Annotated in this window: 113 protein-coding genes (1 of these 113 running past the window's edge); 57 read left to right on the forward strand and 56 right to left on the reverse strand. The window is 44.2% G+C overall.

Annotated elements, in window-relative coordinates; genetic code table 11:
* The 3 genes from ACQEXT_RS07190 to ACQEXT_RS07200 all read right to left on the reverse strand — a co-directional run.
* Nucleotides 1-413, reverse strand: a 413-nt coding sequence (locus ACQEXT_RS07190; protein ID WP_426951265.1) for a peptidoglycan-binding domain-containing protein, incomplete at its 3' end; no start/stop codon positions are given.
* A gap of 408 nt (nucleotides 414-821) precedes the next feature.
* Nucleotides 822-2525, reverse strand: coding sequence for an FAD-dependent oxidoreductase (locus ACQEXT_RS07195; RefSeq protein ID WP_426951266.1), 1704 nt, complete (start codon nucleotides 2523-2525; stop codon nucleotides 822-824).
* A gap of 13 nt (nucleotides 2526-2538) precedes the next feature.
* On the reverse strand, nucleotides 2539-2724 hold the full coding sequence (locus ACQEXT_RS07200; protein ID WP_138970963.1) for a YgaP family membrane protein: 186 nt from the start codon (nucleotides 2722-2724) through the stop codon (nucleotides 2539-2541).
* 165 nt (nucleotides 2725-2889) lie between these two features.
* On the opposite strand from ACQEXT_RS07200, the gene ACQEXT_RS07205 reads away from it, so the two are divergent.
* From ACQEXT_RS07205 to ACQEXT_RS07225, 5 genes are read left to right on the forward strand one after another with little or no spacing between them, the layout of a single operon-like run.
* Nucleotides 2890-3198, forward strand: a complete 309-nt coding sequence (locus ACQEXT_RS07205; protein WP_269374852.1) for an ArsR/SmtB family transcription factor — start codon at nucleotides 2890-2892, stop codon at nucleotides 3196-3198.
* Between the two features lie 16 nt (nucleotides 3199-3214).
* Nucleotides 3215-3637, forward strand: coding sequence for a YeeE/YedE family protein (locus ACQEXT_RS07210; protein WP_138970965.1), 423 nt, complete (start codon nucleotides 3215-3217; stop codon nucleotides 3635-3637).
* A 10-nt stretch (nucleotides 3638-3647) separates the two neighbouring features.
* Nucleotides 3648-4106, forward strand: a complete 459-nt coding sequence (locus ACQEXT_RS07215) for a DUF6691 family protein (protein ID WP_426951268.1) — start codon at nucleotides 3648-3650, stop codon at nucleotides 4104-4106.
* Nucleotides 4107-4123: 17 nt separating this feature from the next.
* Nucleotides 4124-7432 (forward strand): efflux RND transporter permease subunit, encoded by a 3309-nt coding sequence (locus tag ACQEXT_RS07220; protein WP_426951269.1) that lies wholly within the window; start codon nucleotides 4124-4126, stop codon nucleotides 7430-7432.
* A complete protein-coding gene (locus ACQEXT_RS07225; protein WP_331426720.1) occupies nucleotides 7429-8475 on the forward strand; it encodes an efflux RND transporter periplasmic adaptor subunit in 1047 nt (348 codons plus the stop codon). The genes ACQEXT_RS07220 and ACQEXT_RS07225 overlap by 4 nt, the downstream gene beginning before the upstream one ends.
* On the opposite strand, the gene ACQEXT_RS07230 is transcribed toward ACQEXT_RS07225, so the two are convergent.
* Entirely contained in the window at nucleotides 8476-9366 is an 891-nt protein-coding gene (locus ACQEXT_RS07230; RefSeq protein WP_426951270.1) for an endonuclease/exonuclease/phosphatase family protein, read from the reverse strand. It abuts the gene before it with no gap.
* A 293-nt stretch (nucleotides 9367-9659) separates the two neighbouring features.
* Here ACQEXT_RS07230 and nrdD point away from each other — a divergent pair, with 293 nt between their 5' ends.
* The 5 genes from nrdD (at nucleotide 9660) to ACQEXT_RS07255 (ending at nucleotide 14988) form a co-directional block, all read left to right on the forward strand.
* Nucleotides 9660-11780 (forward strand): anaerobic ribonucleoside-triphosphate reductase, encoded by a 2121-nt coding sequence (nrdD, locus tag ACQEXT_RS07235; protein WP_426951271.1) that lies wholly within the window; start codon nucleotides 9660-9662, stop codon nucleotides 11778-11780.
* A 77-nt stretch (nucleotides 11781-11857) separates the two neighbouring features.
* Nucleotides 11858-12328 carry an anaerobic ribonucleoside-triphosphate reductase-activating protein gene (nrdG, locus tag ACQEXT_RS07240; RefSeq protein ID WP_426951272.1) on the forward strand — a complete coding sequence of 157 codons (471 nt, stop codon included), beginning with the start codon at nucleotides 11858-11860 and terminating at the stop codon, nucleotides 12326-12328.
* A gap of 157 nt (nucleotides 12329-12485) precedes the next feature.
* Entirely contained in the window at nucleotides 12486-13667 is a 1182-nt protein-coding gene (locus ACQEXT_RS07245) for an amino acid aminotransferase (protein WP_269374844.1), read from the forward strand.
* Nucleotides 13668-13728: 61 nt separating this feature from the next.
* On the forward strand, nucleotides 13729-14379 hold the full coding sequence (locus ACQEXT_RS07250; protein WP_426951274.1) for an ATP-dependent zinc protease family protein: 651 nt from the start codon (nucleotides 13729-13731) through the stop codon (nucleotides 14377-14379).
* 222 nt (nucleotides 14380-14601) lie between these two features.
* Complete coding sequence (locus tag ACQEXT_RS07255; RefSeq protein WP_426951276.1) at nucleotides 14602-14988, forward strand: NUDIX hydrolase; 387 nt, start codon at nucleotides 14602-14604, stop codon at nucleotides 14986-14988.
* Between the two features lie 81 nt (nucleotides 14989-15069).
* Here the strand turns inward: ACQEXT_RS07255 and ACQEXT_RS07260 are convergent, their stop codons facing one another.
* Together ACQEXT_RS07260 and ACQEXT_RS07265 are read right to left on the reverse strand one after the other, a co-directional pair.
* The gene (locus ACQEXT_RS07260; protein ID WP_331416558.1) at nucleotides 15070-15543 is read right to left on the reverse strand and encodes an FKBP-type peptidyl-prolyl cis-trans isomerase; all 474 of its coding nucleotides are present in this window, start codon (nucleotides 15541-15543) and stop codon (nucleotides 15070-15072) included.
* Nucleotides 15544-15560: 17 nt separating this feature from the next.
* The gene (locus ACQEXT_RS07265; RefSeq protein WP_331416559.1) at nucleotides 15561-16181 is read right to left on the reverse strand and encodes a thiol:disulfide interchange protein DsbA/DsbL; all 621 of its coding nucleotides are present in this window, start codon (nucleotides 16179-16181) and stop codon (nucleotides 15561-15563) included.
* Between the two features lie 284 nt (nucleotides 16182-16465).
* Between ACQEXT_RS07265 and ACQEXT_RS07270 the strand changes: the two genes are divergently transcribed.
* A complete protein-coding gene (locus tag ACQEXT_RS07270) occupies nucleotides 16466-17083 on the forward strand; it encodes an OmpA family protein (protein ID WP_269374839.1) in 618 nt (205 codons plus the stop codon).
* Between the two features lie 238 nt (nucleotides 17084-17321).
* Nucleotides 17322-18473, forward strand: a complete 1152-nt coding sequence (locus tag ACQEXT_RS07275) for an HD-GYP domain-containing protein (protein WP_426951278.1) — start codon at nucleotides 17322-17324, stop codon at nucleotides 18471-18473.
* Between the two features lie 93 nt (nucleotides 18474-18566).
* On the opposite strand, the gene ACQEXT_RS07280 is transcribed toward ACQEXT_RS07275, so the two are convergent.
* The gene (locus ACQEXT_RS07280; protein WP_138970979.1) at nucleotides 18567-18812 is read right to left on the reverse strand and encodes a YgjV family protein; all 246 of its coding nucleotides are present in this window, start codon (nucleotides 18810-18812) and stop codon (nucleotides 18567-18569) included.
* 302 nt (nucleotides 18813-19114) lie between these two features.
* Nucleotides 19115-19432, reverse strand: a complete 318-nt coding sequence (locus ACQEXT_RS07285) for a DUF496 family protein (RefSeq protein WP_006878100.1) — start codon at nucleotides 19430-19432, stop codon at nucleotides 19115-19117.
* Between the two features lie 187 nt (nucleotides 19433-19619).
* On the opposite strand from ACQEXT_RS07285, the gene ACQEXT_RS07290 reads away from it, so the two are divergent.
* The 6 genes from ACQEXT_RS07290 (at nucleotide 19620) to luxQ (ending at nucleotide 25844) form a co-directional block, all read left to right on the forward strand.
* Nucleotides 19620-19814: a hypothetical protein gene (locus ACQEXT_RS07290; RefSeq protein WP_138970981.1), complete on the forward strand. Its 195-nt coding sequence runs from the start codon at nucleotides 19620-19622 to the stop codon at nucleotides 19812-19814.
* Between the two features lie 34 nt (nucleotides 19815-19848).
* Nucleotides 19849-20499, forward strand: a complete 651-nt coding sequence (locus ACQEXT_RS07295; protein ID WP_426951279.1) for a YceH family protein — start codon at nucleotides 19849-19851, stop codon at nucleotides 20497-20499.
* The gene (locus ACQEXT_RS07300) at nucleotides 20499-20813 is read left to right on the forward strand and encodes a GIY-YIG nuclease family protein (protein WP_138970983.1); all 315 of its coding nucleotides are present in this window, start codon (nucleotides 20499-20501) and stop codon (nucleotides 20811-20813) included. The genes ACQEXT_RS07295 and ACQEXT_RS07300 overlap by 1 nt, the downstream gene beginning before the upstream one ends.
* Before the next feature lie 75 nt (nucleotides 20814-20888).
* Entirely contained in the window at nucleotides 20889-22046 is a 1158-nt protein-coding gene (locus ACQEXT_RS07305; protein WP_426951281.1) for a conjugal transfer protein TraF, read from the forward strand.
* A 148-nt stretch (nucleotides 22047-22194) separates the two neighbouring features.
* Nucleotides 22195-23292: a substrate-binding domain-containing protein gene (locus ACQEXT_RS07310; protein ID WP_426951282.1), complete on the forward strand. Its 1098-nt coding sequence runs from the start codon at nucleotides 22195-22197 to the stop codon at nucleotides 23290-23292.
* Complete coding sequence (luxQ, locus tag ACQEXT_RS07315; protein ID WP_426951284.1) at nucleotides 23292-25844, forward strand: quorum-sensing autoinducer 2 sensor kinase/phosphatase LuxQ; 2553 nt, start codon at nucleotides 23292-23294, stop codon at nucleotides 25842-25844. The genes ACQEXT_RS07310 and luxQ overlap by 1 nt, the downstream gene beginning before the upstream one ends.
* A gap of 33 nt (nucleotides 25845-25877) precedes the next feature.
* Here luxQ and ACQEXT_RS07320 read toward each other — a convergent pair whose 3' ends face one another.
* From ACQEXT_RS07320 to yccS, 3 genes are all read right to left on the reverse strand, one after another.
* Nucleotides 25878-27137, reverse strand: a complete 1260-nt coding sequence (locus ACQEXT_RS07320; protein WP_426951285.1) for a hydroxymethylglutaryl-CoA reductase — start codon at nucleotides 27135-27137, stop codon at nucleotides 25878-25880.
* 94 nt (nucleotides 27138-27231) lie between these two features.
* Nucleotides 27232-27507, reverse strand: coding sequence for a hypothetical protein (locus ACQEXT_RS07325; protein ID WP_331416566.1), 276 nt, complete (start codon nucleotides 27505-27507; stop codon nucleotides 27232-27234).
* Nucleotides 27508-27712: 205 nt separating this feature from the next.
* Nucleotides 27713-29884: a YccS family putative transporter gene (gene yccS / locus ACQEXT_RS07330; RefSeq protein WP_426951287.1), complete on the reverse strand. Its 2172-nt coding sequence runs from the start codon at nucleotides 29882-29884 to the stop codon at nucleotides 27713-27715.
* 256 nt (nucleotides 29885-30140) lie between these two features.
* On the opposite strand from yccS, the gene helD reads away from it, so the two are divergent.
* From helD to ACQEXT_RS07350, 4 genes are all read left to right on the forward strand, one after another.
* The gene (helD, locus tag ACQEXT_RS07335) at nucleotides 30141-32207 is read left to right on the forward strand and encodes a DNA helicase IV (RefSeq protein WP_426951288.1); all 2067 of its coding nucleotides are present in this window, start codon (nucleotides 30141-30143) and stop codon (nucleotides 32205-32207) included.
* A gap of 11 nt (nucleotides 32208-32218) precedes the next feature.
* Entirely contained in the window at nucleotides 32219-32539 is a 321-nt protein-coding gene (gene cutA, locus ACQEXT_RS07340; RefSeq protein WP_426951290.1) for a divalent-cation tolerance protein CutA, read from the forward strand.
* A gap of 152 nt (nucleotides 32540-32691) precedes the next feature.
* Nucleotides 32692-33531: an isopenicillin N synthase family dioxygenase gene (locus tag ACQEXT_RS07345; RefSeq protein WP_426951291.1), complete on the forward strand. Its 840-nt coding sequence runs from the start codon at nucleotides 32692-32694 to the stop codon at nucleotides 33529-33531.
* A 130-nt stretch (nucleotides 33532-33661) separates the two neighbouring features.
* The gene (locus tag ACQEXT_RS07350) at nucleotides 33662-34279 is read left to right on the forward strand and encodes a DNA-J related domain-containing protein (RefSeq protein ID WP_426951292.1); all 618 of its coding nucleotides are present in this window, start codon (nucleotides 33662-33664) and stop codon (nucleotides 34277-34279) included.
* A 5-nt stretch (nucleotides 34280-34284) separates the two neighbouring features.
* Here ACQEXT_RS07350 and ACQEXT_RS07355 read toward each other — a convergent pair whose 3' ends face one another.
* The 5 genes from ACQEXT_RS07355 to tesA form a co-directional block, all read right to left on the reverse strand.
* Nucleotides 34285-34824 carry a GNAT family protein gene (locus ACQEXT_RS07355; protein ID WP_331426737.1) on the reverse strand — a complete coding sequence of 180 codons (540 nt, stop codon included), beginning with the start codon at nucleotides 34822-34824 and terminating at the stop codon, nucleotides 34285-34287.
* A 59-nt stretch (nucleotides 34825-34883) separates the two neighbouring features.
* Nucleotides 34884-36539, reverse strand: a complete 1656-nt coding sequence (locus ACQEXT_RS07360; RefSeq protein ID WP_426951293.1) for an ABC-ATPase domain-containing protein — start codon at nucleotides 36537-36539, stop codon at nucleotides 34884-34886.
* Nucleotides 36540-36606: 67 nt separating this feature from the next.
* The gene (locus ACQEXT_RS07365) at nucleotides 36607-38529 is read right to left on the reverse strand and encodes a sensor domain-containing phosphodiesterase (RefSeq protein WP_426951295.1); all 1923 of its coding nucleotides are present in this window, start codon (nucleotides 38527-38529) and stop codon (nucleotides 36607-36609) included.
* A 227-nt stretch (nucleotides 38530-38756) separates the two neighbouring features.
* The gene (gene fabV / locus ACQEXT_RS07370; RefSeq protein WP_138971204.1) at nucleotides 38757-39944 is read right to left on the reverse strand and encodes an enoyl-ACP reductase FabV; all 1188 of its coding nucleotides are present in this window, start codon (nucleotides 39942-39944) and stop codon (nucleotides 38757-38759) included.
* 76 nt (nucleotides 39945-40020) lie between these two features.
* A complete protein-coding gene (tesA, locus tag ACQEXT_RS07375) occupies nucleotides 40021-40620 on the reverse strand; it encodes a multifunctional acyl-CoA thioesterase I/protease I/lysophospholipase L1 (protein WP_269374818.1) in 600 nt (199 codons plus the stop codon).
* Between tesA and ACQEXT_RS07380 the strand changes: the two genes are divergently transcribed.
* The 3 genes from ACQEXT_RS07380 (at nucleotide 40619) to ACQEXT_RS07390 (ending at nucleotide 45460) form a co-directional block, all read left to right on the forward strand.
* Complete coding sequence (locus ACQEXT_RS07380) at nucleotides 40619-41290, forward strand: ABC transporter ATP-binding protein (RefSeq protein ID WP_138971206.1); 672 nt, start codon at nucleotides 40619-40621, stop codon at nucleotides 41288-41290. The genes tesA and ACQEXT_RS07380 overlap by 2 nt on opposite strands.
* Nucleotides 41291-41292: 2 nt before the next feature.
* Complete coding sequence (locus ACQEXT_RS07385) at nucleotides 41293-43734, forward strand: ABC transporter permease (protein WP_426951296.1); 2442 nt, start codon at nucleotides 41293-41295, stop codon at nucleotides 43732-43734.
* Nucleotides 43735-44020: 286 nt separating this feature from the next.
* Nucleotides 44021-45460 (forward strand): FAD-dependent oxidoreductase, encoded by a 1440-nt coding sequence (locus tag ACQEXT_RS07390; RefSeq protein WP_426951386.1) that lies wholly within the window; start codon nucleotides 44021-44023, stop codon nucleotides 45458-45460.
* Nucleotides 45461-45482: 22 nt separating this feature from the next.
* Here ACQEXT_RS07390 and ACQEXT_RS07395 read toward each other — a convergent pair whose 3' ends face one another.
* From ACQEXT_RS07395 to ACQEXT_RS07405, 3 genes are read right to left on the reverse strand one after another with little or no spacing between them, the layout of a single operon-like run.
* Complete coding sequence (locus ACQEXT_RS07395) at nucleotides 45483-46415, reverse strand: biotin-dependent carboxyltransferase family protein (RefSeq protein WP_426951297.1); 933 nt, start codon at nucleotides 46413-46415, stop codon at nucleotides 45483-45485.
* On the reverse strand, nucleotides 46412-47119 hold the full coding sequence (locus ACQEXT_RS07400; RefSeq protein WP_426951298.1) for a 5-oxoprolinase subunit B family protein: 708 nt from the start codon (nucleotides 47117-47119) through the stop codon (nucleotides 46412-46414). The genes ACQEXT_RS07395 and ACQEXT_RS07400 overlap by 4 nt, the downstream gene beginning before the upstream one ends.
* Nucleotides 47119-47871, reverse strand: a complete 753-nt coding sequence (locus tag ACQEXT_RS07405) for a 5-oxoprolinase subunit PxpA (protein ID WP_426951299.1) — start codon at nucleotides 47869-47871, stop codon at nucleotides 47119-47121. Before ACQEXT_RS07405 ends, ACQEXT_RS07400 begins: the two co-directional genes overlap by 1 nt.
* Before the next feature lie 172 nt (nucleotides 47872-48043).
* On the opposite strand from ACQEXT_RS07405, the gene ACQEXT_RS07410 reads away from it, so the two are divergent.
* The 4 genes from ACQEXT_RS07410 (at nucleotide 48044) to galE (ending at nucleotide 53632) form a co-directional block, all read left to right on the forward strand.
* Nucleotides 48044-50077: a TonB-dependent receptor plug domain-containing protein gene (locus ACQEXT_RS07410; protein ID WP_426951300.1), complete on the forward strand. Its 2034-nt coding sequence runs from the start codon at nucleotides 48044-48046 to the stop codon at nucleotides 50075-50077.
* Entirely contained in the window at nucleotides 50067-50564 is a 498-nt protein-coding gene (locus ACQEXT_RS07415) for a YfiR family protein (protein WP_426951302.1), read from the forward strand. Before ACQEXT_RS07410 ends, ACQEXT_RS07415 begins: the two co-directional genes overlap by 11 nt.
* On the forward strand, nucleotides 50564-52531 hold the full coding sequence (locus ACQEXT_RS07420; RefSeq protein WP_426951387.1) for a diguanylate cyclase: 1968 nt from the start codon (nucleotides 50564-50566) through the stop codon (nucleotides 52529-52531). Before ACQEXT_RS07415 ends, ACQEXT_RS07420 begins: the two co-directional genes overlap by 1 nt.
* A gap of 84 nt (nucleotides 52532-52615) precedes the next feature.
* Nucleotides 52616-53632, forward strand: coding sequence for a UDP-glucose 4-epimerase GalE (gene galE, locus ACQEXT_RS07425; protein ID WP_426951304.1), 1017 nt, complete (start codon nucleotides 52616-52618; stop codon nucleotides 53630-53632).
* A gap of 82 nt (nucleotides 53633-53714) precedes the next feature.
* On the opposite strand, the gene ACQEXT_RS07430 is transcribed toward galE, so the two are convergent.
* The 6 genes from ACQEXT_RS07430 to napF all read right to left on the reverse strand — a co-directional run bounded on the left by ACQEXT_RS07430 (nucleotide 53715) and on the right by napF (nucleotide 58291).
* Nucleotides 53715-53852 (reverse strand): TIGR02808 family protein, encoded by a 138-nt coding sequence (locus ACQEXT_RS07430; protein ID WP_138971215.1) that lies wholly within the window; start codon nucleotides 53850-53852, stop codon nucleotides 53715-53717.
* 12 nt (nucleotides 53853-53864) lie between these two features.
* On the reverse strand, nucleotides 53865-54443 hold the full coding sequence (locus tag ACQEXT_RS07435; protein ID WP_269374808.1) for a NapC/NirT family cytochrome c: 579 nt from the start codon (nucleotides 54441-54443) through the stop codon (nucleotides 53865-53867).
* 29 nt (nucleotides 54444-54472) lie between these two features.
* Entirely contained in the window at nucleotides 54473-54928 is a 456-nt protein-coding gene (locus ACQEXT_RS07440; RefSeq protein WP_426951305.1) for a nitrate reductase cytochrome c-type subunit, read from the reverse strand.
* A gap of 66 nt (nucleotides 54929-54994) precedes the next feature.
* Nucleotides 54995-57484 (reverse strand): periplasmic nitrate reductase subunit alpha, encoded by a 2490-nt coding sequence (napA, locus tag ACQEXT_RS07445; protein ID WP_426951306.1) that lies wholly within the window; start codon nucleotides 57482-57484, stop codon nucleotides 54995-54997.
* Nucleotides 57481-57795, reverse strand: a complete 315-nt coding sequence (locus ACQEXT_RS07450) for a chaperone NapD (protein ID WP_426951308.1) — start codon at nucleotides 57793-57795, stop codon at nucleotides 57481-57483. Before ACQEXT_RS07450 ends, napA begins: the two co-directional genes overlap by 4 nt.
* A 13-nt stretch (nucleotides 57796-57808) precedes the next feature.
* Nucleotides 57809-58291 (reverse strand): ferredoxin-type protein NapF, encoded by a 483-nt coding sequence (napF, locus tag ACQEXT_RS07455; RefSeq protein WP_426951309.1) that lies wholly within the window; start codon nucleotides 58289-58291, stop codon nucleotides 57809-57811.
* Nucleotides 58292-58535: 244 nt separating this feature from the next.
* Here napF and narQ point away from each other — a divergent pair, with 244 nt between their 5' ends.
* Together narQ and ACQEXT_RS07465 are read left to right on the forward strand one after the other, a co-directional pair.
* Nucleotides 58536-60269, forward strand: coding sequence for a nitrate/nitrite two-component system sensor histidine kinase NarQ (gene narQ, locus ACQEXT_RS07460; protein ID WP_426951311.1), 1734 nt, complete (start codon nucleotides 58536-58538; stop codon nucleotides 60267-60269).
* Nucleotides 60256-60888 carry a response regulator gene (locus tag ACQEXT_RS07465; RefSeq protein WP_138971224.1) on the forward strand — a complete coding sequence of 211 codons (633 nt, stop codon included), beginning with the start codon at nucleotides 60256-60258 and terminating at the stop codon, nucleotides 60886-60888. Before narQ ends, ACQEXT_RS07465 begins: the two co-directional genes overlap by 14 nt.
* A 58-nt stretch (nucleotides 60889-60946) precedes the next feature.
* On the opposite strand, the gene dcuC is transcribed toward ACQEXT_RS07465, so the two are convergent.
* The 4 genes from dcuC to ACQEXT_RS07485 all read right to left on the reverse strand — a co-directional run bounded on the left by dcuC (nucleotide 60947) and on the right by ACQEXT_RS07485 (nucleotide 65173).
* A complete protein-coding gene (dcuC, locus tag ACQEXT_RS07470) occupies nucleotides 60947-62314 on the reverse strand; it encodes an anaerobic C4-dicarboxylate transporter DcuC (RefSeq protein ID WP_426951313.1) in 1368 nt (455 codons plus the stop codon).
* Between the two features lie 283 nt (nucleotides 62315-62597).
* Nucleotides 62598-63413 carry an EAL domain-containing protein gene (locus ACQEXT_RS07475; protein ID WP_426951314.1) on the reverse strand — a complete coding sequence of 272 codons (816 nt, stop codon included), beginning with the start codon at nucleotides 63411-63413 and terminating at the stop codon, nucleotides 62598-62600.
* A gap of 259 nt (nucleotides 63414-63672) precedes the next feature.
* Nucleotides 63673-64464, reverse strand: coding sequence for a lipase family protein (locus ACQEXT_RS07480; RefSeq protein ID WP_426951315.1), 792 nt, complete (start codon nucleotides 64462-64464; stop codon nucleotides 63673-63675).
* 73 nt (nucleotides 64465-64537) lie between these two features.
* Complete coding sequence (locus ACQEXT_RS07485; RefSeq protein ID WP_138971237.1) at nucleotides 64538-65173, reverse strand: hypothetical protein; 636 nt, start codon at nucleotides 65171-65173, stop codon at nucleotides 64538-64540.
* 103 nt (nucleotides 65174-65276) lie between these two features.
* Here ACQEXT_RS07485 and ACQEXT_RS07490 point away from each other — a divergent pair, with 103 nt between their 5' ends.
* The 3 genes from ACQEXT_RS07490 (at nucleotide 65277) to ACQEXT_RS07500 (ending at nucleotide 66841) form a co-directional block, all read left to right on the forward strand.
* The gene (locus ACQEXT_RS07490; protein WP_426951316.1) at nucleotides 65277-65525 is read left to right on the forward strand and encodes a DUF2164 domain-containing protein; all 249 of its coding nucleotides are present in this window, start codon (nucleotides 65277-65279) and stop codon (nucleotides 65523-65525) included.
* 140 nt (nucleotides 65526-65665) lie between these two features.
* Nucleotides 65666-66202, forward strand: coding sequence for a cytochrome b (locus ACQEXT_RS07495; RefSeq protein ID WP_426951318.1), 537 nt, complete (start codon nucleotides 65666-65668; stop codon nucleotides 66200-66202).
* 69 nt (nucleotides 66203-66271) lie between these two features.
* Nucleotides 66272-66841 (forward strand): YceI family protein, encoded by a 570-nt coding sequence (locus tag ACQEXT_RS07500; protein ID WP_426951320.1) that lies wholly within the window; start codon nucleotides 66272-66274, stop codon nucleotides 66839-66841.
* 114 nt (nucleotides 66842-66955) lie between these two features.
* Here ACQEXT_RS07500 and focA read toward each other — a convergent pair whose 3' ends face one another.
* The gene (gene focA, locus ACQEXT_RS07505) at nucleotides 66956-68401 is read right to left on the reverse strand and encodes a formate transporter FocA (protein WP_426951321.1); all 1446 of its coding nucleotides are present in this window, start codon (nucleotides 68399-68401) and stop codon (nucleotides 66956-66958) included.
* Between the two features lie 253 nt (nucleotides 68402-68654).
* Between focA and ACQEXT_RS07510 the strand changes: the two genes are divergently transcribed.
* Both ACQEXT_RS07510 and ACQEXT_RS07515 read left to right on the forward strand, forming a co-directional pair.
* Nucleotides 68655-69560, forward strand: coding sequence for a LysR substrate-binding domain-containing protein (locus ACQEXT_RS07510; protein WP_138971231.1), 906 nt, complete (start codon nucleotides 68655-68657; stop codon nucleotides 69558-69560).
* 182 nt (nucleotides 69561-69742) lie between these two features.
* Nucleotides 69743-70228, forward strand: a complete 486-nt coding sequence (locus ACQEXT_RS07515) for a DUF1097 domain-containing protein (RefSeq protein ID WP_426951322.1) — start codon at nucleotides 69743-69745, stop codon at nucleotides 70226-70228.
* 106 nt (nucleotides 70229-70334) lie between these two features.
* Here ACQEXT_RS07515 and ACQEXT_RS07520 read toward each other — a convergent pair whose 3' ends face one another.
* Complete coding sequence (locus ACQEXT_RS07520; RefSeq protein ID WP_331416604.1) at nucleotides 70335-71966, reverse strand: ATP-dependent endonuclease; 1632 nt, start codon at nucleotides 71964-71966, stop codon at nucleotides 70335-70337.
* Between the two features lie 229 nt (nucleotides 71967-72195).
* Here ACQEXT_RS07520 and ACQEXT_RS07525 point away from each other — a divergent pair, with 229 nt between their 5' ends.
* The 3 genes from ACQEXT_RS07525 to ACQEXT_RS07535 all read left to right on the forward strand — a co-directional run bounded on the left by ACQEXT_RS07525 (nucleotide 72196) and on the right by ACQEXT_RS07535 (nucleotide 75854).
* A complete protein-coding gene (locus ACQEXT_RS07525; RefSeq protein WP_426951324.1) occupies nucleotides 72196-73947 on the forward strand; it encodes a bifunctional metallophosphatase/5'-nucleotidase in 1752 nt (583 codons plus the stop codon).
* A 469-nt stretch (nucleotides 73948-74416) separates the two neighbouring features.
* Nucleotides 74417-75376, forward strand: coding sequence for a TerC/Alx family metal homeostasis membrane protein (locus ACQEXT_RS07530; RefSeq protein ID WP_426951326.1), 960 nt, complete (start codon nucleotides 74417-74419; stop codon nucleotides 75374-75376).
* Nucleotides 75377-75662: 286 nt separating this feature from the next.
* A complete protein-coding gene (locus tag ACQEXT_RS07535) occupies nucleotides 75663-75854 on the forward strand; it encodes a hypothetical protein (RefSeq protein WP_269374786.1) in 192 nt (63 codons plus the stop codon).
* A gap of 106 nt (nucleotides 75855-75960) precedes the next feature.
* Here the strand turns inward: ACQEXT_RS07535 and ACQEXT_RS07540 are convergent, their stop codons facing one another.
* Complete coding sequence (locus tag ACQEXT_RS07540; RefSeq protein ID WP_138973568.1) at nucleotides 75961-76518, reverse strand: PhnA domain-containing protein; 558 nt, start codon at nucleotides 76516-76518, stop codon at nucleotides 75961-75963.
* Between the two features lie 264 nt (nucleotides 76519-76782).
* On the opposite strand from ACQEXT_RS07540, the gene ACQEXT_RS07545 reads away from it, so the two are divergent.
* Nucleotides 76783-77865 carry a site-2 protease family protein gene (locus ACQEXT_RS07545; RefSeq protein WP_426951327.1) on the forward strand — a complete coding sequence of 361 codons (1083 nt, stop codon included), beginning with the start codon at nucleotides 76783-76785 and terminating at the stop codon, nucleotides 77863-77865.
* Nucleotides 77866-77897: 32 nt separating this feature from the next.
* Here ACQEXT_RS07545 and ACQEXT_RS07550 read toward each other — a convergent pair whose 3' ends face one another.
* A complete protein-coding gene (locus tag ACQEXT_RS07550) occupies nucleotides 77898-78686 on the reverse strand; it encodes a M48 family metallopeptidase (RefSeq protein ID WP_426951329.1) in 789 nt (262 codons plus the stop codon).
* 92 nt (nucleotides 78687-78778) lie between these two features.
* On the opposite strand from ACQEXT_RS07550, the gene ACQEXT_RS07555 reads away from it, so the two are divergent.
* From ACQEXT_RS07555 to ACQEXT_RS07580, 6 genes are all read left to right on the forward strand, one after another.
* Entirely contained in the window at nucleotides 78779-79234 is a 456-nt protein-coding gene (locus tag ACQEXT_RS07555; RefSeq protein ID WP_426951330.1) for a hotdog fold thioesterase, read from the forward strand.
* On the forward strand, nucleotides 79231-79464 hold the full coding sequence (locus ACQEXT_RS07560; RefSeq protein WP_138971484.1) for a DUF3389 domain-containing protein: 234 nt from the start codon (nucleotides 79231-79233) through the stop codon (nucleotides 79462-79464). Before ACQEXT_RS07555 ends, ACQEXT_RS07560 begins: the two co-directional genes overlap by 4 nt.
* 76 nt (nucleotides 79465-79540) lie before the next feature.
* Nucleotides 79541-81253 (forward strand): SgrR family transcriptional regulator, encoded by a 1713-nt coding sequence (locus ACQEXT_RS07565; protein ID WP_426951332.1) that lies wholly within the window; start codon nucleotides 79541-79543, stop codon nucleotides 81251-81253.
* A gap of 5 nt (nucleotides 81254-81258) precedes the next feature.
* Entirely contained in the window at nucleotides 81259-81510 is a 252-nt protein-coding gene (locus tag ACQEXT_RS07570; RefSeq protein WP_138971486.1) for a hypothetical protein, read from the forward strand.
* 502 nt (nucleotides 81511-82012) lie between these two features.
* Nucleotides 82013-84046, forward strand: coding sequence for a TonB-dependent hemoglobin/transferrin/lactoferrin family receptor (locus ACQEXT_RS07575; RefSeq protein ID WP_426951334.1), 2034 nt, complete (start codon nucleotides 82013-82015; stop codon nucleotides 84044-84046).
* A gap of 130 nt (nucleotides 84047-84176) precedes the next feature.
* Nucleotides 84177-85073, forward strand: a complete 897-nt coding sequence (locus tag ACQEXT_RS07580) for a LysR family transcriptional regulator (RefSeq protein ID WP_426951336.1) — start codon at nucleotides 84177-84179, stop codon at nucleotides 85071-85073.
* 30 nt (nucleotides 85074-85103) lie between these two features.
* Here the strand turns inward: ACQEXT_RS07580 and ACQEXT_RS07585 are convergent, their stop codons facing one another.
* Nucleotides 85104-87788 (reverse strand): bifunctional acetate--CoA ligase family protein/GNAT family N-acetyltransferase, encoded by a 2685-nt coding sequence (locus ACQEXT_RS07585; RefSeq protein WP_426951338.1) that lies wholly within the window; start codon nucleotides 87786-87788, stop codon nucleotides 85104-85106.
* A 219-nt stretch (nucleotides 87789-88007) separates the two neighbouring features.
* Between ACQEXT_RS07585 and ACQEXT_RS07590 the strand changes: the two genes are divergently transcribed.
* Together ACQEXT_RS07590 and ACQEXT_RS07595 are read left to right on the forward strand one after the other, a co-directional pair.
* On the forward strand, nucleotides 88008-88559 hold the full coding sequence (locus tag ACQEXT_RS07590) for an SPOR domain-containing protein (RefSeq protein ID WP_138971490.1): 552 nt from the start codon (nucleotides 88008-88010) through the stop codon (nucleotides 88557-88559).
* A gap of 155 nt (nucleotides 88560-88714) precedes the next feature.
* The gene (locus ACQEXT_RS07595; RefSeq protein ID WP_331416612.1) at nucleotides 88715-89707 is read left to right on the forward strand and encodes a D-alanine--D-alanine ligase; all 993 of its coding nucleotides are present in this window, start codon (nucleotides 88715-88717) and stop codon (nucleotides 89705-89707) included.
* Here ACQEXT_RS07595 and ACQEXT_RS07600 read toward each other — a convergent pair.
* Entirely contained in the window at nucleotides 89704-90660 is a 957-nt protein-coding gene (locus ACQEXT_RS07600; protein WP_426951340.1) for a tyrosine-type recombinase/integrase, read from the reverse strand. The two genes, ACQEXT_RS07595 and ACQEXT_RS07600, sit on opposite strands and share 4 nt — an antisense overlap.
* Nucleotides 90661-90759: 99 nt before the next feature.
* Here ACQEXT_RS07600 and ACQEXT_RS07605 point away from each other — a divergent pair, with 99 nt between their 5' ends.
* The 3 genes from ACQEXT_RS07605 (at nucleotide 90760) to ACQEXT_RS07615 (ending at nucleotide 92401) form a co-directional block, all read left to right on the forward strand.
* The gene (locus ACQEXT_RS07605) at nucleotides 90760-91137 is read left to right on the forward strand and encodes a DUF3319 domain-containing protein (protein ID WP_426951389.1); all 378 of its coding nucleotides are present in this window, start codon (nucleotides 90760-90762) and stop codon (nucleotides 91135-91137) included.
* Between the two features lies 1 nt (nucleotide 91138).
* Nucleotides 91139-91450: a stress response translation initiation inhibitor YciH gene (gene yciH, locus ACQEXT_RS07610; RefSeq protein ID WP_138971493.1), complete on the forward strand. Its 312-nt coding sequence runs from the start codon at nucleotides 91139-91141 to the stop codon at nucleotides 91448-91450.
* A 435-nt stretch (nucleotides 91451-91885) separates the two neighbouring features.
* On the forward strand, nucleotides 91886-92401 hold the full coding sequence (locus tag ACQEXT_RS07615) for a helix-turn-helix domain-containing protein (RefSeq protein WP_426951342.1): 516 nt from the start codon (nucleotides 91886-91888) through the stop codon (nucleotides 92399-92401).
* Here ACQEXT_RS07615 and ACQEXT_RS07620 read toward each other — a convergent pair.
* Together ACQEXT_RS07620 and ACQEXT_RS07625 are read right to left on the reverse strand one after the other, a co-directional pair.
* Nucleotides 92315-92584 carry a Txe/YoeB family addiction module toxin gene (locus ACQEXT_RS07620; RefSeq protein ID WP_426951343.1) on the reverse strand — a complete coding sequence of 90 codons (270 nt, stop codon included), beginning with the start codon at nucleotides 92582-92584 and terminating at the stop codon, nucleotides 92315-92317. The genes ACQEXT_RS07615 and ACQEXT_RS07620 overlap by 87 nt on opposite strands.
* On the reverse strand, nucleotides 92577-92831 hold the full coding sequence (locus tag ACQEXT_RS07625; protein WP_138971495.1) for a type II toxin-antitoxin system Phd/YefM family antitoxin: 255 nt from the start codon (nucleotides 92829-92831) through the stop codon (nucleotides 92577-92579). Before ACQEXT_RS07625 ends, ACQEXT_RS07620 begins: the two co-directional genes overlap by 8 nt.
* A gap of 344 nt (nucleotides 92832-93175) precedes the next feature.
* On the opposite strand from ACQEXT_RS07625, the gene ACQEXT_RS07630 reads away from it, so the two are divergent.
* Nucleotides 93176-93469: a hypothetical protein gene (locus tag ACQEXT_RS07630; RefSeq protein WP_426951344.1), complete on the forward strand. Its 294-nt coding sequence runs from the start codon at nucleotides 93176-93178 to the stop codon at nucleotides 93467-93469.
* Nucleotides 93470-93473: 4 nt separating this feature from the next.
* Entirely contained in the window at nucleotides 93474-93833 is a 360-nt protein-coding gene (locus tag ACQEXT_RS07635; protein ID WP_426951345.1) for a MotA/TolQ/ExbB proton channel family protein, read from the forward strand.
* A gap of 399 nt (nucleotides 93834-94232) precedes the next feature.
* On the opposite strand, the gene ACQEXT_RS07640 is transcribed toward ACQEXT_RS07635, so the two are convergent.
* Nucleotides 94233-94772 carry a hypothetical protein gene (locus tag ACQEXT_RS07640; protein WP_426951346.1) on the reverse strand — a complete coding sequence of 180 codons (540 nt, stop codon included), beginning with the start codon at nucleotides 94770-94772 and terminating at the stop codon, nucleotides 94233-94235.
* Between the two features lie 702 nt (nucleotides 94773-95474).
* Here ACQEXT_RS07640 and ACQEXT_RS07645 point away from each other — a divergent pair.
* Together ACQEXT_RS07645 and ACQEXT_RS07650 are read left to right on the forward strand one after the other, a co-directional pair.
* Nucleotides 95475-96350, forward strand: coding sequence for a hypothetical protein (locus ACQEXT_RS07645; protein ID WP_426951347.1), 876 nt, complete (start codon nucleotides 95475-95477; stop codon nucleotides 96348-96350).
* A gap of 213 nt (nucleotides 96351-96563) precedes the next feature.
* Entirely contained in the window at nucleotides 96564-96815 is a 252-nt protein-coding gene (locus ACQEXT_RS07650; RefSeq protein WP_426951348.1) for a hypothetical protein, read from the forward strand.
* A gap of 221 nt (nucleotides 96816-97036) precedes the next feature.
* On the opposite strand, the gene ACQEXT_RS07655 is transcribed toward ACQEXT_RS07650, so the two are convergent.
* From ACQEXT_RS07655 to ACQEXT_RS07710, 12 genes are all read right to left on the reverse strand, one after another.
* Nucleotides 97037-97402, reverse strand: coding sequence for a regulator (locus tag ACQEXT_RS07655; RefSeq protein ID WP_426951349.1), 366 nt, complete (start codon nucleotides 97400-97402; stop codon nucleotides 97037-97039).
* Nucleotides 97403-97564: 162 nt separating this feature from the next.
* Complete coding sequence (locus ACQEXT_RS07660; RefSeq protein ID WP_426951351.1) at nucleotides 97565-98017, reverse strand: hypothetical protein; 453 nt, start codon at nucleotides 98015-98017, stop codon at nucleotides 97565-97567.
* Nucleotides 98018-98114: 97 nt separating this feature from the next.
* Nucleotides 98115-98525 carry a hypothetical protein gene (locus tag ACQEXT_RS07665; RefSeq protein ID WP_138971501.1) on the reverse strand — a complete coding sequence of 137 codons (411 nt, stop codon included), beginning with the start codon at nucleotides 98523-98525 and terminating at the stop codon, nucleotides 98115-98117.
* 525 nt (nucleotides 98526-99050) lie between these two features.
* On the reverse strand, nucleotides 99051-99197 hold the full coding sequence (locus tag ACQEXT_RS07670; protein WP_006880120.1) for a YoaH family protein: 147 nt from the start codon (nucleotides 99195-99197) through the stop codon (nucleotides 99051-99053).
* Between the two features lie 80 nt (nucleotides 99198-99277).
* Entirely contained in the window at nucleotides 99278-100486 is a 1209-nt protein-coding gene (locus ACQEXT_RS07675; protein ID WP_426951353.1) for a conjugal transfer protein TraF, read from the reverse strand.
* A gap of 59 nt (nucleotides 100487-100545) precedes the next feature.
* Nucleotides 100546-101427 (reverse strand): DUF2861 family protein, encoded by an 882-nt coding sequence (locus tag ACQEXT_RS07680; protein WP_426951354.1) that lies wholly within the window; start codon nucleotides 101425-101427, stop codon nucleotides 100546-100548.
* Complete coding sequence (gene vxrB / locus ACQEXT_RS07685) at nucleotides 101427-102086, reverse strand: response regulator transcription factor VxrB (protein WP_138970607.1); 660 nt, start codon at nucleotides 102084-102086, stop codon at nucleotides 101427-101429. The genes ACQEXT_RS07680 and vxrB overlap by 1 nt, the downstream gene beginning before the upstream one ends.
* Complete coding sequence (gene vxrA / locus ACQEXT_RS07690; protein ID WP_171052117.1) at nucleotides 102061-103524, reverse strand: sensor histidine kinase VxrA; 1464 nt, start codon at nucleotides 103522-103524, stop codon at nucleotides 102061-102063. The genes vxrB and vxrA overlap by 26 nt, the downstream gene beginning before the upstream one ends.
* A 139-nt stretch (nucleotides 103525-103663) precedes the next feature.
* Nucleotides 103664-105040 carry a Re/Si-specific NAD(P)(+) transhydrogenase subunit beta gene (gene pntB, locus ACQEXT_RS07695; RefSeq protein ID WP_426951356.1) on the reverse strand — a complete coding sequence of 459 codons (1377 nt, stop codon included), beginning with the start codon at nucleotides 105038-105040 and terminating at the stop codon, nucleotides 103664-103666.
* A 13-nt stretch (nucleotides 105041-105053) separates the two neighbouring features.
* Nucleotides 105054-106604 carry a Re/Si-specific NAD(P)(+) transhydrogenase subunit alpha gene (locus ACQEXT_RS07700; protein ID WP_138970610.1) on the reverse strand — a complete coding sequence of 517 codons (1551 nt, stop codon included), beginning with the start codon at nucleotides 106602-106604 and terminating at the stop codon, nucleotides 105054-105056.
* Between the two features lie 301 nt (nucleotides 106605-106905).
* Nucleotides 106906-107184, reverse strand: coding sequence for an HlyU family transcriptional regulator (locus ACQEXT_RS07705; RefSeq protein ID WP_138970611.1), 279 nt, complete (start codon nucleotides 107182-107184; stop codon nucleotides 106906-106908).
* An 18-nt stretch (nucleotides 107185-107202) separates the two neighbouring features.
* Nucleotides 107203-107568, reverse strand: a complete 366-nt coding sequence (locus ACQEXT_RS07710; RefSeq protein WP_269378459.1) for a late competence development ComFB family protein — start codon at nucleotides 107566-107568, stop codon at nucleotides 107203-107205.
* Nucleotides 107569-107790: 222 nt separating this feature from the next.
* On the opposite strand from ACQEXT_RS07710, the gene ACQEXT_RS07715 reads away from it, so the two are divergent.
* Nucleotides 107791-109026, forward strand: coding sequence for a GGDEF domain-containing protein (locus tag ACQEXT_RS07715; RefSeq protein WP_426951358.1), 1236 nt, complete (start codon nucleotides 107791-107793; stop codon nucleotides 109024-109026).
* Between the two features lie 3 nt (nucleotides 109027-109029).
* Here the strand turns inward: ACQEXT_RS07715 and ACQEXT_RS07720 are convergent, their stop codons facing one another.
* Both ACQEXT_RS07720 and ACQEXT_RS07725 read right to left on the reverse strand, forming a co-directional pair.
* Nucleotides 109030-110019: a Solitary outer membrane autotransporter beta-barrel domain gene (locus ACQEXT_RS07720; protein WP_426951359.1), complete on the reverse strand. Its 990-nt coding sequence runs from the start codon at nucleotides 110017-110019 to the stop codon at nucleotides 109030-109032.
* A gap of 77 nt (nucleotides 110020-110096) precedes the next feature.
* On the reverse strand, nucleotides 110097-111029 hold the full coding sequence (locus tag ACQEXT_RS07725) for a GGDEF domain-containing response regulator (protein ID WP_426951361.1): 933 nt from the start codon (nucleotides 111027-111029) through the stop codon (nucleotides 110097-110099).
* A 214-nt stretch (nucleotides 111030-111243) separates the two neighbouring features.
* Here ACQEXT_RS07725 and ACQEXT_RS07730 point away from each other — a divergent pair, with 214 nt between their 5' ends.
* Nucleotides 111244-111681, forward strand: a complete 438-nt coding sequence (locus ACQEXT_RS07730; RefSeq protein ID WP_138970615.1) for a DUF3069 domain-containing protein — start codon at nucleotides 111244-111246, stop codon at nucleotides 111679-111681.
* A gap of 34 nt (nucleotides 111682-111715) precedes the next feature.
* Here ACQEXT_RS07730 and modC read toward each other — a convergent pair whose 3' ends face one another.
* The 4 genes in view from modC to ACQEXT_RS07750 are tightly spaced (at most 3 nt apart) and all read right to left on the reverse strand, a layout consistent with a single transcriptional unit that may run on beyond the window.
* Nucleotides 111716-112819 carry a molybdenum ABC transporter ATP-binding protein ModC gene (gene modC / locus ACQEXT_RS07735; protein ID WP_426951364.1) on the reverse strand — a complete coding sequence of 368 codons (1104 nt, stop codon included), beginning with the start codon at nucleotides 112817-112819 and terminating at the stop codon, nucleotides 111716-111718.
* On the reverse strand, nucleotides 112816-113514 hold the full coding sequence (modB, locus tag ACQEXT_RS07740; protein WP_426951391.1) for a molybdate ABC transporter permease subunit: 699 nt from the start codon (nucleotides 113512-113514) through the stop codon (nucleotides 112816-112818). The genes modC and modB overlap by 4 nt, the downstream gene beginning before the upstream one ends.
* A gap of 3 nt (nucleotides 113515-113517) precedes the next feature.
* The gene (modA, locus tag ACQEXT_RS07745) at nucleotides 113518-114285 is read right to left on the reverse strand and encodes a molybdate ABC transporter substrate-binding protein (protein WP_426951366.1); all 768 of its coding nucleotides are present in this window, start codon (nucleotides 114283-114285) and stop codon (nucleotides 113518-113520) included.
* Nucleotides 114285-115343: the 3' portion of a cobyric acid synthase gene (locus ACQEXT_RS07750; RefSeq protein WP_426951368.1), read on the reverse strand. Its footprint extends 405 nt past the window's final position; 1059 of the gene's 1464 nt are visible here — the last part of the coding sequence; its start codon lies off the right edge, out of view; its stop codon occupies nucleotides 114285-114287. The genes modA and ACQEXT_RS07750 overlap by 1 nt, the downstream gene beginning before the upstream one ends.

A 115343-nucleotide genomic window follows, 5' to 3' on the forward strand; every position in this document is an offset into this window, starting at 1 on the left:
GCATGAGTTGTATGCGTTGGTTTGTATGTCTGCTGAAAAGATTTAACCGCTTGCTCTGTTTTACTTCCAAAGATTCCTTCAACCTTTCCTTGATAGACTTCCACTGCTTTCAATGCTTCTTGAGCTTTTAATACTTCAAAGCTTTTCATCCCCATAGACAGTGAAGAAAACGAACCTTTCCCTAAAGCATTCATATTCTCTTCATTTTTTAACAGCCTTGATTTGAGTATTGGTGCGTTACTTACCTGTGGAGGATTATCTTTAGTCAAAGAAGCCAATAGTTTAGCTCTTCTTCTTTCCCTTTCATCATATTCAGCTATCGCTGCATTTGAACGCCTAACCTGACTTTCCACCATAGACTTTTTCTCTTCTTCTGGGTCTATAATTTCTCTTGGGGGGTATTTATAATCCATATTCCATCCATAAATTTTATTTTAACGTAGTCCTATCAAAAGGCGGTGTTCATAAAAATAAAGACAATGAGACAAGATGCGTAAGAGCATATCATAGAAAAAGCAGAGGCAAAAATTTGCTCAAGAGAGCTTAAAAGACAAGGATTATGGAATATACAAGCGAGGCGACTTTCTAAATATGTGGGTACAAAAAAACCGATGTTGTTCCCACAGCATCGGTTTTAGGGGGTTCGGCGTTTTTCAAGGTAGTTGTCATCATTCGCTTATTAAGCAGCTTTCAAAGAAGAGTTTTGGATGTAGGTTAACTTCTGGATGAACGACAGTTAGATGAAGGTTGTGGCACTCTTATTTGTAAAAAAAAGGAGCACATTAAGTGCTCCAAAGGAAAAGGGCAGTGTTTGGTTTATCTTAAGCAGTAGCGAATTTGTAAGTGCGATAGCCGCCAATCAGGTTACGGGCTTTGAAGCCGTTATTAACTAGCTGACGGTATGCTACGTTACCGCGTAACCCAACTTGACAGTAGATAACAATCTCCTTGTCTTTAGGCAGTTCGTCCATACGCTGACGCAATTGGTCTACAGGAATGTTGATCGCATCTTTGATAAAGCCAACATTTTCGAGCTCACCAGGGTTACGTACATCAAGCAGTACTTGATCGTCTGTTAGTGAGTCCATCTCATCAAAGTGAATCGGCGTAGCGTCACCCTTAATGATGTTGTTCGCGACAAAGGCCGCTTGGTTGATCACATCTTTGGCACTGCCGTAAGGAGGCGCGTAAGTCAGTTCTAAGTGTTGAAGTTGCTCAACCGTCATACCTGCACGTTGCGCTACAGCCATTACATCAATGCGTTTGTCGACACCATCTTTGCCTACCGCTTGCGCACCAAAGATCTTGCCTGTTTTTGGATCGAACAACATCTTGAACGAGACAATCTCAGCACCTGGGTAGTAACTTGCATGGCTAGCGGTATGAACGTAGACCTTTTCGTACTCAACACCATCACGTTTAAGTTGTTTCTCGTTTTTGCCCGTTGAAGCAACCGCGAGGTCAAAAATCTTACAGATAGCCGTGCCTTGTGTGCCTTGGTAAGTTTCACTGCGTCCGAGCATATTGTCGGCAGCCATACGACCTTGACGGTTAGCAGGGCCAGCAAGTGGAACTAGAGTTTGTGCACCCGTGACAAAGTCTTTTTCTTCGACTGCATCACCGACAGCGTAGATGCTAGGATCGCTTGTTTGCATCATTTCATTGGTGTAGATACCACCTAATTGACCAATTTGAAGTCCTGCTTCTTTTGCTAACTTAGTCTCAGGACGCACACCGATAGCCATAATCAAGATATCAGTGGTCAGCGACTCGCCATTGTTGAGAGTCAGGTTGAGCTCACCTTCAATATGCTGGTGTTCGGTATCCTCACCAGCGCCGATGCTGGCAATATGTTCATTGGGAATGTATTCAACCGCTTGAAGCGCAACGCCCAGTTTTAAATCGATGCCTTTTTGACGAATTTCAGCGTGAGCAAAGCCCGCCATTTCACGGTCGACAGGTGTCATTACCTGATCTGCCATCTCAATCAGGGTGGTTTTAATTCCCAACTGGTGGAAAGCTTCCATCATTTCTAGACCGATGAATCCACCACCAACAACCGTTGCGTGCTCTGGCTTGTTCATCTGGATGGTTTGCATGATGCGATCCATATCAGGAATGTTACGCAGCGAGTGCGTCAGCGGGTTATCAATACCAGGGATTGGCGGAACGATAGGGCCTGCGCCTGGGCTGAGGAGCAAGAAGTCGTAGCTTTCCGTATACTCACTACCATCCAGTAGGTTCTTAACCGTAACCTGCTTGTTGTGTCGGTCGATAGATATGACTTCGTTCATAACACGAACATCAACGTTAAATCGAGCTAAAAAGCTTTCTGGAGTTTGCAAGAGAAGCTTGCTGCGCTCTTTAATATCGCCGCCAATATGGTAGGGAAGACCGCAATTTGCAAATGAAACAAACGGGCCGCGTTCAAACATGATGATTTCGGCCTCTTCACTCAAGCGACGAGCACGAGCTGCCGCAGATGCGCCGCCAGCCACACCGCCGACAATTAAAATCTTAGTCATTAATAAACCTCAGTTAACGAAAGCCAAACTTTTTCAAAATGAAAACCGCAGGGCAGATACCTGTAAAGGCACTTTGAATCAAATTTACGCCGACAAAAACGGTTAACCATACAAAGTGACTACTGACTGTGAAAGTAAGTAGCACCGACAATAAAACCATACTTCCTGCTAGTACGCGAATCGCATTTTCCATTGTCATAATCGAGTTTCCTTGTTACCGATTAAATCGAATTAGGTTCAATATAGATTGTTCAATTAGAAAAGTCTAATGTTAATTTATCTAATTTTATGGATGCTAAATTAGAATTGACTAATTTTAATATTTGCGTAATATCTAGAGATGTAATCAATAAAGAGGCAAATCATGGCTACACAAGCAATGAACATCGCAGACATGCAGGACAACGCAACTCAGGCTGCTGATCTACTTAAAGTGATGGCGCATCCTGAGCGTTTAATGGTGCTTTGCCAATTGATTCAAGGTGAGGTGGGTGTAGGACAGTTGCAGCAAAGTTCTGCTCTAAGTCAATCTGCGTTTTCTCAGCACCTGACTGTGTTACGTAAGCATGACCTGATTCAGGCACGCAAATCCTCACAACAGGTTTTTTATTCACTTGCGGATCCACGTGTGGAACCGTTAATCCTGAGCTTACATAGCGTTTTTTGTAAATAAGAAGGTAATCATTTCGATGTTAGAAGTTGTTCCTTGGCACTCGTTATTTGGTGGAATGTTGCTCGGAGTCTCTGCGACTCTGTTGATGCTTTTTAACGGCAAAGTGGCCGGAATTAGTGGTGTGATAAATGGTTTGATCAGCCCACGAAGCGGTGAATTTTCATGGCGTCTGCTGTTTTTCACCGGCATGGTGTTAGGCGGACTACTGAGTGTAGTTCTGCTTGGCGTTGAAGTCCCAGTAACCGAAGGCATTTCTCTCTCTCTACTGATTTCTGCGGGTTTATTAGTGGGGTTAGGTACACGTATGGCGAATGGCTGTACTAGTGGACACGGTATCTGTGGCATTGGACGCTTATCGAAGCGCTCAATCATTGCCACCTGTGTTTTTATGTTGGTTGCTGGTGTAACCGTGTATTTCCGTTTACATGTTTTCCAATAAAGGCGGTTTGATGAACACTTTGTTATTTCGTTTATCTGCATTGATTAGCGGTCTATTATTTGGCGTTGGTATGGCGCTGTCGGGAATGATTGAACCGCAAAAGGTGATTGGTTTTCTGGATGTTGCAGGACAATGGGACCCAAGTTTGGCATTTGTGATGGGCGGAGCATTGCTTATTTTTATGCCGTGCTATTTTCTAGTGATCAAGCCTCGTAAAGCATCTGTTACCGGATGCGAATATAGTTTGCCTAGAGCAAAAAACGTTGATTCAAAATTGATTTCTGGTTCGGCACTGTTTGGCCTTGGCTGGGGAATCGCGGGCATCTGTCCAGGTCCTGCGGTTGCAAGTCTCGGTCTAGGAAATCTATCTATTGTGATTTTCTTCTGTGCTATGGTCGTTGGCTCGCTGCTGGCGAAAGTCATATTCGACAAGAGCAATAACCAGCCAAGTATTGTGAGATCCAGCTAGGATCCGTTGGAGGAGACATGGAACGTGCGGCAACCAAGGATGGTGTGATTCATTCTGTAATGAATAGCTTCTTCCCAGCAATATTGATTTTTATGTTATTGGTAGTTGGAGCAGCTGCATTATGGCTGACGCCAAAAGAGGAAGACCCGCAAATTGTTGTTCCGATGGCGGACGTATTGATTTCTGCACCTGGACTCAGCGCCGAGCAGGTTGAAAATCAAGTCACTGAGCCCTTGGAAAAACTCCTAAGTCAGATAGACGGTGTCGAATACGTTTACTCTTCATCAATGGAGGGGGCGGCACAGGTCATCGTTAGGTTTTACGTCGGTGAGCCACGAGAAGCGGCGCTAGTCAAACTGTATAATAAGCTCTATTCAAACCAAGATCGTATTCCCCCTTCGGTAAGCCGCTGGTTAGTCAAGCCGGTTGAAATTGATGATGTGCCTATCGTCGTTGCTGCGATCTATTCGACTGATGCAGACAAGGTTGACCGTTATCAACTACGTCGAATTGCTGACCAAGCGACTCTGGGTATTAAAGCCCTGCCTTTGACCAACAGCGTTGCCGTTATTGGTGGTGAGTCGAGAAAGATTCACATCGAGCTTGATTCACTTGCCATGGCTAACTTTGGTGTCACAGTGAGCGATTTGAACTATGCACTGAGCGTAAGTCATACCAAATCCCAAGCAGGCGCGGTGCAAATAGCAGGGCAGCAGTTCCAACTTGAGTCCGGTCAGTTGTTTAAATCTGCGCAAGATATTCAGGATCTTGTCATTGCAGTCGTCAACAATAAACCTGTCTACTTGCGCGATATTGCCTCTGTCGTCGATGGGGCTTCTGAAGCGGCAACCGACACTTGGTATATCTCTTCAGAAACCGCAACTGAGTATCCAGCGGTGTTTATCTCTGTCGCGAAGCAAAAAGGATCGAATGCGGTCGATGTGGCTCAATCAATAGTTGATAGATTTGACTTGCTTCAAGACGAGCAATTTCCCAGCGAAGTTAAGGTCGATATTATTAGGAACTATGGACAGACCGCTGACGATAAGGTGTCTAACCTGGTCTCTAGCTTAGGCGTTTCAATCGTTACCGTGGTGGTATTTGTCGGTCTGTTCCTTAACTGGCGTAGTGCACTTGTGGTGGGTATTGCTATCCCTATTAGCTATGGGGCGGCGTTGGGAATGGATTTGCTGTTTGGCTACTCAATTAACCGCGTTACCCTGTTTGCACTGATTTTGGCGTTGGGTTTGATTGTCGACGACCCGATCGCGAGCATTGACAATATTGAACGTTTTCTAAAACGAAAAGACTTGTCTCGTTCCAAGGCCATTGTGGCAGCGATGGCAGAGATTCGCAGTGCACTTTTAATGTCCACGGTCGCGATTGTGATTGTCTTTACCCCGATGTTTTTTATAACCGGAATGATGGGGCCTTACATGGCACCGTTGGCATTCAATGTTCCTATCAGTGTTATATTCAGTACTATCGTCGCGTTCTTTATTACGCCTTGGTTAGCCAAAAAACTTCTTAAAGCGACCAAACAACAAGACCATTACCAAATAGAAAATTCCGCGCTATACAAACTTTACGCGAAAGTTTTGACGCCTCTGCTTGCCAGTCGTCAGAAGGCGTGGTTGTTCTTAGGCTTAGTTGCGATCTTGTTTTTTGCCGCGGCAACCTTACCTGCTTTGCGTCTCGTTCCGCTTAAACTTTTGCCTTATGACAATAAGAATGAGTTTCAACTGGTGTTGAACATGCCGGAGTCCGCCAGTTTTGCTGATACTTCAAATGCATTGCGCGTATTCGCAGATTATTTATTACAAGTACCAGAAGTCGAGTCAGTCTCGGGGTTTGCGGGATTAGCGTCTCCAATGGACTTTAATGGTATGGTTCGTCATTACTTTATGCGTAGTGAACCGTATCAAGGTGAGTTGAGAGTGGTACTGGTAGAAAAACATAGTCGCTCAATGCAATCACACCAAATTGTTACGCGACTCAGGGAGGATTTGGAGTCCATTGCACGAAAACAAGACGCAGAGATACAGTTAGTCGAAGTACCGCCTGGCCCTCCGGTGATAGCGACCATCACGGCGGAAGTGTATGGAAATGAGCAGACAAGCTACCAAGAATTGATTACGCAGGCAGACATCGTTGCGCAGAGACTCAGAAGCGAAGCCTTTGTATCAGAGGTCGACACCAGTGTTCAGAAGCAACTGGAGACTTGGCAGTTTATTGTTGATCAGGAGAAAGCAGCGCTTTCAGGCATTTCAGTCCAAGATATCAATGCCACCATAACGGCGGCCAATAAAGGGCAAGTACTCGGTTATCTGGCCAGTGAGCAGGAAGTAGCGGCGCTGCCGATAGAAATTCGTCTACCAAGAGGTGAGCGTGATTCTTTAGACAGCTTGTTGCAACTCTATGTTCGTGGGCAAGCAGGGGTGGTGAAAGTGGCCAGTCAAGGTACGTTTAGTGATGCACCACAGCCTTTAGTTCAGTTATCGGAACTGGGTGAGTTTGTAAAAAGAGCGGTGGATAGTCCTATTTATCACAAGAACCTCAAACCTGTGGTGTATGTCTATGCAGAGTCAGTTGGCCGTGTGCCTGGAGAGATCGTTGCTGACGTTATTGCAGATCAAAATAGGCATAGTGAACGTGAATTTACCGACTGGAGCAATCGTACTTATTTTAGTAACGGTTCAGGCCAAAATTGGCAGTTGGACGATAATATCCATGTGGTCTGGAGCGGAGAAGGGGAATGGAAAATCACGGTTGATGTATTTCGTGACCTCGGAATCGCATATGGTGCGGCTTTGCTAGGCGTGTTTGTTGTGATGCTAATTCAGACGGGGCTGCCTGCTGTCTCTGGCATTATTATGCTTGCTATACCGTTAACCGTGATTGGTATCATGCCGGGATTTTGGCTATTAAATAGCTTGTCGAGCGGCATAAATGGTTATCCAGACCCGGCACTATTTACGGCAACCGCGATGATCGGAATGATTGCATTGGCGGGTATTGTGGTGCGTAACTCTCTTGTTCTCATTGAGTTTATTCAGCAATCCTTGGCTCGTGGCGAATCGTTAAACAATGCTCTACTTCAATCGGGCGCAGTTAGGATGAGACCGATATTACTAACAGCGGGTACTACGTTACTGGGTAACATCGTTATTACTCTCGATCCAATATTCAATGGATTAGCATGGGCAATTATTTTTGGTATTACCGCTTCAACGATATTTACGCTACTGGTTATTCCAGTGGTCTATAACCTCGCTTATCAGAATAAACAGGGCCATGGACTTCCTGTCTTGGAGGATGAACAATGATCAATCGTAAACTTTTATTAGGAACCGTTCTCTTCGCCGGACTTGCATTGGTCTTCCTCTATATGGCAGGCGTGTTCACACCTAAAGTCTCTACTCAAATGCAAACACGCGATGCAGTCAGTCAAACACAGCCAGTTGTCACTTTGGTTGCTACCGAAGAACGTGTAATGCGACAGTTTCCGGGAACCGTCGTCGCGGATCAAAAAGCGACGATAGCCGCGAGATTAACGGCAACGGTTGTCGAAGTGCTGGTTGAAGTGGGTCAGCCAGTCCGTAAAGGAGACGTGTTGCTGAGATTAGAAAGTGATGACCTTAATGCGCGAGTCAGGCAGACAGAGCAAAGCTTGTCATCTTCACAAGCGCAGTTAAATGCAGCGCGTAAAGAATATGCGCGAATCAAAGAGCTCCTGAACAAGAAATTGGTACCGCAAGCGCAATTCGATCAGGCTGAGAGTACGTTAAAGACGGCAATAGCGAATTTGGAGCAGGCGCGCGCGGCTGTTTCAGAAGCAGAAACAACGTTTGGTTTCAGCGTAATTACGGCCCCTTTTGATGGTGTTATTACCCACAAACCGATTAACTCAGGTGACACAGCGACACCAGGTATGGCGTTGTTGTCGATGTACAATCCAGACTCACTTATCGTTGAAGCGGATGTTGCCGAATCCGTCATGCCTGCTTTGTCGATAGGCGCGACGTTAGCGGTTGAGATCCCGACTTACCAGTTGGTGTTAGATGCGAACATCAATGAAATTGCGCCGGCGGCGGATAGCGGGTCGCGCAGTTACCTAATCAGATTGGGTTTCGATACCGAACATACACTCTATCCAGGCAATTTTGCCCGAGTATCTGTTGATCTAGGCAGTGAAAAAGTACTTAAAGTCCCGGTTGCTGCTATCTATCAAGTCGGTCAACTAGACTACGTTAAAGTGGTCGAAGAGGGGATGGTTCACACTCGACTTGTCCAATTGGGGGATGACTTCCGAGTGCGAAAAGGGCTTGTTGAAGGGGACGTTGTACTACTTAATCCCCGTGATTTGTAGCTAATGAATTTCAGTGCTCAGAGGGCAATGGTCGCTGAGTTGATGGTTAATCACATCGCTGATCGCAAACACATTTTGCTTGGGTGTCGATGCGGTTAGCGTGTCACTCACAATGATATGATCGATGAGTGAACGAAATTGGTGGGTCTTATTCGGGTTATTGCGTGACTTCACTTTACAATCCGCCCGACTGGCTTGTGATGCCAGTGATGCGCGAGTCTGGTCTGAGATACCTTTCCATAACCAATCATTTTGATACCCCATGTTGTGGTTAAAATCCCCAAGGATGATATAGGCTTCTTGTTTGGACTCACGAAGCCTTATCCAGTCATTGAGAGCTTGCCCTTGTCCCTTGAGTGTTTGGCACGCTTGGCTGTTATTAAATCGACCTGAACAGCCTGCTTTGAGATGAACGGAAAGCGCATGAAGCGGTTGATTGCTTGTTGGCTCAATGATGATGTAACTAGCGAAACGCAGTTTACTGTTGTTAGCGTTATCAAGACGAAGGTCTTTGGCGTCAGCCACTTTAATTCCTTTTCTAACCGCAAAGCCAGTGTATTGATTGATGCTATCAAATTGGTGATGCTGGTTGCTGCGTTCACTTCGCTCAGAAAAGAACGTTTGATATTTGGAGCCAATGACCTTGGTCAATACTTGCGCATCGTTCACTTCCTGAAATGCGACGACATCACTATTGATGTCGATAAAGTGACGGTTTAGTAGCTGATAGTCCGCGTTGCTTCTCTGCGATGCCGAAAACTCAGGTGATGGCTGGCTGCTTAGCCATTCAAAATTCCATGTTGAAAACGTCATCTGTGGTGCTGACACAGCAGGAAATGAAAAGACCAACAGGAGTGACGCAAAATTTGACCACGTTTTAGGGGCTATCATAGGATTTAATTCATGAACAGAGTTGCAGCCTTTATCCTATAAGAGGTCATAAAATTGCAAGTAGATTTAGTAGCATTTTTGCAATTTTCATCATTTTATTCTCATCTGAGATCAACCCCACTAAGATCGATTTGATCTTGAGCGAGGCTCTCCTTTTGTTGATCAAAATCAATACTTTTGCCTCCCTCATCTCGTTAAATACGCCACAATATATAGTGTCAGTCGAACAAGAAATCGCCCTATATAGTGTATTTGTGGATAAGTCTGTGGGTATGCTGGGGTAAGGAGAAAAGGTGAAACCAATCGTAATCAAGCGTGATGGCTCAAGAGCTCCGTTTAGCAGGGATCGCATTCAAGCTGCAGTGGAATCAGCAGCCGAGCACGTAGACCAAGAAATCGCATTATACGCACTGAATGTTGCGTTAGCGGTAGAGCTTCAGCTAAAAGATCACGATGAAGTCCACATCCACGAAATCCAGACCCGAGTAGAAAATGAGTTGATGCAAGGGCCTTATAAGTCTTTGGCACGTTCATACATCGAGTATCGTCATGATCGTGATATCGCACGTGAGAAGCAGAGCACGTTGACGCGTGAAATTGAAGGTCTTATCGAAGAGAGTAACGTTGATCTAATCAACGAAAACGCCAACAAAGACGGTAAGGTCATTCCAACTCAGCGCGACCTATTAGCGGGTATTGTTGCGAAACATTATGCCAAGACGCACATTTTACCACGTGATATTGTTCAGGCTCATGAGATGGGCGATATTCACTACCATGACTTAGATTACGCACCGTTTTTCCCGATGTTTAACTGCATGCTGATTGATTTACAAGGCATGCTGACACACGGTTTCAAAATGGGTAATGCTGAGATAGACACACCGAAATCCATTTCGACTGCAACTGCGGTAACGGCGCAGATCATTGCTCAGGTCGCCAGTCATATCTATGGCGGAACAACCATCAACCGCATTGATGAAGTTCTAGAGCCTTATGTGATGACCAGTTATCACAAGCATTTGGAGATCGCCAAAGAGTGGGATATTCCCAATCCTGAAGCGTTTGCCTCCGCTCGTACAGAGAAAGAGTGTTATGACGCGTTCCAATCACTAGAGTATGAAGTTAACACACTCCATACAGCAAACGGCCAAACGCCATTTGTGACCTTTGGCTTCGGTCTGGGTACAAGTTGGGCGTCACGATTAATTCAGCAGTCAATTTTGAAAAATCGTATTGCGGGTCTAGGTAAAAATCGTAAAACGGCTGTGTTTCCAAAGCTAGTGTTTGGCATTAAAGATGGGTTAAACCACAAGTCTGAAGATCCAAACTACGATATCAAGCAGTTGGCGCTGGAGTGTGCTTCGAAACGCATGTATCCAGATATTCTCAACTACGACAAAGTGGTAGAGATTACGGGGTCATTTAAGACGCCTATGGGCTGTCGTAGCTTCTTGGGTACCTACCAAGAGAATGGCGAGTTAGTCCATGAAGGACGCAACAACTTAGGCGTGGTAAGCCTTAACTTGCCGCGAATTGCGATTGCTGCCAACCGTGATGAGCGCCAGTTCTACAAGCTATTGGATGAAAGACTGGATCTGGCTCGTCGCGCGCTAGAGACTCGAATCTCACGTCTAGAAAATGTCAAAGCACGGGTAGCACCGATTCTTTACATGGAAGGGGCTTGTGGTGTGCGACTAAAAGCTGACGAACCGATTGCCAACATCTTCAAAAATGGCCGTGCATCGATTTCTCTTGGTTACATCGGTATTCACGAAACGATCAATGCCTTGTTTGGTGATGAAACACACGTCTATGACGATGCTGAACTGCGTCAGAAAGCGGTTGATATCGTCAAGTATCTAAAAGACAAAGTGAATCTGTGGGCAGAAGAGTCTGGTTATGGCTACAGCCTATACGGTACACCAAGTGAGAACCTGTGCAGCCGTTTCTGTCGTATTGATACTAAAGAGTTTGGTGTTATCAAAGGTGTGACAGATAAAGGTTACTACACCAATAGTTTCCACCTCGATGTGGAGAAAAAGGTTAACCCTTACGACAAGATTGATTTTGAAATGCCTTACCCACAAATCTCGAGTGGTGGTTTCATTTGTTATGGCGAATTCCCGAACATGCAACGCAATGTTGAAGCGTTAGAAAACGTCTGGGATTACAGTTACAGCCGCGTACCTTATTACGGAACAAATACGCCAATCGATGAGTGTTATGAGTGTGGCTACAATGGTGAGTTCGACTGTACCAGTAAAGGCTTCACTTGCCCGAGCTGTGGGAACCATGACTCGACTAAGGTATCTGTGACACGTCGTGTGTGCGGCTATCTAGGTAGCCCAGATGCACGTCCGTTTAACTTCGGTAAACAAGAAGAAGTTAAACGTCGCGTCAAGCACCTATAAATCGGGTAGTTGAATTGCAACACTAACAAGTAACATTGAGCCCAAAACTGGGCTCAATTTGTTTGAATGAGTAAAGTATGAATTACCGCCAATATTACCCCATAGACGTTGTAAATGGTCCAGGCACGCGTTGTACGCTGTTTGTCTCTGGTTGTGTGCATCAGTGTCGCGGTTGTTACAATCAGTCTACTCAACGTTTGGATTCGGGTATCCTGTTTACTCAGCAGGCAGAAGATCAAATCATTGCTGATCTCAACGATACGCGTATCAAACGCCGTGGGTTATCGTTGTCGGGGGGAGACCCACTTCATCCGGCCAATGTACCTCATATACTCAAACTGGTTAAACGAGTACGAGAGGAGTGTCCAGATAAAGATATCTGGGTGTGGACTGGTTACACATTGGCAGAGCTTGATGATGCGCAACGTGAAGTGGTCCAATATATCGACACTCTGATTGATGGTAAGTTTGAACAGGACAAACGCGATCTTAACCTTGAGTGGCGGGGGAGTTCGAATCAGATTATTCACCGCTTTAAAATCGACTAGTAGAATTTGCTGCAAAAAGGGCGAAAGTTAAATAAATGTTAAATGATTCGGATTTTTATCCTGTTTTGCACTTTAGCGCTGAAATTTTATTTCTAGATTTATAAATTAGATGTTAACTTGAAGGCCGTTACTTGAATTTCAAAGGGTTGTGACTTTCATGTTCTCTCATTTACCGACTCCTACATTGGATCCTATTCTTTCTTTATCCGTTGCTTACCGCAACGATCCACGCGCCGAAAAAGTTGACCTTGGCATTGGCGTGTATAAAAACAGTGCTGGTGAAACACCAGTAATGAAAGCGATTTCTCAGGCACAAGACATTGTTGTCGCCACACAAAAAACGAAATCTTACGTTGGTTTGGCAGGGTGTGAAGAGTTTAACCAGTCAATGATTGACTTGTTACTTAAAGGCACTTCAGCGATGGATCGTGTTGCTGCAATCCAGACTCCGGGTGCAAGCGGTGCACTACGTATGTTGGGTGACCTGATGAGGGTAGCCCAGCCAAATACGACGGTTTGGATTTCCAATCCTAGTTATGTCAACCACCGACCAGTAATGGAAGCGGCAGGTCTTAAAGTTAAGCACTACAGCTATTTTAGTCCTGAAACTAAGCAAGTTGATGTTGCTCGTATGATGGATGATCTTGCACAAGCGGGTCCTGAAGATGTGGTTTTACTTCATGGTTGTTGCCATAACCCAACAGGTGCCGACATCAATTTCGATGCTTGGAAAGCGATTACAGAGTTGTCACAGAAAAATGGATTTATTCCCTTTGTTGATATTGCTTACCAAGGATTTGGTGATGGTCTAGAGCAAGACGCACAAGGTCTTCGCCACATGGCTAACAACGTGGAAGAAATGCTGATTACCACCTCATGTTCGAAGAATTTTGGTCTTTACCGTGAACGTACCGGTGCTGCAATCGTGGTTGGTAAGTCGGTCGAAGATGTGAGTAATGCGAAAGGTAAGCTTCTCACTCTGGCTCGTGCAACTTATACCATGCCACCCGATCACGGTGCAGCATTGGTCAAAACTATCTTGCAAAATCAAGAGCTAACCGCAGTTTGGAAGCAAGAGTTAAGTGAAATGCAGCAACGATTGTTAAACCTTCGTCAGACTTTGTGTCATGAATTGAGAAATAGCCACAATACTTCACAATTCGATTTTATTGAGAGCCACAAAGGCATGTTTACTGTGCTAGGCTTTAGCCAAGACCAAATGATGCAACTCCGTGAACAATATGGAATTTATGGAGTAGGCGATGGTCGGATCAACATCGCAGGTTTAACTGAGAAGGACATTCCTTACGTAGCCGAAGCGATTGTGAACGTTTCATAAGTGTTTTGGGGCGAGTTTTCGCCCCTTTTAACACAGCAGTTTGTCAAAATTAGGTGACCGAATGAATAATACGTGGAAAGCACTAATTCCATTTATGCTAAGTGGCGGTTTAATCGCTTGTTCGACAACGGGACAACCTCCTGTAGAACCCGAGCAAAAACCACAGATTGAAGAACCCAACGTTGAAAAACCGCAAATCGAAGAGCCGAAACAAGAAATTGAAAAGCCAGTTGCGCCAGTCGTAAAACCTCAACAACCTGTCGTTGAATTAAAACCGAAAAAAACCTCTGATGGTAAATTGTTGCTGGGCGAAGAAGAGTGGGTCTATGTTCCGGGCTTAGATGCCAATTTCAAAGCGCGCGTAGATACCGGAGCGACAACCTCTTCTATCAGTGCAATCGATATTGTTCCTTTTGAGCGCGATGGTAAAGACTGGGTCAAATTCAAGATCGAGCATGAAGGTATCAAGAGCAAAGAAATTGCTCTGCCTGTTCAACGCTGGGTTAAGATCCGCCAATCAAGTGCCGATGGTAGCCACGAGCGCGCGGTTGTGGAAGCATGGATTCAAGTGGGCGAGTTGAAAGAGAAAACAGAATTTACTCTGGCCGATCGCACCCACTTAACGTTCCCACTATTACTCGGACGTAGCTTTTTTAAAGATGTTGCCGTTGTCGATGTCAGCAAAAAATACATTCAAGATAAGCACAAATAATTTATCTAATTGACCAAAATTAAGACCAGCACCAGGATTATGTGCTGGTTTTTTATCTCTCTAGATCATGTTTTTGTTTAATGAATCAGCATCATAATTAACATTGAGTTAATATCTGGCCGAAAAGTCAGCAGTGTGCTCGCTACTATTGAACCCTTAAAAGAACAACATCTCTGTACGATAGAGCGAAGCATTAAACAAACATTTGAAAGGAGTTGTCATATGAAGCACTTGTCTATGGCTATCGTTATGAAAAATGGCAAAGTGTTGGTTCAGGAAAGATTTAGAACATCAAAAGGCATGGTTTTCGAGTTTCCAGGTGGTGCAGTCAATAAAAATGAATCAGGCACTGACGCTGCAGCTCGTGAACTTTACGAAGAGACAAAAATTGATGGTGTGACTCACACGGCAACTTTCAGTGGCATAAATGATTTTGGTGGACGTATTTACTACGCCATTTTTAGTGCCACGGATGAGCATGAGCCGACGGTTGTGGGCAGCGAGCGTCAAAAGACTTTTCACTGGTTATCGCCAAGTGAATTGCCTCTCTCTGATTTCTATTCTGCTGATGTTGACTTTATTCAGCGTCATCTGGTTAATTACGCTTAATTCGGTTGCATTAATAGACGAATTTTGTGCAGATAGCAAAAAGCCAACGGATGTCCGTTGGCTTTGCGTATTTTAATTATTTTATTGAATTTCTAGCAGCTCGACATCGAAAATCAAACTCGCCGCAGGCGGGATAGGACCAGTGCCATTTTTGCCGTAAGCAAGTGGGCTAGGGATGTATAAGCGGAACTTATCGCCTACCGTCATGTAAGTTAGACCTTCCTGCCAGCCTTTGATCACTTGATTCAATTTAAAGCTGATTGGTTCACCGCGGTCAACTGAGCTGTCAAACACCGTACCATCGATAAGCGTGCCATGGTAATGAACTTTCACTGTGTTAGTTACTGTTGGATGTTCAGTGCCTTCGCCTTTATGCAAAACCTCGTATTGCAAACCACTTTCAGTCATGATGATATTATCGCGCTTAGCGTTCTCGAGGAGAAATGCTTGCCCAGCAGCAAAGTTTTCTTCACTCGCTTTGTGGTTTGTCCAAGTGCGGTAGATGAAAAATGCCGCAAGAATGAAAACAACGATAGGGAAGATGATTTTAGACATAGTTTCTTTCCGTAGAATTAAGGTTGTTGAAGCAAGAAGTTAATGGTTTCAGCAATGCTTGCCACATCTTGGTGACCGCTGGTTATAACCTGATATTTACCATTAACAATGAAAGTAGGGACGGCGTTGATCTGACCTTGGGTTGTGATGTCATCAGCGACTTGCATTGCAGCAAACAATTGTTTTTGTTGCTGTTCATCAAAGTCATAAGGACTGGTTAACCCACGGCTATGGAAGACTTGATCGAGTGCGTTCTTCTTATCTGTAAGTGTTGCACCATCTCCCATTTGAGTTGCAGCAAACATCTCGTTCATCATCTCATGATCGGGTTTTTTGCCTAATTGCATTTCAGCCGCGTAGTAGATCATTGCACCAATTTGTGCGCTCTCATTAAACGTTACGTGAACTTTACCGACCGACTGACCAGTGAGTTTCTCAATGGTTGGCATCTCATTTTCCATCTGGCGGCAATGACCGCAGTTGAGTGAAAATACCTCGGTAACTGGTGGCAAACGAAATGTCGCTAAGTTGACTGGAAGTTGTTCATACTGCTTTCCTTCCACGGGACCAGAATTTTCGCTGCAGCCGACTAGAAGTGCAGAAAGAGCAATAAAAGCAAAGGTTGCGAGTTTTTTCATGATGATATCTCGAATCGTGACGGTGTCGAATTTGATGAGTGACACCAGCGCGATATCTATGTGAGTTAAAAGTAGGATGATTTTACTGATTCAAATTGAGAAGCGAAACCATTCGATGACAGAATTGGGTGAATAAAGTATTTCTAACGATGAATAATGCGCTGCCTGCATTTGGCTGTTGATATAATTGTAAATATCGAAATAAAAATTGTCTGAAAAGGGCTAAAGATTATTCATTTTTGCCGATACAGATTATGTAGCGTAACGGAACTCACGGTGGACTCATGAAGCAAATTATATTACCCCTTATTCTCCTAGTGTCAGGCTGTAGCAGCATGACGGACGAGATGGCATTTTGGGATGATAACTTGTTGGACAGCGCGCCAAAGTCGGATTTTGATGTTCGCTACCCTGAGTGGGGCTCACAGCCTGTTATGTCAACTTCTGGCGTTCGCGGTCCAATGGGGCAACAACGTACTCAGAGCTATAGTGATTTACAGAACTTCCTGGTCAGCAATGGTATCGATTACGAAATATTGCCGGGTAATCATGTCATGGTGCGTCTCAAAGACACGATAAAATTCAATACAGGCTCGTCTCGAGTCGCATCTGATTCAAAATATTGGCTGGATATGATGGGAAGCTACTTGGCAACACAACCGAGTATCGACATTGTTATTGACGGGCATGCTGATAGCACCGGCGCGCCAAGCTTTAATGACAGCTTGTCAATGAAGCGAGCAAATGCAGTCAAACAGCAGCTTGTTAGTAACAGGGTCGCGATGGATTCAATTTATACTCGTGGTTATGGTGAATATGTGCCCGCATGTAGTAACAGAACTAAAGAAGGTAAAGCGTGTAATCGCCGTGTTGAAGTGCTGTTTATTGTTTCAACTAACTGATTAAACTTGTTAATTTATCAATGACTTGAAGCGTGCTTTTTACGTGCTTGATGGAGAGGAATGTTGTTCTGTATCAACTATTCTGCAATGTAACGGTGTAATAACCATAAACTTTATGATGAATTTCTAACTTTGAGTAGTTTTAGGTTAGCGTAGTGTTAAATGTCTGATAGGTTGACTCTCAAATATGAGATGTTGTTCCAAGAATTTATCAGAAAAATAAAGGCTACTTTGCTGTATGTTCAACTATTCGCTTTTAAACCACATTGCTGCTCAAGATCTTTCCCTCATCCTCAAGCTTGACAGCATCTATGAACATGTCCTCGATTCATACCCGCAAATGTCCCGTTTTTCCGTTGCGCTAATGGGTGAAAACAGCGTCTCCAACTACTATGTTAAAGACACTATGGCCGATGTGGGTCGTTATGACTTTGAGCAACATGAGCTCCGTGATAACTCCTCCTTAACCAGCATTGCTTATACTGCAAATATAAGAATAATCAGTGATTTACGTAAAATGTTTCAGACGGATCGTATTCGCGAACTGATCCGTTTGGGTCATAGAAGTAGCTACACTTACCCCATTTCGTATCAAGGCAAAACGATCGGTTTTATCTTTGTTAATGCCAAGGAGACGGGATTCTTTTCACGATGTGATGTCGAACGAGATTTTGCCTACCTTGCTCAAGTAGTGGCAAACCAATTTATACAATTATTCGAAAGCCAGCGGCATTTTCAAGCTTCGTTGGAAATTGCGCTGAAAATGGGTCATGCCAGAGATCCCGAAACCAAAGAGCATTTAACCCGTATGGGTATGTATAGTGAGTTACTTGCGCGCTTTTTATCAACAAGCTTGAGTGAAATTAGCCACCAATTTATTCACCGTATTCGTCTCTACGCGCCTTTTCATGACATTGGCAAATATTTGATTCCAGACGATATTCTTTACAGCGATAGGCGCTTCACACCGGAAGAGCGGGCGGTCATGAATAATCACACTATCTACGGCGAAGAGATCATTGATGAAGTGGTTCAGTTGTCAGGAACTAAGACAGTTTCTGAAGGTGAAATTCAATTCATCAAAAACATCGTAAGACATCACCATGAGTGCTTTAACGGCAAGGGGCTACCTGATGCATTGAGATCTGACAGCATACCGCTTGAAGCACGTATTGTGACTTTGGCAGATGTGTTTGATGCCCTTCTGAGTAAACGAGCTTACAAGCCAGCGTGGGAACTCAGCGAAGTCATTGAATACATTAAGCTTCAAAAAGGGAAGATGTTTGATCCGATGTGCGTCGATGTATTGCTTGCCAATTTGGATCAGTTTATGGAAATCCGTTCTAAGTATTTGGATAAAATTGACAGTCGAGAGCTGATTGCAAGCTGATGCTAATCGGCACTTATAGCGGCGAAACGTTAGTAAATAAAAAGCCCTTGATGATAAAACATCAAGGGCTTTTTCAAATCTTTCTACAGTCGGCTAGGCTGCGCTTTTAACAGCGTCGCTTTTTTTTTCGCTTTGCATCTTAGCTAGGAAGTAGACGTTAACGCAGGCAATGAAACCGTTTGTTACTACTACTGGCCATGCATCAATCATCAAACCGTATGCAGTGAACAGCGCACAGCCGATGAAATTAAGGACACGAAGGCGCACGATGTCTTTCATTGTTAGTGAAATAGCAACCATGATAGACGCTGCGTAACCTAAAATTTCAACCATATCCATAATTTGACCCTCTTAATTTTTGCCGAACGTTGTCGGTACCAATTCTTCTCTTCTTGAGATAAGTGAGGAAGCTCCATGCCTCGAATGGTCTAAATGATTAACTGAGATGAAATATAACAGGGCTAAATGTGTGATGGAAGCCCCAAAAAAGGGAACGGAGAAGGTTAGCGATTACGCAAACGTTTTACGCATTTTCGTCAAAAGTGATAACCAAAATTGTTGGTTGATAATGGGAAATACCTTACAAAGAAAAAGCCTGCACAGGGTGTGCAGGCTTGGCTAATTTGGCGAGTAACCGCTGGCTACTTTTTCTTACCTTGAATGACTTTGTCTTCTTCAGTCAGTTCGCGGATACGGCGGCTAATGTCGCGACGCTCTTTCGAGATTTCAGCGCTCTTGATGATATGGTCATCAACGCGATCTTCGTAGTCTGCTTTCATGTTCTTAATGATACCAACGATTTCTTCGTTGCTCATATCTGCCTTGATGTAGTCAAGTAGGTTTTCTAGAAGATCGACACGCTTACGGTTATCACGAACTTTCTTTTCGTTATCAATAAGCTCGCGTTTTAGCTTATTTTTTCGACGTGCTTGAGCTACGATTTCAAATACACCACTCATAGGTCCCTTTCCTAATATTTTGAAAAACTGTCAATGATTAAATCATAACATCTAGTGGGTTAACAGTCCTAAGATCAATCATTACAGTGTGTTGACGTTTTTATCGCCAATCTATCGGCAGACGATTGAGCCTGCTAGTGGTTCGATATATGATTTCCATATTCTGTGGCAAGGTACGATGTAATAAATGCGCACGTCCGAAATTATTATGCCTAGTGAGACAATAGAGCCATCGCCAGGACGGGCTAGTCGACTAGTCAAAGCATATAAGCATGAACGCACTCGGCAAGAGGTGACAGAGATCGAGCTCAACCGAAGTAAAATAGTGATGATCGATGAGAACGGAAAAATTAGAAAAGTTCCTATCCTCGCTGAACACTAGAAGAGCGTTTGCAACAACATAATAAGGAAAAGGTATGAATATAGAGCTATCCCCAGTAGAAGCCCGTGTGATCGGATGCCTGATCGAAAAAGAGGTCACAACACCGGACTACTATCCATTGACATTGAACAGCCTGACGACTGCTTGTAACCAAAAAAGCAATCGCGAGCCTGTTATGTCACTGACTGATGTTGAAGTTCAACAAGCTGTGGATGGCCTTATCGCACGCCGTTTAGTCAGTGATGAAAGTGGCTTCAATAGCCGTGCGAGTAAGTTTCAACACCGTTTTTGCAACACAGAATTTGGTGACCTTAAACTGACCAAACAGGAAAAAGGGATTGTATGCTGTATGCTTCTACGCGGTGCACAAACGCCAGGTGAGATCAGAACCCGTACCAACCGTCTTGCAGACTTTGCTGATGTTAAAGAGGTAGAGGCCGTTTTGGATAGTATGGCTGCGCGCGAAGATGGCGCGTTAGTGGTTAAGCTTTCGCGTGAGGCAGGTAAGCGTGAATCACGCTATATGCACCTATTTAGTGGCGAAGTTGACGTTGAGTCATTAGCCGCAACCGCTCAGTCACCAATCGTGAATAATGATCGAATCAGCCAGCTAGAGTTGGAAGTTCAAGAACTGAGATCAGAAGTCGCACAGTTGAAGGCTCTGGTTGAACAGCTTTCGGCCTAATGAGCTCGTTGCTCACCCCCTCTTTAAAATTACATTCGGATTGGTATGTTTACCTAATCCGAATGTCTAACAATGCCCTTTATTGTGGCATCACAACCGACCTTGAACGTAGGTTTCGGCAACATTGCAATGGAACCGGAGCAAAAGCACTAAAAGGTAAAGGTCCTCTCAAGCTCGAATGGCACCAATACATAGGCACTTCGAGAAGCGAAGCGTCAAAAATAGAATACCGAATCAAGCAATTATCTAAGGCGAAAAAAGAACAAATTGTTTCAGGTGAATATGTGATAGAACGATGTATTGATAACGCATAAATTATTCGTTATTCCTACAAAATTCCCCAGATGTATTAATCTTGTTTATGACTAATAAAAAAGGTTGATATGGATATGAATCAATTAAGTAAAATATCTTTGGCAGTGGGCTCAATCATTTTGGTTTGTACCGCTCAAGCGGCAACGGTCTCTCCTGATGGCAGAGGCAATGGTATGGGGAATACAGGGGTGACCAGTGCTGATTATGTGTTGGCTCCGTTCTATAACCCGGCTTTAGCCGCCGTTTACCGCGATAGTGATGACTTTGGTTTACTGGTGCCCGCAATAGGGGCGACAGTGAGAGACACTGACGAATCTTTAGATACGATAGATAGCCTTCAAGATACGATTAAAGCGTTTGAAGCATCGGGTAGTCCAGATGCGACAACATCAGCGCAGTTAAATAGCTATCTTACACAGCTAGCAGATGATAAACCGCTTGCGGTAAGCGCGGGGGTGGGTATCGCCGTCGCACTTCCTATCAGCACGCTTTCAGCTAACATCTTTACGCGCGGCTATGCGGAGATTGTTGCGACACCTGAAATCGCGGCCAATGGTGGTGATACCCCAGCAGCAGTAGAAGCGCGTTACAATAACTCCAACGTCGATATGATTGCCTTTGGTTATACTGAGTTTGGTGTTGCTCTGGCGAAACGTATGACCATCCAAGGTCAGGATGTTGCTTTGGGTATCACGCCAAAGTACCAACAACTGCGTACCTACAAGCAAAGTATTTCTGTTGAGAGTTTCGATATCAGTGACTATGACAAAAGTGAAACTAACGAGAACTATTTCAACTTAGATCTTGGTGGGGTTTGGTTTTATGACCAATACCGATTTGGTGTGGCGGTGAAAGACCTGTTTTCTAAAGAGATCAATACCTTAGATATTAGCGGTGTCAGTACTTATAAGCTCAATACACAGGTGACGGTTTCTGGGTCTTATAGCATGGACTATTTTGTTGCGACGGTAGACTGGGATCTAACCAAACAGAAACGTTTCACCGATCTTAACGACGACACCCAATTTTTACGTTTTGGTGTTGAAGGAAATGCATTTGGCTGGGCACAGCTCCGAGCGGGTTACCAGATGGATATTCAAGATACTTTGGATAACTCCTTCACCGCGGGGATTGGTATCAGTCCAGGAGATCTTGTCAGTCTCGACTTTGCTGGTAGCTATGCAGGAGACAACCAATTTGGTCTGTCAGGCAATTTGTCTTTTACGTTCTAGACACTATACGGCATAATGAAAAGCCGAGTAAAATTAATAGCTTGAAGGCTAATGATTGAGCTCGGTTTCATTGATAATAATGAATTATAATTGAAATAAAACGATTCAAATTATTATGCTCAGCTAGCTAGTCAAAAGAGAAAATGGCATGTGTAAGTATAAACTTCTTTCTTTATTCGCTTTGTATTCAGCTACGTCAATGGCTCACACTACTCAGGTTTTAAACGGCTATTGGCAATACGATGAATATCTCGATTCGCATCCTCAGCAACGACAATTGACGGACGCATTGAGCGAAGAAGTTCGCCGTTATCCCACTCCTCTCGCAGCCAAACAAGTAAAGCCAATTTCAATTTCTGTGGTTTATCCCGGGCAGCAGATTTCAGATTACTGGATTCGAAACATCAAAGCGTTTGAAATGCGATTAGAAAAGCTGGGCATCAGATACAGTATTAATCAAGTATTTACTCGTCCAAATGTCGATGTTAGACCACAGAGCTTGTCGCTGCTTGAAGCAATCCAAAACAAATCCGACTACCTGATTTTTACTCTCGATACCACACGCCATAAAAAGTTTATTGAGCATGTGCTGAGTTCAACAGATACCAAATTGATTCTACAAAATATTACCACTCCGGTAAGAGCTTGGGATAAACAGCAGCCCTTCATGTATGTGGGATTTGACCATATAAAAGGGACTCGCGTGATACAAGAATACTACAAGTCAGTCATCCCCAAAGAGAGTCGCTATTCCGTGCTCTATTTCTCGGAAGGTTACGTGAGTGATGCACGCGGAGATACTTTCATCGAAGAGATGAGCCATCATGACAGTTACCAATTATCCTCTTCTTTCTATACCAAAGCGACACGAGAGTCTGGGTACCTTGCTGCGAAATCAGCATTAGAGAAGGATAAAAATCTAGATTTCATCTATGCATGTTCGACCGATGTGGCTTTGGGAGCTGCCGATGCGCTTAAAGACTTAAACCGCAATGATATCATGCTGAATGGTTGGGGTGGGGGAACCGCTGAATTGGAAGCCATTGCCAACGGTCAACTGCAAGTGACGGCGATGCGCATGAATGATGATACCGGAATCGCGATGGCAGAAGCGATTAAGTGGGATCTCGAAGGCAGAAGTGTGCCACATACATATTCCGGTGATTTTGAGCTTGTGACGAGCAATGATAGCCCAAGCAAGATCGAGAAGCTCAAGCAGCGAGCATTTAGGTATTCTGATCAATAATGGCAAGACTATTCGGACAGGCTGGTAAGAGCCGATTAGCCACGTTATTAACCAACTCGATCTTTCTTGTTATTGGTGGGCTAATTGTGGTTATGGTTTTGCAAAACTACCAGGTTAACCGAGATGTTGTATCGCAAGAGGTTGCTCGTACTAAGAAGCAAACGCAGAGCTTGGTTCAGGAAATTTTTAACTTTCGAGTCAAGTCGATTGAGATACAACAAGATAGCTATAGCCGAAATCCGGTCTTGCTAGAAAGTTTGGTAAGTAAAGATGCTCAATCCCTCGATCTATTCTTCAATAGTATGGATCAGCTTTCTCCAGACATTACACCTGACTTTCGCTACATTATCAGTGATGACCAACTTATTTGGGATGACGCGAATTTTCAGTTCTATGGAATTTCAACGCAGCAGTTGCTGCATATTACACAAGATGTGACTACGGGGTTTGATTGGCATATTTCGCAGACCCCTTCAGTGATGGGAATGAGATACCTTATGTTAAGGCGTTCCTCTATTATCGATTTAGAGTCAGGGGAAGTGGTCGGGAATCTTTTCGTTGGTATTGTTCTTAACAACAATTTCTCGATTGTTTATGCACTTGCTCAAGGCAGCAATGCGGATCAGGTGCTGTTAGCGGTAGGTTCTGAGGTGATTGCGGCGAGTGACAAGGATGGCGACGATAAATACACTCAATGGTTAGCGCAATCGCCCGACGAGCTTGATTCGAGCGGTTTTACTGTTTCTAGAACGGATCTCACCATTAATAACGTGGCGACTTTTCTCTCAATTTATACGGTTCAGGATAACGAACACATTGTCCATTTTGTTCGGAGTTATTATGTTTGGTTGGCGATCACGGCTGGATTGATCATCTGTATCGCCATCTACACTCGAATCTGGCTCGGTAAAAGAGTCTCAAAAGAGTTACGTTCTTTGATGACCTATACAGATGCTTCGATTCAGGAACAAAAACTTATCGAATTTGAAGGGTCGTCTATTCAAGAGTTTCATCAAATAGGCCAGTCATTTCAACGTTCATTTAAACGACTTAATGACCAAGAAAAGCAGTTTGCTGATTTGTTTAACTTCTCTTTGTCACCTGTGACGTTATGGAACGTTGAAGGTGAGTTAGAGCGCTTTAACCCGTCGGCTGAAAGGTGCTTTCGTACCCATGGCACGCAAGATCAACTGATTTCAAGTTTGAAGCCGCACATTATGATGTGTGCTCAAGGGGCAACCCTGACTGGCATCAACACCGCTATTGCCAACAAAACCTTTCGTTGGAACTTATCTCCTATTATGAGAGACAACCGCGTCTCGCAGATCATGGCGCAAGGTCAGGATATCACCAGCTTCATTGAAGCAGAAAAGCAGAGTCAAGCTGCACGTGAAGAAGCAGAAGAGTCGGCGCGCATGAGGGCGGACTTCCTCGCTAAAATGAGCCATGAGTTGCGGACACCGCTCAACGGTATTCTTGGTGTATCCCAGTTACTCAAAGATAAAATGGTTGACCAAAGAGACATAGAGCACATTGAAGTTCTATGCAACAGTGGTGAGCACCTATTGGCGGTATTGAACGACATACTCGATTTTTCAAAGATAGAGCAGGGGCAGTTCCATATCGAAAGCGCGCCTTTCCGCTTGGCTGAGCTGACAACAACGGTAGAAAGAATCTTCAAGCCGTTACTGGATAAAAAAAAGGTCGCCTTCGACGTTGTAAACAAGATCCCTCAAGACCGATGGGCACACAGTGATCAGGTACGTCTCAATCAAATTATTTTTAATCTGGTTAGCAACGCAGTCAAGTTTACCCATTATGGCAGTGTCCGAGTTGAATTAGACTGTGAACAGACTGACTCTGGGTGTTTACTCAAATTAGAGGTATCGGATACTGGGATCGGGATTGATCAACTGCGCATAGCGCATATATTCGAACCTTTTGTCCAAGCAGAATCAAACACGACGCGTGAGTATGGTGGCAGCGGCCTTGGTTTGGCGATTGTGCAAAGTCTTGTCACCATTATGAACGGAGATATTCAGCTAGAGAGTGAAGTCGATGTTGGGACGAAGTTTATCGTTAAAATACCGCTAAAAGTCGGTAGCAATGAGTTGATCAATGTAGAGAAGAGCGCCCTTGCTGAAGAACCCTCAACCTTATTCCCTGAGTCACTGCATGTTTTGCTGGTGGAAGACAACAACACCAACGCTTTTATCGCGAAAGCATTTTGTGAAAAATATGGAATGACGGTTTCATGGGTTAAAGATGGTGTTAATGCAATTGAATTTTTGCGTTCAGATCCCAGTGTGGCTATGGTCCTAATGGACAACCAGCTCCCCAATCTTGGCGGTATCGAAGCGACGGAAATCATTCGTAAGGACTTAAAGCTTAGTGTGCCTATTTACGCATGTACAGCCGATGGCATGCAGGAAACCAAGCAAGCCTTTCTAGCGGTGGGGGCAAACTACGTGATAGTTAAACCGATTAAAGAAATCGCGCTAAACAAAGCATTCATTCACTTCAAAGAGAACTACTACGCGCAAGTGAAATAGTATTGGGCAGCGGATAAAACGCTGCCCAGCTGTTTATCGCGCCAGTTTTTGGTGCGCACGAGAAAAATGATCGGCACAAAAAGCGCCAACGATCGAGAGTTCTCCCGCTAAGCAAAGACAGGCCGCGACCTCCGCCAAGGACTTTGCTTTCCCAGCACCAGATAGCCCCATTATATCGAGGCACGCTTTCTGGGTTGGTAAGCCAGTACCACCGCCAACAGTACCTACCATCAGATTAGGTAGCGTAACGCTAGCGTGAAGTCCTCCATCCTTGTTGAGTAACATGCGCGTAATGCCAATCGCCGATTCAGCGACGCACGCGGCGTCCTGCCCGCAAGCAATATAGAGTGCGGCGAGGGCATTTGCATAGTGAGCATTGACGCCAATACCACCACTTAGTGCTGCACCTGTGGTGGTGACTTGTCCGAAGCGGACCATTTTTTCTGGGGTAGTATGAAGGTACTTTTCTACCAACGCTTTATCTAAATGAACCTCAGCGGTCACCTTTTTACCACGAACATGGCGCAGCGTATTGGCGTTAGGCTTCTTGTCTCCAGAGAGATTACCATCCAGAAATGCTTCCGTTGGCGGGACTGGGGAGTGAGTCAAAATGTAGTGATACACTTCGTTCGTTGCAATCGTGACCATGTTTTGGCCAGAAGCATCGCCAGTATGAAACTCAAAAACCAGATAGACTTGGCTTGCTTCGATATTGACATTGATATCGTGAAGCTTACCGTGCGAGGTTGTGGACTCCGCGACGCGTTTGAATTGATCGTATTGTGTCACAACCCATGCGACAAACTGGCCGGCATTGGCAAGTGAATCAAAACAAAAGACAGGCGTACGAGTGACCCCTTCATTGAGTAACATTGCACTTGCACCGCCAGCTGCTGTGATCAATTGAGCGCCTCTATTGTAGGACGCAACTAAAGCCGCTTCCGTGGTCGCAAGTGGGATCAGGAAATCGTCATTCGCATAAAGGCCGTTAACACGAAGTGGCCCAGCAATACCCACCGGTACTTTAACGGTGCCAATAAAGTGCTCAATGTTTTTATTGTATAGCTCAGCATTAGTTTGGGTCTGCTCGTCAAGTAACACTGATTGTTCAGTAAGGTTAGCGAGTTTGCTCCATCTTTTTTCGAGCGTTTTATCCGAAATATACGGACTGGGTGTCAGTCTTGTTTTTGGACGCTCAAAATGGGGGCTGAGTTTTTGTTCTAATGTGAGGTTGTGTTGCTCTGGCTGGAGGAAATTGTGGTCTTTTAGTCGAGATAAATTCAGTTTGGGCATTGCAAATTAAAACGGGAAATTTGTCTGCATTCTACCCGATAGACTCGGGAACTCAATGGTTGCTTAATGTATTGCTACAATTTACTTCATTTCGTCAGACGTGAATATCAAGCAGTGTACCAATCATCTCTTGGTCACGCTGCAATACATTGGTGCCTATTCTGCTGTATTGTTCGGCACTAGTGAGTTTGGTGAGAGGTTCAAAATCAGAAGCTGGCGCTTTGAATTCGACTTTGTTGAACTCGTAGCCGTCTTTGTTTGAGATGGATTGTAATTGCTGGTTTTGTTGGATTTCAAGCGTAGCGTCTTCGGCCATCTTCGACGACATATCAATGATTTGATAACCGGCTTGTACAGAAGATACTGGCATAAACACCTCCGCTTAATTAAAGCTTAAGGGATGATTGAAATTACAGCAAGTTGTGCTAAGAAAAAAGGCTCGAAATCAGTGACAGTTCTTCGTCAGTGACTAAGGTTTCGTCACATGAATCCAGTTTGCTATTGATCTCACCTCGCAATGTACGTAATTGCTGAGGTGACAGTGAAGAGCAAGGGCTCTTCATTAAGATGAGGTTTTATGCAGAATGGGCAGGTTGTGCCACACGGACTGCAAATTTACTCGCGAGTGAATGAAGCTCCGGCAACATTCGGTAAATGAGATGGAGTTGTTGCAGAACCATGCGTACTGAACCATCGTCTTCTTCGCGCCATTCGGATAAGCGTTGTTCTAAGGCAGGGTCATCGATATCGCTGGTATCACAGTTATCACAATGCTGATTAAGCTGGGTGAACAGCACCTCCAAATGCTGGTGAATGACTCTATGAGCATCAAGGATCAGTTTATGCGTTTGATCATCGGCAATTTGGGTTCGGTGCGCACCTAATGCAGAGATATAGCTGAGTAGGGCGTGGTTTAGAGTCAAGAAGCGATAGCTCTCATCCACCGCAGCAAGATAGCGACCGGGCTCTGCTAACATAGTGCTGATAGCGGTGGTTAACGTCGCATCTTGATTGTGTGCGTGACGGCGAGAAATGCGATAGTTGAGACTGTCTTTTTTACCAATCCTATATTGGCCGATAATTTGCGCCAGATAATTTTTATTAGCCGCTATCGCCTCTGCCATCACTTTGTGCAGACGTTTCGATTGCCAGTCGGGTAAGATTAATGCCACAGCAGCAACGGCGAGAGCACATCCGATTAACGTATCGGCAAGTCGTGGCAATACTACCGCGTATCCTTCTCCAAGTTGATTAAAGCAGAATAAGACAAGCACAGTGATAAAGCCGGTTGCGTAGCCGTAGTTAGCCAGACGAAATGCGAAGAATGCCACGCCGGATATCACTACGAAGACCAACTGACTTTCTTGTGAAGGGAAGAAGGTCAGCAGCGGTACACCGATGAATAGACCTGCAAACGTACCTAAAACCCTTGCGACAAGCTTTTGTCGTGTTGCGCTGTAGTTTGGCTGACAAACGAATAGGGTAGTCAACAAAATCCAATAACCCCGTTCAATATCGAATAATTGAATGATGCCATAACCAATAGTCAATGAAAGCGACATTCGCACCGCATGGCGAAATAGCATTGAGTCCTGAGTAAAATTGGCACTGATCCGCTGCCACATTGCTTTGAGTGTATGTGCTTCTGTGTCATCAAGAGCATCTTCTTCAAGTCTGTTCGCATCAGGGTTGTTCACATTACTAAGCTGTTTCTCTACCGTGGCAAGGTTATTAAATAGGTAGCCAAGCTGTGAGAGTAAAGAACGCCATTGTGGGTTTTGATGAGACTGCAAATAGCTAAGGGAGTTTTGCAACTCATCAAGTGCCATGACGGACTGGTTATCATGTTGATATTCCTTGCCTAAACGTATTGCGTTGGCAATTTCTCGACATGATTTAGCTTGGGTCTCTAACAAATGTTTAAACCGGAATAAAACGTCAGAACGTTCAAAATGGACAGCCAATTCTTGATAACGGTAGTGTGTTGAACTGATCCGTTCATGGATGTCTTGGGCTAGGAAGTAAATGTTGAGAAATCTATCACTGATTGCATCCACGTGACCGCGCTTTGAACGGCTTAAAAAAGTCGCTTTGCAAGAGTTGAGCGCATTGACCGTGGCGGCATTCAAACGCGCTTCTTCCAATCGATAAGGTTGTGGCGTTAGATTTGATACCGGATGAAAGAGCTGACTTTTCGAATCAAGGTAATTGGCGAGCTGAATAAACACATTGGCCAAGTTTTGTTGAACGGGCTGAAGCGGCCATAGTGCGTGCCAAATCATAGACATTAAATAGTACCAAGCCGCACCTGAGAGCAGCATAAGTGGCTGGAACCAAATATTGGTACTTTGATGAGCACCTAGCATGGCGTAAATAGCAATCAGTAAAGAGCCAAACGCGATACTGGCGTAACGTGGGCCGATAGCCCCCAAAATAATAAAGCCAAAGGTTGAGGTAAATAGACCAATGGCAAACAACCACGGTGTATTAAACAACAACTCTATGGAAAACGCGGCGATGGCAAAACAAACCAGCGTCAAACTCTGTGATTTGAGACGTCCGGTGAAACTGTCGTCACTTTCGGCTAACGCTGCGGCAATCACACCCAGTATCAATGGGATGATCTGTTCATTGAGCTGCAAGTACCAGGCAGGTACGACCACGCCAAGAAGGGTGACGAGAATGAGCAGGCTATAATTGATGGTTTTATTTGCCCAATAGTGGCGTAGCTGACTAAATAAATTCACTTGCAGAAATCTGTAGGTCATAAGTGTGTTGAGAATAACAAGATCTATATGGTAACGAGCTGATCCAAATAAAGATACTAGATACTTTGGCTAACTTTTGTCCATTATCGATCTTGACTAATTCTGGTTGTTTGAAAACGAACGCTGTACTAGGGTAAAACCAGTGCTGTTACTCACTATTTTTAGCGTAATTCTGTCAAAAGAGAAATCAATTCAGTTATGATGATTGCAATGGAATCAGAAGGCTTACATCGAAATGCAGCTAACCGCTAACAAGACTGCACAGTTTTTTATCCAACGCGAATACTATCAAGTAGAATTAGAATCCGATGCGTTGATCCTCAGTTCAGAAACCAGCGAAGAACACATTCCGTTTAATGTATGGAGTGGTCAGGTTCAAGTCAAAAATGGCCTGTTTTGGGGAGGGCTACTTTTCTTTGCGTATAGCAACGAAGGTGAAAGGCAAGCCTGGCTAGTACAGGGTCTACCGCTTGATAAGTGCCGAGACTTCGCGCGCCTTGCCGTCGCACGCTACCAAAAATGGCACCAAAATCAGTGCCAACAGCTATTTATACACTTACCCAAATGGGAACAGGCCATTGATCAGTTTCATCGTCAACCTGCTTTTCTTACCCATTCGTCCGTAAAACAATGGCAGGATTCCGTTAGTGCGGATTTCGCTCAGATGAATATGAATCTGGAAGATGCATTACTGAGAATGCCCGAACGCATGGGCAAGATTGAGCCTTGGATTAGTGATTCCGATCAGAAGCTAAAACACCGTAACGAGCTTTGGATGGAGAATGAGCTAGAAAATTGGCAAGTGCTCTTTTCGCAAATTGAGTCCTCACCATTGAATCTGAGTCAAAAGCGTGCGGTTTTGCTTAACGATAACAATAACCTCATTCTCGCAGGGGCGGGTTCCGGTAAAACCAGTGTGTTGACAGCACGTGTTGCCTATCTGTTGCAAAGTCACATTGCTCGTCCGGAAGAAATTCTCTTGCTCGCGTTTGGGCGTGATGCCGCTGATGAAATGAGCCAACGCCTCAATGATAAAGTTGGATTAAGTGCAGAACGTGTCAAGGTCAGTACTTTCCATCAGTTAGGGTTGCATATACTCAATCAAGTCGAGAGCGATCTTGTCACGATTTCTCCGTTGGCGATCGATGACAATCAACGTAAGAGCTGGTGTATTGATTGGCTCAAAAAACACTGGATGACACCAACCAACTTTAAACGTTGGCAAAAACATCTTTCGAAGTGGCCAATCGCATACTTAGCTGGTGACGATGAATTGGGAAGCCACGTTGAGAATCCGAAGCTTATCGCGTGGCTAGAACAGCAGTTGTCTCAGCTCGCATCGATGGAGTGTGGAAAGAAAGAACTTCAACAGTTATTGATTGAGCACCCTGAATACACACGTTTAAACAGTGAGTTATCTTTGGTATGGCCGTGCTACCAAGCTTGGAATCAACAGCTTAAAGAGCAGGGGCATATCGACTTTAACCTTATGATCTCCAAAGCGACCCAACATGTCGTCAAAGGCAAATTTCGATCGCCGTGGCGTTACATTATGATTGATGAGTATCAGGATATTTCTCCTCAGCGTTTAGCACTGATTGAGGCGCTTTGCCAACAAGAAGAGCATAGTGACTGCATACTGTTTGCTGTCGGCGACGACTGGCAATCCATTTATCAATTTGCAGGTTCAGATGTTGATCTTACTACTGGGTTCGCCGAGCGCTTTCCAAACTCAACAATTCATCATCTTGATACCACTTATCGCTTTAATGACAAGATCGGCGAAGTGGCGAATCGATTTGTGCAGCAAAACCCAATCCAGATTCCTAAGGCGCTCAATAGTCATAAAGAGCAAAAATCAAAAGCGGTGACGCTGATTCCTGCCGGAAATGTGGAAAAAGTGCTCGATCAATTGAACAGGAACGCGAAATCGATTCAGAGTGTATTGATATTGGGCCGTAACCATTACCACAAACCTGAGCTATTACGTGATTGGCAGAGAAATTTTGGCTTACTCTCAATTGAGTTTATGACTTGTCATGCCAGTAAGGGCAAAGAGGCGGACTTTGTTATAGTTGTGGGGGTTGATGAAGGGCAGTTCCCAGCCCGTGTCAAAGCACTGCACATTAATGGAGCCTTGACCCAGTCTGAAGATAGCTTCCCTTATGCCGAAGAGCGACGTCTGTTTTATGTCGCCTTAACTCGAGCGAAAAAGAAAGTCTGGGTAGCACATACAGGTTCAGGTTCTTGTTTTGTCAAAGAACTCTGTGAGCAAGATTATCCAGTCATCGTACAGAAGTAAGGAAATCACCAGTGAGCGGTCAGTATTGCATTACGTTAACCACAACAGATAGCGATGAAAGCGCGCAATTGATCATTAATTCAGTGTTGAATAAGGGATTGGCAGCGTGCATTCAGACGATGCCAATCCACAGTCATTATGTTTGGAAAGGGGAAGTCTGTTCCGACAATGAGATATTAATGATCATGAAAACCAAAAAAGCATGTTATGCAGAATTGGAACAGACCATCGTTAAACTGCACCATTATGACGTTCCACAAATCGTCCAAATCCCATTTGTGGAGGGCTATAACCCTTATTTGGCTTGGTTAGAAGAGAACACACGCTGTTAGCAAATAGTTGGAAATAACGGAATGTGTTGAAAGCGTATTTGACAGCACATTTAAACGTTAAACTCTCCGTTTCATTTCATCAAAGTTTGATTTACCTAAATGTCACACTTAGAATCTCTGCTCGAAATTAATAACAATTAGAAGTAAAAGTCATGAAACTGGAAACTGTTGATTATCTTGCTGACGATGCTGCAGAGCAATTTGTTAACTCACTGCGTGAGACGGGCTTTGGTGTATTGAAAAACCACCCAATTCCTAAAGAGCTCGTTGAGTCGATCTATGAGAACTGGTATCAGTTCTTTATGTCTGAGCGCAAAAATGAGTTTACCTACAATGTCGCGACTCAAGATGGTTACTTCCCTCCTTCAGTATCAGAAGTGGCAAAAGGTCACACTGTAAAAGACATCAAAGAGTACTTCCATATCTATCCATGGGGACAGATTCCAGAAGAGCTAAAAGAGCAAATCATGGATTACTACCAGCGTGCTAACGCATTCGCCGCGGAGCTACTAAGCTGGGTTGAAGCGCACGCCCCTCAAGACGTGCAAGAAAAATTCTCTATTGCACTGTCAGAAATGATTAACGGCAGTGAAAAGACGCTTCTACGCGTACTTCACTACCCACCAATGACGGGTGATGAAGAACCGGGTGCAATTCGAGCTGCTGCCCACGAAGACATTAACTTACTTACTGTGTTGCCAGCTGCAAATGAGCCAGGTCTACAGGTTAAAGCGAAAGACGGTTCATGGATCGATGTACCATGTGACTTCGGTAACTTGATCATCAATATTGGCGATATGCTACAAGAAGCTTCGGGTGGATATTTCCCATCGACCACACACCGCGTGATCAACCCTGATGGCTCACGTCAGGAACATTCACGTATATCTTTACCGCTGTTCCTTCATCCAAAACCAGAAGTCGTCCTATCTGAACGTCATACCGCAGATAGTTACTTGATGGAACGCCTAAGAGAGCTTGGTGTCATTTAGTCTGTATTCATTCACCTATTAAGAGTCAGCAAAGCTGGCTCTTTTTTTATGGCTCAGGCGACAAATGTAACAAGCAAGACTCGACAAATAAGTGATTATGTCATTTATTGAATAAAAAAGAGAAAGGCTTATGGACGATAAACAACAACTCACTGCCCAGTTTCAGCAGTATATGGAAAACCCGTTGCTTTGGCCGGTATTAGAGGTTCTAAGAAAACAGCCAAGTGGCTGGAAAGTACACACTTTGGCTTCTCATTTGGGCGATCTTGGTTTTATCCCCGTACTAGACCCTTCTCCAGAAAAAGATCTATTTAAGCGTAACTTTCTTATCATGAATGCGCTCTACCAACTTCAGGAAACGCTCTATCCAGAGAAATGGCTGCAAGTTGAAGCGATGAATATTGTTCTGATGCCTGCACATCAAGTCGCAGGTCATGAAGTCGACGTAAACGACCCACTGCGTGATTATTACATCCACTGGAAGAACTATGAAGCGGAAGAGGGCGAAGTGAAACGTTTACTCAATGAGTTCTGGACGCGCTACCGTCATTCTGTTGGCAGCACCAATGGTAAAGACATGGACAGAGCGAAGGCGTTGAGTCTATTTGAACTTCATCATGATGCGAGCCAAACAGAAATTAGAAGAACATGGCGAAAACTGGCGCTCAAATGGCACCCAGATCGTGAGAAAGGAGACAGTGAACGTTTTCGAGTTCTCTGCGAAGCATGGAACGTACTACGCCATTAACGCGCTCATAAGCGGTTAAACTCTTCTTTGAGTATTGCAAGGATAGTCGTGTTCCACCAGCGTTGTTTAAAGTAGCGATTTTCAACCAGAGTCGCTTCAACCCGCATTCCAAGTCGTGAACATAGTCTGATTGCTGCTCGGTTTTCAGAGATGGTTTCCGCATAGGCTCGATGAATAGACAATTGGTCAAAGCCATATTGCAATAGGGCTCTCATTGCTTCTTCACTGGCTCCTTTTCCTTGTGTTCCACGCACCAAACCGCAGCCGATGGACGCTTGTTGTTCGTTTTCGACGCGCAGAGCGGCAATGCCTAAGTAGCTACCGGTCATCTTATCGGTAATCGCCAAATGGAACTGTTGGCGCGGTTGTTGTTCAGCTTGTGTAATGAACATCTTAACCAGTTGCTCACTCTTGGTTTGTGAGCAATCTTGTTCATTGTAAAAACGTTGATACTTGGGATCTTGGCACTGTTTAACGTAGTGCTGAATGTCCTCTTGAGTAAAATCTCGTAAAATAAGATGTTCGGTTTCCAGTATAAAACTCATGATTCATGATCTAAAAAGCGCCAGTTAAGGCGCTTTATACATCAGTTACGGTTAAAACATCATTTCGATGGTTTAAATTGAGAGCTACGCATTCTATTTAGTGCTGCCATCACATCTAACGGGCGTGGTTTCGCTAGATCGCCTTGGTTTGGCATGAGCGTAGACCAATCACCATACAGCATTTCTTTAATTTCTTTCGCAGGATTATTTACCCAGCCAGGGCGCTGAGCAAGTTGGAACCATAGCCAGCCAATGGCATTGACTTCAGCGCTAGACTCTAGTTGCTCGAGTGCAGTCAGATCGGTGAACTCTTTGCCAAAGCGCAATGAATCGATGCCTTTGGCTGCGACGCGAAATTTTCCATCGACTAAGATTTTTTGTAGAGCTGAACAGTTCAGTGCTCGTGGACGAAAGGTTTCTAACTCCGCTTCGCTTTCATTGTGACGCTCACTTGGATGCTGAAGCACAACTTGTTTGGCTTTCGCGGTCACATCGACAGGCTGATAGTCATGCATCTGAATAACGGTATCGGCTACGTCGAGATAATCACCTGAACCACCCATAACGATAATCGTCGATACATCCATTTGATCCCTTAGCTGACCGATGCGATCAACGAGCGGAGTAATAGGTTCATCGCCTTTACTTACCAACGCCTGCATTCGTTCATCACGAATCATAAAGTTGGTCGCTGAGGTGTCTTCATCGATGAGTAAACCACATGCGCCCGCTTCAATAGACTCTTGAAGCCATGCGGCTTGAGACGTTGAACCAGAGGCATCTTGAGTCGAGAAATCTCGAGTATCTTTGCCCATTGGCAGATGGTTAATGTAGTTAGACAGATTGAGATTGTGGACACAACGACCATCTTCAGCTCGGATCTTCATCGCTCCGTCATTAGTGACTATGGTTTCACGACCGTCGCCAGGAATGTGATTGTAGATAGAGCGTTCAATTGCTGTTAGCAGCGTCGACTTACCGTGGAATCCACCACCGACGATCAGAGTAATGCCTTTCTTGATACCTAGGCCTGTGATCGCGCCTTGGTTTGGGGTCTCTATTGTCACTTCAAGTGATTGCGGAGCAACAAATGGGATGGCATCTTTCATTGGTAAGTCGCAGTTGCCAGCAACTCGAGGCAGTATCGAACCGTTCCCAACAAACGCGATAAGCTCTAATTTATCAAGTTGGCTACGCAAAGCATATTGGTCTTCAATGACCTCACAATGATGTTTCAAGGCTTCTAAGTCTAGTTCACGCTCAAGAGTGGCTCGACGTATGTACTTAGGTAAATGAAAAGTCAGAAGGTTATCCGCTTTTTTGCCTAACACTGAGCGTCCCTCTGCTGGCAGATTGACGCGAAAACGCAATTCTATGCCTTCATCGGTGAATAGAACTGCTGTGCTGTCGAGTACCGCTTGTCCTGTTAAACTGATACTGAGTAAAGAGTCTTGTTTGGCAAGTTGTGCGAAACTACGCGCAATAAAATCACGCGCTGCAATCTGGTAGTGTGCAGATTTCTTCAGTAGCCAAGCGAGTCCTGTTAATGACCAAGGGCGAACGGCACGCACACGTGATGCTGAAGCGTATGGGTCACCCTGTACGTATTCAATATGGAATGTGTAGTCACCGAAGTCGTAATCGCCTTTGATTTGCTGGTACGCACGGTAGTTCTGTTTTTCAATTTTCTTTAGCTTTGCAGTTAACTGATCCATCTTGATATCGTCGGTTGGGAACACGAAAGGCGAGGATTATAGGAATCGCTCGCCTGAGAGTAAAGGACTAGTGTGGTTGTGATGAGCAACTATATTTCATCGACGAAGATATCTGATTGTAAAGATTGTTTTCGAATTCATCATAGGGCATTGGTTTACCATAGAGGTAGCCCTGACCGATATCACATCCTTCGGTGATGATAAACGCCTCGTGCTGTTCGTTTTCTATACCCTCAACGGTAACTTGTAAGCTCAGCTTCTGTGCAATACTGATAATCGAGCGCATGATCTCTTTGTCTTGTTCACTTTCATCAAGTTGGTGGACAAAGCTCTTATCGATTTTAATGGCGTCAAACGGAAATTTTTTCAGGTAATTGAATGATGCGTAGCCCGTACCAAAATCATCTAGTGACAGCGTCACTCCCAGCTTGTTTAGCGACTGCAGCGTGTTACGTGCAACGACTTCATCCGCAATCAGACCACTTTCAGTAATCTCAAGCTCTAAGTAGCGTGCAGGTAGTTCGTAGGCAGTGAGCAGATCTTCAATCTGATTGACAAATTGTGGACTTTGCAACTGCACTGCAGAAACATTGACACTGACGCGAAAGTTATCCACCTTGGCAGACCATTCTGCGGCTTTTTGAATCGCAGAACGAAGCACAAAGCTTCCCACTTCAAAAATGAGGCCGTTTTGTTCCGCTAAGTGGATTAGTGTTTCATTGGAAATATCACCGAGAATAGGGTGTCGCCAACGAAGAAGTGCTTCTGCTCCTACCCAACGATGAGTTTCCGGTGACACTTTAGGCTGGAAATAGAGTAGTAGGTCATCGTTACGAACAGCCTGAAGCAGGTAACTTTCAAGTTGGCTGATGTTTTTCTGTGTATCGGAGATATCCTGAGAGTAAAAGCTAAATTTATGACCGGAATCTTTACAAGATTGCATCGCTTCAGAGGCGTATTTTAGGAGACTTTTAGCACACTGGCTTTCGTCTGAACTGGCGACACCAATATAGCTATGTAGGTGTAGGCTTTCCCCTTCGACAGTAAACTTTGACTGGCTGACATCGACCAACTCCTGACATAGCAGATAAATATCGCTGTCGTAGCTGTTGGTTTCAAAAATAAACACCAAGTCAGTGGAGCTTGGACGTGCCGTTATCACATTCAATGCTGAGTGTTGATGGAGTCGCTGACGAAATTCAATAAGGATATGTTCCCAAGTTGAGTAGCCATACTTAGATTGAATACGTCGTCCGTTGGTAAAGCCGACGTGCAGTACACCGACTTTTCGGAATTGATTATCCGAGACATTTTGGATCAAACGACTCGCCTCTGACTCGAGTGCTGAACGATTCAAAAAACCTGTCCCCAAATCATGCAACTGCTGATAGCGTACTTGACGTTCGGCGGCGCGGCGCTTGTCGATCTCTTGGTTTAGAGAAAAGTTGAGTTCGACCAGATCTTGTGTTCGAGTTTGAACGCGCGACTCCAACTCGCTGTTGAGTTGTTGAAGGTGGTAGTTTTGAAAAACGGTTTTGAGTTGTGCCTCAATGGAGTCACGAAATGACATCAACAATTGTTGATAGGTTTGATTAAACGGGTTTTCAATATTATCCAGCGCGCAGATGGTTCCGAACATTTTACCGTTAGGCCAACGTAAGGGTAAGCCGCAATACGCTAGCATGCCGAATTTCATGTCAGGATTGTTTTGCCACTGGCTATCCTTGGACGCGTTAGGCACCAAAAGCAGCCGATTTTCGTTGATCACCGTTTCACAGTAAAGACCTTGGCCTAAACCCTCTTTGTCCCCAATGTGATAGGGATTGGCGTTGTTATTGTTGACGCTAAACACTTCAATATGCTCTTTGTGCACGCGCATGATTAAAGCGGCTGGTACGGAAATAATCTCAGCTAAAAGGTTAACGATAACTTGCCATCCCGAGCTCATTTCATCAGGAATTACCATGTTGTCTGTATTTAACTTAGACATACAAACTCCCTGTCGTTAATTTTTTATAAGGGCAGTCCTTGCTCTCTGTTTTAAGGATAGTCGTTACGATGCACATACGGGTAAAGAAATGTTTAATAATTAAACGGTGGATGGCACAGGAGTTAAGGATGCATGATGAAATAGACAAAAAAAAGCCCCAAGGCTCAGCTTTGGGGCAATCAATACACTTTGTCTTATTAATGAGACATGGTTTTAAAACAATAACTTCATTTTATAAACTTATCAATATTGATGTCGGTTGAATAATCTACACCTTGCAAATCGAATCCGTTTAAATTGAGGAACTCATGCTTGAAGCCAGAGTAATCACCTAACTGCATGAAGTTGCCGCAATCCATTTCACTGATTAACTGCTTAACTTGTGATTGTGTATCCGCATCAAGTTCCCAGTCATCCATTCTAATCAGCCTTTCACCATCAACAGGGACACGCTCAGAGCCGTAAAGTTTGCTACTAAACAGACGTAGCATTTGCTCGATACATCCCTCATGGGTGCCTTTCTCTTTCATCACTTTATACAGAGCGATAATGTATGGGCTTAGACCTGGTATAAAGACACTCGCTTTGGTTACCAACGCTTTACAGACGGTTGCGTATGCGCCGCCTTCGAAGTTCGCCATTTTCAAATTCAAGGAATGGCTGGTTTGATGCAGGTCTATTTTCGCTCGGCCTAATGTGCCATCAAGGTAGATTGGGTGAGTCAGTTCTGGACCAATATAAGAAAAGGCGATCGTTTTACAACCATGAGCAAGCGACTCTGAATTGATCAGAGCATCGATCCATGCTTCCCAGTCTTCGCCACCCATGACCTTGCGTGTCGCTTCTGCCTCTTCTTCGCTCGCAGCTTCTAGCGTTGAGTTGTACCACTGATCATTTTCAAGCAGTAGCGTAGTCCCTGACACAGGTTGACCAATAGGTTTAATAGCAGAGCGCCAGAACTGTCCTGGTTGTTCTTTTGGTCTCACGCCTGACGCAACACTGTAAATAATCAGGTCAACTTCACCTTCAAAATAGGTTTCGATCGCTTCAATGACGTCATCTTTTATCTGTTTAGAAAAAGCATCGCCATGGATATTTACAGCGATTCGTCCCGCGCGTTTGGCGTGACGTTTAAAATAGTAATTGTTGTAGAAACCCGCAGACCCTGTCCCTTGTTCAGAAGGTGCTTTTTCAAACGATACGCTAATGGTGTCAGCCTGAGCACCGAATGTCAGAGCAATTCGCGAGGCTAGGCCAAAGCCAGATGAACCACCGATGATTAAGACACGCTTGGGCCCGTTGGGAATGAGTTGTGAAGACTTTACATATTCAATTTGGTTAAGCACGGCTTGCTCACATCCTAATGGATGTGCGCTGCGTGCAACAACGCCATCTATTACAGGTTTTATAATCATTTTCTGTCCTTCACCTACTGAGGGTATTCGGAGAAAATTAACGTAAAGCTATGTAAACTTCATTGAGCTAGGGCAACTAGAAGTGATTAATTAACTGATTAGCAACAAAACTTGAAATCCAAGCTTGTGCTTCCGGCTTAGGGTGAAGGCCATCGTCCATCATCCACTCAGGTTTGATAATCACACCTTCAAGAAAAAAGGGCAGTAAAGGGACATCGAGCTTTGCGGCTAATGAAGGATAAACGGCTGAAAAGGCTTCAGTGTAACGCTTGCCATAGTTTGGCAGTACATGGATCTGCATAATGAGTGGTTTGGCATTTGTTTGCCTAATTAATGTCACCATTTGTGATAAGTTGTTTCCAATCAGACCTGGTGGAAAGCCGCGCAGTCCATCATTGGCTCCAAGTTCTATTAGGACGTAGTCAGGTTTGTGCTGCTCTAACAGTTTAGGAAGACGTGCTAAACCATTGCCCGTTGTGTCGCCAGAAATGCTAGCATTGATTACGGTAACATGTTGATCCTTATTGGCGAGATCTTGCGTAAGAAGAGATGGCCATGCTTGCTCGATCGGCATTTGGTAGCCAGCGCTAAGGCTATCACCGAGAATCATCAGGGTTTTGCTATACGCAGGATTAATAAAAGTCAGTAAAAGTACAAAGGAAAGTAGTCGAAACATGCAAACATCCGTAATTAAAGCACACTCATTGTCTAAGATAGTCTCTACTAAACAAGAGCAATTAACAATCCTTGAAGACGTCAATCTAGACATCAAGGAAGGAGAAAGCGTCGCTATTGTAGGGACATCTGGTGCTGGAAAATCGACACTGATGACATTGCTGGCAGGTTTGGACATCCCCACCAGTGGTGAAGTGAACCTTCTAGGACAATCGTTACACACGCTTGATGATGAAGCGAGAGCGGCTATTCGCAGTGAATCGGTTGGCTTTGTGTTTCAAAGTTTTTTACTCATCCCGAGCCTTAGCGCGTTAGACAACGTCACTCTCCCTTGTTTGCTGAAAGGTGAAAGCGAAGATAAGCAAAGGGCGACGACGTTACTTGAATCTGTAGGGCTTGGAAATCGTATCCATCACTCTCCAACGCAGTTATCCGGTGGGGAGCAGCAGCGCGTCGCTTTGGCACGTGCTTTTATGATTCAGCCTAAAGTACTGTTTGCCGACGAGCCAACGGGTAACTTAGATGAACAAACGGCGAGCACGATCATTGAGCTACTGTTTGAACTGAATAAAAAGCATGGTACGACACTGGTGTTGGTGACACATGATCAGAAACTCGCGCAACGTTGCGATAGGGTGTTGACCATGAAAGCAGGCAAGCTGGAGGCTTAGTGATGGGGAAATCAAATTACGGCGCATTTAACAGTCAGATGATACGCTGGAGCATTAGCGAGATCAGACAAGGCCAATTATGGCCAGTCTCGATTGCATTGGTGATGATCATCGCGTGTATATTTGCCCTCACCGCGCTTGCAGAGAGAATGGAACAAGTGGTGGTCAAGCAGGGTAAGCAAGCATTGACCGCAGACACAGTATTTAGCTCGTCAAACCCTTTGCCTATCACGCTCACAAAGCTCGTAGAACAAAGTGGTCTCACTGCGTCACAACAGACACGTTTTGCCACCATGGCATTTAGCGACAATGCGATGAAACTTATCACCGTTAAGTCTGTTGATAGTCGCTACCCGCTGCAAGGGGAGATGCGACTGAGTGATGACAAGGCTGAATATTCAAAAGTGGAACCAGGGCAGCTTTGGCTAGACGAACGGCTATTTGCACAGCTACAAGTTGAAATTGGTGACGCTGTCACAGTTGGCGACGCGGATTTTACCGTCAGCGGGCGAATAGTCGAGGAACCCGGACTGAGTTTTAACCCGTTTCAACAAATGCCATCTGCGTTTATTCATAGTGATGATCTAAGTAAAACAGGTGCGGTGCAAATCGGCAGCAGAGTTCGCTACAGCCTGTTCATTGACGGGAACCCGTCGGAGATTGAACAGCTCAAAGCGAACGTCACATTGACACCCAGTGACCGTTGGCGTGACCAAAATAGTGCTAGCCGAACCAATGAAGTATTTCAGAGAACGGAACAATACCTTTCCCTAACAGTGGCGATCGTGATCATCATGGCAGCGACGACATTGGTGTTAACTTGCCAACACTACGTAGCAACGAGGAAAAGAACCATTGCGATGCTCAAGAGTTTAGGGGCGAGCAAACGTTGGTTAACTCGCTGGTTGCTGACTCAGGTATCCATTCTTCTTATTTCTGCTATTGTTCTGGGCACGTCTTTAGGCATACTGCTTGAGTTTTTGCTAAGAATACCATTGGTCGATTTATTACCTAATCCACTGCCTAGCTATGGTATCAAACCGGCAATAATAGCAATAACCACCAGTATTCTGATTGCCATTCCTGCGTTAGGAATTCCGCTGCTCAATTTGATTAACGTCAGTGCGGTAAATGTGATGCAAGCTGAGCAACATTCTCTGCAAAGTAAGCAAAGATATCTGTTACTTTTGTTCCCACTAATCCCCATGTTAGTCGCGTATTACGACAATTTATTGGTGTGGATAGTGTTAACCGGAATGGGCGTATTGTTCATTGTGTTAGGGCTACTGAGTGTAGTGATTACAAAATCACTCGCTAAGATGCCTTTGTCTCCTCCGCTCAAGTTAGCGTTGAGCAGAATAAATCGTTCTATGTCAGCGACAGGAATCCAGTTCGGTGCTTTAGCTCTCTCTTTGATGTTGCTGGCAACGATGTGGCTAGTACGAACCGATCTGCTATCCGATTGGAGTAGAACCATACCCAAAGATGCCCCCAACGCGTTTGCCCTCAACATCGCACCTTACGAAAAAGAGGGGTACTTGAAAGTTCTGGATGATAACGCTATTGAGCGTTCCCAAGACTATCCAATCATTCGCGGTCGTTTACTTGATATTAACGGGGTTGATGCTAAATCGCTGGCCAATGGTCCTGAGTCGAGTGACGCGTTGAGAAGAGAGATAAACTTTACCTTTGCTGATGGCATACCGGCCCATAATCAGTTGATCACAGGTCAATGGAGTGAAAGCAATGGTGTGTCCGTCGAACAGGATGTGGCCAATGAACTCAACTTATCTATTGGCGATGAATTAGGCTTTGTCATTAATAGCCAAACCGTGACGGCAACCGTTAACTCGATTCGTTCTGTTGAGTGGCGGGATATGAAGCCTAACTTTTACTTTATCTTTACCAAAGACGTACTGGCTAACATACCGGCTACTTACTTAGTGAGTTTTCGGGTTGAAGATAGCCACAACGAATTGCTCAATGGTTTATCTCGTCAATACCCCACAGTCAGTCTGATGGATATACGAGTAATGGGCGCAAAGATTCAACAACTGCTTGAACAGATTGTTTGGTCGATAACATTGCTGGCAGCAATCGGTGTATTGTCTGGGTTATTGTTGATTTTCACCTTGTTGCGTTTGAGCCTAGGGCAGCGACAGGATGAAATTCAACTTTACCGGACGCTAGGAGCGAGTAAAAAGCGTGTAGAACAAACCATTTGGGCTGAATATGGATTGATGTCTTTGATTGCGGCTTTAATCGCATCAATCGGATCAGAAGCTGTCGTTGGGGCTCTGATGGTGTACGGATTTGATCTTAAGCCCAACCTACATCTCGTGCTGTGGATTACACTGCCGTTAGGTACTTTTTTCACATTGGCGCTGGTGGTTAACAGCCTAATAAAAGGCCTACTAACCCCTATAAATAAGGCAGTTAGCTAAATCTATTCGGCCAAGTTGTTCAGTTATCCACAAAAACGGTGGATAAAGTTTGGGATAACTTGGCCTGTAGATAAGTAACAATTTGCCACAAGCCTGAATAGCAAAAGCCCGTCAACGATTTGTTATTCACAGAAGCAATTATTTCTGGTTTCACCATTTTTGAGTCAAGCATTTTTTTCATTTTTTTTTCATCAAAATGGCATTAATTCACCATGCAAAAATTGTGATTTTATTCACTCGTTAATGGCAGTAAAATATCCTGAGAATGAACGAATTAGCCACATTAATGCAATCTGAATCGCAACAAATTCGCACCCCTAGCGTCGCCATTATTGGCGGCGGTATCGCAGGAGCAACGGCCGCCGTCCACATGGCGGAGTTGGGCCTAAACGTACACTTAATCGAGAAAGGATCTGGGCTGGTCAGTGGTCCGCCGATATGCCATCTCCATGCTGGTGGAAATTTGTACAGAGAGATCTCGACTGAACAATGTATCGAGCTACTAAAACAATCTATCGACACCATTCGCTTGTATCCGCAAACCGTCAATAAACGTCCAACGGTTATCGCGGTGCCATACAGTGATGGAGGCTCGCCAGAAGAGCTGTACGAGCGCCTTATTACGATTCAAGACTGCTATGCTGAACTTGTAAAACAAGACATAGCCAACAAAGTGCTTGGTGAACCCGCAGACTACTACAAGTTTTATAGTCGTGATGAAATTGAAGCCCTAGCATGCTTAGAGCAACCTCAAAATCCTACTACCATTGATGAATGGCTGATTCCTTTTGCCAAGCATGTTGATTTGGAGGTGCTAAAATTTCCGGTTGTTGCTGTTCAAGAATATGGGTGGAGTGTTTTTCGAATTGCAGCATCAGCGACGTTGGCTCTAGAAAAAATGCCTAACTGCCAACTAAAGGCACAAACTCAAGTGATAGGTGTTGAAGAGTCAGAGCAAGGTTGGACAGTGGAGTGTATCGACAGAGAGGGAAACATTGAGTTTCTTCAGGTAGATTACTTGGTCAACGCTTGTGGTTATGAGACAGGATCAATCGATGACTTGGCGCAGAAACCACGTGAACGTCTGGTCGAGTTTAAAGCGGCCTATGTGACACATTGGCCACAATGCGAACAACTTTGGCCTGAAGTAATTTTCCACGGACCACGTGGCACACCAAACGGAATGGCACAGCTGACACCTTATCCTGATGGTATTTTTCAATTGCATGGCATGACCAAAGACATCACATTATTTGAAGATGGTTTAGTTGCTTCTAGCGCTGATTCATCACAGCCAAGCTTACCACTGCGGTTGAAAACTAAAATCCACAAAGGCTGGGATGAGGACGTTATTATTCAACGAAGTCGACGTGCAATAGAACATATGGCGCGATTTATCCCTGATTACTCCGTGGCTCATGAGTTCGGTACACCATTGTTTGGTGCACAGCAAATACCTGGCAAGGATGACACATTGCGTGCGGCTGATGTGACGTTTGAAGGCAAGCATTATGCGCGGGTGGAGGTGGTGAAAGGTTCATCAGCCTACGAAGCGGCGGTAAAACTCGTCCAGCAGTGGCAACTGTTTCACTACCAAGACCTGACGATTGAGCAGCTTCATCCGATCACGCTTGCTCTTAGTGAGGCAGAGATTGAGAGTAAAGCGAAGGAGCTGGCGCAAGCGAGAACATATCCACAGCAACTCGCTCAATATTATGGTCAATAGCGGTTATTAGGGCCGCGTGGCCCTAATAACCGAAGAATCGTGCCCATTGACACCACACATCCTGCAAACCCAGTAAATCACCCCGTACAAAGCGGACTTTTTGCCCAGGTTTCGCTTGCGCAAGGCGAGGCAGGTCAATCCTTGCCACACAACCGATTTTTGGATAGCCGCCGATAGTCTGCCTATCATTTAGAAGCACTATGGGTTCACCACTGGGCGGGATCTGAACTGAACCTAATGCAATTCCTTCGCTTAAATATTCTTTTTCCGGCGCTGCAATCTTATTACCACAGAGTCGATAACCCATGCGATTGATCAGTTGGCTGACATCAAATTCAAGATTGTACAACCCATTAATCGCGTCACGTGTAAAATCACCTACTTGATAACCTTCTATTAGACGTAGTTCGATAGGCAGGTTGTAGTCCGGTTTATAGCGGAACGTCATTTGTACTGGTCGACGACGGGGGACATGCGGCGCAAATTTGAGTACATCTCCAAGTGATAGTGGACAGCCTGATGTTAACCCACCCAACTGATCTCGCGTTACGGTCGCGGCACTGCCTAATTGAGGTGGAACGATGAATCCGCCTTTAATCGCTAGGTAACTGCGTAAGCCATTTTTAGGTAGTCCAAATGTAAGACGTTGACCTTTGCTCGCTTTAAACGTTGACCAGTTTTCAAGTGGTTGCTCATCCAGCCGTGCGGCAAGATCACCACCAGCGATGGCCATTTCGCAGCTTGAATGAATAAGAAACTCTGCCTGACCTAAGGTTATTTCAAGTGTGGGCATATTGACCGTGTTGCCCAATAAATGGTTCGCCCAGCTATAGGCGTAGTCATCAACAGGCCCACCTTGTGTTATACCAAAATGCGCAAGGCCAAATCGACCAAAGTCCTGGATCAAAGTCTGTTGACCCGGCTTAATGACTTCAACGTAGCACTCGTTTATCATTGCCATCCCTCAGTTATTTGCCCGCCTAGACTAATAAATTCATCTAATTCAATGCGTTTTAAACGTACACGTGTACCGATAGTAAAAGGCAGGATAGGGTGACTATTGGGATGGTAAAGGTCGATAGGACAATTGCCTATGATGTTCCACCCTCCAGGACTATCGCTTGGATAAATCGCGGTTTGGTGGTTCGCGATACCGACGCTGCCCTTTGGTAAAGATACCCGAGGAGTGCGTTTTCGTGGCAGTTGAATAGCGGGGTCAACTTGGCTAAGAAAGGCAAATCCTGCTGAAAATCCAATCGCACCTACCGTGTACTCAATATCGCAGTGGCGTGAAATCACGTCCTCAATGGCTATTCCTTTTTCAGTATAGAGTTCAAGGTCTGGACCCACCGAAACATCATAATAGATAGGCAGCTCTAAGATATCTGGCTGATGGTACTCCGGCATGTGATGCAACGCTTCGGTCACGAGTTTTTCCAAATAGGGGACGAACTCAAAAATTGAAATGCGGTGAGGAAGGTAGTCAATAAGGATTGAATCAAAGGAGGGAGTGACATTCATCACCCAGACCCCAAGCTGGTTGCTGAGATAATGACTGATTTCTCCAATGACCCAAGAGAGGTGGTCGTTAGGATCACTATGAAAACGGATTAAAATTGAACATTCCGCAACGGGATCAATGGACGTGTCAATGTTCATTAGCCCGACCTCTCTTGTTGGATTAACGATCTGATTTTCTCGATGATTTTGATTCCCTGTTCGTTATCACCATGCACGCAAATCGTGTCTGCATCGAGAGCAATAGAGAATCCGTCTATCGTGCGAACTTTCCCATACTGAACAATTTGTTGAACTTGATTGAGAATATCGTCTTCGCTGCTAATAACGGCGTTCGGCATACTGCGGGGCGCAAGTTGTCCATTGGCTTGATAGCGTCGATCAGAAAAAGCTTCAAATAACAGAGGCACATCATATCGATCGGCGATGTCGAGGAGTCGTTGATTATCTGTGATAGCGAGAGTCATTAAAGGTAAGTTAAAGCTAGAGACAGCATCAACCACGGCCTCAAAGATAACCATATCTTTTTGCATGTCGTTATATAGTGCCCCGTGGGGCTTTATGTAACTGAGCTCGCAGTTGTGGCTTTCACATAACCCTTTTATCGCTCCAATTTGGTAGATAAGCATCGCAGTAATTTCTTCTGCTGGCATTGGAATACTGCGTCTGCCGAACCCTTGCAGATCGGGGTAACTGGGATGCGCGCCGACCTTAACGTTATATTTGATCGCAAGTTTAATGGAATCACTCATGATCTTAGGGTCGGAGGCATGAAATCCACATGCGATGTTCGCCATGTCAATATGTGGCATGACTGCTCGGTCATTACCCATTGTCCAAGAACCGAAGCTCTCACCCATATCACAGTTGAGACTGATTGAACGTTTTATCATCAATGAAAGAATTCCCTAATCAAATCACCTAGTAACATGTTTCAATTCACTAAATTAAACAGTGATCGGTTTCATTTTTTAGCCAACAAACTTAAAAAACTAATTTGTTATTTGTGTAAATAACTATTGATAAGTGGAATAATATAATTTGCTAATATTCTCAGGTTCGTGAATGTATAAAAGATCTCTATTCTCCATTGTTGTTATCACAGCTTCGACGGTTGCTCATAGCGAAAGCGATCTCGATGAATTGGTATCTATGAGTTTAGAAGAACTTTCCCTACTGCATGTAACTGTTGATACTGCGTCGAAGTTCTCTCAAGACCTGGCTGATATTCCTGCTGCGGTTTATGTACTGGATGGAGAGCGGATTAAGCGAAGTGGCGCAAGATCGTTGGCTGACGCTCTTACTCTAGTGCCGGGGCTTAGGGTGAGTCACTATTCCGCGGCGGAACCGATCGTTTCTTCACGTGGTTTTCACAGTGGCCTATTTAATAAAATGTTGGTTCTTCAAGACGGACGTAGCCTTTATAGCCCGATATATGGTGGCGTCTATTGGGCGGATGTTGATTATCCGATCGAAGACATTGACCGCATAGAAGTGCTTCGTGGGCCTGCTGGGAGTATTTGGGGTGGGAATGCGGAAAACGGTGTGATTAACATTGTGACGAAGTCAGCGACGGAAACGTTAGGTGGGCAAGTCTCCTTTAGTTATCAAAAGTATGGCAGTTATGATCTCTCGGTACGCCAGGGTTTATCGCTATCACCAAACACATATGCTCGTGCTTACTATAAGCATAAGTCTGAAGTCTACCAGCCCATCACACCAGATACGCGCTGGAACATGCACAATGCAGGCATTGTTGTCGAGCGGCCTCATCAGTGGATATTCCGCCTAGGAGGAGAGAAAAGTAGCGTTATTCAAGATATGTTCACGGTTGACTACGCTAATGGCTTTGCCACTGGGACAAGTTATACCAATGAAACCATCACTAGTCATTCCTATTACGCACAACTCGATACTCGCCAAACTCTCTCAGACAATACAGAAAGCAATTATCGCTTCTGGCTTCAACAAAACGACGACTCTGCTTATGATGCCCCCGGGAAATATTCAACTTTTGACGCCGAGTTCAACTTCTCGACACAACTGACTCCGCGGCAGAAGATTATCTATGGCGGTGGTTACCGCTACGTCGCTCTCGATCTAATGCATCAGTTCTCGGGCTATGATCTCAACTCAGTGGATTATTATGTACGCTTGTACAATATCGACTCTGCTGCCGACAGTATTGTAAATAGTTATATCCAGCATGAAGGACAATGGACTAACAAGCTAAAAACGGTTGTGGGTGTTAAAGCTGAGTATTTTGAACAGGGAGATAACTTAGAATTTTCTCCGCAACTAAGAGCCATTTACGATATTGATTTCATTAGCAGCGTATGGGCTGGAGTAGGCAGGGGTATCGTTGCTCCTTCTTATATGGATACCAACTCCATTTTCATTGCCAATCAATTGTATTGTCCAGCAGGAAGAGATTGTTCAAGTGATTTCCGTCATCTTGAATACTTCTATCAACTGACCCTGCCTTCGGCAGAGCGAGATCTAGAAAGTGTCATTACCTACGATATAGGCTATCGCTTAATTACGGAGAATGTCGAGCTTGATGCGTCTGTGTTTTACAGCCATTACGACAATATCGATGGCGTCGAATATCAAGGGCGTTATCCGGGTTATGATCAAATTGACATCTACCAGTTAACTTACAGCTATGTTGTCGACTCTTATGGGGTAGAAATTGCCACTCGTTGGATGATCAACGACTCTTTGTCCTTGTATGGTAGTTATAGTTATCTCACCCTAGATCATGATTGGCAGCCTTCGTCTACGAGTAACGGAAGTGCAGAAGGAAGCATATCTATAGATTCTCAACATTTGGCGTCTTTGCAAATGTTATGGCAGGTCACTCAACAAATTCAATTTGACCTCTTGCTCAACGGGCAAGAGGTGAATTACGTGAGTAATGCCCATTTGGACAATTACCTCACGCTCGATGTGAGGTTGGCGTGGCAAGCTAACCCTAGTGCGCCGTTAGTTGAACTATTGGTACAAAACCTTGCCGAGAATCAGGGATTCTATGAAGACATAAACAGTTTTTACTTGCGTGAGGAACTCGTCGCGTTGAGGCTGAGCTATGAATACTAGGCATTTTCGCTCATTCTGGCTTATTGTTATTGGACTACTTCTGGGTAGTAAGCAAGTTTGTGCCGCGCCGTATAGTGAAGATCAAATTAAGGCCGTCTACCTTTATCGCATCGTGAGCTTTATTTATTGGCAAGCGGAGGAGCAGATGGGTAGCATCAATATTTGTCTTCCCGACAGTGAAAAAATCCGAAATCTACTCTCCGAGATTACCCAAGGCAAAATGGTACGAGGTAAGCCTATTCGTATTACTAGCGACAATTGTAATCTCGTCTATTTATCGCAAAGAAGCAGTTTGTCGCTGCTCAACTCTTATCCCAAAAGCACGGTTACTGTCAGTGACGTTACGCGTTTTACTGACTACGGCGGCGCCGTGGAGTTGGCGACTAAAGCAGGACGAATAAAACCCAAAGTTAACCTCGGCAACCTTGGCAGCTATCGAATATCTTCAAATTTATTACGTGTTTCAGACGTTGAGGGGAAGCGATGATGAAATCACTCACCGATCTGTCACTCAAAAGTAAATTGATCATACCGATCATCGTGTTTACTGGACTTGTTTTCCTATTGTCTCAGGGGTACGCGTTTTACCATGCTGTGGATACACAGAGAGATAATCTAATCAACCGAGTCAGTGTGCTGGCCAAAGGTGTGGCGTATAACTTACAAGCGGCGATTCTATTTGATGACAGTTTAGCCGCGACGGAAGTGTTGGATGCTTTCTCTGCGGATGAAGAAGTGGCTAGGGTTAAACTCTACACTCCTGACGGTCAATTGTTCGCTATGTATGAGAGAGAAGGCCTTGCAGCACCAGTTCCGACAGAAGGACAACGGAATGAGATCAACCGACAAGGGTATTCGATCGGTAAGGATCATATTTTCTTGCTGGTTCCTGTCGAGCTAGAACAAGAAGTGATTGCCAAACTGAGGGTAATTATATCGAAATCCTCCTTCCAAGAACTCTATGATAGCGCGTTGTTCAATAGTCTGATGTTATTGTTCTTGATGGTGTTAGCTGGCGTTGTATTGTTCATGACAGTGCAGAAGTACATTGTCGAACCAGTCTATCAGTTAAATGTCGGTATGCGTTCGTTTATCGACAAAAAGAAAAATACTCTAAATGTACACCCTACGGCCAATGACGAAATTGGCGCGCTGGTTCGTGCCTTTAACACCATGCTGGATAGATTGAAGCAAAGAGACCAACAAGTTGAATACACATTAGATAAGTTGGAAGAAGAGAAATCGTTCGCCAATGAAGTGGTCGAGGCGGTAAAACATGCACTTGTGGTGGTCAATTCAACCGGTGAAATTATTCATTTTAATGCTGCCGCTTGCCAAGTATTCCGTTGTACGAGTGCGTTTCTTAAAGGTGCGAATATTCTCGACTTTATTGGTGGGCGAAACTCGGCGAGCATTAAACAGGCACTCAAACAGCAGCAGGAATTTATCGACCAACAGTTTTGGGTTAAGGATGTGTTTGAACAGCGCCAGTTACTTCAAGTCAGTTGCGCCAAACTGACCAAGTTAGGTCAGCTTCTGTTTGCGATTCAGGACGTTACGGAAGTTGAACTAGCGCTACAGAGGCAGCGACTCGCTGCCGGCGTGTTTGAACACAGTCAGGACGCGTTGATAGTCACTGATGAAAATGACGTTATTACTATGGTCAACCCTGCATTGACATTGTTGCTTGGCTACCCTCAAGAGTCATTATTGGGAAAAAACACCGACGATATCTTCGAATGGCAGCAATTCCGCTCTCTTATGCCAACAATTAAAGAGGCGGTAATAAATTATGGGCAATGGCAAGGTGAGGTATGGGAAAAACACATCTACGGACATCAAGTTCCTATGTTCGTAAAGGTTTCGCGTATCGTAAACAATGACGATGAGAATGCATTTGACTATGTTTACATTTTAACCGATTTGTCGAACCTTAAAGAGATGGAAAGGCTAGAACATCTGGCGCACCATGATTCCCTTACCGGTCTAGCGAATCGAGCCAAGCTATATCGGGTACTGACGGAAGTACTCAAAAGTGAACAAGAAAACAGAACTGGTTTCGCGTTACTCTATCTCGATTTGGATGGGTTTAAAGGGGTGAATGACACCTATGGCCACGACGCGGGGGACGAGGTGCTTAAACAGGTATCAGAACGCCTTTTGTCACAGGTGAGAACCAATGATTTAGTCGCAAGGCTCTCCGGTGATGAATTTGTGGTGTTAATCAACAATACGACCAAGCAATCAGTTTCTGTGTTGTCCGAGCGTCTAATCGCTTTGATCCATAAAGACATTGTCTATAAAGGCCGTGTTTTGAACGTAGGTGCTAGTATTGGCGTACACTTTGTAGAGGACTACGACGAGAGTATGGACGAAATGCTTAAAGCAGCGGACACGGCAATGTACCAAGCCAAGGCGAGTGGAAAAGGTCGATTTGTCATCAATCAGGATTGATTGTTCTGCTAAGTGTCTCCCTATCCTGTATTTTACCCCGACTTTTGGTTAATATTTGCCTTAATAATTCAAAAGGTTAGTGATATGAATATTTTGGTTACCGGCGGCATGGGCTACATTGGCAGCCACACCTGTATACAGATGATTGAAGCTGGTATGACGCCAGTCATCTTTGACAATTTGTACAACAGCAAAGCATCCGTACTGGATCGTATCCAAGGTGTAACGGGCGTTCGACCGATGTTTATCGAGGGCGATATCCGCGATAAGGCGCTGCTCGTTGATGTGCTAAAGAGTAATGACATTCAGGCGGTTATTCATTTTGCTGGGCTTAAAGCGGTCGGTGAGTCGGTCACCATGCCTCTGGAATACTATGACAATAACGTCAATGGTAGCTTGGTCTTGGTTGCTGCAATGCGCGAGGCTAATGTGAAAACACTCGTTTTTTCGTCTTCTGCAACTGTGTATGGCGATCCAGCGAGTGTGCCAATTACTGAAGACTTCCCGACTAGTGCGACGAACCCTTATGGTCGCAGTAAATTGATGGTTGAAGAGTGTCTATCCGATTTTCAAAAAGCGAACCCTGAGTGGAGTATTACGCTTTTGCGCTACTTCAATCCTGTTGGCTCACATCCATCAGGTGAACTCGGTGAAGATCCGCAAGGCATTCCAAACAACCTTATGCCTTTCGTCTCTCAAGTCGCTGTTGGTCGTCGAGAATTCTTGTCTGTATTTGGCAATGATTATCCAACCAAAGATGGTACGGGTGTTCGAGATTACATTCATGTGATGGATCTATCAGATGGTCACGTTGCCGCGTTAGACAAGGTCGGTCAAAAGTCGGGTCTACATATCTATAACTTGGGGACAGGCAATGGCTACAGTGTGATTGAAATGGTAAAAGCTTTTGAACTTGCCTCTGGCAAAAATGTCCCTTACCAGATTGTCGCGCGTCGCCCCGGTGATATTGCAGAGTGTTGGGCTGATCCAAGTAAAGCCAGCAAAGAGCTTGGTTGGCAGGCGAAGCGAACTCTTGAAGAAATGACGAGTGACACATGGCGATGGCAGTCGAACAATCCACAGGGTTACCCAAATAAATAGCAAAAAAAACCACCGCAAATGCGGTGGTTTTTTTACGCTTGATACAAAATAGGCAAAATTGTCTCAGCGCGGAGGGGAAACGTTATTCCACCTCTTTATCTTTACCTAGCGATAGTATCCACAGAGAGATTGCAGCGACTACCGCAAAGCCAGATAAAATGATAAAAGGCATGGCACCATAGCCGAGGATATGCCAGATAACGGATTCTAAAGTACTCATATTCTGTGCTCCTTATTGCCAGCCTTCAACACCGTGCATGTCAGGCAGCTTGTGTGCAATACCTTTGTGACAGTCAACACACGTTTTCTCACCAGAGGCTAGGGCAGTAGAGTGCTGTTTTGCACTACGCTGACCTTGCTCAGAGAAATCCATATATTCAAACTCGTGACAGTTACGACATTCTAGGGAGTCATTCTTCTTCAAACGGGCCCATTCACGTTCAGCTAAGTGAGCTCGACGCTCTTGGAACTTCTCAGGTGTGTCGATCGTTTTAGTGACGAAATGAGCGAACAACTCTTTTGAAGCCTGAACTTTACGCACAATTTTATCAGTCCATTCATGCGGAACGTGACAATCAGAACAGATAGCACGTACACCAGAACGGTTTGAATAGTGAATGGTTTCCTGAATCTCAGCAACGATAGGAGCGTGACAGCCAGAGCAGAATTCCTCTGTATTGGTTGCCTCCATCCCCGTGTTAAACGCGCCCCAGAATAGAAGACCACCAGCGAAACCCATAAATAGAACTACACCGACCGCAGCTTTACTTGGGGTTGCCAATCGTTTCCAAAACGCTTTCAATAATTTCATAGATAACCTCTTATTTACTCACGTGCTGCTTATTTAAGCGCATCGACACTCTTGAACTCATTTTCAACAAGCGGTTTTGCGTTGGCTTGAGGAACGTGACATTGAAGACAGAAGTAACGGCGAGGTGATACGTCAGCCAGTACTGCGTCTTCGCGGTTAACGTAGTGCGTTACACTGATCTTGGTTGCGCCCATCTCTTTTGCATTCTTCCAACTGTGACATGCGAGACATTTGTTCGCATTCAGAGATACCTCATAGTTGCGAATGTTGTGAGGGATCAACGGTGGCTGGTAAACAAAGCTACTGTCGAGTACTTGTTCACGTGGGTATTTTTTAAACTCATCAGCAGGGCGAGTTGCTTCTAATTCACTCACGCCACGTAATGATTCTAAGCCACCAATACCACCAGGATTATCAAGCTCAGCTACAGCCGCACCACTCATTAAAGCACCAACAGATAACAGTGCAATTAGGAATTTTTTCATTATTCATTCTCCGCCTATCGGCTAAATTCTTATCCCTGACTGACGAATCAGTCAGGGCATGCAAACTTACGCAATCTTAGTGATCTTGACTGGACACTTCTTGAAGTCAGTCTGTTTAGACAGAGGATCAGTCGCGTCGAGGATCAGTTTGTTAATCAGAATGCGTGCATCAAAGAACGGTACAAAGACCAAGCCTTCTGGTGGACGGTTACGGCCGCGAGTTTCAACACGTACACGTACTTCACCACGTTTGTTTGCAATCAGAACTTCATCGCCACGACGGATACCACGCGCCTTCGCATCAGCAGGATGCATGTAACAGACTGCATCTGGAACGGCTTTATAAAGTTCTGGTACACGACGTGTCATAGTACCTGTGTGCCAATGTTCTAGAACACGGCCAGTACATAGCCACATGTCGTATTCAGCATCAGGCGACTCTGGTGGCGCTTCGTAAGGCGCTGAAATAATCAGTGCTTTACCATCTGGCTTACCGTAGAAGTCCCATCCTGAACCTGCCTTCGCATATGGATCTAAGCCTTCTTTGTAACGCCATAGTGTTTCTTTGCCATCGACAACAGGCCAACGTAGACCGCGAACTTGGTGGTAAACATCATAAGGTGCTAAGTCATGACCATGGCCGCGACCAAATGCCGCGTACTCTTCGAAGAGACCTTTTTGTACGTAGTAACCGAAGTGGTGAGCATCGTCATTTAGCTCACGAGCTTCTTCAATTGGGAACTTGTTGACAACGCCGTTGGCGAACAACATGTCATACATAGTCTTACCACGGTATTGAGGTGCTTTCGCAAGTTGTTCTTCTGTCCAAACTTCTTCCATTTTGAAGCGTTTAGAGAACTCCATCACCTGCCATAAGTCAGATTTAGCTTCGCCAACCGTACCGACTTGCTGGTACCAAGCTTGTGTACGACGTTCTGCGTTACCATAAGCGCCTTCTTTTTCGATCCACATTGCTGTAGGTAGAACAAGATCCGCAGCTTGTGCTGTTGCAGTAGGGTATGGATCAGAACATACGATAAAGTTTTCTGGATTACGATAACCTGGAAGACGTTCGCCGTTAATGTTTGGACCCGCTTGCATATTGTTGTTACACATTACCCAGTAAGCATTTAGCTTTCCGTCTTTAAGCATACGGTCTTGTAGTACTGCGTGATAGCCAGGTTTTGGAGGAATAACACCATCAGGAATGTTCCAAATGCCTTCGGCAATCTTACGGTGTTTTGGATTTGCTACGACCATATCTGCTGGTAGACGGTGAGCAAATGTACCAACTTCACGCGCAGTACCACATGCTGATGGCTGACCCGTTAGTGAGAATGGGCTGTTACCCGGAGTCGCAATCTTACCTGTCAGTAGGTGGATGTTGTAGATTAGACTGTTCATCCAAACACCACGAGTATGTTGGTTCATACCCATAGTCCAAAGCGACATTACTTTAGTGTCAGGATCTGCATACTGTTTAGCAAGTTCGATCAGTTGCTCTTTAGACACGCCTGACATCTCAGAAGCTTTTTCTACCGTGTACGGAGCAACTGATTTTTTGTACTCTTCAAACGAAATCGCAGACATCTTGCCTGAGTTAGGATTTGCCGCCGCTTTTTGCAGTGGGTCATCGTCACGTAGGCCGTAACCGATATCAGTATCTGCTTGCTTAAAGTTGGTGTGTTTGTTTACAAAGTCCCAGTTTACCGCGTCATTTTGGATGATGTAGTTAGCGATGAAGTTTGCAATTGCTAGGTCAGACTGAGGTTCAAAGATGTAACCTTGGTCTGCCAATTCGAATGAACGGTGGTAGTAAGTTGATAGCACGTTGACTTTAACGTGTGGGTGACTTAGACGACGGTCAGTAATACGAGTCCAGAGTACCGGGTGCATTTCTGCCATATTTGAACCCCAAAGAACGAATGAATCTGCGTTCTCAAAGTCGTCATAACAACCCATTGGTTCATCAATACCGAAAGTACGCATAAATGCACCTACAGCTGATGCCATACAGTGACGAGCGTTAGGATCGATGTTGTTAGAGCGGAAGCCAGCTTTCATCATTTTAGCGGCTGCGTAACCTTCCATCACAGTCCATTGGCCTGAACCAAACATACCTACGCCAGAAGGACCTTGCTTTTTAAGTGCTTCTTTCCATTTTTCAGCCATGGTGTCAAATGCAACATCCCAAGAGACAGGAGTGAATTCACCCTCTTTGTCATATTGGCCATTTTTCATGCGTAGCAGAGGCTGTGTAAGACGGTCTTGACCATACATGATCTTTGAAAGGAAGTAGCCTTTGATACAGTTTAGCCCCTTGTTAACAGGTGCTTCTGGGTCACCTTGGGTAGCCACTACTTTTCCGTTCTGTGTCCCTACAAGAACAGAACAGCCAGTACCACAGAAACGACAAGGCGCTTTGTCCCAGGTAATTTTTGTTTGGTCTGAGCTAGCGATCAGGTTGGTCGCAGACGCTGGTAGAGTGATACCTGCGACTGCCGCTGCTGATGCTGCTGCGTTTGCTTTCACAAACGCTCGTCTTGTCATCTTCATACTTCACCCTCGATTTGGGAATGTTGAGTTCCAGTGTTATTGTCGTTTAATTCGTTGTCATCGAGACTGCTTTCAATTTGGTGGTAAACCAACGCAGTGCTCAATACATTCGGTAAATTGTTTATTGCTTCGATTGTGTCGGTGATAAAGCCCTGGTTTTCCGTTTCTAAAACCACGACTATTTTCCCTTCAGGGCTATCAGCATAAATCTCTGCATTATCGTTTTGCTCAATCTGTTGCTTAACTTGGTTAAGATGCTCAGGAGAGCAGTGGACGACTAAGCTAGAAATATGCACTTCGTTAAGTGACATTGTTCGATTCCGTTTAAACTAAATTGCTCACATTGATTGACGAAGTAGGGCATACAGAAACACATGCGCCACATCCGCTACATTCATCAAACTCTATTTTCGGTTGTGCGACTTTGCCGATTTGTAATTGGAATTTGATTGCCATGGTTTCGCACATATCGCCACAGCTTCGGCATTCGACATTATTAATCGCCAAACAGCTTGCGCTGATTGACGCTTTTGCATTCCAAGGTTGTTGTGATTGAGGCAAAAATAAGGGTTCAGGGCATGCTTCGGCACACTGATAGCAAAATGTGCATTCATCAATCGAAAAATCGACAGTAGGAAAACCACCGTCACCTTTGACAATGATGTTCGTTTCACAATTCTCGGCACATTTTCCGCAACGGGTGCATAAATCTGTAAAAACACCAGAATCTGCCAACCAAGGGAGCTTGATTGCGGTATCATCGATTTTGTTGCGAGAAAAAAAGCTGCGCTTTGCTAGATCGACCACTGAAATCCCTAATATCACAATTATTGTAGACTAAGCTTAGCTCACAATTGCCATTAACAAACTGTCATTTAAGTTCATACAAATTGTAGTTTTTGACATATTTGTATAAATACCCCTTAGGGGTTAATTAGCGGGGGTTGTTGTTTTAGATCAATAAATTCCGACGGCTTTGATCACATATTGTGCGTGTCGCACAAACTGGGTAGAACAAATATCGGCGATAGATTCAACAAGTGGTGAGACAGTGTTAAAAAGTGTGAAAAACTCCGTTACGAGAACCATTGCCAAAGCGATGGGCCTTATCCTTGCACTCTCGGTGGCGACAACGAGTTTTGCCATCATCACTTTGGCTTCCAGTCTCAATGATGCTGAGGCAGTCAACGTAGCAGGATCGATGCGTATGCAGAGCTATCGACTTGCGCATGATATCCAGTCACAATCTGTTGATTATGAAGCGCACATTACCATGTTTGAACGTTCTGTTTATGCACCGTCGATGAAGGCGTTGCAAGGCTGGACAGTACCCGACGATATTACCCATGATTACTACCGCCTGATTGTACGTTGGCACGAACTCAAGCAGGTGTTAAAGAGTCATGACAGGGATCGTTATTTGATCCTCGTTGCTGGATTTGTCAATCAAATCGATGCTTTTGTATTCAAATTACAAAACTTCTCGGAGCAGAAACTGATCAAGCTCGCATGGGTTGGCGGATTAGGTCTTGGTGGGATTCTTATCGTCGGCATCTTTGTGGTTCATTACACACGACGTGAAATCGTAAGACCTTTGAACGCATTGGTTTATGCCAGTGAACAGATCCAATCGCGTTCATTTGACGTTGAGCTCAATGTTTCGAGCGACAATGAGATGGGGATTTTAACCCGCACTTTCAACAATATGGCTGCAGAACTTGGTAAGCTGTATCGAGGGCTTGAAAAAGCGGTTAATGAGAAAACGCAGAGGCTTCAACATGCCAACAACTCGCTGAAAGTACTATATAAATCATCGCAGGAACTCACTGCTTCGAGGATTGGTCAGGATAACTTTGAAGCCATCTTAGCTCACATTGCAAGCTTAGAAGGCATCGCGGCGGTTAAATTAGAAATCACTGCCGAGGGTGAACGTCCACTAATACTGACACAAGGTGTCGAATGTGCCGGATGCGATTCGAACTGCCAGAGCCAGCCGTTGTCATTAGATGGCGTGGAGTTAGGGACGCTTTATTGGAAAGTATCATTGCCGTGTCCGGATCAAGCTCTGATCGATAACTTTGTCCAAATACTTTCGCGGGCAGTCTATTACAATCAGGCGCAAAAACAGGCTGAGCAACTGCTTCTGATGGAAGAGCGTGCGACCATTGCCCGTGAGTTACATGACTCATTAGCGCAGTCGTTATCGTATCTCAAGATTCAAGTCTCTTTACTTAAAAGAGGAATTGCTAAACTACCTGATAGCAAAGAGCTTGATAACACGACGCCAATTCTTGCTGAACTTGATACTGGGTTGTCGGCGGCTTACACCCAGCTAAGGGAGCTTTTGACGACCTTTAGATTGACGATCAAAGAGGGCAGTTTTGGAAACGCACTGAGTGAAATGACGTCTCAGTTGGCAGAGCAGACTGATGCAGAAATCATTTTAAGCAATGAATTATCATCCATTGAACTAGATGCAAATCAACAAGTACATCTACTTCAATTGATAAGAGAAGCAACCATAAATGCTATAAAGCACGCAAATGCACAACACATTTGTATTCAATGTCATGAAACCGATACACACGTCCTAGTCTCGGTCAGTGATGATGGTGTAGGGTTTGATCAATCAATTGAAAAGCTCAACCATTACGGATTAAGCATTATGAAAGAGCGCGCCTCTCGATTAAGTGGAAATCTTGTCGTTAACAGTCGTGACAATAAAGGTTGTGAAATACTATTAGAGTATCCCAAGATTAAGGAAACGAACATTGACCGTATGTAGAGTATTACTAGTGGATGATCATCCACTGATGAGACGTGGTATTCAGCAGCTCTTGAGCTTTGAAGACGATTTTGATGTGGTGGCGGAAGCAAGCAATGGCGCTGATGCCGTTGCCAAAAACCATGAGCATACACCTGATCTCGTGTTACTCGACCTCAATATGAAGGGGATGTCTGGACTTGATACGCTTGGGGCACTTCGTGCAGATGGTTGCGATGCAGCAATTGTTATCCTCACAGTATCAGACAGCCCGGCAGATATTGAAGCGATCGTCAAAGCAGGCGCTGACGGCTATTTACTTAAAGATACGGAACCTGACGAGCTGGTGGAGCTACTGCGTTCATCGTTACGCGGTAACAAAGCGTACAGCCGAGAAGTAGCCAAATATCTTAGCGAACGTGAGAACAGCACGGACGTCTTTGATGAACTCACAGACCGTGAGTTACAAATCTTAAAAGAAGTGGCAAAAGGCTTTCGTAACAAACAGATTGCAGACACACTTTTTATCTCTGAATCGACGGTGAAAGTGCACATGAAAAGCCTACTTAAGAAGCTCAAGGTACCGTCTCGCACAGCAGCAACCGTGTTATACCTAGAACGATACGGTGATAATAAGTAACTGTCACCAATACAAAAAAGGGCGCTGATAGCGCCCTTTTTAGTGCCTAGTCGGCGAATTACGCGTTCATTGGAACCAGTACCATCGTACCAATGATGACCGTTGCCAAACCACACAGTACAGGAACCGAAGTACGTTTCACGACTTCGAACGGACTGATGTTTGCCATACCTGAAGTTGCTACGATAACACCTGATACTGGCGAAATAGTACGACCTAGGTTAGACGCCTGTAGCATCGGAATGATTAGGAACGCTGGGTTGAGGCCCATTTTAGCGGCTAATGAAGGAGCAAGCTCTACGAATGCGTAAAAAGGCGCATTACCTGAACCCGTCGCAATGGCCGCGGCAACTGTTAGACCAGTCAAGATCAGCATCAAGGCAATACCGCCTGCGCCCGCTGTTTCTGCTAAGTGCAGTAGGTTATCAATAGCGCCGACAGACATAAGACCTTGAGCGAACACACCAGCTGCGACCAATAGCATCACAACACCTTTAAACGCGTCAGCCATACCTTGGTAACAAGACTCTAGGTCTTCAAGGGTTTTTTGTCCGTCAAAACGCTTAACAATATAATCAACCAAAGCGCCGATGAAAATCGAAAGCACTACAATGGTGTAGATGTCTAGTTTGAGGCCTGGGATAGTACGACCGTTAAACAGGAACACACCAATAATCGGTAAGAATGGTAACACGGCATAAAACGCTGGCGCGTTTACTTCAATCTCAGAAACATCGACTCGCTCCATTGGAGAGTTTTGTTTTTGATCGAGGTATTTGTTCCAAAAGAAAGCGGCTACTGCCATCACGATGATCGCACAGATTGAGACTGGAAGTACGGTTTGGACGGCGAATACATCCAAATCTAATCCTGACTTCTCAGCTGCAATGACCACATCTCCAGACGTTGGTGAAAGAATGATCGCAGCAGGGGACGCACAAACAGCAACCGCAGCTGGACGAGAAATGCCCATAGCCGTCATCATTGGGAATAGTGTTGCCATTAATAGAACACCAAGGCCTGTTGCAGAACTCACGGCTAATGACATGAGACACGCGACAATATAGGCTGCAACGAGCAGTACGTATGGAGACTTGATGACAGAGAGTGGTTTTGAAAACTGTTTTACTACAACATTGTTAGCACCAATATGAGTCATATAAGCAGCAAAGCCACATAACAGCATGATCTGCATACCTAAACCGCCACCACGGTACTGAAGCATGTATTTGACGTACTCTAGTGCGTCAGTGACCATGTTTCCTGTTGATGTGATCTTTGCGGGCAATACGGTGTGGCCGATAATCCCCGTAACAATCAACAGAAAAATACCGGCAGTGAGTAGGACACCAGCGGGTTTGTAGCCTTTGACAATGAAATAGCCAACGGTGATCGTCACAACGAGGCCAATCAAGAGTTCCAGCATAGAAATCTCCTCAAGATATGAAAAATATAAAGAAACTGTTTCAAACTATGTCAAAGAATGTACAGAATTCTATCTTGTGGCACGAGGGCAATTTGCCGTTCTAATGATCTGGAACAATAATTCGATAAAGCTTTTGCAGTTAGAGATATGTATTGTAATTATGTGGTTTCTTGGATGTTAAAATTACAGCCAATGATTGATGGGGCATATACAAAATGGGGAGGAGGTATTGTTCTCAGCGAGAGTTTTAGGACAACTTATTTAAATCGCCGTTTGTCACATTTTACTTACTCAATAGCTCAAAGTTGTGTGTTGCGAGCGGATGGATGGCCTCTAGTGGAGCCGGCATTGCAAGAAAATACCCTTGGAACATATCGATCTCTAACTGACGCATTGCATCAAGCTGCTGTTGAGTCTCAATACCCTCAATTACCGTTTTTGCATTGAGTTTTTTTGCAAGGTTAATACTAGACAGCAAGCCGCTTTTATCGCCGTCCATGCACGATAGCATCAATGTACGATCAATTTTTATTATTCCGGGTCTTAACGCTTCAACCCGTTTTTGGTTTGAGGCATTTATACCATAGTCATCTACTGCGATTGTGAACTTATTCTCAGCAAGTTTGTCCATCGCTCGGCGCAGGTTCTCTTCACTCGATGCAGCGAGTTCAATCACTTCCATGACAATTTGCGAGCTACTTAGCTCAAGAGCTTTGAGACGCTGATTGAGCAAGCAAGAATCAATACTTTCGATGGCGAGATATTCCCCAGCAGACGGGAGGACATTAAGGAAGAGTTGCAGATGACGGTATTTTGAACGCGCAAAGTTTCGAATGTGAATGACTCGACTTAAACGCTCTACATTGATCTTGTCATCAAAGTCAGTCTGGTCAGAATGGAAAAAGAGATCAGGGCGGACGCAACCATGTCCTTCACGGTGAATCCTTACCAAAGCTTCAACACCGATAACTTGGTCCTGGCGGTCGAAAATCGGTTGGAACACACTATTGAGTTTTAGGTCTTTATAAGTGCCGACGTACTGCGAATTTTCATTGATGGAAAGGCAATCCACAAATTGCTGCTTAGTGGATAGAATCATACCTACAATAGACCTCGATAATCGACAAAGTTAACCACAGTGGGTTGTTCTCAACATTGCGACATAATATTGACACGGCCGTAAATCTGTCAATTAAACTTTGGGCTAAAGACTCGAATTTTGAAGGCATATCCAACTATTGGTTAATTAATCGTTTACTAGCAGACAGATTAACTGAACGTTTTGTCATTAGTGGCTAAGTAGTAAACATGGTTTGATGCGTTTTTGTCCACGCTAGAGGGGAAATTAGCGGGCGATACTATCGTTCGTCAAAAAAATCTTTATTGCGAATATATTTGGACATCAAATGATAGGAAAAAGGGCGTATTGCCCAAGAAATAATCGATAGCACAAGCCGGCGTATCGTTGGTGTATTTTCGTGAATTTTTCCATTATAGAGCCAGAGCAACTTACCCACATGACGGTAGGCTAGAGGGATTGGGGGTAAGAAAGTGACGATATCGAGATCACAGCAAATACGATAGGTTTTATGGGAGAGTAGATAGTGTCGGGTAAAAGAACCACCCCCTATCGCTGGCTGGCCAAATGTCACTACTCGTTTGATCCTGTGTGGATGCATTCGCTCGACGCAATCAGCCATAACACAAGCCAGAGCTCCCCCTGAAGAGTGCCCTGTAAAAGTCACCCGTTTACCTTGTTCAATGAGTGGGGAGAGTACGTCGAGCAGTTTATCTATAACTGTGGTTCCTAAATGGTCACTGTTTTTATTCGGATTGCTCTCTTGATTAAGCAAATAGAAGTAGCCCGCATGAATTGCGTATGGCAACAGGGTATGATCATGAGGCGATCTTTTCCAAATCGCGAGATTGAGTAACCAGTCGTAGGGATTGTGAGACCCTTTAATGACAACGATGACTTCTTCTTGTTGATCATTCCACAGCACACGAATCATTGGCTGACCAAAGCGATTATGGATAACCCTTTGTCCTCTAGGCGAAAAACCAAATTGAGTTTGCCTAATGGCAGGACGATAGGCGAGATTACACAAAATAGCGTATCGTTCGTACTGGTAGCGTTTAAGAGCTTTCACTTCAACCTCTTTATCTCGACAAAGAGGGAGTAGTATTGTTGGAGAACGTGACCTTACGATGACATGACGGCGTTTAACTAAGTTGTATGACTGAATAGAGCTGAATGTATTTACGTACCAGCTGTTTATCCGTAGCGCGCTTTAATGGATGGGTAAACTTTACGAAATAAGGGCTGAGGCTAAAATGCTGTTCTAGAGATTGAGCCAGTAGAGATTCACTTTCATACAGAGTGATCCCCTGAACACGGTATTCATCTATCTCGTCTGGTAATTGACCTGTCCACCAATGTAGTAACTCTCGACTCTGTTTGCTACGCGTTATCCAATGGTCAGTAAGTAATAGTAATAGATCGTTCGGTTGGACGGCGTATCCATACTCTTCTTGCCAATGGGCTATGGTTTTAAACAGCTTCTTACGACATGAAGGCCCAGCGCTAACAAGGTGAGAAGTCAAAATCCACACCGTGCCTATTTCTGAACTGACTCGATAGTGATGGGGAAGATCGATGTTGTTTACCGTATCAAGAGACTTATAGTCGTAGTCATGACCAAACTCATTCAGCGTGCGTGAAAGACGACGCGCAAAGGCTAAACCCAAATGATGCTCGTTCATCCCCTTATTGTGAATTGTTGGGTAGTGCTTTTCACATAACGCCATGCAGTCAGCCTGAAATTCGTTGACGCTCTGTACTAATACATCCAATAACAAGATCAATCTCTCCATAATAAGCACTAAGCGTAACTAGACTAACATGCTGCGATAAAGTTTCGTTACACTTAATCGATTAAAACTTGTGGAGCTTTAGGGGTTTATGTCTAAGATTGAATTTACATCACAACAAAAACAGGCGATGGCGCAGCGGCTTCAGAACTACTTAGAAGACGAACTTGATATTGAAATTGGACAATTCGATAGTGAATTTCTGCTTGAGTTTATTACCAAGAATTTTGGTGGCGCTTTTTACAACAAAGGCCTATCTGATGCGCAAGCGATAATGGAAAGAAGAATGTTAGATATTGGCGATGAAATCTATCAAGCCGAGCAATTGAGTGATTATTAAGTTCCTTCAAATTTTTTGAACGACTTAATCAACACCAACGGATGTCGTGAAAGTAAAGAATAGTAAATAATCTGTTGCAAGAAAGACGGGAAATGTAGTCTAAAGAGCACAAAAGTAACGCTAAGGTATAGGGCTGTTGAATGAAATCAGACGTAAAAAATTACAACCCAGTAGCAAGAGCAATCCATTGGTTGTCAGCGATTGTGGTGATCGCCATGTTCGGTGTCGGACTGTGGATGGTCGATCTATCCTATTACAGTCAGTGGTATAAGACCGCACCGCACTGGCACAAATCAGTTGGATTATTGCTAGCAGGGTTAACCATCTTTAGATTTGTATGGAAATTAGTGACGCCGTCACCACGAACTGAAGGCAGCCCGCTAGAAATCATTGGCGCCAAATTGGCTCATATGGCGATGTACGTTCTGTTTATCGTGCTGTTTGTGTCGGGATATTTGATTTCGACGGAAGATGGCCGAGCGATTGACGTTTTCAACTGGTTTAGTGTACCCGCGCTAGGGGCTCTGTTTGAAAATCAGGCAGATATCTCTGGTCAGGTTCATTTCTATACGGCTTGGGCACTCATTATTCTTGCTGCTGTTCATGCAATTGCAGCTTTAAAACACCACTTTATTAATAAAGACAATACGTTACGTAAAATGCTAGGCATAAACTAGTTATTACGTGCACAACGTTATCAAAAACGTGAAAAACAACACGCTACGTAAGATGATAGGAGCTTCATAATGAAAAAAACAATTTTTGCTGCAGGACTGGCTATGGTTATGGCATTGCCTTTTGGTGCGAGCGCAGCAGATTACATGATCGATACTAAAGGTGCTCACGCTTCAGTTAACTTTAAAGTCAGCCACCTAGGTTACAGTTTTATCAAAGGTCGTTTTAACAAGTTTGATGGTGAGTTTTCTTATGATCCTGCTAACGTAGCGGCATCAAAAGTAATGGTAAATGTTGATACGACAAGTTTAGACTCGAACCATGCAGAGCGTGATAAACATATTCGTAGTTCAGACTTTATTGACGCTTCTAAGTACTCTACAGCAACCTTTACCAGTACCAGTGTTGTTGATAAAGGCGAGGGCAAACTGGCTGTAAATGGTGAACTGAATCTTCACGGTGTGACTAAGCCAATTACAATTGACGCTGAGTTCATTGGTGCAGGTCAAGATCCTTGGGGTAATGAGCGTGCTGGCTTCTACGGCACAACGCGTCTTGAGCTTGCAGACTTCAATATCGCAGTGATGGGTGCATCAAGTTATGTAGACATGGAACTGCACGTTGAAGGTGTTAAGAAATAACACCAGCAGCGGAAGTGACAAAAAAGCCCCTTAGCCTGAGCTAAGGGGCTTTTTTTGGTCAAGCGACTTATTTCCCGACCAAAACTTCTAGCCAACGTGTTGTTATTCTGTCTTTTACGCTGTTTCTAGATGGCGTTGTTCAACGATGCTCACTCGTTCACCGTAAATAGGGCGCAGTGCGGCAAGAACAGTTTCTCGTGAGACCACACCGACCAATTTACCTTGCTCAAGAACAGGCAGTACATGCGGTTGGTTTACTTTCATCGACTTCGCACGCTCTTCTAAAGAGAGTGTGGTGAAGCGAGTCGCCATCCCCATGCTCGTTGTTGGGTATAGCTGTTCTTTGTCGATACAAAGGAATTCAGCGATATCAACCAGTTTGTCTTTGCTATCGATAGCGATAACTTCGCGTGACATTAAATCAACCACTTTTTGATCGCTCGTTGGAATGTAATCCTGACACCATAGGTCGACCATCACGTCATGTGCAGAGAAGAAACCCACTAAACGACCTTCGATATCACAAACGGGTGCACTGGCAAGATGGTTGTCTAAAAGAGTGTCGATCGCTGTTGGAGTTGGCATGTCTGCGCGTAGTACGACCGGCGCGCTATTCATAATGTCTTTAGCCGTTAGGTTGTTGTTCATAGTTAGTTCCTTAACCGTATTTAACTGAGTTGTTGTAATGGCCGATACATTGGCTGCTTTTAGATGTGGTCTGCGATAAATTCCCCAGTTCGCAAGTCCCACCAAAACTGCTCCCCCAACAATGTTTCCAAGTGTCACTGGAATCAGGTTGGCGAAGACAAATTGCTTAACGTTTAGGTCTGCATAGTGTGTCGCTGATACGCCGACTTGTTGCCAAAAACTATCGGGAGCAAAGTTCTGGATAACGATCCCCAATGGCACCATAAACATGTTGGCTACGCAGTGTTCGAAGCCGCTTGAGACGAACATGGCAACAGGCATAATGGTCATTGCTGCCTTTGTCATTGCGTTTGCACTGCTAAACGTTAACCATATTGCTAGACAAACCAATAAGTTACATAACACACCTAATGCGAATGCCTGGATGGTGGTGTGGTGTAGTTTATGCTGAGCAATGTTGAGCGCATTCAATCCCCACTGACCTTGATCCAATTGATACATGCCAGCGGCACTGACGATGATCAACAGCAGCATTGCACCAATAAAGTTACCGAAGTAGACCTTGCCCCAGATAGAGATCATCTTGGTAAAGCTAATCTGTTTATTGGCCCAAGAGATGCTCGATAACACTGAACTGGTAAACAGTTCTCCACCACATATGACGATGAGAATGAGCCCCATACTGAAGGCCAAGCCTCCAGCTAATCGGCTTAACCCCCAACCACTGTCAGCACTGCCTGTTGTGACTGTTATGTAAAACAGAAATGCCAGACCGATAAACGCGCCAGCCATAATCGCTAGGCTTAACGTCATGCCGCTGCTCTTTTTGGCTTTGCTTAACGCAAATTTTTCAGCTTCGGCCATCATTTCGATGGGCGAAAAGTACTGATTATTGACTTGAGTTGATGACATAACCGCTCCTCAACGTGTACTGCATAAATCTCCTCCTGTGTGTATGCAGCGAATAACTCACCACTGCCCAACCAGATTAGGGTCAGGAGCACTAGAGGTAAAATTGATAATTTTTAAAAACCACATCAAAAATATTGATATGCCGTGGCAGGAGCGTAAAATGAAACGGTTTGCGTATATGTCGGGTCAATCTGACATTTGAACGTAGTAATGTGTGTAGAAAACACCATCAATAGCAAAGGATTGGATCGCTATGCGATATTCATTAAAACAGCTTGCAGTATTTGATTCAGTTGCCGATACCGGCAGTGTCAGTTTGGCTGCTGATAAACTCGCATTAACTCAGTCTGCGACAAGCATGTCTTTGGCTCAATTGGAGAAGATGCTCGGCCGTCCGCTCTTTGAACGCCAAGGAAAGCAGATGGCTCTGACCCATTGGGGAATGTGGCTTCGCCCCAAAGCAAAACGCCTCTTGCAAGATGCTCAACAGATTGAAATGGGCTTCTATGAACAGCATTTGCTTAGTGGCCACGTTAAGCTTGGCGCAAGCCAAACACCAGCAGAACATTTGGTGCCTGACCTTATCAGTATTATTGATAACTCTTTTCCTGAAATGCGTATTTCACTTAACGTCAAAAGTACCGACAGCGTTATCGAGGGTGTACTCGACTACAAATATGACCTGGGTATCATCGAAGGACGTTGTGATGACAACCGCTTGCATCAGGAGGTTTGGTGCCGGGATCATCTCACAGTGGTTGCTGCTGCTCATCATCCTTTCGCTCGCCATGAAACAGTGAGCTTGGCGCAGCTTGAGCAGGCTCGTTGGGTATTGCGAGAGCACGGCAGCGGGACACGAATGATTTTTGACAGTTCGATACACCATTTGATTGAAGATCTCGATGTATGGCGTGAATACGAACACGTTCCAGTGCTTCGCAGTATGGTTGAAAACGGTCAATATCTTACTTGTTTACCCTATCTTGATGTTGAGCGATTCATTGAAAGTGGTCAGCTTGTCGCTCTGAATGTCCCAGAACTCAGTATGGAGCGGACTCTCTCTTTTATATGGCGAGCCGACATGATTGAAAACCCGCTTGTCGAGTGCATTAAGCGAGAAGGGGCACGAATGATGAAAGGCAAACCGTCAGTGTTGTAGCCAACGATCCTGCACCTTATTAACTAAAACTGTTGAAATATCGATTACGTCACAAGTTTAATGATTTTTAATGCAATTGCATTATTGATTGTGTGATCTGCGTTGTGTGTTATTGGCGTGAAATTGCCTAGTATGCTTACTTGAACTTTTGATGTGTGGTTAAACACACCGAGCGAGGCGTAATGAGCACTCTAGTCGCAATTTCACTTACAACAGGCATTTTATCCGGACTTTGGGGGTGGGTAGCTATCTCTCTAGGGCTGCTTTCATGGGCAGGTTTCTTGGGCTGTACTAGCTATTTTGCGTCGCCAAACGACGGAATAAAAGGGTTATCAGTTAGTTTGATAACTAATATGAGTGGCGTTTTTTGGGCAATGGTGATCATTTACGCATCTCAATTCGCTTCACTGGAAATCCTTGGCTACGTGATTACAGCCCTTGTTGCATTTTTGATGTGTGTGCAGGCGAAACAAGCTTGGCTCGGTTATATCCCTGGCACCTTTATTGGTTCATGCGCAACCTTTGCAGCCGATGGTAACTGGAAGCTAGTGATTCCTTCCCTGATTTTAGGTGGCATTTTTGGTTACCTAATGAAAGCGAGCGGCATGTGGCTTCATCAGAAGTCGAACCAATCTCAGGCTAATAACCGCTTACAAGCGCGTTCTTAGCTTTAGATAACCATCCTGACTGCTATACCGAAGCTGCTCAGGAACCCCCGATTGATTTGTATCAGTATTTTTTGATACGCGGCATCTAGTTATAGATGCCGCTTTTTTATGTGTTGCCATTTGCCATTGTGACGACACGCTTCAATGTCCAGCGCAATAAGATTGGAATGCATTCGTTACCTTTGGTTTCGCAGTGGGAAACGATGGCGAGCGCGAGATCCGGTTTGGCGTATTTTTTCAGCACTCGTGTGACGACTTTTTTCGCGGGAATAGGGTGATCTAGTGGAATCTTGACCATATTTTTAAAAAACGGCTCGAATCCATTGTTATACAAGAAGTGCTCTATATCTCGATCCGGTAGTTCGGTGAGTCTGTGTCGCTCTTGGTCATGACCCAACTGAGCTTTAACGGTGGCTGCGTACTTTTTACCGGCGGCATCGCCATCTGTTACAACATGCCAGTCAATTCCAAATGCTTTGGCAACTTTGATCAGCGACTTTAGACCTGACTGAGCAAACTCGATGATTTGCACGCCTTCCGCGGCGAGGTTGTAGCCGCACTGGTTAGCCAATTCGTTAAATAGCCATACCTCAGTCTCGCCCTCAACCAATAGCCAACACCGAGCAAACAGCGCACCTGAGCGATGGAAACGAATATGGAATCCTATGCGGCGCAAATCGTCGCGGCCGAATCCTTGCTCAGACAAGTAAGTGGTAATAGTACGATCCGACTGTCTAACTAAGCGTCTAATACTGGATAATGGAACCTGACCAAGTAACTCGCCACTATTGGTTGTTAATATTTTTTGCATAGGTAAAAGTTGCAGTAAACCCCATGCGCGCGCGAGGTGGGTAGGGTGCAAACGGCCTTCTGGATCTTCAATGATCAACAGTGGGCGAGCGCAACGTCTTAGTGTTGTTGGGCCTTTTGCTTGAAGATAGGCATTTAACAGCCCCATAAACAGCAAGCGAGTTTGTTTGTCTTTTGTTTCCTCAACTACCTGAGAAATACTTTTGGTACCTTGAGGCGCATTAAAGAAAATACCATCACGCTGTTTGCGTGGATTCTTGCGTGAATTGGATTTAAAAGAAAAGTAGTGTTCGACTAAGGCATTCATTGAATTCAGGCTACTACGCATTTCACCTTTGTTGACGTGGCCGGGAATCGCCATCAAACGGCGGCAAGTATTGTCTATCCGTTTCTCTACACGGGAACTGACACTGTTTCCGTTGTGAATAGGGCGTTCAAAACGACGTGAATCCTTGAGTCGAATAACAGGATGGAGACTCATCAGTTCTTGTGCCAGCTTTTCGGAGTGATGCAACGGCAATGGGTTTCCTTCGATATCGAGAAAACTGTACTTAGTCTCGATATCATACGCCACACGTGATGCACTCAATCGATAGATAATACGATGGACCCCTTGTTCGTCTTCAACCCAAACGGGTTTGATCTTTCGATAGCGACCTGCGTGAATTTCGTTTTTATCAGTAGAAACCAAACTTAGTACGATTTGTAGGTGCTGAGTCTGGGGATGGGCGATGGAATAATCGACGTGGAAGTCTGTCATTTCGAAACTATACGGTGTGCCCTCTGGTGGGAGTGAAACAGAAAGCGCGTCTAGGAGTGATGATTTACCCCAAGTATTTTCACCAATTAGGGTGGTGAGCTCATCGAATGCGATTGAAAGACGTTTGATTCCACGAAACCCGGAAATCTCAATTCGCTCTAGCTTCATAGAGTGACCTCAATGACTGTTGTTATGATAAGCATAATAGAAAAATGCTGACATAGCAGACATTTAGCTCACAAAGTCTTAACCTGACATCAATCTCAACTCGTTTTATAACTATGACCGTCATCATACATTCAGATGTATATGACATATCGTTCTCAATATAAATGTGAAATATAATGAATCTGTCATGTTGGATAAGGTAGGATGTAGCGGAAAAGAGAGAAAAGATATGACAGATAAAAAAAATAAAACAACACGGCTGCGGATAGCTCACATCAATGATACACATTCCTATTTTGAACCTACATCTCTTCAGTTATCTATCAATGTCGATGGACACTCGTTAGCGCCCTATGTCAGTGCCGGGGGCTTTGCTCGTATCGCCACGCGAGTAAAACAGTTGCGTGAAGAGGCACAATCTCAAGAGCAAGAATTTGTTTTTCTTCATGCGGGAGATTGCTTTCAAGGGACCCTGTACTTCTCTTTGTTTAAGGGAGAAGCAAACGCCACCATGCTAAACGGCTTAGATATTGATGCGATGGCGTTAGGCAATCATGAATTAGACATGGGTAATGAACCCGTCGCTCAGTTTGCAACTCAGATTAATTTCCCGCTGCTTGCTGGCAATTGGGATCTAAGTAACGAATCCCTCAATAAGGCACATAGGCTGTCAATCAATCCAAAGGTGGTGAGCTATAACGCCGTCACTCATAGCGCTGGTTGGATAGAGAAACCGTTTGGTGACGATAAGATTGCTATTTTTTCTTTAGCGCTCGACAAGATGGCCGACATCTCAAATCCAGACTGGGACACGCCCTTTATTAACGCGATTGAAACGGCAAAAAATACGGTAGCCCAGATGCACCTTGCAGGAATCAACAAGATTATCTTGCTCAGTCATATGGGATACGAAGCCGATTTAGATCTCGCCAACCATGTCGATGGCATCAGTGTGATTGTTGGCGGACATAGTCATCGCTTGCAGGGGGATTTCAGTGATTTAGGCTTAACCAAAGACGATGATTATGGCGTAAAAGTCAATCAAACCTACGTAGTACAAGCGGGCTATCATGCCTTGAGCCTTGGTCATTGCGACTTGGAGTTTGCGGCCAATGGTGAACTGATCTCATTCAACGGTCAAAATGAGCTACTGCTTGGTCGACGACTGTTTATTGATGCCAGCATGAGCGAAACTCATGACGACACACCATATCAACAAGCACGTGAGTTTATTAACGTACATCCAAATGTTGTTGTGTGTAAAAAAGATCCTGCACTCCAGACGGTGTTGCAGGAGAAGTATCGTAATCAGGTGGTGGCTTTACAAGGAAAGATCATTGCGACAGCCGATAGAAAATTGCGTCACATCCGCGTCCCAGATGAGCAAGGCCCAAGTCAACTCGCCCCTTTAGTCGCACAGTCATTCCATTACAAGATGACCCGGATGGGGTACGACGTAGATTTTGCGCTCCATAATGCCGGAGGAGTGAGGAATTCACTTAATGCGGGAAACGTATCTGTTGCGGATGTGGCAGGTAAGCTACTGCCATTTGCCGTACCGATCGGTATCTACAAAATTAAAGGTCAATACTTGCCGCTCATTTTAGAAGGGGCAATTAATAACGCGCTAAACAATGGTGTTGAAGGGACAGGGGATGGCTCATTTCCTTACACATATAATCTGCGCTTTACTTATCTGTCTGAGGCGGAAATCGGTAAGCGTATACAGGATTTAATGATTTTGGATTCGAGTGGCAACTGGCAACCAGTTGACCACCAGCGCATATATCACGGTTCTTCATCGGCATATACGATGAAAGGTAAAGAAGGTTACGACGCGATTTTGAATATGGAAGATGAAGGGGTTATAACCTCTGTCTCCATGGCCGACTGCTTCATCCGACTGCTGGAAGATAAGCCGCAAACGCTCAATCGTCTACAGCCCGATATCAGTTCTATTCAATGGCACAAAGGTTGCTAGTTACTCCTTGGGTTCATGCTATGTATCAATAATACTCAAGGGGGTATTATGTGGAGTAAAGATTGGATAGACGTTGCAGTGGTCATTAGCTGGATTAGCGTATGGTCTGCATTAGTTTACTTTATTCCTGTGGGTGGCGTTTAACCGTCACAACGAACACCGCAGGCACCAAACAAAAGGAGCAAATAAATTTGCTCCTTTTCGAATTTAGCTATGGACGAATGCCTGATTGAGGCATAGAATCCGCCTTGTTTGGGGAGTAGTCGCCTCTGGTTTACTTATCGTCATCTCGTTAGATTCTATCTTTCCGGTAAGTATAAGTAATTCTGATGGAATCCATCGGGATTATTTCGACGAGACCAACGTAATCAAATGGCACTTAACATAAAAAAGTTAGGTGAATTGTTTGCTTGCGGTTGGGATCGTTACATTTCATGACTCTGTTGATCCCTCCGCATTTGGAGGACATATGACCCCTATTACTTACATCTGCTTCGGCATTCTGACCCTTTCACTGGTTGCCCTTGATATCTGGCAAACTCGTGGTGGGAAAATTACCATCAAAAAAGCCGCAATCTGGAGCATCTTCTGGTTTGCATTTGCTTTTCTTTTTGCTGCGTCTATCTACTTGTTTTGGGATCTCTATGCGCCTAGCAGTCTATATACGCCGGAAAAAGCAACCGTCTCATTCATCACCGGTTACTTGTTAGAGAAGTCTCTGAGTGTTGATAATTTGTTTGTGTTTGCAATCATATTCCATCAATACATGGTTCCTGAGCATCTTCGTCCACGTGCGCTTCTATGGGGTGTGATTGGGGCGTTGATCTTACGTGCAATTATGATCGCAGTAGGGGCTCAACTGCTCGCTCAATATCACTGGATACTGTATGTATTTGCTCTATTCTTGATTTGGACCGGTATCCAATTGGCGCGTGATAAAGGCGATGAGGAAATTAACCCATTACCAGAGCGTATTATTCGCAAATTCGTCCCAGTCAGTGACCAGTTTGCTGGTAATGCTTTGACTGTTGTAGAGCAAGGTAAGCGCATTGCAACACCGATGTTTATCGTTATCGCGGTTATCGCTTTTATGGATGTTATGTTTGCTCTTGATTCCATCCCAGCCATCTTCGCAGTCACGCAAGAGCCTTTCCTTGTACTGGCCGCAAACGTATTTGCACTTCTTGGGTTACGCTCGCTTTACTTTGTATTGCAGGGCATGATGGATAAGTTTATCTATCTCAAGCCTGCGCTGTCCTTCATCATGGTGTTTATCGGCATTAAGATGATGTTAGTAGGTTCGGCATGGGAAATACCAACAGCGGTCTCGTTGTGCGTATTGTTGGTTACGATGACGGTAGCTGTGGTGGCTTCGATCATGAAACAGAGAAATGACCGAGAACAAATCATTGTGACTACCAATAAATAAACTAATTAGCTTTCGAGTAACATCCCGTTTTGAAATGCGAAATGTTGTAAAATATTTGTGATAACAAAACGGGATGCACCATCACGAATGACTAAGTATTCACCAAAATTAGCAACTTACGGATTTTTATTTACTTAATCTGGATTAAATAAAACGCAGGGTGTTAATGGGTTGTTTTATTAAAAAATCTAATGTGAATATCCAAAAATTGTCATTTTTTGCGCGAAAAAATATTGCCTATCATTAGCGCAACAAAATGAATTAAGCAGTTTATAGAGAGGCAATCATGGCACAAGCAATGCAAATGGGTACTATCGAAGCACCTATCTCTATGGATAAAAAAACCTACTCGGTTTCTTTCAAAGGATTGATTGCACACCTACTAGATATTCTATTTACAGATAACAGCGAACCAAGTGCGCAATACGCGACGGATTTGTCTGGTCATATGCAAAAAGATATCGGTCTATACCGCTAATAGAAATATTAGAAGAAATGCTAGCCATGTTGCTGGCATTTTTTTTATCTGTACATAGAAATAAAAAAAAGCGTTCATGTGAACGCTTTTTTCGTACTCGGGGGAATTACTTCTTACGGCAGTATTCCGCGATAACGTACATAGATTGACCACCGTTCGCTTTACCAGAAACAAGCTTAGGATCATCGCCAATGCTAATGCCACGGATAACCGTGCCTTGCTTGATGACTTGGTTAGTGCCTTTAACTGGCAGGTCTTTGATAACTGTTACGTCGTCACCTTTTTTAAGTTCAACGCCGTTGCAATCAAGAGGTTTGTCATCAGCCGACATACCTGTCATTGCCCAGTTCATTTGATCTTCTTCCATGTACATCATGTCTAGCGCGTCTTGTGCCCAGCTTTCTGAGTTCAAACGAGTTAGTTGACGCCAAGCCGTTACCTGAACAGCCGGTACCTGGCTCCACATGCTGTCGTTTAGACAACGCCAGTGGTTAATGTCTTTTGGCTCATCGATTTCACCCAGACATTTGTCACAGACCATGATGCCGTAATCTACTGTCACGTGGCTGTGCGGTGGAACAGCGTATGCCGTTAATGGTGCATCAGCAGCACATAGTTCACATTTAGATTGGCAGCGTTCTAGCATAGTAGCTTCAGAAGACATAATGGACTCACATATATTAGGTGTTAATAACGCGGCTATTATGCACTTTATCCATCGAAATGAAAGGGCTATTGGGAATAGCAAAGGTTTTCCCGCTGTAAAATTGCCAAATACTGACTTTTGTAATCAATCGAGTAACAAAATGCATCGTGTCAATAGCTTACGTTGTGTGACAATGTCACATTGTTAGCATTTTCTTTACCTCTTTAGTCTCAATAGGCATAATCAAGCGCGTCTTTATTTCAAATTAATAGGTCACGGAAGTTGGAATTACTATCCATTGATTTCTTAGGCAAGCCCCTTCGTCTTGAAGGTTCTATGGCTGGCTGGCAACAATTGTTTTGGAACAATCAGCTTGTCTCTCAGCTCGATGCGGATTGTGAACGTGGAAGGGATACGGAGCATATGTTCACGCTAATGAATGGTGAACAAACGCTTGAATGCCGATTAAAAGCGACCTTGGTGTGGCAACCTTTCACTTTGGACTTTCAAGCCAGTGCAAATGGGGAAGTTATCGCTAAGGGCAGTCGGAACACCAAGGACATCGAGCAACAAGTCCCGTATACGCCACCGCCGCAAGAAAGGCGTTTTAGCCTTATAGGATTAATCTCGCTAGGCATGAAAGCGATCAAGAGCGCCAAGTTGATTAAAGTTGTTCTTGCCTCTGCTAGCCTTGCAGCTTACTCCTGGTTGTTCTCTTTTCAATTTGCGCTCGCTTTGATTGCTTGTCTGGTTTTTCATGAGTATGGGCATGTTAAAGCGATGAAATACTTCGGTATGAAAACCAAAGGTATCTACCTAGTGCCATTTTTCGGTGGATTGGCTCTGAGTGACGAGAAAATAAATACCCGTTGGCAGGACGTCGTTATCTCGATAATGGGGCCTATGTTTGGATTGATTTTGTCTGTCGTACTGTTAGTGATTTATTTGATCACAGGCGAAATGTTCTTTGCGGGTCTAGCGGTGTTTAATGCATTCCTAAATCTATTTAACTTGTTGCCGATTTTGCCTCTCGATGGCGGGCACGTGTTAAAAAGCATCAGCTTTTCGATGAACAGCGTTGCGGGTATTGTTTTATGTACCGCGGCTGCCGCTGGTGGCGTGGTACTAAGTTACTCACTTGGCCTAACGCTATTTGGTTTTTTACTCATCATGGGTATGTTAGAGATCGTATTTGAGTGGCGTGGTCGTCACCATAGTCACTTATTGCCGCTCGATCGTTATGGCCAGATTGTATCCGCAGTTTGGTATGTCGGCTTAGTGGCAAGTTTGATTGGAATTATTTGGTTCTTTGCTTCAACGGGTGACCAACTGCTTCAACTTCCGCTACTCATTCTTGGTACATAGTAGAGAAAAGGGAGCCAATGGCTCCCTTATTGTTATGAGCAGTTGACGCGAGCAACTGAATAGTTTGGCAAGCTGTTGATCTTGGCTGTCAAATCTTGAATACGCGTATTGTGTGAAGGGTGAGTAGAAAGAAGCTCTGGTGGTTGACTCCCGCCTGATGCTTTGGCCATATTTTTCCATAGTTCGATGCTCTGGTTAGGATCAAACCCAGATTTAGCCATCAACTCTAAACCAACCAAATCTGCTTCGGACTCTTGGGTACGACCATAAGGCATCAAGACCCCGTACTGAACGCCTAGTCCGAGCGCGGCCATTGTTGCTTGTCGATATTGTGCGTAATCTGATGAACCAAGAGCGATGCTTGTAATTTGTAAGCCGGCATTGGCTATTTGGGACTGAGATAGACGTTCATTGCTATGATCCGCCAATACATGAGCAATTTCATGACCGATAACCGTTGCCAACTGATCCTGATTAACTGCGACATCTAGTAACCCAGTGTAAACACCTATTTTCCCCCCAGGTAGAGCAAAGGCATTGACTTGGTCACTATCAAAGACCACCACTTCCCAATCAGTAAACCCCGGTTGCTTTGGCACATGCTGAGTGATTGCCTTGGTTACACACTGAACGTAGGCGTTGGTCTTAGAATCTTTACTCACCGTTTGCTGTTGTTTCATTTGTTCAAATGATTGCGCCCCTAATGAGCTCATATCCTGATCGGAAAACAGCAATAGCTGATTGCGTCCTGTAGGAGATGAAGTACAGGCAATCGCGGTCAATGCCGCAGCAATCGTTGAAATTTTTAACCACGTTCTCATCGAATTCTCCATTTCAAACGCAATATTACAATTGGTAAATCATAACATTAGGGTACAATCCTTGTTAACCATAGTTAAAAGTAGATTTAATCATGAGTATTTGGAAACAGCCGATCAATTTAGAGCTTCTTAACCACACATCAAAAAATACTTTGATAGAGCACCTCAATATCGTTTATACCGATTTTGGTGATGATTTTATTAGTGCGACTATGCCGGTATGTTCCTTTACTCATCAACCTTTAGGCATGCTGCATGGAGGAGCATCGGTTGTTCTTGCGGAAACGCTCGGGTCCGTTGCTGCAAATTTCTGTGTACCAAAAGGAAGCTATTGTGTTGGTTTAGATATCAATGCTAACCATGTACGTTCAATGCGAAGCGGGCACGTGATTGGAACGGCGAAACCCATTCATTTGGGCGTTTCTACTCAAGTATGGCAGATTAACATTACCGACGAACGAGAAAGGCTGGTCTGTACTAGCCGACTGACGATCGCCGTAAAATCAAAGCGTAAGACATCGGTTGACACTGAAGGTGCCAGCAAATGATGATCCCGTTTAGTGGCGGTAAGATCATCGCCACGGCATTTGAAGTGGTCATTAGGCTCGACGGGGTACACATGGTGAGCTTGCAAGCACAGAACGATGCTGTAACTTTAATTGGCAGAGGTGCGAATGTAATTTCAGCCAATGGTAGTGAGACCAAGTGGTCGGTTAAATTGGATAGTGAACAACAATTAATCGAGTTGTCTCAGCAAATAGGCTGTGAGATACAATAATTGATTTATCGCTTGATCCATTGCTACTAAATGGGGAAACTCGTTGTTAGATTAACAATAACGAGTTTTCCTCTTTATGAGCAGCCCAAGACTAAGAGTCCAATTTGAAACCCTGTTTGAACATTACAAAGGTCAAGACTGTGGTGTACAGCTCGAAGAAATCACAGAGATCTTATTCTGCACCCGACGCAATGCCCGTATCGTTCTCAACAAAATGGAAGAAGAAGGCTGGTTAGAGTGGCATCCAGCTCCTGGAAGAGGAAAACTTTCGCAACTGATATTCAAGCGCAGCCGCGCCGATGTTAGTGAGAATCTTGCTCGACGGTACTTGGAAGAGGGGAAAATTGGTCAAGCACTAAAAGTGCTAGACCATGATAGTGCTAAACTGGCCCAAGTGGTGGAGAGTTATCTCGGCATCGTCCATCAAGAGGGTCAACAGGTTGTTCGTCTCCCTTATTACCGCCCATTGACGACGCTTAACCCAAGCGTACCGATGCGACGTTCTGAACTTCATATTACTCAGCAAATCTTCAGTGGTTTGACTCAGATCGATGAATCTGAGCAGCTAAAACCCGACCTTGCCCATACATGGGAAATGCTCACTCCAACCCATTGGCGTTTCTATATCCGACCGAGTGTACGTTTTCACAATGGTGATCTACTCACCATGCAAAACATTGTTGATTGTCTTTCGTCTCTAAAAAGTAAAAATCTTTATTCCCATTTTTCACGAGTAGAATCTCCAGCACAGCAAATAATCGATATTCACCTAACACAAAACGATTTCCATCTGCCGCTACTGCTCTCTGAGTCCTGCGCGAAAATCATGCTACCAAGTGAGAGCAGGGCTGACAATTTCGATCTGTTTCCGATCGGAACTGGTCCTTATAAAGTGGTACAAAATGATCATAAACGATTGGTATTGCAAGCATTTGATGGCTATTTCGGCTTTAGACCTTTACTTGACAGAGTGGAAGTGTGGGTAATTGACGAAGCGCATTCATCGATGGTGTTTCCAAGCCTAGCAAAGCCGATTAAGCCGGACGTTGCAAACTATGGAGATGAAGTAGAACTTGATCCTGGATGCACACTGCTATTGCTCAATCGTAAAAATGGGCTGGCGGTGAGTGATGAATGGGCGAGTTATTTTAGCCATCGATTAAGTACACTCAACTTGTTCCAGCAGCTACCACAGGAAAAAATCGTTGAGCTAGGTGTTCTGCCTGCGCATGGGCTAAAGCCAGGCTGGTACCATCATACAAAACAGGGTTACACCTCTCCACCATCTTACCGAACGGTTACGATTGCTTACCACGCTCAACACCCAATGTTTCCAACGTTAGTGAAGTGTATTGAAGCGATACTCAAGCACGATGGATTGAGCGTGAATCTGATTAAGTATGAGTTGACAGTTGACGATACCGCGGAAGTGGATATTTGGATAAAACCGATGGGAATTGCAACCAATCGAGATGACGCGCTAGCAGGTTGGTTGCTCAATTACAGTGATATCGAAGCCTTAAGCATGAGTAAAGATTTCGAATATTGGACAAAAGTAGTAAAACAGTGGCAAGCAACAGAAAATGCTAGTTTTCCAGCGAAAGAGCTTGGGAAATCTCTGGCTGAAAAGATGCAACTTATCCCAATGTTTCATTGTTGGCTAGGAGTTAGCAAAGACCAGTGTGGGGCGTTACAAAACGCTAAATGTAACGCTTTAGGCTGGTTCGACTTTAGTAAAGTATGGGTAAAACCAGCCTTGGATCTCACTTTTGAACAAAAAGAAGAGTAGTTATTTTGGCCAAACCCAATAAAAAACAGCCCTCTAAGACCGTAGACGTATTATGTACGAAATGTAAGTGTCACCTGTTTAAATACCGAAAAGGAGGCAAGGGGGCTTTAGTTAAATGTTTTAAAGAGCGAATAGTTGAAGATCACACGGATAAACCCTGTTTTTGTCCGAGTTGTGGTATCGAATTCGCGAGGGATACATTAGTTCGAGGCACGCCAGCATTCAAGATTATTGGCGGAAAAGTCACTATGAAGTAACCGATAGTCAGAATATTCTTTTGTGACATTTTCTCCGATCATGAATAGCGATAATTGTTTAAAACACGCTTGAGAGTGCGACTTTTGATCTGAGTCGATAAAAAACGTAAAAATCTCGTTAATAGGTATCATTGTTTTGTAAAGGTGTTAGAATAGCCGCAGTTTCGATTCGGTTTTTCCAACTTTACATTAAGGGTTTACAATGGAGCTAGGTCTCATCATCGCTTTCATCGTTGCAGCAGCTGTAATGGTTAAGAAAGAGATGGCAAGCACAAAATAATCGGTTTATTCATACCAATTTTCTTTTCCTTTTTTGAATAAACTCCAAAAAGCTCCTTAATAGGGGCTTTTTTAGTTTCTGGCTTCGCTATCAACCATTTTGTTATCCGCATAGCTTTCTCGTACTAGGTAGTAAACTCATTTAATGAAAGTGATAGTAATTATCATTTGTATTTGTATAATGGGCGCGAGAACTATAACTTAACATGAGAAATTACGGATAATGAAAGCCAACTTCAGCCTTATAGCATCAGCAGTGGTGCTTGCTCTCAGCGCAACTAATGTCCATGCTCAGGACACCACCACATTTGATGAATTAGTTGTCACAGCTTCTTTAGCTGATAAAACAAATCAAGATAAAAGTCGTTCTTTAAGTCGTATAGATGGTCAACAGCTTGAAGAAATGCAAGCCAATTCTGTTGCCGAAACCATTAAGTATGAACCTAACTTAACTGCCGTAGGCGCGAATGTGGCTGGGAACCAGTCCATCAACATCCGCGGCTTAAGTGGTAATAAAGTTCTACAAGTTATTGATGGAACGCGACAAAATATTCAATATGGACATCGTCCAAGCTACTTTTTAGATCCTGCTCTACTGGGTAGTTTAGAAGTGGTCAAGGGGCCGATAAGCTCACTATATGGTTCAGGCGCGATTGGCGGTGTTGTCATTCAAAATACGCTGACTGCTGATGATTTGATTGAAGATCAGGGGCTTGGTGGACGAGTAAAACTCGGTTACCAAGACAATGGCGATGTATGGACAAATTCTGCTGCAATTGCAGCAAAGCAAGATGAAGTAGACTGGATTCTAGCCGGCAGTTACAGTGATTCTGGCGATATGCAGCAAGGTAACGGCGACACCCTTTATGGAACCAAGTCAGAAAATCTGACTGGTCTTGCGAAATTAAACTGGCAAGTAAACCAAGCCCATAAATTGGGAGTAAGCCTCAGATACGCCGATCTCGATGGGCGTCCACCCGTCGTGGGCGATTCTAGTGGTCAGATTAATGATCCCGATAAGCTGATATCGCGAAAAGTGAAAGATTCATCTATCGCACTAAAATACGCCTATAACCCAGACTCGGAACTTATCAACTTAGAATCGTCTTTGTATAAAAACAGTTCCAAGATCTCTGAGCGTGACCCGAGCTACACGTCTGAGGATATTTCAGAGATTAACACAATAGGGTTAAACCTAAATAACCAGTCTGAGCTAGGGAAGTGGAAAGTCCTTACTGGTCTGGACGCCTATCGTGATCAGCTTGATGCAACTCGTGCTGCGTCTGTGTCAGGTCGACCAGATCTTCCTCAGGACGCTGAGACAACGAATCTTGGTGCGTTTGCCTATATTAACTACGATATTTTACCGACGCTTATGCTAGATGCGGGTATGAGATACGACCGCTTTGAATCTGAAGCTAAGGGCTATGACAACAATAGCAAAGATTCTTTATCACCTTCAGTGGGATTGGCATGGCAAGCTCAGAAGTGGATGCTATGGTCGTTACGTTACGATGAAGCATTCCGAGCGGCGAATACATCAGAACTGTTTATGACTGGTACTCACTTCTCTATGGGGCCAGCGTCCAATGACTTCGTACCTAACCCTGAGCTAAATCCTGAAAAATCTCATAACATTGAACTTAAAGGTCAGTTCGACTTTGAAAATGTTTTTGTTGAGGACAAACTGTCATTTACTGCGGCAGCATTTAGAAACAAAGTGGAAGATTTGATCAATCTTGATGTAACGGTACCTGACCGTGCGAGCATGATCTCATGTATCATGGCGTCAGGCACTTCGTGTGGTGGCACAAGTACGCAGAAAAACATCGAAAATGCTCGTATTGAAGGTTTTGAGTTAATGGCCAGCTATGCCGTATCAAATCTTGAATTGGGACTTTCTTATGGACAGACTCGTGGTAAAGACAGCGATACTCAAGAGTGGCTATCTTCGATGCCAGCAGATAAATGGGTCGCGAGTGCTGAATACGGACTGTGGGACTATGACACCAAACTTGGCACGAAAGTCACCTTGGTCGCCGATCAAGAGCGCCTACCTAACGACGATACGACAGGGCCTTACCAAGATTACACCTTAGTTGACCTCTATGCGTCTTGGGAGCCAAGTGAGCGACTTACGGGACTAAAGATTGATTTCGCTGTGATTAATGCAACAGATGAAAACTACCGACAAGCTTGGACACAAGTGTATCAACCAGGTCGTTCATTGCGAATTTCCGGTCAATACAATTTCTAGTGAAACGAATGACATACCAGCCACCTCTTGAGGTGGCTTTTTTAATCTAAATGCGCATACTAGAGCCATAACGTGCTAACGTATCAGACAATCTTTGTCGGTAACAAGTTTAAAGGCGACTCACAACAACATGCAAAGTCCAATCACACTTGAAGCATTGCATATACTAGATGCTATCGAACGACGAGGCAGTTTTGCAGCTGCCGCCAACGAGCTAGACCGCGCCCCGTCATCGCTGAGCTACCAGATCCAAAAGTTGGAACAAGATCTCGACATTATGATCTTTGACCGTTCTGGTCATAAAGCGAACTTCACCGAAGCAGGTAAACTGATCCTTGAACGCGGCCGTACGATACTTGCGGCGACAGAAAAACTTGTCAATGATGCTAGCGTGCTTGCAAACGGGTGGGAGCTCGATATCACTCTCGCCTATGATGGCATTATTCCGGTTAATAACTTTTTCCAAATGGTCAACGACCTTGGCAACGTAAGCTCCACTCGTATCAAGTTGCAAGAGGAGATCCTTGCGGGCTGTTGGGAGTCTCTCAATACAGGTCGTGCCGATCTGCTCGTTTGCCCAAAGATGGATACCTTGCCTCAGGATGTTAAAGCAGAAGTGATTGGGAGTATGGAAATGGTTTGGGTTGCTGCGACGGATCATTACGTCCACAAGCGTAGTGGCCATTTTGATGACAAAGCGCGTGAAAAATATCGCGTCATCGCCATCGCTGATACGGCTCGTGAACAACCGGCGATCAGTGTGAATATTATCCAGAGACAGCCGCGTTTGACGGTGACCAATTTCGCCGCCAAGGTTGACGCGCTCAAAGCTGGCTTAGGCATAGGTACTTTACCTAAAGCCCTTGCGACAGCGATGATTGAACGCGGTGAACTCAAGGCAATTACCGATGTTGAATCACAGCCGATCGAGATTATCCTCGCATGGAAACGCAATAAGATAGGCGAAGCAAAATCTTGGTGTATTCAATACTTAATGAAACACTGGAAAGCAAACGCAAAGATGTAAAACAAAGGGAGCTGAATCGCTCCCTTGATATTAATCATTGAGTGGTAACACCATGTCGGCGATGCCGTCCTCAAACTGAACATCGAGTTTAAAGCCGAGTTTTTGTGCCAGCATTAGCATGCCGCGGTTGGTTGGCATTGTCATCCCAGACATCTGCTTGGTGCCTTTATTACGGCAGTACTCTATCACTTTGGTCATCAGTACTTTGCCCAAACCATTTCCTTTAAGATCTGAGCGAATCAAAATAGCGAACTCAGCATCTGTATTTTCTGGGTTAATCAGTGCGCGAGAAACACCGATAATAGGGCAACCTTCACGAGACTGACTGACTGCTACAAATGCCATCTCTCTGTCGTAATCGATTTGAGTTAAGTTTGCTAATGCCTCGTGATTAAACTCTCCGACGTCACTGAAAAATCGCTTGTAGAGATCTTCTTTAGAGACGTTGTGAATAAAATCGGCATGATAGGGCTCATCTTCAGGAAGTATTGGTCGTAGTAATACTTCTTCACCATCTTTAAGGGTGATGAGTTCTTCCGACTCGACAGGATAAGGACGGATAGCGAGTCTCTCTTGAGCATCACCTTCATAGCGCTCTAGTATCAGGTCTGCATCTAAGATGGTAAAATTGGAACCGTTCGCCAGCACTGGATGTATATCCAGTTCGTGAACTTGCGGGCAATCGACCACCATTTGAGAGATTCTTACCAATAACTCCGACAATCCATGAATATCCATTGGTTCTGGAAGTTTCTGAGGTCGAATCTTGCCATTTTTGATCGCTCGGATGATCAAATAGCGAGCGAGTGCCATGTTGAGCGGAGGAAGGGCACTGGCTGCGTCTATCGACTCATCCCATTCAGAACCGCCTTGACCAATTAAAATGACCGGACCAAAGGTTTCGTCTGTTTTAACTTTAATTCGAATCTCTTCTCCGCCGGCCAGTTTAGCCATCCCCTGTACTAACAGACCATGGATATTAGCTGAAGGGTACGAGAGCTTCGTCCGATCGAGTATGGCTTCAGCCGCACTGGCTACCTCGGCACTGTTACGCAAATTGAGCATTACCCCCTGAACGTCAGACTTATGTGCAATATCAGGAGAACGAAGCTTGACCGCAACTGGGTAGCCAATTTGCTCGGCGACATGGACGGCTTCGCTTGAATCAGACGCTATCCAAGTCGGCAGGACGTTAAAATTAAAGTGGCGTAAAAATGGCCCAATTTGGTGTGTATCTAGAGATACTGTGTTTTTGTCCAGTAACTTTTCTTCAATCCACTTTTTCGCTTCATTTATCTCGGTCACGTGCACTGGCTCAGCAGTTGTGGGAGTTTCCATCAACTGCTTTTGGTTGCGCCTATACTCCACAAGGTGCATAAATGCAACCACCGCGCTTTCAGGAGTGCGGTATGTAGGAATGCCCGCCTGAGTAAAAATATCTCTTGCTGGTTTTGCGGTGAGTTCGCCTGACCAATTAGTGAGGAAGTTAAAGCGTTTATGCCTTGGATGGGATTTAATCGCCTCAACTAAAGCGAGGGCGGTTTGCTCAGATTGGGCGACAGCGGACGGACTGTGCATGATTAAGATCGCATCGGCACAGTCGGTATCCATCAGCGCATTAAGAGTATCAACGTAGCGGGTATGATCGGAATCACCGACCATATCAATTGGGTTGTTATGGCTCCAACTGGCTGGCAAGATCGTGCTGAGTTTCTCTATGGTGTCCTCAGACAGCTCAGCAAGTTGGCCGCCACGCTCTAGTAATGTATCGACCGCCATGATAGCGGGGCCACCACCATTAGTGATAATGGCCAGACGTTCACCCCGTAGCGGTACAGAGTGAGTTAGAGTTTCAACCGCTGCGAATAACTCGTGCGAATTATTAACTCGTAGCATACCAGTACGTCTTATCGCTGAGTCATAAATAATATCGAGCGTATCGTCGCCACCAGTATGCGCCCTTGCAGCGATACGTCCGGCTAACGTTTTTCCTCCTTTTAGCACCAAGATCCTGCGGTTGCGTGATGCGGCACGAGCGGCAGACATAAAACGCCGAGCATCTTTAATGGTATCGACATAAAGCAAGATTGCTTCTGTATGCGTGTCGGTACTCAAATGATCGAGTAAGGCTGCAAAATCAATATCAAGCGCATTACCAAGTGAAATGAACGCTGAAAATCCGATGTTTTTGTCATTAGCCCAGTCGAGTATTGTTGTGCACATAGCCGCAGACTGAGAAATAAAAGCGATTTTGCCTTGTTTGGCAGTTACGGGCGAAAAGGAAGCATTAAAATTGGCCCAAGGTAAGATTAGTCCAAGGCTGTTAGGGCCTAAGATTCGCATGCCACTCTGTTTTGCTATTTCCAAACAGGCATCTTGGATACTCACACCCTCGTCGTTGGCAAAATGCATATCGGCCGAGAGAACAATGACCATTTTTACCTTTTTGTGCGCCATTTGCTCAAAAAGCCGCTGATTATAGCGCGCATGGGTACATAGAATCGCAACATCAGGAACGATTGGCAGATCATCTATCGTGGGGTAGGCGAGTACACCACAAACCGATGAGTATTTCGGTGTGACAGGCATGATTGCACCTTCAAATCCACCATGTAATAGATTTTTCATCACGATATTGCCAGCGCGCATCGGCTTAATTGACGCGCCGATAACGGCAACAGAACGAGGTTTCAAAAGATGATTCAAGTGACTCATTACGGATGCTCCAAAGCGGGCGATGAAGAATATCCTATCTAACCTTGGCTGCGATTGCTTGGAAGATTTGATGTTGTTTTAATCAGATCACTTGGGTTCCAGCTCAGTTTGTGCCTTATGTCACAGAGTATTGATATATAATTAGAATGTTGGGTTGATTCTCAGCGTATCTAACGGCATGATTTACAGTAATTTCTAGTTAAGGCATTTGAAAATTTCATGAAAAAAATTGCGATTGTTGGCTTATCAATGGTGCTTTCTGCATGTGTGTCGAACAAATACGTTACTGACGTCAGTTCAGAAAGCTATCGTGAAGAATACAAAGCAGCGAAGGTTGAACAGCCTGTTGTGACACAGCAAGGAGCGACTGCAGACATTACTGAGAGCAATGTCGTGGCTATGGAGAAGCCAGTGGTTCAAACTAAACCACAAACTAAGCCAGCCGTAGCAATTATCCCGCCGACATCAAAACAACAAGCAATGAACCCACGCTATGGTTTTACGATTCAGGTCGTTGCGGTAGGTTCCCAAACAAAAGTGGATCACTTTGCGCGTAAACTTCCTCGCGATAATCAGCCGATTTGGGAAAACTATAAAGTGGTCAACGGTACCAAATGGTATACTGTGCTCTACGGTGATTACGCAACGCGTACCGATGCTAAAGCGGCAATAGCTGAACTACCTGAAGAATTCCGTACGCTTCAGCCTTTTGTTAAGAGCATTGACGAAATCAAGAACTCGCAATATCCAACACTGAACAAGCTAAATTAATCAAGAAGGGGCATCTAGCCCCTTTTTTCATGCTTAATTAATGGTCATTCAAACGTTATTGTTGCTTTTTACGGCCTAAAACCGTGTAAGTTAGCGTACTTTTTATTATCATGGCTAAACTAATCCCTCTGTTGTATCACGGAAAGATCTACTAAATGACTAATACGACAATTCTACTTCTTTGTGGCGGTGGCTCATCAGAGCACGAAGTGTCACTCGTTTCCGCTAACTTTATTCAATCTCAGCTCGAGCTTACACCAGAGTTCAAGGTTATTCGTGTCGAGATGAAAACAGATGGATGGTATACCGAGAGCGGTCAACTTGCGTATCTAGACACTAACTCAGGAACGATTAATACGGATAACGATTCGGTTAAGCTTGATTTCATTGTTCCGTGCATCCACGGCTTCCCTGGAGAGACCGGTGATATCCAATCTATGTTAGAGTTGGCTGGCATTCCGTATTTAGGTTGCGGCCCTGAAGCAAGTTCGAACAGCTTTAATAAAATCACGTCAAAACTATGGTACGACGCGCTAGGCATCCCAAACACACCTTACATCTTTTTATCAGATAATAATGAACAAGCATTCCAAGCGAGTAAGGAAGCATTTGAAAAGTGGGGCAGCGTATTTGTTAAAGCGGCTCGCCAAGGATCTTCGGTTGGTTGTTACAAGGTAACTAATATCGAACAGTTACCGCAGGCGCTTAACGACGCGTTTAGTTATTCTGATCAAGTGTTGGTCGAACAAGCAGTTAAGCCTCGTGAACTTGAAGTCGCAGCGTATGAATATCAAGGTAAGCTTTATATTTCTAAACCAGGCGAAGTCATTGCACCGGAAGATGCTTTCTACACCTACGAAGAGAAGTACAGCGCTTCAAGCCATTCAAAAACAGAAGTTGAAGCATCCAACTTAACTTCACAACAGCTCGAGATGATTCGCTCTAGCTCAGAAAAAGTATTTACTCAGATGCGACTAAGACATTTATCACGTATCGACTTTTTCCTCACTCCGGAAGGTAATATCTACTTAAATGAGGTTAATACTTTCCCGGGAATGACGCCTATTTCGATGTTCCCTAAAATGCTTGAAAACAATGGCCATAAGTTCGCTAATTTCTTAGCCGATTGTGTGCGTCGTTCACTTTAATTCCAAGGTTTGAAGCTTTTAAAAGCTAACCGTTCAGCAGCTGCTTGTGTCCTGTTGCCAAGATATTGATAGGGCATAGCAGCACTTTGCCATCGACCAAAGTGTTGAATTTCTTTTACTTTAACACCTTGATCGGCCATTTCTGCCACAGCGCCCACCCGAAGCGACTGCCCCGAAAACTGTAGATCCAATCCCAGCTTATCGCTGGCAGCCCTCAGTATGCGATAGATTGAAGAGTCATCGAGTGATGAGCTGTTTAAATTACCGTGTTTATCAATCGCGCTGAATAGTGCACCTTGATGAAGGCCTCGGTATGTCAGCCACTTATTCATATACTGCGTTGCTTGAGATGATAACGGATACCGGTTTTGACCCAAGATCACGCCTATATTTTCTTCCGCGCAATCTAAATCTTGGAAATTGAGCTTCTTTAACTCTGAACGCTTTAACATACACTCAAACATCACAAAATAGATAGCGAGATTCCGAATATGGCTTAGCTGAGTAGAGTGGGCTAACTTCTCGGCAAGCTCGTCTAGATGCCAGCGTGTAAAAGGTGTCGTAGATTTAGCATCTTGCTTCTTATTGATACGAAGTTGCGATAGTACCGTTCTAACAGCGACGCTAGAGGTTGGATCACTGTCTGCAAGAATTCGGTGTATAAGGCTCATTGTTACACTGTAGCGTTTTATCGTTGCTAGCTTTCGGTACGTTGATTCTTTCTCTAGGAATAACCTGACCGCAGTGGCAGAAGCAGGTAGAGGACATACATGCTTATTTTCACAGAATGCTACAAACAAGTTCCAGTCTTTGCGCATAGCTAACAGTGAGTTACGTGCATAGTTACCTTCTGTTAACTCATCAACATCGTCTAAACTAACGCATGAAGAGAACTTTAAAACTAGGTTCTTTTTTAATGCTTCATCTGTGATGACACGAACAGTTTTCCTCATAATCACGCACTATAACCAATAAACTTGTACTAAATATACTTGAAAATGAGCAATTTACAATTATTATTAAACTTACTGTATAAGAAGATAATAATGATTATGGCTGCTGCAACTTATCGAGGCTTTACCCTCAAAACTGCTGGAAACTCTACAGATATTTGGCAAGTTCAAATTAAAAATCATCTGCTGACAGGAAGCATGGCGGCGGTGAAGAAAAGTATTGATTGGTTTTGCGACACTGCAACAATCATTGATCCAAAAGAGTTTAGTTCTCTCGCCAATAAAAAGGCAGGATCAGGTAAACCATCCCAAGAAAATTTCCACGGTTTTACAATCAAGAATGATACTGGTGAACCCAATTCATGGTATTGCTTCTTCAATGGCCGTCTAATCAAAGGCGGAAAACTTGCTATTCAGAAGCATATAGAGGCATACTTGCTGGCCAAACAGAAAGCGGAACAGCTACAGAAGAAATAATATGACTCTTGTATATAGTACTGACGTTGGTCGTATCACACCAGAAGTTCAAAAGCCCGAAAGAGAAAAGGGCGATGGTATCGTTCGAATCGAGCGCCAAACTAAAGGTCGCAAAGGAAAAGGGGTTTCAATCGTAACGGGTCTAGACCTAGACGATGCTCCGTTAAAACTACTCGCCGCCGAGCTAAAAAAAGTTTGTGGCTGTGGTGGTTCCATTAAGGATGGAAAAATTGAGATTCAAGGCGACGCTCGCGAAAAAATCAAAGTGTTCCTCGAAAAAAGAGGCTACACCGTAAAGTTAGCGGGTGGTTAATTCGCCTCAATTCCTCCTTCTGTAGAGCAGTTTGGCTGCTCTACTTACTTTCATGAATCATCCTTCCTTTCACTAGTTACCCGTTTTTATCATCAGTTTTACTCAAATCAATATGCATTAGCCGCGATTAAAAACGATGGCACGCTAGTAACGTATAAACGACAGATAAGTAATGATCCTAATAATCAGTAAATTAATCTTTGATTATCTTACTGATTATTAGGTATTTTATGGTAAATCAATTATGTTGAATAACTTAGGCGATAAACGCAGTAGAGTAAGTCAAACGGGGCAATGGCTTAGCTGTATCATGCATGCCATTTAACATAATATACATAATACGCACTTAGCTTGTGAACCCAAAGCGATAATGTCCTAATATTTCTAAGTGAATCTGTCCTATGTTTGCTTGGAGGTTTTAGGATGTTAATTACGATGAACGACCATGAATTGCAACGCTTCTCCATTATCCGAGATGTGTTAAACAATAAGTTAAAGCGCCGAGATGCCACATCCATTCTTGGGATAAGCTACCGACACTTGTCTCGCATACTGAAAGCTTTTAAAGAATTTGGCGTTGAATCCCTAGCTCATGGTAACCGTGGTAAACCTTCGAGCAATCGCATCAGCGATGACACCAAGCTCCACGTACTTAAACTTATCTCAGAATACTATCTAGATTTTGGCCCCACGCTTGTACATGAAAAGCTTACCGAGGTTCACGGATTTAATATCTCTTTGGAAACGCTTCGTCAATGGATGATCTCTGATGGTCTCTGGGTTCCGCACTCCAAGCGAAAACCTCGAATCTATCAACCTCGTTATCGCCGAGACTGCTTAGGTGAACTGATCCAAATTGATGGCTCAATAATGGTAACGGCACGAAATAATCGTTATGGCTTGTTCATCGACGGCATAAACCAGTCGGTTGGTATCATCAATTCTGCGTGACCAGAATCCAGATAAGTTCTCTTTTAACGGCTCTGGTTTACCAATACCTTCAAACGCAGAGCGTTTCACATCGGTAATGAGCTTGTTGATGCGCTTGAGGGTTTTCTTGTCTTGGCCTTGCCAATACACATAATCCCCCCAGGCTTCATCGGTCCACGCCAATAAACGGCGCTCACTACTCATCGATCAGATCTCGCTGGGTTGTTTTCCCCGCTCGATACTGTGCGATAGAACGATTCAAATGCTCTGCATTTTGCGGTGAACGCAGCAAATGCACGGTTTCCATCAGACTGTTGTAATAGTCTAAAGACATCACAACGGCATCTTCAGCATCACGACGCGTGATGACCGTGGTGTCAGCGTCGTTCACGACACCATCCAGCACGGCTTTAAGACCATTTCTAGCCTCAGTAAAAGAGACAACTCTCATAGCACCTCCACATGTACAGTTAACAGAACAAGTATAAACCTACACGTTAGACATGTACACTTTAAAGTACATCTAGCAGTTAACAGTATGCTTAAAACCCCTACCAATTCTCGGAATATTTGGTTTCGGCTCCTTTTGATTTGTTTCATAGCTCTTCCTTCACAAAAAGAAGGATAAAAACATAAACCAAGGAGTGGATGACTGCATATTTTACCGTGTTTGAATGTTGTCAATGGTGGATCCTTGTTCCGAAATCTAGTCTTTTTCTCCAACCATATGCCGAGCAAGTTTTTGCCCCATCAGTTTGCATGATATGCTGTTTTTATTTGAGAACTGGAGTGCATATGTCAGCACAATCTTTAATCTTAGAAGCGTTAGGTAAAGTCTATGGGCGCGTGTCTAGTAAACTTGACGCAAATCGTCTGTATAAGGTACTAGTTCCTGCTCTCCACAGTGCTTTAGATGCAAAGGTGCCGTTATCGGATCCACAAATGAAATTATTGATAGATGCTATAGCTGATTTACCACCTTCTGGAGCAAGGGCACGTAATTTCACGAATAGGTATTTAAAAGATAGGGATTCTATGATGAGATTACCTAGAGATCCGGATAGCATTATGTATGGGTATTGGTGGTAATAACATGAAGTTTAAGTATTTTTATTGTTTGTATGTCATTTCAACCCTGTACGTCGTGACGACACTGTTAACTCTCGCCGGGTTCGACATGTACGTGGATGTTACATCTTTCATTACCGTCCTGGTCCCTTCGTTTGTCGTCACTATTGGTAGTGTTCTCTATTCCAAAGACAAGCTTTTTAAGTCGGTCTCAGTTACTGCGTTGCTATCGGGATGTTTTGGTACAGCAGCGGGAATCATTGCGACCTTTTCTAACGTATTTGACGCTCAATCCGTATTCGCAGGAATTGCAGTATCATTGCTCCCTGTTCTTTACGCACTCTTCATCATCTTGCTGATAATCCCGTTGTCTCTAAGAAAATAACGGTGGCCGCATTGGCGGCCATTTTTATGCGTTAAGTCTGTATGTCAGCCAGAAGCTAGGCTCACCCCGTATAGTAATACGGGGTGAAAGTCTGTTTTAGCAAAAGTCAACACATCTACCAAACTTACTATTAACTGACTTACTATCATTTAAAGCTATGAATCCACAACTCACTAAACAAACTGGCTTAGTTACAGTATTTTTTACCTTGGCTTCTGCCGTGATTGTTGGTTTTATTGGTTTGGCTGTAGATTGGTCATATCGCGATACTTCATGAACACCTCTCAAAAAATAAGAGAGGCATAAACTAAAGATTTAATGAGAAAAAACTTTTAAATAGTTGTAATGTGCGTTGAATGTGACGCACAAAAAAGCCCACGTATGTGGGTTTTGCTATAACTAGTCGTCGGCACTTCTCAGCTTAATCAGCAATTCTCCCATGCCGATACCATCGAAAGGTAAATAGTTTCGTTCAACAAGTCGCTTTAGCGCTTGTTCATCTTCTTTTGTTAATTTTATACCTTCGAACTTCTTTTTATGCTTCAAGGCTGAGTGGCCATAGACAGGAGCCTCGAACCATCCTTCTTGCTCAAGCACTGTCAAAGCTCGAGATTCCTCATTATGTTCTAAGGTTTGAATCAATTTATTTTGTTCACCTAAAACACAGTTATAGCTAGTTAAACTATGCAGATACACAAGGACACTGTTCTGTTTTTCTTTTGGCAGAGATATCAACCAATCATTAATTGGATACGGATTGTTCTTGCGTAGTTTTTTATCATTGCACTCTCTAAATTTCACAATGTAATTGACGTAAGCAATCCTTGATTCAACTGTGTTTAAGCTTAAATTATCTGGAATTTCAATTTCTGCATAAGCGAATGAACAACTAAGCGCGACTAAACTACATAGCGTGGTAAACACATTTCCAAAATTCATTTTCTTTTCCCTGAGACTCTAACCATTGTTCAAAAGCTATGTCAGCAATCACCTTTCTCTGTATGTCAATTACTTTTGAAAAGCCCTCCCAGTCATACGTAGCAACATTCGTCAGCTTTTCATGAGGTTGACCTTTTAGAAAAATATCAAAAAACGGGATCACGGCGATCACCCTTGATTGGTTCCTACTATGGTTAAGTAACAAGGTTGTGGCATCGTTAAATATCCAAACGGTTGTATACGTCCATCGAGCCTATCAAATCGCTTGTATTCACTTCAAGTCAGGGTTGGTGTTAATGAACGCATATCACTGTGGGACAATATCTCACTCGCTGAAGCCACAAAAACACCTCATCACTGCTAGATTCCAGTCTCGCAGAGACTAACCACACCAGTGGCTCTTAATGCCACTGCAACCCAGAGAAGCCAAACACGCTATGCGCAGTCGCGAAGACTGAGCAGCGAGCATAGCAGTGTTGGCGTTCCTATCGCTTGCAGAGAATCAATCGAGTGTCGAGATTGATTACCCTTCCCTACGTTCCGCAAACGCAGTGCGCCAGTGTTTGAGCGTTAGCGAGTCAACCCCGTATAGTAATACGGGGTGAAAGTCTAAGCTTGAATAACCTTAATTGATACTATCAAAGATGCAATGCAATTAGTATGCTATTCTCTTTTGCAGATTTATTACATAAGGAGAAACTAATGGATTTTGCGAGATGTACACAGGACGATAGCATTTGGGAAGTTACTACATTTAGCGAACTTAACAAGGACGAAATTGAATTGAAGAGACGAAGCCTACTTTGCGTAGAGTGCGGAGAATTCGCATGGTATCGTCGAGAAAGCCGCCATGGCCATCCACCACACTTTTGTGCTCACCATGACCCTGAATGTACATTAAAAATTAACTACATTTCTTCGGATGAACACCGTGACGATGCAACCGAATCTGTAGATGAGATTGAGAGTGGGGATGACATTATTGTCCGCTTAGATCAGGAACAAGGGGGGACATTAGAAGTCCCACAAGTGCCAAAGAGCCCTCTTGCAGGTTTGGGAGCTGGAGGCAAACGTTACGTACTGAAAGACAAGAGTCGTCGTTCATCTCAACAATTCACACTTCGTCGTATTCTCCATCGCCTAGTAAAAAGCAAAAACTTTAGAAATTCTAACAGCAATATTGTTTTTTACAGAAACAGTGACGAGGTGATGCTTAAAGGTCATGTTAGAGATATCGTGATCGGTTTCGATCAGATTACCAAAGTAGCGCATCACGAAAAAACCAATTTTTACTGGGGTCCTGTTGCATCAATAGGAGAAACTAAGGATGGTAGAATCTGGTTAAATTCAAGCTCTGAATATAAGTCAGCGTCTGTAGTAATATTCGCTGATATCGTTACAGAATTTATGGAAAATTTCGAGATAGATGACTTGGACGATCTTCTCGGTGCACACGTCTTGGTAGCTGGAAACTGCCACTTTAGTGGTGATGGTGAAGGAAAGCCAATAGTCTGGTGTGGTAGCACTAACTATATTTTCGTTCGCAAGTATAAAGATCCTTCAATTGTTAGCAAATAATATACTCATAATTATTCTATTGCACATCTGGTCATTATTTGGATAATGCGAGTCGTCGATTAAGGCGTTATCAATCAAGTTGTTAGCGGGTTTTAGGCAATGTCGTCTAATTGTTTCAGTAGACGTTTATTATGAGGTTAAGCTTTCGCTTTATTGCCTTTAAGTAAACCACTGAGCCAACATAAACCCACTAAATCAACATAGGAGATCTTTATGATTCCACAATTGCGTAACCCTTATGAAAACCCGTTTTTATCAGATAATGAGCTATGTCTGCGAGCAGAATTCCTTATAAAAGATTTGAATAACACAGTCTATAAGGTTGAGAAGCTTCTCGATGAAGGAGGCGATATTGATCATATCGAAAGCCTCTGTGATCGCTGCGATGTTATCAAACGTGAGCTCCGGCTTGTCCAGAGCTCGCTAATGGAAAATAGCTTCGACGTATCGCGGGATCTTATCTAAACGGCGGCCTCCATATTAGGCTCAATGGAGGCTTTTAACTAAAGCAACTTTTCTCCTCAGATGAACAAAGGCTCTTGCCTTTACGGTTATTGCATCGCTTCTTCGTATGCACTTTTCAATGCGCTCACATATCTCTTTTTTGTAACTTGCATATTCTCTATCGCATTTCACCATCATTTCTTTTGCTCGCTGTCTAGTTAATGAGTTACGTAAATTTGTACCTATAATACTTCCTCTTTAAGTAGTTTAGCTATAATCCTCGCAAGTTTAAGTATCTTTGTGCTAGTTTTTAACTCTAATTCCGAATTGATTTCTAACAGACCAATTCCGGCTAAAATTTGTTGTGGTGTTACAAGCTGGCCTGTTGGCAATTGAAGTCTTTGGTTATTCATTCTGAATCCTTGCCACTCTTCTGAGTGGCCTAGTTCTAAGCGAGATTGGTTTCGCATAAGCCTTTTGCACTCTTTGGGAATTTCACTTTCCCTATCCCAATCTTTGACTGTCCTCACACTTTTAAAACAAAGCTCAGCTGTTTCTTCTACAGACAATCCACACTCAAATTCACGAAAAAAGTAGTTTTTGGTCATTTTCGTGATACTTCATGATTTACTCTCGCTAAAGTGCAAGAGTTTATTAATTCATAAATTAATGTGATACCAATTCCATTGAACATACACATAAATGCGCATTGAGCTTGTGGGTCCAATTTGTGTGACGCTCAAAAAAGCCCACGTATGTGGGCTCGTCGTTTAGTCATGGAGTAATTCTCCCATACCTATGCCGTTAAAAGGCAAATAGTGTTGCTCAGTAAGTTGAGTCAGTGCTTTCTTATCGTCTTCGGTTAATTCAATTATCGCTTTATCTTGTTTGCTTGTGGCTAGTTCTCCGTAAACAGGGATATTCAACCAACCTTCTTTTTTCAACATAGTTAAAGCGTGTTGTTCATTTTCGTTTTCAAGAGTATCGATAAGCTTATCTCGTTCAGAATCCAGGCATCTTGACTCTGCCAAGCTATATAAATAAACCACAACACTAGCTTGTTTTTCTCGTGGTAGAGAAAGCAGCCAATCGTTGACCGGATATGGGTTATTCGTGCGGTTTTCTTTTCCCTGAGACTCTAACCATTGTTCAAAAGCTATGTCAGCAATCACCTTTCTCTGTATGTTATTTAGATTATGATGTGCGCTAGCCTTACCATGCATGGTTACACCGTAACGCCAATATTGCGCCCGATGGATTAGGGACTAACCAGAAAAGGTAATTAACCCCTAATACCCTATCAACTTTGTTACAGTGTCACTATTTTAGAGCTTGCTTAACCGGCGCTAATTGCCAATCGTTGTACGCATATGAGCGTGCGCCGGCCATATAACGTAGGTTTAAATTGCGATTTGAAAGCAGTATTTCGACGAATAGATCGTTTTCGCTGCGGCTAACAGGCGTAAACCTCAGAATATCGCCATGACAAGTTCTTGCAAACTCCAGGGGCGTTCCATTCGCAAGAATACTAACACTCTCATTATCGACGAAATACTCACTGCTGCCGCACTCTACTCCTCGAAGGGTCAAAGAAAGTTGCTTTTGCTTCGCCACCTCTAGCGTGGGCAAAGCAATAGACTCTGCGATAACGTCTTGTTGTTTCGCGATTACTGGCGAGGCAGTTATCGCCAAAAAAACAGCGGCTAGGCTGAATTTAGTTCGTAGGTTCATTATGTGTTCCTGTGATTCACTATATTTCTAAGCCTATCAGAGACATCACAAAATGGAATCCAATTCATCAACTAGTGTGACGTTTTTTCAGTACTTTCAAACCACAACACCAAACTTCAGTAAACAAACAGCATATATCGATACCATGAAATTACGATACGGGAACCGTTACGCCGCAACCCCGCAGAATAATACACTGGGTGACAGTAAGCACTTGCACACAGCACTTTCATTTATGTAATTTAATTACAAGCCATGTTTATTGGTAATCGCCAATAGCACAAAATACCACGCTAAGTTATTGAAATAATTAAACAACCAATAATCACTAGCCATTACCGAGCAGACTTTCAGTGACTTACAAAATCGATAATTTTGAGTTGATTGAGCTAAGTAGGTTGGACTGGAGGATTTTTGTTATTGTTTGTTGGTATGAAGATTTAGTTATAGTGCGCATTGGTTCGACAGGTATAAAAAAAGAGCAGTTCCCTGCTCTCTTTATAATGTTTAGTATTTTCTCGTCGATTACTGTTTGGCAGCTTTTTCTCGAATCTGTTCAGCGACAACTTTAATCGCTTGTGCTGTGCTCATGCCCTCTGCCATTAGTTTTTGAATTTCTTCGACTGCTTTTTGTTGTTGTTCGTGTGTCAGTGGTGGCAAATCGTCAAACATAAAAAAGGCTCCTGATATTTTAGGAGCCGACTATAGTACGAATTACAGAGAAAGGCTAGTGACCTACCCTAACGATTTAGTTAGTAGCTTGTCAGGAAGTTAATGTAGGCTCCCATTGAATTTTCGTTGGTGTAACTCGCGCCAATATCAAGTTGGAATAGGTTCAATGGAGACAAACCGATACCAGCAGTAACCGTGTCATCTAGATTGTCGTAAGCCAGATTGCGATTCCAACCTGCACGGAGTTTTAACTGACGCATGATGTCAATCTCACCACCTACTCTTAACATCTGAGTGTTGTCGTTAAAATTGGTGTAGCGCTCTTCTTCATTTAAATCGTAGTCAACACTGATCGTTGCGTAATCAGCAACCAATCCAACACCCACGGTATAAAGTGGTCTCATCTGGTATGAGTAACTAACAGGATCAAATGTACGGCTTTGCGTGGCATCGATTTTAGAAGTCACGGAAGAACCAGCCAACTCCTGAGTATTAATGTCACGAGAGACTAAGTTTGTTGCAGCAAAACCAACTCTGAGCGGGCCATAAAACCAAAGAAAACCAGCGTCCATATTGAACATGGTTTCACCAGTGCCGTTATCGCGAATGTCTTTAATGTCGTAGTTGTTCAAGTTAGCTGAATATACATACGTGTAGATCCGCTGAAGCTTTGGTGTAATACCGAATGAAATGTGTTGGCCTAAGAATGTCTGATATTTAGCTAATGAAATACCCACTTCCGTTACCCCGACACCAACAGCATTTACTGCACTTAGTTCTGCATTTATGGCCGGATTAAGTGCTGGGTCGATACCACTGTTAGCACCTTTGTAGATATCTGTTTGCGCAAATGACTCTGCATAGGCTTTGCCGAACACATTCGCTGCTACATATCGGTTTGGTATTGCAAATGCAACAACACCACCAAATTCAAGTTTTGCAATGTCACCTTCTAGGGCGTTTAAGGTCGTTCCTAGTTCTGATATGTTTGAATAGTCACCACCAATCGCTTGGTCGATTAAGCCTGCGGCCTTGTCGAGGTCATCAACCATCATATGTTCATCGCTATACGATAAACCAAAACTTGGTGTGATCATGCCAACGTCATCATTACGACGATATATTGCAGTGAGTGCTGGGTTGTAGAAAGGAGCAGTTAGAAAATTTGCCGAGACAACGCCAACGCCACCCATTGCATCTCCGCGAGCTTCAATCGCGTAGTTAGCTGCCAAAGCCGTTCCCGAAGCCAAAGCGATAGACAACGATAAGAGTGTTAGTTGTTTTTTCATATCGGTATAAACTTTTTTATTCCATGTGTTTATAGCGACCTATTGTCTATCAACTTTAATTATTCCTCTACTGAAACATCATACGTTTTGCTAATTATTTGTGATTGTTCAACAATTATTGGCCCTTGCCAGCGTTGATGGTTAATTGCGACCGCTAAAACATAGCGTCCTGGCTCGATACCAATGTTGCCGAGTGAGGTTGGATAATCTGCATCAACGGTTTGTCCCCAAACACGAACATAATTGCCATCGACGTAGTCATAGACCGATGTATCCAGTTTAGGCAGTGGGCAATGTGGATTGAGTAAAGCGTTACGCTCTACTTTCCATTGGGCTTTTGCATTCCAGCGCACTGAGACTGACATTTTCGGTTCCCCTAGAATTAGCCACGAACTCCAAGATGTCTGATCTGCGGCGGTGACATCAATTCGATATAATCCCATGGTGACGCGACTATTTAGATTGTATCGTTTGGTGTAGATCTTAGTTCCGACTTCGTTGTCTTTTGGGGTTGCTTCCGTAAAAGTATTGTCTGTCGAAATTGGCTTAGACACCCAACGCGTTAAAGAAATGTCTTTGATCTCTTTACTGGCTTCGACCTCTACGATAGCACGGTATGCATCACGGCCAGGACTTTGAATATCTGTCCGACGTACGATGACATTGTTGATCCACTGAGGTAACGATTTGTTGTCGAGTGTTTTACCACAATCTATTTCTAGTGACTGAAGTAAAAGGTCATTTAGATGAGGTGTGATAGAGCGATTCTGTTCCAGTTGCCAAACTTCTACTAGAGACGAAAACATAGACGGAAGATCGTCATTAAGCAGATGCTTATGCGCCTGTGTTAATGGTGAATTGCTTTCGAACCAAGGTACTTGTAGGGCTGAAAGCGGTGCACTGACCAATAGTGCACCGAGTAATAGGCTTGGTTTAACCATTAGGCTTTCATTTTGTATCCAACGCCACGAAGCGTTTCAATCTCTAAACCTGGTAACTTTTGGCGCAGCTGCAACACGTGAGTGTCTACAGTACGAGTTGTTGGGAAATGATTGTATCCCCAAACATGGTCTAGTAGTTCGTCACGGGTAAACACTCGGCCTAGATTGCTTGCCAAAAAGAGCAGCAAATCGAACTCAGTACGCGTTAACGTAATCGATTCGTCTCGGTAGAAAACTTCACGAGTTGCCTTATCGATGATCAGATGCTCTGTAACCACTTTAGTGTCGTCGAAAGAATCCCCTTCAGGTGCACGCAGTTGCGCTCGAATACGGGCAAATAATTCCGCTTCGGCAAAAGGTTTGGTCAAATAATCGTTCGCACCTGCGTCTAAACCCATCACTTTGTCTTTAACCGTCACTAGTGCAGTCAGTAGGATAACAGGTACATCTTTCAGCTTTTTCCACTCTACAAGGTGGTCAACTGAGTCACCATCAGGTAACTGACGATCAAGGATGACAAGATCCGCTTTTTCCCAGTACTGAGTGACGTCAGCAATTGTTTCTGAGTGGAAACATTCGTATCCCGCTTGTTCAAGGCTGACTAGCAGGCCATCAGCTAAGTTTTTGTCATCTTCAACGAGAAGCAGTGTCTGTTTCACAAGGTATCTCCAAAATAAACGTTGTTGGTGGACCAACTAGCGACATTTTTCCGCCCATCCTTCCAACCATAGATTCTACGATGGTTAAGCCTAATCCTAGGCCACTTTTACTTACAAACGGCTTTCGAAGTTGACGCCAATCTTTAGCAGACAACTCGCCCTGATCCATCACTTTAACCGTAATTTTTTGTTTCGCTGTTGTCACATCGACAACAACAGGTGCAACACCATACTTAACCGCATTGCGTATTAAATTGTCTATACAGGTTCCTAACCAATATACATTGAGTTTGGCCGCCACGTCTTGGTTTATGACAAATTTGACGTTGCTATTAAACTCTTCTTCAACTTTAAATTCTAACCACTCTCCAACCGATGGTACCCAGTCTGTTGCAAGAGGTTTGTTATCAGATTGCAAGTAATCTTTACTCGCTTCAGCAAGCTGACGTAAACGTCGTGAATCTTCACATAGGCGGCGAAACTCGTCGTAGACAGTTTCGGGTAGCTTTTCAAATTCACGGCGAAAGCCTTCGACCGTTAACGACAAACTGGCGATCGGTGTACGCAGCTCATGAGTCAGAATTTGCAAAATGAGCATTCTGCTCTTCATCTCTTGTCGTTTGGTATTCCAGCGATAAACAGACCAGCCCATCACCAACAAAATGTTGGCAATGACTAAAACCACCATACTAATGCGTAAAAGATCAGAGTGATCTTCAACTTCCCAACACAAATTACCGCGTTGAACAAAACAGCTTGCGCTCGAGTCTCTTAAATTAAATGTAACCCCTGCTGTTTCGATGTTCTTTCGCCATACGCTCTCCGGAAACACGAGATAATTATCATTTTGGCGTAACCATAGCTCATTACGCTCAACGAACATGCTCGAACCAGAAATCAAAGCAAGGACGGCATCTTCGTTCATTCGCTGTAAACGCCCCAGCAAGGTCGTATCCGGAGCGAGTTCGCGCTCCTGAATATGCATGTACTGTTGTAAATTCTCCAACTGGTCAGGATGCCCTAACACATAACGACTAGCATATGTGCCGCCGCCCGGATGAATCAACGCACTGCGAGCAAACCATTTTTCGCTCAACTGAGTTCCCTTACACATCGCTCTCGTAAACACCAGTGGTTCGGTGATTAAAGGGCTAAGTGGAAGTTTACCTGTACAGTTTTGTGCAAGGTTATAGAGACGTTGAACATCTCGCAGCGGATACGTGGCGGTCTGAGGCAGCATAGATTCAGGCGTGAGCAAACGTGTGGGATAGTCAGACTGCAAACTACGAATATCGTAAGACACCGTCGCCTGCGACTCATCAAATAGATCCACAAATCTGTCAATGCGCTCTGGCAGCGACTCAGCGTATACGCCACCTGACTGTAGTATCAGGCCAATTATCGCTGCTTTTAGTATCGTCTTTATCAATGCAAAAATTCAATAAATCAGTAGGTTAGATTTAGAGTAAAACATTATGACAAAAATACAAAATCGAAATGTGATATCCATGTCAGAAATAATGCTCATAAATAACAAAAGCCAGCATATTGCTGGCTTTTATATTGAAGTATTGAGCTTATAGTGCTTTAGAGATTGCGTCTACGCTCTCTTTCGCATCACCAAACAACATCTGGGTATTTTCTTTGAAGAACAGCGGGTTTTGAACGCCTGCATAACCTGTGTTCATAGAGCGTTTGAATACGATAACATTTTGCGCATTCCATACTTCCAGCACAGGCATGCCTGCAATCGGGCTGTTTGGATCTTCAAGCGCAGCAGGGTTAACCGTATCGTTTGCACCAATCACCAATACTGTATCGGTTTGAGGGAAGTCGTCATTGATTTCGTCCATCTCTAACACGATGTCGTAAGGTACTTTAGCTTCGGCAAGTAACACGTTCATATGACCAGGCAGACGACCTGCAACTGGGTGGATACCAAAGCGAACTTCAACGCCTTGCGCACGTAGCTTCTCAGTGATTTCATGTACTGGGTACTGCGCTTGTGCTACCGCCATACCATATCCTGGAGTGATAATAACTGACTTCGAATTCTTCAGCATATCCGCCACTTCTTCAGCCGACGTTTCACGGTGTTCGCCCTGCTCTTCATCGGAAGAGATAACCACTTCTTGACCGAAGCCACCAGCAATAACGCTGATAAATGAACGGTTCATTGCTTTACACATGATGTAAGACAGAATGGCACCCGAAGAGCCAACAAGCGCACCTGTTACGATCAAAAGGTCGTTCGCTAACATAAAGCCCGCTGCCGCTGCTGCCCAACCTGAGTAAGAGTTCAGCATTGAAACAACAACTGGCATATCGGCACCACCGATTGAAGCGACCAAGTGATAACCAAATGCAAACGCAATTAGAGTCATCACGATAAGCGCAAACATGCTGCCATCAGCATTAACGAAATGAACCAAAAGCAACGCTGAAACAACAATCGCGGCAAGATTCATTTTGTGTTTATGCGGTAGATTTAGTGGCGAAGATGAGATAATGCCACGTAGCTTACCAAACGCAACCACCGAACCTGTAAAGGTCACCGCACCAATGAACACACCGAGGAAGACTTCCACAAGGTGAATGACATGCTCTGCGTGAGTTGCTGACTCCGGTGCATCAAGATAGCTGTTAAAACCAACAAGAACCGCTGCCATACCGACAAAGCTATGTAGAATCGCAACCAATTCTGGCATCTCGGTCATTTCTACTTTCTTCGCGAAATGGATACCAATGCCACCACCAATTACCATAGCGATGATGATCCAAACTAGACCTTGAGAGTCTGGACCAAAGATCGTCGCGATCAACGCGATCGTCATACCTGCGATACCATAGTAGTTCCCTGATCTCGCAGACTCCTGCTTAGACAATCCGGCTAAGCTCAAAATAAAGAATAATGCAGCAACAATATAAGCTGCTTGTACTAATCCTGCAGACATTCCCTGTTACTCCTTAATCTTTACGGAACATTTCAAGCATGCGCTTGGTAACGGTGAATCCACCGAAGATGTTGATACTCGCTATCAGTACTGCGATAAACGACAGGAATGATACGACACCATTGCCCTGACCGATTTGCAGTAATGCGCCAACAACGATAATACCGGAAATCGCATTTGTTACTGACATAAGCGGAGTGTGGAGTGCATGGGTAACATTCCAGACCACGTAGTAACCTACTACGCACGCAAGTACGAACACGGTAAAGTGAGATAGAAACGCCGCTGGAGCGACAGACGCGATCCAAGCAAATGCACCTACCGCAGCAACTAAGCCTGCCATTTTCTTAACTGGTGAAACTGGCTCTTCGACTTTAGGTTGTGGTTTCGCTTTCGGTTGCGCTGCTTTTTGCTCAGGTTGCGCTGAAACTTGGATTGGTGGTGCAGGCCAAGTAACTTCACCTTCCTTAATAACGGTGACACCACGAAGTACAACATCTTCAAAATCGATGTTAATGTTGCCATCTTTTTCTTTAGCCAGCAGTTTAAGCAGGTTTACGATGTTGGTCGCGTAAAGTTGCGAAGACTGGGTAGGAAGACGACCGACCATATCGGTGTAGCCTACGACCTTAACGCCATTTGCTGTTGTGATGACTTTGTCTGCAACCGTGTATTCACAGTTACCACCGTTAGCTGCCGCTAAGTCGACGATCACACTACCTGCTTTCATGCTATCTACCATCTCTTTGGTAATTAGCTTAGGTGCAGGACGACCAGGAATGAGCGCTGTAGTAATGATGATATCAACATCTTTCGCCTGTTCAGCGTAAAGTTCAGCCGCTTTCTTGTTGAACTCATCCGACATTTCTTTGGCGTAACCATCGCCAGATCCCGAGTCCTCTTTAAAGTCGACTTCTAGGAACTCAGCACCCATTGATTGGACTTGCTCTTTAACTTCAGGACGAACATCAAAAGCACGTACAATCGCACCGAGACTGCCAGCCGCACCGATAGCCGCAAGACCAGCAACACCCGCCCCCGCAACGAGTACTTTCGCTGGTGGAACCTTACCTGCGGCAGTAATCTGACCGGTAAAGAATCGACCAAACTCATGCGCAGCTTCAACGACCGCACGATAACCAGCAATGTTCGCCATGGAAGACAGCGCATCAAGGGCTTGTGCTCTTGAGATACGCGGCACAGCGTCCATCGCCATTACGTTAATATTTTTGCTTGAAAGCTTTTCCATTAACTCCGGGTTCTGTGCTGGCCAGATAAAACTGATTAAGCTTGCACCATCTTTTAGCAGTGCAATTTCATCATTCTTTTCATCTGCAAGAGGCGCATTGACCTTTAAGATCAAATCCGACTCCCAAACCTGCTCGGTAGATACGATTTTCGCTCCCGCCGCTTCAAAAGAAGCGTCATCGAAACTCGCGAGTTCACCTGCCCCAGCCTCTACGTTAACTTCGAAGCCTAATTTTAATAACTGCTCGACCGATTTCGGCGAGGCAGCCACTCGCGTTTCACCCGCGAGTATTTCTTTTGGCACACCAATTTGCATTAGCTATTCCTTGACTATCAGCAACAATGATTGTTCTGTTTTTATCCAACGAATTTAGATACTTCAAGCATTTTGTAACAAAAACACAAAATATCATTACATATAACCGTTGGGAATGAATAAACCAGCTGGTTAGATCGTTCAGCAATATGCCACAGATTAGGTCAGAAAAGGTCTAACCAGTTGGGAAAAATTACCGTTAAAACAACCGATTATGTAGCATCTAAATACTAAAAAGAGCCATCAGCATAACGACTAATGACTCTCAAGTTTATGATGCTTATCAATTTGCGATAGGATCTTATTGGAAAATGTTGTCGCCCATTTGATCAATGAACATTTGCGCTTTCTTCAACATAAATTCGTTGGCATCGTTCGCAGTTGGCAAAACGTCCGAGCGAATAAAACGGTGTGATTTTATCTCTTCACCAAACTGCTTGGTGATTCGCCCTGCTATCCGGTATTGACCACCCTCTGACTGTGCTTCTTGATAGATCAAATAACCCTTATATTCAACAGGTTCTACGGCAACTTCTGGTTGCGCTTTCTGGCCCCCAAACAAGCGAGAAAAAAGTCCCACACACTACTCCTTGGTTAATTACTTCGCCTTGTGCAAAAGTGGTTTTTCGAACCACTCAAGTTCAATGTCATCATCAAATACCTGCTTGCTGAATACTACAGGCACTTCATCTTTCCTATTTTTACGTCGGTCGTCAACAATCATTGTCTTGGCGGCTTCAACAGCCACTGTCGCGTATTGCTTTAAGGTAACTAAACGTTCTTCAGGCAACGCAGACAAAAAATCGATGTCATGGCGAATATATACAGGCCTCAATTGACTCAATGCTAAGCACGCTAGATCAGCCAACTGCTCATGATCAAAGTTTTCAATATAATCTGGCTGGGCTAAAACTTGCCCGACCAAGGTTTCCATATAGTTATGTACGTCAACACTAATCTGCATATAACTCAACTCCCTTTAAGAGTTACCTATCCTAACATTGCTTACTTCATCGCGGCATGTGGTTTTCATAGTGATGAGTAATCAAACACCATTTTTTGAACACAATTCATACACGCCTTAGGTTTTCATAGATAAGTTTAGTAAAAAGCTTGGAAATTCATCAAATAAAAGTATTCTTAACGAGTTATTAATCAACAATTGTTTCTATTCAGGCTAGGTTTCATGTCGTTTTCCGTCGTCACTACAAATTGGTTCCGAATTGCGTTACCTCTGCTATTGCTGACGTTTATCGCCTTCGGCATGGACAATGTAGTGAGACTCACTCAAGCGAACCTCGGTTTCGTCACCAAAATGCCTTTTGTTTTGTTCGCAACGGCTATTTTGCTTGCCAATCCATTTAAACAAAGTCGAATAGCTATGACGGCGAGCGCCCTAGCAGTGGCTTACTGGTTGATCCAAAACCGTTTACAGTCGCCTCTGTCTTCTGGCACCACAATCTTAGAGCTTTCGCTGCTGGCAGCATTGCTACCTATCGCGTTAGTTTTAGTGTTTAGTTACAAGGACAGCAATCTGTTCTCACACTCTTTTGCCATCTACTTGGTTAAGCTTGGCCTTTTTGTACTGTGGTGTTATCTCATTCTGACGCATTTCTATGACGGCGGCTTCGACGACATTAATGAGACGTTTTTGTTTGTGATCCCAACCGTTTCAAAGCTGCCGTTTATTCTCGTCGTCTATCTACTGGCTATGGTGCTGATATTTGCCATCTGTGTGCTGAGTCAAAATCGGATAATCGATGTCGTGCTCTATTCGTCAGCTTTGCTCGCGTCGACCACATTTGTTTTTTTCCATGTTCCGCATATCTCGAGCACCATGTTCTCTCTCGCTGGTATCTTGCTATTGGTCTACTTGTTGTCTGCCAGTTACGAATTGGCGTTTAAAGATACATTGACCGATATCCCTGGTCGCCTAGCGCTTGAGTCTGATTTACGCCATCTTGGCAGGCGTTACACCATTGCCATGCTGGACATCGACCATTTTAAGTCATTCAATGATACCTACGGGCACGATACAGGCGATGATGTGCTTAAACTTGTTGCGAGTCGCTTACAGCTCGTTGGTGGACGTGCCAAGGTGTATCGCTATGGAGGTGAAGAGTTCACTGTCCTGTTCAAAGGAAAGCTGGCTGACGAAGCAAAAGATCATCTTGAACGGCTTAGAACCTCGATTGAGTCTTACGAAATGACCCTGCGCGATCAGGATTCTCGTCCAAAGAGTGACAAATTAGGTTCTAAAAAACGTGGGCCGAAAAAGAACGAAGAGAGCGTTAATGTGACCATCAGTATTGGGGTTGCAGACAGCAGCGAAACCAAGGATGTCTCCACGGTTATGAAGAGTGCAGACGAGGCTTTATACAAGGCCAAAAAGTCTGGACGAAATCAGGTCTGTCTCGCCTAGCCGTCAATCTGCCTGATTAAAGAACAGTACAATACTGCCCCCTTTGAGATTACTCCCGTAATTGATATTCAGGCCGATTCCAACATTATCAATCCAATCCGATTCAAACGGTGGCGTCATTAACCAACCGACAGACCCTTCGTAATAGAATGAAGTACCAAGTGGTTTGCTGGTATCGCCACCAATATCTATTCGTCGAAAACTACTGTAGATAGATTGAACTGAGCGCCCGAAACGGCTGACGTTGTAATAGGCTGCAATACCATTCGCGCTATACCAACCTTCTGGATTGCCGACTTCTCCAAAGTTAGCCTCTCCCCAACCTTGTCCATAAAAATAGTGGAAAGATGACGACCAATTCCAACTTCCCCATGTGGTGGGTTTGTTGTGCTTAAATTCAACATGTGGTTCAACCGATAGCGCCCAGGCATCAGTGTTAAAAATGACATTATCCAATGCGGGTTTTACGACATTATTAGAGAAATCACTGCGGTAATCGTGATTATTTCTAAAATATTGGAGATGTAAGCCAACGCCTGGGGTCACTGTCCAAAAGTCTGTCAGCTGGTATTTATATCGGTAGGCAGTAAACGCACCTAACACAAACTCGTGCTGATAATCATCTCTATCCTGTGCGCGGATTTCGTAGTCTTGTCTCGAAGCAAGCACTGACAACCGTGTAAAGATTTGGTGTTTATGGATCGCTTCATCGTCGCTAAGATCAAAGGTATATGGTAGCGCCGAAACCGCAATTTGCTGACGCAAAAGAACCGACTCCTGTGAGCCGATATCTTCGTTGTCGAGATTGAACCACTCGTTTGGATCGAAATCGTGGACACCGAAGGTAAAAACGTCACTATCAGTTAGCACGATAGCCGCTGAAAAAGCTTGTTCCAGATAGGCCTGATACGCTTGGCTGCCCTTCGCACACGCGAACGGTGACACAAGCACTAAAGGCAGGGATACATAGCGAGATAGCCGTGAAACAGACATCGAGACCTGAACTCAATTAGATCAATAATAAGAATAAGTTAACGTCAAAGTTCCGGTTAGGCAATACGAACATTTGACTATTTTGAACACTTAAATTGATTACGCCCCGCCACCTTAGCTTGGTAGAGTAACTTGTCGACGGAGTCATAAAATTCGTCGATACTTTCACGACCGGTAGGAACTTTGCTGAACACACCCTGTGACACCGTCACGTAATTAGCAACGTCACTGTATTCGTGCGCTATTTGGGCATTTTCCAATGCATCTTGTATGCGTTGAGCATCGGTGTGCGCTTTGTTTTCATCGCTATGGCCGAGAATAACAACAAACTCCTCACCACCGTAACGACCTACGACTTCACCACTTCTTTCGAACAAACCGTTAATGATCGAAGCAATAGTGACTAAGCAACGATCCCCTTCCAAGTGACCGTAGTTATCGTTGTAAAGCTTAAAGCGATCAACATCGAGTAATATCAAGCTCAATGGCAGTTCATGGCGTCCATGTAACGTGATCATCTCTTTAAGCTCTGAATCGATAAAGCGACGATTTTTAACTTTGGTCAAACCATCTTCTTGAGCGAGTTGGGCAAGTTCTTGGTTGGCTTTGGCCAGCGCTGCGGTTTTTTGTTTCAGTTCACGACGCATAAAGGCAATGCGTTGCATCGCAACAAGCTTAGAATTTAGGACAATTTTATCAACGGGCTTAACGAGATAGTCATCACCACCAGCCTCAATGGCATTTGCGACCATGCTTGGCTCATCATGCCCACTAAGAAAGATGATAGGAACCCAGTCAGGATAGAGCTCTCGAATTTTGCGTGAGACCTGAAAGCCGTTCATGTCAGGCATAGAGATATCTAAGAGGATCAATTCAGGTTCAAACTGTGGATAGAGCTCAAGTGCTCGGCTACCAGAGTCAGCCATTTCGACCGTATGGCCAAGTTGCTTGAGACGAATTGCCAGTTGAATACGCTCCATCTGAACATCATCAACCAACAAAATCTTCATGGAAGAACCGTTTATTTCCACTCTATTAATATCCTAGTGCGGGTATCCGCTAATAAATCGTCAAATCTTCGTTTAAGCCGGAAAAACAATCAAGAAATCACACGCTTAATAAAAGCATACTCTACCACGGGTTATTCATCCATTGAAGGTTGACTTTTAGCGCCATTTTTTTACGATAGCGCGGTTACTAAATACATTTTAAGAGAAATCATACATGTCTGACGTTAATCAAACAGAACAACCAAAAGTAGACTTAGCAGAAGTATCAGCAGAACTTCGTCAAGTAATTGAGTTTGACCAAGTTCCGGAAGCGATGCACTACATGGTGACGTCAATCCATGAAGTTTCTGAAGAAGCCGTTCGTGAATCTTGGAATGAGCTACCAAACAGCGCACAAAACGTTTTGGATAACTTTGAACAGTTTCATGCACTTGTTTCAGTAAGTCAGGCATTTGCTGGTCTTAATGTAATGGAAGAGTTTCCTTCATTAAACCTACCGAAAGAGATGACTGAAGAGCAAAAAGAAGAGTACCGTGCTCAACTGCTTGATCAAGTCCTTCACAACTGTGTGAAAGATATGGTCAAGCAAATTAAGAAAGCACGCCGTGACCCTATTCTAAAACGCGACTTTACTGACGTATTCGCGAAATAGTAGAGTTTAAAAACGCCGCTAAATGCGGCGTTTTTTAGTTCGATAGTACAATGTCTCTCTGAGTAACACTGACACCTTTGATTTGCGCATAAACGCTCATGCCTACGGTCAAGGCTAATTCATCTCTCGCCCAAGCGGTGATTGTGGCACCTAAATAACAGTTTTCAGCTAACTTTAACTGGATCGATACACTCTGTCGTTCTTGCCCACTTGAGTATGTTTCAATGCTGGCTATCGTCGCCAAAAAGATGTTGCGGATTGACGTTCGTTTCGGCTCTTCAAGCATCAATGACACGTCATTTGCCCTAACTTGTAGGCGAACAGGCGCCCCAATTGTTCCATCAACCTTTTGCACCCACAAATTGATATCTGGAGCAAGTTCGACCTTAGATAATGCGTATTTGGCATTGTGCTCAATAAGGCGACCCTCGAACAATGAGCTTTGCTCTGAAAAGGACTGCCATGGCTTCATTACCTGTGAAGACCAGACTTGATCTATCGGTCCCGCTAGCGCAATTGTCCCCTGTTCTACCACAACCAGATGATGCGCTAAACGCAAAACCTCGTTCAAGCTATGCGAGACATAGATAATCGGAATCTCAATGCTGTGGGCTAACTGTTCCAAATATGGCAACACCTCACGTTTACGTGGTAAATCAAGGGATGCGAGAGGCTCATCCATCAATAGAATGCTCGGTTTAGACAATAGCGCACGACCTATGGCAACGCGCTGCTTCTCGCCCCCTGAAAGCTGGTGAGGATAACGATCAAGCAAGGTTCTGAGCGCTAAGAGTTGCACAACGTCATCAAAATGCACGGGATCTGCCGACTTAACTCCATAGGTAAGATTTCGGCTGACTTTAAAATGTGGGAACAACCGAGCATCTTGAAATACATAGCCAACGTTGCGTTTGTGAACCGGCTTATTAAAGCGCTTTGAGGAGTCAAACAGTGTATCACCATTTATCACAATGCGACCTTGTGATGGCGTGGTTAGCCCAGCAATGACATTAATTAATGAGGTTTTACCCGCGCCAGAACGGCCAAATATTGCGATGATACCTTTCTCTGGTAAATGAATATCGATATCAAAATTGGCTTCGCCCAGTGACTGTTGGTAGCAAATTTCCAAACTCATAAGTTGCCCCCTAAGCGCTTAGCACCGACTCGGCTTAACCACTCGGAGGCAATCAGAGAACTCAACGCGATTGCAATTGAGATAATGCATAAACGCATCGCTTCCGTTTCTGAACCAGGAGTCTCGATAAAGTTGTACATCGCCAACGGGATAGTTTGCGTTTCGCCTGGGATATTCGATACAAAACTGATGGTAGCACCAAATTCACCAAGGCTGCGCGCAAAGGAGAGCATCGTCCCTGTAATTATCCCAGGAATCGTTAACGGAAGAGTGATGGTGAAGAAGATCCTTACTGGTGAAGCGCCAAGCGTCGCCGCAGCTTGCTCCAACTTGACATCAACGCTCTCCAAACTCAAACGAATCGAGCGCACCATCAATGGCAAAGCAACAACGATACACGCCAATACTGCCCCTTTCCAACTGAATGAAAAGACAATATCAAACTGTTGATATAGCCACTGACCGATAAACCCTTGTCTACCCATAGAGATTAGCAACAGATAACCGATCACAACGGGCGGCAAAACCAGTGGCAGGTGCACCAAGCTATCGACAACGCTTTTGCCAACGAATTGTTTACGTGCAAGACCCCATGCTATACCAATACCCATTGGGATGAGCCAGAGAATGGCAAAAAATGCCACCTTGAGGCTGAGCAAAAGTGCCTGATATTCGTATTCTGTTAGCACATTCAGTTCCTATTGATGTTCGACTTCGAATCCATAGCGTTGCAAAACGTTGCGCGCCTGTTGTGTTTTCATAAACTGCGCGAATGCCTCTACTTGCGGCTTAGCATTAAGTTGAGCCATGGGGTAGACAATCGGCGAGTGGCTCGATTCCGGGAGGCGGGCAATAATTTTAACCCCCTCACTCATTAACGCATCCGTTTTATAGACTATTCCCAAAGGCACTTCGTTACGCTCAACCAGCGCAAGTGCAATGCGAACGTTATTGGTCGGTGCAAGGGATCGCTCAACGGCGCTCCAGATACCGAGACTCTCTAGAGACTCTTTAGCATAGATGCCTGCTGGAACCGCGTTGGTCTGCCCTATGGCAATACGCCCTTTTTGAAGATAGTTTAGCCATGAGGCGCTATCATTGATGTCCAGAGAACCTTGGTGGTTAACCGGAGTGATGACGACGAGCTGATTATGAGCAACATTAGTTACAATGTCACCATTAATAACCTTCTGTTCTATAAGGTAATTCATCCATTTTTCATTTGCCGCGATAAACACATCAGCGGGTGCTCCTTGGTGGATTTGTCGAGCGAGAGACGAGGTACCGGCGTAAACAGGAGTAGCCGAAATCGACGACTGTTTTTCAAACTCACTGACCAATTCGTTCACCGCGTTGGTCATGGATGAAGCCGCATAGATGCGGAGTTTGTCTTGTGCTTGTACTGACACACTCGCGGATAGAAGTAAGCCCGCACCAAATGTTGCTAGGAGATTTTTTATTGTCATCACTTATACAGTTCAGGCCAAAGTTGTTTGAGATCGAGATGTTGTTCAATTGCATCCGCAATTCGGTCAATCGCGCGTTGCTGATTCGCTTTGTGATCGACCTGTGCCACATTACCAGCGCCTGCCCAGCGGAATATGGTGTCGGCCGCTTTCGGATCATCAAAGATACCATGTAAATAGCTACCAAACACTTGATTACAATCACTAATTGCTCCATCAGCCGCCGATGAGTCCAATACGATTGGGGCGAAACCACAGCTAGAAGTGATGCCCGCATGAATTTCATAACCGCTAACCGTCGCTGTTTGTCCACCTAAAGTCAGCGTTCCTTGGACATTCGTTAATGTCTTATGTGGCTTTAGCTCAGTATCGACCTGCAAATAACCAAGCCCAACACTTGAACCTGCCGTACTCTCGATACCAAGTGGGTCATGTACCCACTCACCCAGCATCTGATAGCCGCCACAGATCCCCATTACTTTACCGCCGAGACGTATATGGCGCTGGATATCACTATCCCAGCCTTGGCTACGCAAGTATTCCAAATCGCTGCGTACCGCTTTTGAACCGGGTAATATGACTAAGTCGGCATTGTCTATGCGCTGACCATTCGTTACGTAGCGGAAGTTAATATCAGGGTTTACCCTTAAAACATCGAAATCAGTATGATTGCTGATGCGCGGCAAGATCGGGACAACAACATTTAAACGGCTCGTTTCTCCAGTCACCTGTTGCGCATTAATCGCATCTTCAGCCTCAAGATCAAAGCCGTGCAAATATGGCAAGACACCAATGACAGGTTTACCCGTTTTCTGTTCTAGCCAATCTAAACCTGATTGTAACAACGAAATATCACCCCGAAAGCGGTTAATTACAAAGCCTTTTACTCGTTGTTGCTCTGATTCCGATAGCAGTGCCAACGTTCCGTATAGGTGAGCGAAGACGCCACCGCGATCAATATCAGCAACAATGATCACAGGGACATCGGCTTGCTCAGCAAATCCCATATTAGCAATATCGTTTTCTCGAAGATTAATTTCTGCGGGGCTTCCGGCTCC

The sequence above is a fragment of the Vibrio sp. TRT 29B02 genome (assembly GCF_050113655.1).
GTDB lineage: Bacteria > Pseudomonadota > Gammaproteobacteria > Enterobacterales > Vibrionaceae > Vibrio.

Coding starts and splice junctions, on each gene's coding strand:
- ACQEXT_RS07195 (WP_426951266.1), bottom strand. CDS start 2,525: ATGACTAAGATTTTAATTGTCGGCGGTGTGGCTGGCGGCGCATCTGCG.
- ACQEXT_RS07200 (WP_138970963.1), bottom strand. CDS start 2,724: ATGACAATGGAAAATGCGATTCGCGTACTAGCAGGAAGTATGGTTTTA.
- ACQEXT_RS07205 (WP_269374852.1), top strand. CDS start 2,890: ATGGCTACACAAGCAATGAACATCGCAGACATGCAGGACAACGCAACT.
- ACQEXT_RS07210 (WP_138970965.1), top strand. CDS start 3,215: ATGTTAGAAGTTGTTCCTTGGCACTCGTTATTTGGTGGAATGTTGCTC.
- ACQEXT_RS07215 (WP_426951268.1), top strand. CDS start 3,648: ATGAACACTTTGTTATTTCGTTTATCTGCATTGATTAGCGGTCTATTA.
- ACQEXT_RS07220 (WP_426951269.1), top strand. CDS start 4,124: ATGGAACGTGCGGCAACCAAGGATGGTGTGATTCATTCTGTAATGAAT.
- ACQEXT_RS07225 (WP_331426720.1), top strand. CDS start 7,429: ATGATCAATCGTAAACTTTTATTAGGAACCGTTCTCTTCGCCGGACTT.
- ACQEXT_RS07230 (WP_426951270.1), bottom strand. CDS start 9,366: ATGATAGCCCCTAAAACGTGGTCAAATTTTGCGTCACTCCTGTTGGTC.
- nrdG (WP_426951272.1), top strand. CDS start 11,858: ATGAATTACCGCCAATATTACCCCATAGACGTTGTAAATGGTCCAGGC.
- ACQEXT_RS07245 (WP_269374844.1), top strand. CDS start 12,486: ATGTTCTCTCATTTACCGACTCCTACATTGGATCCTATTCTTTCTTTA.
- ACQEXT_RS07250 (WP_426951274.1), top strand. CDS start 13,729: ATGAATAATACGTGGAAAGCACTAATTCCATTTATGCTAAGTGGCGGT.
- ACQEXT_RS07255 (WP_426951276.1), top strand. CDS start 14,602: ATGAAGCACTTGTCTATGGCTATCGTTATGAAAAATGGCAAAGTGTTG.
- ACQEXT_RS07260 (WP_331416558.1), bottom strand. CDS start 15,543: ATGTCTAAAATCATCTTCCCTATCGTTGTTTTCATTCTTGCGGCATTT.
- ACQEXT_RS07265 (WP_331416559.1), bottom strand. CDS start 16,181: ATGAAAAAACTCGCAACCTTTGCTTTTATTGCTCTTTCTGCACTTCTA.
- ACQEXT_RS07270 (WP_269374839.1), top strand. CDS start 16,466: ATGAAGCAAATTATATTACCCCTTATTCTCCTAGTGTCAGGCTGTAGC.
- ACQEXT_RS07275 (WP_426951278.1), top strand. CDS start 17,322: ATGTTCAACTATTCGCTTTTAAACCACATTGCTGCTCAAGATCTTTCC.
- ACQEXT_RS07280 (WP_138970979.1), bottom strand. CDS start 18,812: ATGGATATGGTTGAAATTTTAGGTTACGCAGCGTCTATCATGGTTGCT.
- ACQEXT_RS07285 (WP_006878100.1), bottom strand. CDS start 19,432: ATGAGTGGTGTATTTGAAATCGTAGCTCAAGCACGTCGAAAAAATAAG.
- ACQEXT_RS07290 (WP_138970981.1), top strand. CDS start 19,620: ATGCGCACGTCCGAAATTATTATGCCTAGTGAGACAATAGAGCCATCG.
- ACQEXT_RS07295 (WP_426951279.1), top strand. CDS start 19,849: ATGAATATAGAGCTATCCCCAGTAGAAGCCCGTGTGATCGGATGCCTG.
- ACQEXT_RS07300 (WP_138970983.1), top strand. CDS start 20,499: ATGAGCTCGTTGCTCACCCCCTCTTTAAAATTACATTCGGATTGGTAT.
- ACQEXT_RS07305 (WP_426951281.1), top strand. CDS start 20,889: ATGAATCAATTAAGTAAAATATCTTTGGCAGTGGGCTCAATCATTTTG.
- ACQEXT_RS07310 (WP_426951282.1), top strand. CDS start 22,195: ATGTGTAAGTATAAACTTCTTTCTTTATTCGCTTTGTATTCAGCTACG.
- luxQ (WP_426951284.1), top strand. CDS start 23,292: ATGGCAAGACTATTCGGACAGGCTGGTAAGAGCCGATTAGCCACGTTA.
- ACQEXT_RS07320 (WP_426951285.1), bottom strand. CDS start 27,137: ATGCCCAAACTGAATTTATCTCGACTAAAAGACCACAATTTCCTCCAG.
- ACQEXT_RS07325 (WP_331416566.1), bottom strand. CDS start 27,507: ATGCCAGTATCTTCTGTACAAGCCGGTTATCAAATCATTGATATGTCG.
- helD (WP_426951288.1), top strand. CDS start 30,141: ATGCAGCTAACCGCTAACAAGACTGCACAGTTTTTTATCCAACGCGAA.
- ACQEXT_RS07345 (WP_426951291.1), top strand. CDS start 32,692: ATGAAACTGGAAACTGTTGATTATCTTGCTGACGATGCTGCAGAGCAA.
- ACQEXT_RS07350 (WP_426951292.1), top strand. CDS start 33,662: ATGGACGATAAACAACAACTCACTGCCCAGTTTCAGCAGTATATGGAA.
- ACQEXT_RS07355 (WP_331426737.1), bottom strand. CDS start 34,824: ATGAGTTTTATACTGGAAACCGAACATCTTATTTTACGAGATTTTACT.
- ACQEXT_RS07360 (WP_426951293.1), bottom strand. CDS start 36,539: ATGGATCAGTTAACTGCAAAGCTAAAGAAAATTGAAAAACAGAACTAC.
- ACQEXT_RS07365 (WP_426951295.1), bottom strand. CDS start 38,529: ATGTCTAAGTTAAATACAGACAACATGGTAATTCCTGATGAAATGAGC.
- fabV (WP_138971204.1), bottom strand. CDS start 39,944: ATGATTATAAAACCTGTAATAGATGGCGTTGTTGCACGCAGCGCACAT.
- ACQEXT_RS07380 (WP_138971206.1), top strand. CDS start 40,619: ATGCAAACATCCGTAATTAAAGCACACTCATTGTCTAAGATAGTCTCT.
- tesA (WP_269374818.1), bottom strand. CDS start 40,620: ATGTTTCGACTACTTTCCTTTGTACTTTTACTGACTTTTATTAATCCT.
- ACQEXT_RS07385 (WP_426951296.1), top strand. CDS start 41,293: ATGGGGAAATCAAATTACGGCGCATTTAACAGTCAGATGATACGCTGG.
- ACQEXT_RS07390 (WP_426951386.1), top strand. CDS start 44,021: ATGCAATCTGAATCGCAACAAATTCGCACCCCTAGCGTCGCCATTATT.
- ACQEXT_RS07395 (WP_426951297.1), bottom strand. CDS start 46,415: ATGATAAACGAGTGCTACGTTGAAGTCATTAAGCCGGGTCAACAGACT.
- ACQEXT_RS07400 (WP_426951298.1), bottom strand. CDS start 47,119: ATGAACATTGACACGTCCATTGATCCCGTTGCGGAATGTTCAATTTTA.
- ACQEXT_RS07405 (WP_426951299.1), bottom strand. CDS start 47,871: ATGATAAAACGTTCAATCAGTCTCAACTGTGATATGGGTGAGAGCTTC.
- ACQEXT_RS07410 (WP_426951300.1), top strand. CDS start 48,044: ATGTATAAAAGATCTCTATTCTCCATTGTTGTTATCACAGCTTCGACG.
- ACQEXT_RS07415 (WP_426951302.1), top strand. CDS start 50,067: ATGAATACTAGGCATTTTCGCTCATTCTGGCTTATTGTTATTGGACTA.
- ACQEXT_RS07420 (WP_426951387.1), top strand. CDS start 50,564: ATGAAATCACTCACCGATCTGTCACTCAAAAGTAAATTGATCATACCG.
- galE (WP_426951304.1), top strand. CDS start 52,616: ATGAATATTTTGGTTACCGGCGGCATGGGCTACATTGGCAGCCACACC.
- ACQEXT_RS07430 (WP_138971215.1), bottom strand. CDS start 53,852: ATGAGTACTTTAGAATCCGTTATCTGGCATATCCTCGGCTATGGTGCC.
- ACQEXT_RS07435 (WP_269374808.1), bottom strand. CDS start 54,443: ATGAAATTATTGAAAGCGTTTTGGAAACGATTGGCAACCCCAAGTAAA.
- ACQEXT_RS07440 (WP_426951305.1), bottom strand. CDS start 54,928: ATGAAAAAATTCCTAATTGCACTGTTATCTGTTGGTGCTTTAATGAGT.
- napA (WP_426951306.1), bottom strand. CDS start 57,484: ATGAAGATGACAAGACGAGCGTTTGTGAAAGCAAACGCAGCAGCATCA.
- ACQEXT_RS07450 (WP_426951308.1), bottom strand. CDS start 57,795: ATGTCACTTAACGAAGTGCATATTTCTAGCTTAGTCGTCCACTGCTCT.
- dcuC (WP_426951313.1), bottom strand. CDS start 62,314: ATGCTGGAACTCTTGATTGGCCTCGTTGTGACGATCACCGTTGGCTAT.
- ACQEXT_RS07475 (WP_426951314.1), bottom strand. CDS start 63,413: ATGATTCTATCCACTAAGCAGCAATTTGTGGATTGCCTTTCCATCAAT.
- ACQEXT_RS07490 (WP_426951316.1), top strand. CDS start 65,277: ATGTCTAAGATTGAATTTACATCACAACAAAAACAGGCGATGGCGCAG.
- ACQEXT_RS07495 (WP_426951318.1), top strand. CDS start 65,666: ATGAAATCAGACGTAAAAAATTACAACCCAGTAGCAAGAGCAATCCAT.
- ACQEXT_RS07500 (WP_426951320.1), top strand. CDS start 66,272: ATGAAAAAAACAATTTTTGCTGCAGGACTGGCTATGGTTATGGCATTG.
- focA (WP_426951321.1), bottom strand. CDS start 68,401: ATGTCATCAACTCAAGTCAATAATCAGTACTTTTCGCCCATCGAAATG.
- ACQEXT_RS07510 (WP_138971231.1), top strand. CDS start 68,655: ATGCGATATTCATTAAAACAGCTTGCAGTATTTGATTCAGTTGCCGAT.
- ACQEXT_RS07515 (WP_426951322.1), top strand. CDS start 69,743: ATGAGCACTCTAGTCGCAATTTCACTTACAACAGGCATTTTATCCGGA.
- ACQEXT_RS07520 (WP_331416604.1), bottom strand. CDS start 71,966: ATGAAGCTAGAGCGAATTGAGATTTCCGGGTTTCGTGGAATCAAACGT.
- ACQEXT_RS07525 (WP_426951324.1), top strand. CDS start 72,196: ATGACAGATAAAAAAAATAAAACAACACGGCTGCGGATAGCTCACATC.
- ACQEXT_RS07530 (WP_426951326.1), top strand. CDS start 74,417: ATGACCCCTATTACTTACATCTGCTTCGGCATTCTGACCCTTTCACTG.
- ACQEXT_RS07535 (WP_269374786.1), top strand. CDS start 75,663: ATGGCACAAGCAATGCAAATGGGTACTATCGAAGCACCTATCTCTATG.
- ACQEXT_RS07540 (WP_138973568.1), bottom strand. CDS start 76,518: ATGTCTTCTGAAGCTACTATGCTAGAACGCTGCCAATCTAAATGTGAA.
- ACQEXT_RS07550 (WP_426951329.1), bottom strand. CDS start 78,686: ATGAGAACGTGGTTAAAAATTTCAACGATTGCTGCGGCATTGACCGCG.
- ACQEXT_RS07555 (WP_426951330.1), top strand. CDS start 78,779: ATGAGTATTTGGAAACAGCCGATCAATTTAGAGCTTCTTAACCACACA.
- ACQEXT_RS07560 (WP_138971484.1), top strand. CDS start 79,231: ATGATGATCCCGTTTAGTGGCGGTAAGATCATCGCCACGGCATTTGAA.
- ACQEXT_RS07565 (WP_426951332.1), top strand. CDS start 79,541: ATGAGCAGCCCAAGACTAAGAGTCCAATTTGAAACCCTGTTTGAACAT.
- ACQEXT_RS07575 (WP_426951334.1), top strand. CDS start 82,013: ATGAAAGCCAACTTCAGCCTTATAGCATCAGCAGTGGTGCTTGCTCTC.
- ACQEXT_RS07580 (WP_426951336.1), top strand. CDS start 84,177: ATGCAAAGTCCAATCACACTTGAAGCATTGCATATACTAGATGCTATC.
- ACQEXT_RS07585 (WP_426951338.1), bottom strand. CDS start 87,788: ATGAGTCACTTGAATCATCTTTTGAAACCTCGTTCTGTTGCCGTTATC.
- ACQEXT_RS07590 (WP_138971490.1), top strand. CDS start 88,008: ATGAAAAAAATTGCGATTGTTGGCTTATCAATGGTGCTTTCTGCATGT.
- ACQEXT_RS07595 (WP_331416612.1), top strand. CDS start 88,715: ATGACTAATACGACAATTCTACTTCTTTGTGGCGGTGGCTCATCAGAG.
- ACQEXT_RS07600 (WP_426951340.1), bottom strand. CDS start 90,660: ATGAGGAAAACTGTTCGTGTCATCACAGATGAAGCATTAAAAAAGAAC.
- ACQEXT_RS07605 (WP_426951389.1), top strand. CDS start 90,760: ATGGCTGCTGCAACTTATCGAGGCTTTACCCTCAAAACTGCTGGAAAC.
- yciH (WP_138971493.1), top strand. CDS start 91,139: ATGACTCTTGTATATAGTACTGACGTTGGTCGTATCACACCAGAAGTT.
- ACQEXT_RS07615 (WP_426951342.1), top strand. CDS start 91,886: ATGAACGACCATGAATTGCAACGCTTCTCCATTATCCGAGATGTGTTA.
- ACQEXT_RS07620 (WP_426951343.1), bottom strand. CDS start 92,584: ATGAGTAGTGAGCGCCGTTTATTGGCGTGGACCGATGAAGCCTGGGGG.
- ACQEXT_RS07625 (WP_138971495.1), bottom strand. CDS start 92,831: ATGAGAGTTGTCTCTTTTACTGAGGCTAGAAATGGTCTTAAAGCCGTG.
- ACQEXT_RS07630 (WP_426951344.1), top strand. CDS start 93,176: ATGTCAGCACAATCTTTAATCTTAGAAGCGTTAGGTAAAGTCTATGGG.
- ACQEXT_RS07635 (WP_426951345.1), top strand. CDS start 93,474: ATGAAGTTTAAGTATTTTTATTGTTTGTATGTCATTTCAACCCTGTAC.
- ACQEXT_RS07640 (WP_426951346.1), bottom strand. CDS start 94,772: ATGAATTTTGGAAATGTGTTTACCACGCTATGTAGTTTAGTCGCGCTT.
- ACQEXT_RS07645 (WP_426951347.1), top strand. CDS start 95,475: ATGGATTTTGCGAGATGTACACAGGACGATAGCATTTGGGAAGTTACT.
- ACQEXT_RS07650 (WP_426951348.1), top strand. CDS start 96,564: ATGATTCCACAATTGCGTAACCCTTATGAAAACCCGTTTTTATCAGAT.
- ACQEXT_RS07655 (WP_426951349.1), bottom strand. CDS start 97,402: ATGACCAAAAACTACTTTTTTCGTGAATTTGAGTGTGGATTGTCTGTA.
- ACQEXT_RS07660 (WP_426951351.1), bottom strand. CDS start 98,017: ATGCATGGTAAGGCTAGCGCACATCATAATCTAAATAACATACAGAGA.
- ACQEXT_RS07665 (WP_138971501.1), bottom strand. CDS start 98,525: ATGAACCTACGAACTAAATTCAGCCTAGCCGCTGTTTTTTTGGCGATA.
- ACQEXT_RS07670 (WP_006880120.1), bottom strand. CDS start 99,197: ATGTTTGACGATTTGCCACCACTGACACACGAACAACAACAAAAAGCA.
- ACQEXT_RS07675 (WP_426951353.1), bottom strand. CDS start 100,486: ATGAAAAAACAACTAACACTCTTATCGTTGTCTATCGCTTTGGCTTCG.
- ACQEXT_RS07680 (WP_426951354.1), bottom strand. CDS start 101,427: ATGGTTAAACCAAGCCTATTACTCGGTGCACTATTGGTCAGTGCACCG.
- pntB (WP_426951356.1), bottom strand. CDS start 105,040: ATGTCTGCAGGATTAGTACAAGCAGCTTATATTGTTGCTGCATTATTC.
- ACQEXT_RS07700 (WP_138970610.1), bottom strand. CDS start 106,604: ATGCAAATTGGTGTGCCAAAAGAAATACTCGCGGGTGAAACGCGAGTG.
- ACQEXT_RS07710 (WP_269378459.1), bottom strand. CDS start 107,568: ATGCAGATTAGTGTTGACGTACATAACTATATGGAAACCTTGGTCGGG.
- ACQEXT_RS07715 (WP_426951358.1), top strand. CDS start 107,791: ATGTCGTTTTCCGTCGTCACTACAAATTGGTTCCGAATTGCGTTACCT.
- ACQEXT_RS07720 (WP_426951359.1), bottom strand. CDS start 110,019: ATGTCTGTTTCACGGCTATCTCGCTATGTATCCCTGCCTTTAGTGCTT.
- ACQEXT_RS07725 (WP_426951361.1), bottom strand. CDS start 111,029: ATGAAGATTTTGTTGGTTGATGATGTTCAGATGGAGCGTATTCAACTG.
- ACQEXT_RS07730 (WP_138970615.1), top strand. CDS start 111,244: ATGTCTGACGTTAATCAAACAGAACAACCAAAAGTAGACTTAGCAGAA.
- modC (WP_426951364.1), bottom strand. CDS start 112,819: ATGAGTTTGGAAATTTGCTACCAACAGTCACTGGGCGAAGCCAATTTT.
- modA (WP_426951366.1), bottom strand. CDS start 114,285: ATGACAATAAAAAATCTCCTAGCAACATTTGGTGCGGGCTTACTTCTA.